Origin of the sequence: Tenacibaculum xiamenense, assembly GCF_964513065.1 — a bacterium.
Taxonomy (GTDB): domain Bacteria; phylum Bacteroidota; class Bacteroidia; order Flavobacteriales; family Flavobacteriaceae; genus Polaribacter; species Polaribacter xiamenense.
In genome coordinates, this window is the sequence record NZ_CAZEQU010000011.1 from 115,344 (window position 1) to 230,686 (window position 115,343).

Sequence of the window (115,343 nt, forward strand, 5' to 3'; positions counted from 1 at the left end):
TACATAATTTCTTCAAACATGAACATATTTGGGTTAAAAATACCCTTACGTGCCACTTCCATCATACCACTTGAAGTAACCGCTCCAATGAACACTCCAAAACTGGCAATAATCATAATTGTTTTAATTGGTATTGCCTTTGAACCAATTGCTGAATTTAAAAAGTTAACGGCATCGTTACTTACCCCCACAACTAAATCCGCTAAAGCTAAAACAGCTAGCGCGACAAGCATTAAAATATATGGATCTCCCATTCTGTAGTTTATAAATTTAGTGATGCAAAATTACTAACACGTAAAATCACAAATGTTATTTTTATGTTATCATTTTTTTAAAAGTGAATATCTACTTGAAGTCGATATAAAAACCTATTATCAGTAAACATTTCATCGATATAACTAATATCTGTTTGAACTTTTAATTTATGTCCTACGATATACTTTGAAAGACCTAATGTGTAATTATTTACATCAGACTTCCCTGTTAATTCTCCAAAAGAAACATTACCATATCTTCCAGAAACTTCCCAGTTCTTTTTGAATAAATAACCTCCTTGTAAATTCAAAGCACTTCCTTCTAAAACGGATACTTGACTTCCATTATCATCTAAAGCTAAAGACCCATCAGAGTTTTTTGCTATAGCGTCTTTCGCATCTCTGTACGCATACTCCCCCATAAAAGAGAACCCTTTGTATTTAAACATCGCATCAGCAAAAATGGTTGAAATATTGGTTTCATGAAAACCCACATCATTCCTCATATAACTTCCCATATTACTTCTAGTTTTCACTGCTTTATTATTGAAATCATAGGTAACTCCTACTGCTAGTTTAGGCTTCTCTTCTCTCTTTAAATCAGCTCCTTTATAATCTCCCTTTGACCCTGTAAACATACCAAATGGTAGCATTTCAATTCTTGAAGTATACTGGAAACCACCAAGATTTCCTGTAGTAATATTTCTACCTTCACCTTGAGAAATCGCAAAAATTTCTCTGACTAAAAATTTATCTGTTAAATTAAAGTGATGTCTTAATTGCATTCCCATATCACGATCAATATTAAAATGTCTGTTCAATAACGATCGATCTACTAATTGCATATCTCCTGATGAAATAACTCGTTCACGGTTACCTGGAAGTTTCGTTTGCCCCATCCAAAGTTCAAAATTTTCATAGAAATTCCACTTTACTACGGCATCATAAATTACACGAGGTGCGTTGTTTGTAAACTCGTTAGCACCTCCAATATCATTGTTGGATAAACCTAACTCTATTTTATAAGTTAACTTGGGAGAAAAAGCAAATCCATTAAATTTTAAACGCGCTCTCCTAACGGCGAATGAAGTAGATGACTCCGCTCCAGGTTCTGCACTCCAATTTGCTTTTGTTAAAAACTGCATTCTTGCGGAAAATTTCATTGACCAAGTACTGTCTTTATCAACAATATTCAAGATTCCTTTTCCAAATTTCTTTGTATTGATAGTAGTAGGTTGCTCCGCGATTTTTTGTGAATAGACGCTCAAAGACGCAAGCATGCCCATAGAAATGAGCACGTTTTTATAGTTCATTAGATTTAGTTTTTGTCGGTCGCAAAGAACCAAACCCAACGTTAATTAAATGTTAAGTCAATGTTATTAAAAAACTGCTTTGGCCAAATACAGTACGCCATATTAAATAGTCGACAAAAACTAAATTATGACTAGTTCTCAAATTTAAAGATGGACAAAACTACCTCTTCATCGTTATATAACGATTAACTTAACCTTAAATAATTGTTATCTTAACATGTTATATATAATGAGATAAACTACTCGGTCCTTCCAAAACATCTCTTTTAATTTGCATTACACCACTACTATTTGTTACCAAGTGCCATTTGACCAGCGTAATTTCATTATTTTCAATCTCTAATCCAGTAATACATCGAGGATGAACACAACTTCCATCATTAAAATGCGGTGGTTCATTTGTTGAAGGAAATCTTGGTCTGTGAGTATGTCCAGTAACAATCATCTGATTATTATTTTCCTTAACCCACTTCTCTAATCGACGCTCCACTCTAATTAATCCTTTATGGTTTTGAGCAGGACTCGTTGGATCTTTTACTCCAAGAACTTGCAAGGGTCTCCATAATATTCTAACTAAAAACCTACTAAGTTTCCAAAAGTTATAGTTGAACCAATCGGCTTGGTGTCCGTGCAATAAAAAAATACTCTTACCATCATTTTGCGTAAGTCGAATACCTTCAGAAAAAGAAGCTCCTATCATAAACTCCTTTTCTTTGTCATCAACCGTATCGTAATAGTAATGTAAGTTCTTAGCAATCTTCTTTGGATTTCTATAATCCATATCATGATTTCCCCAAATAAAATGTAACCGCCCCTGCTCGTGAAATTCTTTTAATAAAAGATAAACATCTTTATTTGCATTAAAAATGGCGTCGAACTTATTTTCCCATAACTCATCGCCATCACCAAGTTCAATATAGGTGAATTGTTTATTTAAATATTCTGATAAGGCATAATGGTAAATTTTTCTGTTATGAGAAAAATCATCAGCGAAACTATTATCGCCTCGATGGCAATCAGAAAATAAAATATATTTCGAATCCTTAGAAAGATCCAATTTTCTTGCATTTAAAAAAGCCCTAGAAATTCTATGATTTGAAGACATAACCTTACCTTTTACTATGATAAAGATGCAGAAAAATTTTCAAAGCTATTTACAATGAAAACACCCTACCTCAACTTTTTGCATTTTACTCAAATAAAAAAACGCACTTACCTTCTGATTATAAATAAGATACACTATTTTTAACCCTAAACTTATTCATAAGTTTACGAATAAAATAAACTTTAAACCCTTCTAAAATGAAAAACAAGTATTTACTTATTTGTATGGCATTTCTATGCCTAAATTTGAGCAAGACTTATGCTCAAAAAAATGACATGTTTTATGGCACTATTGAAACAGAATATGCTGTAAGGTTGAAAAAATTAGCCCCAAATGATATCAAAATCATTTCCTCCTTAAATGGATATAGCGCCGTTAAACTGAGTGATAAAGCTGCTGAAAAACTACATCACATGGTTTTAACTCATGGGCCTGGTTTTATTTTTGAGAAATCGGAAGCGCAGGCTTTGAACACAATTCGCAATCATCAAGCCAGAAGACAGCAGAAAACAGCTAGCTATTCAATTTCCGAAGATCAACTGGTCAATCAAGGGATTGCTTTGGTTAACAATGCTAATATTGATACTCATATAAGAGAGTTAGAAGCTTATGGAACAAGGTATCATACCACACAAAAAGCGAGGCAATCAGTTTTGGACTTAAAACAAAAATGGGAAACGATTTCCAGTGGTCGAACAGATGTTTCTGTTAAAATTGTGGAACATCAAAGTACTTCTATGCCTTCTGTTGTGATGACAATTCAAGGTCAAGATTTACCAAATGAATACGTAATTATTGGTGGACATATTGACTCTGTAAGTCCTGAAAGAGAAACCAATGCACCTGGTGCTGATGACAACGCCTCTGGGATAGCCACCATTACAGAAGTTGCACGCGTATTATTTCAAATGAATTTCAAACCAAAACGAACTATTGAGTTTATGGCATATGCCGCTGAAGAAGTTGGTTTAAGAGGTTCAAGAGAAATAGCCGAAGATTATAAGAACAGAAATGTAAATGTTCTTTCTTATGTTCAATTCGACATGACAAACTATAAAGGCTCTCAAAAGGATGTATATATTTCTGATGACAGTTATAACAGTACTGCATTAAATTCTTTTTTGGCGAGTTTAATGGATCATTACAATACTTCGGGAGATCATAAATTTACTTATGATTATACAAGATGTAATTACGGGTGTTCTGACCATTATAGCTGGGCTCAACAAGGATACCCTGCGGCTTTTCCTTTTGAGGCTTCTTTTAACGGATCAAATCCATATATTCATACCACTAGAGATACCTCCGACAGGTTTCCTACTGCAAACGCAATACATGCAGCTAAGTTTGCAAAACTTGGACTTGAGTACTTAATAGAGGTAGCAAAAAGTAAAGGAAGTGTAACCACTCCTTCTTATTGTACTTCAAAAGGTAATAATGTTAGCGATGAGTACATTCAAAATGTTACCATTGGGAGTATTAACAACAACTCTTCAGCTCAAACTGGTTATCAGGATTTCACTTCTCAAAATACAGAACTAAAACAGAATACTTCTCACACGATTAGCATCACTCCAAAATGGACAGGAAGAAGTTATAAAGAAGGGTATGCCGTATGGATTGACCTCAACCAAGATTCGGATTTTGAAGACGCTGGAGAACTCGTATGGAGTAAAGCAGCCTCAACAGAATCACCTGTAAGTGGAAGTTTTAGTATTCCTTCAACAGCAAAACTTGGAAAAACCAGAATGCGTGTTAGCATGCAGTACAACAAAATCTCATCTCCATGTGGATCTTTTAACTATGGTGAAGTTGAAGATTACTCTGTAACTATTGCTGAAGGTGGAGGAACAGATCCTGATCCTGATATTTGTGCTGGTGTACCTCAATACAACGCCAATCAAAATTATCAAACTGGCGATCGAGTAGTGTATTTTAACACTCTATACGAAAGAACCTCTAGCGGTTGGAGACGAATTGGAACTTGTGGAACAACGAGAACTAACAGTCTTGATGTTGTTCCAACCTTGGTAAATAATAACGAAGTTATATTGGTTTCTCCAAATCCTTTGAAAGGGAAAGTGTTTTCAGTTCAAGTACAAAATGAATTATGGAAACATAAAAAAGTAACCATATATAATGCTAATGGTAAACTATTGCACACAATATCAATGAAGAATAATAAACAAACAATTGATATTACAGATTTTTCCTCTGGAATTTATTTTATTTCCCTTTCTAACACCAGCAATACTTATACCCAACAATTAATTAAAGAATAGAATAAACGCATAAATTCATAAAGAACCCGAGTCAAATGGCTCGGGTTTTATATTTTCTTTAGTTCTCAGAAACCTTGACTTTTTCAATATTCAAGGTCATATTTTCATTATTTGTATCACTCCCAGTATACTTAAAAGCAATATAAGCAGTCCCTGAATACGTTGATAAATCTATTTCACCCGAATCAGTAAATGTAAACCAAGATGAGAAATTTTCCAGATAACTAACCTTAAACGATAATGGTATCCAAGTAGCGTTTCCAATTCCATCTTCTTCACCACTAAAATCTGTAGAAATTAGTACTTCCAATGGATCGTGCCCTTCATCTGGATACGCATGTTGTGTTTGAAATGTTAACACTTCTCCCTGATGTTCATCTAAATTAATTCCAGGTGTTATCAACCAAGCAATATTTAAATTATCTCCTGAACGAAACGGATTAAACTCAGCATAACCATTTCTTTGATATACTTTTTCTGTCCAAACTTTAGACCCAGCCTCGGCATAGTTAATCCATCCATCAATATCTAGATTCGTATTGTTTGTTACATTTTGAAAATCTTCACCAAAAACAGGATCACATCTACTTTCAGTAAAATCTACATCGTTGGTATCTCTAATAAACAACTGAAAATCTCCTCTATAATTTCCAACTATCGCAGTTATCTTTCCACTCATATCCGGAATAGACTGAGCTTTGAAATCGGCAAAGCCACTATTTCTCATTATTATACGCTCTCCGTCAGTACAGCTATTAAATACTCGATTTACATTGAAAGTGTTATCCAAATCTCCATACATCTGTCCTTTATTCTCTGCTTGCATATTACTTAAAGTAATGAGCATGCTTATATGCGATTTGTTCAAATCGGCTACGCTATTTATTTCTCTCGGTATAATTTCAACAACTTCAGAAGATCTTAAAACATAATCCTTTTCCACATCTTTAAAAAAAGGTATTCTTTCAATAGTTGCTCCGTTAATTTTACCAATTTCCAACACACCATTATTGTCATGCATTCCCAAACCATCTAGCTTTATGTACACCTTTCTTCCAACGTTATAAAAAGTGTACATATCAACCGCATCAATGGATATTTGAATAGCAGCCGTTGGGTTTTCCGGTTTGTTCTGAATGGTCAACGTTTTATATATGTTTCCAGCTTCATCACTCGATACAACAAAGCCTTCTATTGTCAAACCACTTCCCATTGAATCAAAATCTAACACATCATTACCACTGTCTTCAAAGGTTGCTATTAATGTTTCAATAGAACTATTAACGGTTACGTTTGGCTCTTCTATTTCAATTTCTGGCAGGCTGTAATCTCCAGTATCTATACATGAAATAACTATTCCAAAGAGAAGGAATAAAACGGTCAATTTAATTATACTTTTCATTTTCATTTTTTGTTTACTTTAAATTAAAATCTTACATAGACATTCATAAAATACGTTGTTCCTCTTCCGTACCAATATTTATTTCCAAAGATTGGTGCCGACAAATCAGCATCAGCCTTAGCGGTTCTGTAATTGGCATTTCTGCCTTGTTCAAAACCACCAGATTTGTATTCTCTGTTAAGTAGGTTATTAATACTCGCGAAGAAACCTAGATAGTAATCTCCAATTTTCCAAGATTTACCGCCCACCATGTTTACCATCATATAACTTTCGAACTTTTCTTGTGTTAAAAGTCTTCGAGCAATTTCAGGGTTGTAATCAGAAAATTGAATCCCGTCGGAATCAACGGCAAAGTTTTGTGTTCTTTTTAAAGGAGCCACATCAACAAAAGTATCGTCCAAATAATTCGCAGTAGCTCCGAACCACCAATAATCTGGATCACGATATTCAAAACCTATGGAATATGCTTTTTGAGGACCAGAGGCGATTCTGTAATTTTTTAAATAGGTTTTTTGAGTCGATTGAAAGCTATTGGGCAATGAAGAGTCTGAAGTAAGATAGATTAATGGATTATTGCTATAAATATATTGACCAATGTTTGCCGCTCCTTTCAATTTTATTGATGGCGTTAGTGATGCTTCAACTCCAAACTCAGTTCCAAAATGTCTTTTTTCAATTCCTGTAAGGATCTCTTGAACAAAAGCCGCATTATTTCCTCCAATTCCGTCAGCAAAAAAAAATGCTATTTCAGTAGCATCTTTAATGCCAATATAATATCCGCTAAGCTTTGCCTTTAAATTAGGTGTTCGTAAAATATAGCTCATATCAAAAGACATAATGTTTTCACTATTCAAATTACTCACCGTTTCGTTGTTTTCTCTTGGATTTGAAAATGAATTTCTTAATGTTGGTGCCTTAGAAATATAGCCTCCATTAATATCTAATAAGTGACTGCCAGAAAATTTATAGGTAAGTCCAGATTTCATGCTGAAATTGGTAAACTGTAGTTTTTCTGATTTTCCAAATGAATTATTAACAAAACTTCCATTTTGGTACAAACCCTCTCTTTGATAAGTAGTTCTTGAAATATTAGTAGCAGCATAAAAATCCATTTTTCTATAGGTGAATTGTCCCTGCAAAAAAGCGCTAATCACTTCCGAATTTAAAATATAATTGTACGCAAAACGATCTCCTGTTACTACCAGTTTATTTGGGTTTCTTAAATCATTTTGTTTTGAGATTAAATCTGTTCCAAAAGTGTCAACATCCAAGAAACTCTGTCCCCCTAGTAAGTCGAGTACATTGGCAAAATTTTCTGATGTTACTCCTGTATATTGAACTTTGCCATTCAACGTAATGTTGTCATTTAATTCGCTCGAAAAAATGGTATTCACGGAAAGTTGATTGTCATCATTTCTATCTTCATATAAAATATACTTTGAGTTTGTACTTTCTGTTCCCGCTAGGTTTTGACGAATCATTTCATCCCAATTCCATTGCCCATCATTTAAAAATTCTTGTAATAAATCATATTCCGTTCCAGTTCCATTTCTCAAGGCGAAACTTGGTAATTTCTGATAATATGTTGGATCTGGATTCGACCCTCCCCCAATTGGCCATCCATTTACCAATCTACTTCCATTAAAATTAATTTTACTATTACCTATTCGCCCTGTTTGATAAGAAAAATTAGTGTTTAACTTTGTATTTTCAGACACATTCCAATAATGGTTTAGTATTGCAATAGGTTCGAACAAATTTCTCACTCTTGAATTTCTTGCTTCTCCATTTTGATATCCCCAGTACGGATTGTATTTACCACCTTTTAGATCAAAAACTTCTTGAGTATATGGAGCAGACTTACCTCTTTTGTTGGTCGCTGCAATCAAAGAAACATTTAAACTATGACTTTCATTGATTCGCTTTTCCACAGATAAAAACATGGAATTCGCATCGTAAAATGTACCATCAACATATCCTTCATTTCCAGCTCGTCTCCCTCCAGAAATTGCAAAAGCCCATCCATTCTTTGATAAACCCGAAGCATAAGTCCCCATTATTCGATGTCTATAACTTCTATTCGAAGAGGCATAAGAAATCCGAATCCCCTTTGCATACTCAGAGGCTCTTGTATTAATATTCGTAGTTCCCAAAACACCTCCAAAAGAATAAATCGAAGGAGTTATTCCACTATTGAACTCCTGATTCCTCATAACATGGTTTAAACCTCCCCAGTTACTCCATTGTGGTCTTCCATTGTAAATTTTATTTACTTCGACTCCGTTAATCAGCACTTTCCCATATTCAGAATCTAACCCTCTTACTCTAAAAAACGATGAGCTCCATTCGAAAGCGGCCGTTCTTAAATAGGTATCATCTGATGACTGTAATAATCCAGTAATATTATCTGCTATACTGGTATCATCATTAAGCTCATTATCTGTTATGCTTATAATGCTTAAATCCTGATCCTCTTTAAGATCTTTGTATAATAAAATAATTCCGAGGTCAATGTTTTCTCCCGATAACTGTACTGGGTAATTTTGTGTTTCGTATCCTTTAAATGATATGCTTATATGATGTTTCCCATTTGGAATTTTCTTCAAAATGAAACTACCATCGCTTTTTGTTATTTGATCTACAATTTCTTTTATACCAACTGAAACACCTTTCAAAGGCTCTTCAGAACCTTCTTTTAAAACGATTCCTCTTATAATATTTTGAGAATTTACAGAAAAGCAGACACAAAACAACAAGACAATTGTTGTCCTAAAATTTTTCATAGCAATTAAATATTTTAGTTAAGTTCTCTATTATGAGAATTCTAAACTACAAAAAAATAAATAAATCATTCAATATCAACTGATTTCAATTAAGTTTTTACCTTACTTTTGGTTAAAAATTCATCACAATGAAAAAAAATATACTTTTTGTAATTTTAAGTTTCTCCTTCATATTATGCTATTGTCAAGAAAGTAAAACATTTAAAATAAGAACTATTGCTTTTTATAATTTAGAGAATTTGTTTGATCCATATGACGACCCAAATAAAGAAGATGAAAAAAGTCCAATCATGGAAATTGAAGGCAATCGAGAAAAAGTATATCGAGATAAAATTGATAAATTAAGTAGTGTTATTGCTGAGATTGGTAAAGAAAAAGCCAATACGAGTCCTGCAATATTGGGCGTTGCTGAAATAGAAAATAAAAAAGTTCTTGAAGATTTAATCTCTTCCGATAATTTAAAGGATAAACAATACGGAATAGTTCATTTTGACTCTCCAGATAAACGAGGTATTGATGTTGCCTTATTATATCAACAAAAGTATTTTAACCCTATTCATTATGAGGTTTTTAATCCGAATATTTATCGCGAAAACAAAAAAGTATACACACGTGATATATTATTAGTTTCTGGATATTTAGATAATGAATTAATTCATGTTATTGTGAATCATTGGCCCTCGAGAAGACGAGGTGCTGCAAAGACGAATCCTTCAAGAGAAAAGGCTGCTTATAAAGTGAGTCAGATTATTGAACAAATTAAATTGAATGATCCAAATCCTAAGATTTTAATAATGGGAGACTTCAATGATGATCCTACCAACTCAAGCTTTAAAAAAGTTTTAAAAACAAAATCTAAGAAAAAAAATGTATCGGAAGGAGATATTTTTAACCCCTACGAAGATATGTTTCGCAGGGGTTTCAGTACATTAGGTTATAGAGGTAAATTTAATCTATTCGATCAAATAATGTTCACTTCTCCTATATTAAATAAGGGGAATAAAGATTTTACAAACTTTAAAATGTTTAAATCTGGCATTTTCAACAAGCGTTTTCTAACAGAAAAAGCAGGAAAATTTAAGGGGTATCCATTTCGAAGTTTTTCTTATGGAAAGTATACAGGAGGCTATAGTGATCATTACCCAGTATATTTATACCTAATTAAAGAAAATTAAAGCTTGGCATTACCAGGCTTATTAGTTTTTACATAAATCGTTTAGATAGTTATTCATTCTAATTTGGAATAAAGTTCCTCTTAATAGGTCTTCAATCTGAGAAAGTTCAGATATTGATACCGCCATGCTCACCTTATCAGAAGGTGTTTGCAACAAAAGAGACCTACAAGATCCAGATGCTTCACAAGAAACACAAGAGCCTTGAACTTTAGCATCACAAATTTTATCTATAAATAGTTCAATTTCTTCAGTTGTTAAATGAAAACCTGTATCTCTAAATATGATTTGAGTTAGGTTAGATCGGACCTCTCTCCAACGAAAAGAAATACCAATATCATTATTATATATTTTATATATACCGTCCATAATCAATTTAATTCTCGAGCAAATATAATTAATTTAGATTAATTCTAAATAAACTATTTTAAATCTTTTAGAACTAATTGTATTGACGTTACTCCATTCCAAGTATTTTCATCTAGGCAATACGCTATATCAAACCCATTTTCAACCAAATCTATTTTCGATCCTAAACTAAAACCTATAGCACCATATGTTCTTCTGTCAGCTCCATAAATAATATTGAGTTTTAGATGGCTCTTGTCACTTCCCACTTGTTTACCATACCCATTATCTCTAACACTTGAACTATAAAATATAGGTTTCATATTTTGCGGACCAAAAGGTGCCATTTGTTGTAGAATTCTATAAAACTTAGGAGTTATTGAGCACAAATCTAATTCCGCATCTATTCCAATCTCTGGTGTCAATAAGTCCTTGGATATTGATTTAGCAACAACTTCTTCGAATTTTCTCTTGAAGTCTTCGTATTGTTCTGGTAAAATGGTCAATCCAGCTGCATATTTATGCCCTCCAAATTGAACTAAATATTCTGAACAGGCCTCTATTGCATTATACACATCAAATCCCTTGACCGACCTAGCAGAAGCTGCTAACTTATCTCCACTTTTTGTAAATACAATTGTTGGTCTGTAAAATGTTTCTGTTAATCTGGAAGCAACTATTCCGATAACACCTTTATGCCAATTTTCATCATATACTACCGTAGTAAATTTTTCTTCTTCATTATTATCTTTTATCTGAATTAACGCTTCTTCAGTAATTGCGGCATCTAGTTCCTTTCGATCAGCATTAAACTTTTCTATGTTCGCGGCCTCTTCTAAGGCTGCTTCATAATCGAGTTCGGTTAATAAACTTACAGCAAAGTTTCCATGCTTTATTCTTCCAGCTGCATTGATACGTGGTGCTATAACAAATACCACATCTGTAATTGTTAATTCCTTTTTCTCTAATTGATGAATAATAGCTTTTATCCCGTTTCTAGGAGCTGTATTAATTACTTGAAGTCCAAAATAAGCGAGTACTCTATTTTCTCCAGTTATAGGAACAATATCAGCAGCCACAGCAGTGGCTACCAAATCTAAATAAGGAATTAAATTTTCAATTACTCCATCGTTCCTATATTCCAACGCCTCTATTAACTTAAAACCAACTCCACAACCACAAAGTTCCTTATATGGATACGAGCAATCTACTTGTTTCGGGTTTAAAACAGCCACGGCATCGGGAACTTTTTCACCAGGTTTATGATGATCACAAATGATAAAGTCTACATTCTTCTCTTTTGCATATTGCACTTTATCAATAGCTTTAATTCCACAGTCTAATGCTATAATTAATTGAAACCCGTTATCTGCTGCAAAATCAACACCTTGCAATGAAACTCCATATCCTTCTTTGTATCTGTCTGGAATGTAAGTTGCCACATTAGAACACCTCTCGATTAAATAAGAATACATAAGTGAAACAGCTGTAGTTCCATCTACATCATAGTCTCCATACACCAAAATATTCTCTTTATTTTGAATAGCCTTTTCAATACGCTCAACAGCTACATCCATATCCTTCATTAGAAAAGGATCATGTAAATTCTCAAGTGAAGGACGAAAAAAATCCTTGGCTTCATCAAATGACTTGATACCTCTCTGTACCAATAATTTCGACAAAACTTTATCAATTCCCAGTTCACTAGCTAATTTTTCAACCTCTTCTTCATTAGGTTCTGGTTTAAATTTCCATCGCATGCAATTTATTTTTTATGAAAATGTATATCTATTTTAACCTCTGCGAACTTTCGAAACATTTCCATAACTCCACAATATTTTTCCACAGATAAATTCACAGCTTTTTCAATTTTATCTTCTTTCAAATCATTACCTGTAAAGTGGTAATCAACCCAAACTGTATGATAGTACTTTGGATGTTCCTCAGTTAATTCTCCTTTAACAACCATTTTAAAATCCTCTACTTCAGCTCTCATTTTCTTTAAGAGTGCTACTATATCCAAACCTGAACACCCAGCTAAAGATGACAACATCATTGCTTTTGGCGCCAATCCAGATGCATCACCTCCATTTTCTTCAGTGGTATCAATAATAGCACTGTGTCCCAAAGGATTATCCGTTTCAAACGCCATTTTCTCCTTCCAAGTAGTAGTAACCGTATGTTCTGCCATAATATTTTATTTTTGCTGTTTACGTAATTTTATATGATATTTACCGACTTTGCTTTGTAATTGCAAAGTTTTATAAAACAAACTTACTGTAAAAAAATATCAATAAAAACAAAAAGTATAGACTATGCCATTAGTAAACCCTTTATCAGCCGATCACGATCTGCAAACAAAAGAACTAGCTGATTTTTTCAATGAAACTTTAGGCTTTTGCCCAAATTCGGTTTTAACAATGCAACATAGACCTGCCATTTCACAAGCTTTTATCAATTTGAATAAAGCTGTAATGGAAAATAAAGGACGAGTTACTTCAGCACTAAAAAGAATGATTGCTTGGGTTTCAAGTAATGCTACAGGATGTAGATATTGCCAAGCCCATGCTATTAGAGCTGCAGAACGCTATGGAGCAGAACAAGAACAATTAGATAATATTTGGGAGTACAAAACTCACCCTGCCTTCAGTGATGCGGAAAGAGCCGCTTTAGATTTTTCTTTGGCAGCCAGTCAAGTTCCGAATATGGTTGATGAAAACATTAATACTGAACTTCATAAATATTGGACCGAAGGAGAAATTGTAGAAATGCTTGGTGTTATATCTTTATTTGGTTATTTAAATCGTTGGAATGACTCTATGGGTACTAGTATTGAGGATGATGCGGTTGAAAGTGGAAAAAAATACCTAGAAAAAAACGGTTGGAATAAAGGTAAGCATTTATAATTTTTTTTTATATCTTAGAGCAAAACAAAAGTCTTCTCTCTGCATAGAGAAGACTTTCTTTTAACCTTAAATAGATGTCCCCCCACAGTTCACCTAAACTAAGTCTTAGAGCAAATTAAAAAAGATTTAGACAATAGGTGGTTGCGAATAATGCAAAATCAACAAAACTCTTTTTGCATTTTTTAAGTTGGACAACACTATTTAAGAGACATTATGGGTATAGAAAAAGATAAACTCTTTAACGTTATTAAGCAAAAGTTGCCTAAAAACGTACTTTTTACAGAGGAAATCGCGGATGTATTGGATGTGAGTTATGATGCTTCTTATAGAAGGATCAAGGGAAGAACGTCATTAACTTTTAAGGAAGCTGTCAAACTAGCAAGACACTACAAGATATCGTTAAACGAATTGTATGACTTGCCCTCGGACAACTCTTTGTTAATTAATAAGAACAAGTTTCAAGATAATATTGATGGGCTTATTCATTTTTACAAGGAACTTTCTTACTATACCAAAACCTTTCATTCATCAGATAGGACACAAGTTGTTTATTCTGCGAAGGACATCCCTTTTTATCATGTAAAAACAACTAATCTTTATTGGAAATTTAGAATTTATGTGCATTTAAACTTTTCACAGAATAATTCAATTAATAACAAGGTTTCGTTTTACAACTTTAACCCAAAATTTGCTGCCATTGAGGAGGCTAATAATTTTAGGGAAACGTTTAAATTAACCGATATTGTTGATATTTGGAGTGATACCACTATTGATAGTTCACTGTACCAGATATTTTACTTTTTCCGAACGAAAACGTTGAGGAAAGAAGAAGCATTGTTGTTATGTGATGAAATTAATTCAATTATTAAAGAAATAGAATACAATGTTACTAACATGAATTCTGATAACTTGCCTAGTAAGAAAAAACTCAGGTATACACTTTACTACAGTAAATTATTGAATCTAAATCACACTATTTTCTTTAAAAACGAAATAAAAAAAGGTGTTCTGATGCCTTATGGTTCGTTTTCTCATATAAAAATTGAAGACTCAAATATATGTGATGAAATGGATTTGTATTTGCAAAAGCAATTGCAACTGGCTAAAAAGATATCAGGAGAAACGGAAATAGACAGGAAAGTATTCTTTACAACGATGTACGAAAAAATAGATCAATTAAGAAATGAGATTAATTCCAAGATTCTTATTTCATTCTTATAAGAAAAAAGCCTTGAGAACTTTCTCAAGGCTTTTTTAATGATTATTTTTTTAATAAATCTCTTATCTCTGTAAGTAACTCTTCCTGACTTGGTCCTTTTGGCTCCTCTGGAGCAGGCTCTTCTTTTTTCTTCATTTTATTGATTCCTTTCACAATCATAAACATTACAAAAGCAACAATAATGAAGTCAATAATATTGGTCAAAAATTCTCCATAGAGCAGCGCTACTTCTCCTACTACTTCGCCAGCATCATTTGCTACACCGTCTTTAAGAATTAATTTTAAATCTTTGAAGTCGGCATTAAATAATAAACCGATTAAAGGAGAAACAATTCCCCCTGTAAAAGAAGTTACAACTTGTTTAAAAGCGGCTCCCATAACGAAACCAACTGCAATATCTACCAAGTTGCCTTTCATCGCAAAGTCTTTAAACTCTTTGAGCATTCCCATATTTTATGATTTTACTGTTAAATTGATTTAAATGTATAAAAAAATTAGTGTTTCACCAATCTTTTAATTCGCTGAGACATAGCAGTTAAAATCTCATAAGGTATCGTTTCACATTTGTGCGCCATGTATTCAACATGTTGTTGGTGATTAAAAATTACCACCTCATCACCTTCTTTGCAATCTATTTTGGTAACATCAACCATAATCATATCCATACAAACATTTCCTATTATAGGTGCAACTTGATTATTGATTACCACAAATCCATTCTTATTACCTAATCTACGAGAAATTCCATCCGCATGTCCAACTGGAATCGTAGCGCTTTGTGTAGGCTGACTAGCAACAAAAGCTCTATTATAGCCAACCGTTTCTCCTGGTTGAATAAGATGTATTTGAGAAATAATTGATTTAAGGCTGTGTGTATTCTTCAGCTTTGCAGTTTCTTCAGGCGTATTTCCAAAGCCATATAAGCCAATTCCTAAGCGAACCATATCAAACTGCGCTTTTGAATAATTTACAACACCTGAAGTATTCAAAATATGAATCATTGGTTCGTATCCCAAATGCGTATAAATCTGTTTTACGATATAAGCAAAGTTGTTAATTTGCCCAACGGTAAATTCCTGTTCATTCAAATCTTCACTTGCTGCCAAATGAGAAAAAACAGATTGCACCTTTACATTATTGGATTGCTTTAGCTCAGCTAAAATTGTTGGAACATCTGAATGCCAAAACCCTAATCTGTTTAACCCAGTATTAAACTTTATATGAATTGGGTAATTCATTAAAGGTCGTTCATCTGCTAGTTTTAAAAAGGCATCAAATATTTTAAAGTTATATAGATTTGGTTCTAAATAATGCTTAACAATCAATTCTAAATTCTGAATTTGTGGATGTAAAACTAAAATAGGAGTTTTGATTCCAGCTTCACGCAATAACACACCTTCATGTGAATATGCTACTGCGAAATAATCCACCTCATCTTGAACAATTTTTGCAATTTCAACCGCCTCACTTCCATAACCAAAAGCTTTTACAACAGCCAACATTTTCGTTGTTGGATTCAGTTTTTGTTTGAAATAATTTAAGTTGTGCAAAACTGCATTTGCATCTATTTCTAATACAGTAACGTGATTATTCATCTGAGTTATCTTTTTCGGTTTTAGAATTTTTCATTGCTTTATAATATGCAGCTCTACTAAGTGGTTCGTATTCTTGCGTTTCTCCAAGCATAACAAGGTCATCATTTGCCGCTTTCCTATAGCTATAATGAGCCAAATTCCCTGTTCTAGTACACACGGCATGCACCTTAGTTACATATTCGGCCGTTGCCATTAAAGCGGGCATTGGACCAAATGGGTTTCCTTTAAAGTCCATATCCAAGCCAGCAACAATCACTCGAATTCCTCTGTTAGCTAAATCATTACATACAGCCACAATCTCATCATCGAAAAATTGTGCTTCATCAATACCAACAACATCAACATTGTTAGCCAAAAGTCGGATATTAGAAGAAGCTGGAACGGGTGTTGAGCGAATTCTATTTTCATTATGAGACACAACTTCGTCCTCGTCGTAGCGAGTATCTACCTCCGGTTTGAAGATTTCAACGCGTTGCTTTGCTAATTGTGCCCTTCTTAAGCGTCTAATAAGTTCTTCCGTTTTCCCAGAAAACATTGAGCCACAAATTACTTCTATCCACCCAAATTGTTCTGTATAATTTACTGTATTTTCAAGAAACATTTTGTAATTTTAAGCTCTGTTATTAACATTTATTTTTACTTTCGAATAGAGAACAAATTTATTAAAATTTAAGAGCAAAACTTAAAAACATAAAACAACTTATGCACAAAAAATTAGCCTCCGATTTAACAAGTTTAGCACACAGCATTTTAAAAATGAAAAATAAGGAAGATGTGTTAGCACTTAAGGAAAAAGCATACGAAGTTTATGAAAAACTTTCAGTTTTAGCTTATGTAGAGGAGTATATAAACACCACTCCGAATGCAGATGTTACGAAAGAAGAATTAATAAACAAGGTAGTTGAAGCCGAGGAGAGAAAAGAAGCGATTGAAACCAAAAAAGCAGAAGCTATCAAAGAAGAAGTGGTGAATGCCCCTATAAACGAGGTAATTCCAGAAAAGCAAATAATTGAAGAACCTTTAACTCCTGAAAAACCTGTTGCCGAGACTGCTGTTGAAACTCCTGAAGAAATCAAGGAAATAGAAAAGGAGACTATTGTGAAGCATGTTTTAGAGGAAGAGCCTGAACAACCGAAACCTGAGGAACCAAAAAAAGTTGAGGAAACTCCTGTTCAAAAAAGTGAGCCTGCTACAAAAGTTGAAGAAATAACAGAACAACCTTTTGACGAACTGGAGGATTTACTATTTAGTAAAAAAGATGATACTACTAAAAATGATGTTGAAGATATAGGCAAGCGTAAAACTCCTACTCTAGAAGAGGAATTAAATGATACACTTCCTGTTGATGTGATGGCCAACCTTTTTGAAAAGGTTGAACCTAAAAAATCATTAAACGATCATTTACAAAATACAATTCAAATTGGTCTTAACGATAGAATTGCTTTCGTGAAGCACTTATTCGAAGGAAATCAAACAGATTTCAATAGAGTTATTTCTCAATTAAATACCTGCAAAACTGAAAAAGAGGCGAAGAAATTCATTAACAAATTGGTAAAGCCTGATTACGATTGGTCTGAAAAAGAAGAATACGAAACAAGGTTGTTTGAGATTATTGAAAGACGCTTTGCTTAAAATAAGTGTAGTTATTTCATTTTTCTTAGCTTAGAGTGGTCAAACTGCTTTAAGTTTCTTTTACAACTGAAGTAAAGGTTCATATAATTTATATATAGTACCTTTGACCTTTAAAGTAATTTTTGAACATGTTTACAGATAGAGCGAATAAGATTTTTCAAGAAGTAATTAATGACTATCATATCATTGACGATGTATATCAAGAGTTCACCAATAAATATAGTGAACAAGATGATTTACTTGGTCATTTACTTTACAGAAAGTGTTGGATTGACACTGTTCAATGGCATTATGAAGATATAATTAGAGATCCAAATATAGATCCTGTTGCTGCCTTAGATTTAAAGCGAAAAATAGATGCTTCAAATCAAGACAGAACAGATATGGTTGAATATATTGATGCCTATTTTTTAAAAAAATACAAAGATGTTTCAGCAAAAGATGATGCTACAATAAATACTGAAAGCCCGGCTTGGGGTATTGATCGACTTTCTATTTTAGCTTTGAAGGTATATCACATGAATGAAGAGGCTAATCGTTCTGATGCCTCAGAAGAACATAAAAACAACTGTCTGGAAAAACTTAATGTTTTACTTGAACAGCGTACAGATTTATCTTTGGCTATAGACACACTTTTAAAAGACATTGAAAATGGAGATAAGTATATGAAAGTGTATAAGCAAATGAAAATGTACAATGACGATGAGCTAAATCCAGTACTTAGATCTCAAAAGTAATTTCATTTGAAATCTACTGCAAAACATATATTGGTAATACGTCTCTCAGCCATGGGAGACGTTGCCATGACTGTGCCTGTATTAAGAGCTTTATTAAATCAATATCCCGATGTAAAAGTTACTGTTGTAACGCGATCTTTTTTTAGTCCTTTTTTCGATGATTTGGAAAGAGTTTCCATTTTTTGCCCTGACCTAAAAGGAAAACATGAAGGTTTTTGGGGCTTGTTTAGGCTTCATAAGGAATTGTTGCGCTTGAATATTGATTATGTTGCCGATCTACACAATGTTCTGAGGTCAAAAGCGCTAATCGCTCTCTTCAAAATTAAAGGCTATAAATCTTATCAAATTGATAAAGGGAGGAAAGAAAAAAAGGAATTGACCGCTCCAGATCAAAATAAAAGACGAATACCTCTTAAATCTACCCATGAGCGTTATGCTGATGTATTTAGAAAATTGGGATATGCTATTGATCTATCATATCCATATAAAGTTTCTAAAAAAAACATCCCCAGCTCAATAAAAGACCTTATCAAAGATCAAAAATCAATAGGTATAGCGCCATTTGCAGCTTATGAAAGTAAAAGTCTACCAGAAACTAAATTAAACGAGCTTATTGACGACCTGAGCAACCTTAATAACACAAATATATTACTATTTGGTGGGGGCAATGAGCAAAAGCAACTGTTCGAATCTATTGAAAGCAAATATGACAATGTATACTCTCTAGTTCAAAAAGTAAGCTTTAAGGAAGAACTTGACATCATAGCAAACTTAAGCGTAATGATTTCTATGGATTCAGGAAATGGTCATATGGCAGCCATGTATGACGTTCCTGTAATTACGATTTGGGGGGTAACACATCCTTATTTAGGTTTCACACCATTTAAACAACCTATAGAAAATCAAATCCTGCCAGATTTAGAAAAGTATCCATTAATTCCGACTTCTGTTTACGGTAAAGATTTCCCTGATGGATATCTGAATTGCTTTGATACCATTAACATTGATGATATTATTTCGCAGATAAAAAAGTACCTCTAAACTTTTAATTAAAATCGATAGGTTAATCCAACTGTCGTGTATCTATCCATTGTTCCTAGTGATAAACTTATCTTGCTGTCCTTAGTATACTTTTTTGTGAACAAATAAGAAAAACCAGTTCCAATAAGCGCACCTGCCAAAACATCCCATTTATCATGTTTATCGGACTTAATACGAGTATATCCTACGTAAGCTGCAAGCGCATATGCTGGAATACCTACTTTCCATCCGTATCTCTTCTGAAAAAATGCTGCACTCGAAAAGGATATAGCAGTATGTCCTGAAGGAAAACTATTTAAACTCTCCCCATTTGGTCGTTCTTTATCAATAAGTAATTTTAACACATATACAGTGGCAGAAGTTGCCAAAAAACTCTTTGTAAACTGAAGAGTTCCATTGCTTTCATCATCCCATATAAACGTTGAACCCAAAGCTAGTGCTGGTAAAGCTGCTACTAAAACATCTCCTGAAGTTTTATGAAATTTTTGATTACTTGTAAGCGGTTGTTGAGCCCAAGAGTAAAACGAAAATAAAAAAATAATGAAAAAACTGCGTCTAACCATCCAACTGATATCCTATTAAAGTTACAAAACACTTATCATCTTAAGAAAAGCATCAATATACAACTTTTTAAAAATCAATATATTGCAAAAAATTCAAAATTATAAAAAGCACGTTTGCACAAAAAAAAGCTCAGTTTGAATAAACTGAGCTTTTTGAATATAAGGTTTAGGATTATTATTTAAGCTTTTTCTTAACTGCAACTTCAGTATAAGCTTCAATATTATCTCCTTCTTTAATATCGTTGTATCCTTTAATTTGAAGACCACAATCGTACCCTTTGGTAACTTCTTTAACATCGTCTTTGAAACGCTTTAACGAAGCTAATAATCCATCATGAACAACAATTCCTTCTCTAATGATACGAACTTTCGCATCTCTAGTAATCTTACCAGTCATTACCATACATCCTGCAATATTACCAATCTTAGAAATCTTATAAACTTCTCTAATTTCAACATTACCTAGAACTTCTTCTCTCATTTCTGGAGAAAGCATTCCTTCCATTGCATCTTTCAGATCGTTAATTGCATCATAGATGATTGAGTATGTTCTGATATCTACTTCTTCCTTGTCTGCTACAGTTCTTGCATTTCCTTGAGGACGTACATTAAATCCAACAATAATTGCATCAGAAGCAGTTGCTAATAATACATCAGATTCTGTAATTGCACCAACTCCTTTGTGAAGTATGTTTACTTGGATTTCTTCAGTAGATAACTTCTGGAACGAGTCTGTTAAGGCTTCAACAGATCCATCAACGTCTCCTTTAAGAATAATATTCAACTCTTTGAAGTCTCCTAAAGCAATACGACGTCCGATTTCGTCTAATGTTAATGTTTTCTGAGTTCTTACAGACTGCTCACGTTGTAATTGAGAACGTTTTGCTGCAATTTGTTTCGCTTCTCTTTCATCATCAAATACATTGAACTTATCACCTGCTTGTGGAGCACCATCTAGACCAAGAATTGATACCGGAGTTGAAGGCCCTGCTTCTTTTACTTTATTACCTCTTTCGTCAAACATAGCTCTTACTTTACCACTATGTTTTCCAGCTAATAAATAATCTCCGATTTTAAGTGTTCCTGCTTGAACTAAGATAGTAGAAACATATCCTCTACCTTTATCTAATTGTGCCTCTACTACAGTTCCAACTGCATTCTTATTAGGATTTGCTTTCAGCTCTAATACTTCTGCCTCTAACAATACTTTCTCTAATAACTCATCAACTCCTTGACCTGTCTTAGCAGATATTTCTTGTGATTGAATATTACCACCCCAATCCTCAACAAGCAAGTTCATTGCTGATAACTGAGTTTTAATATTATCAGGGTTTGCATTAGGCTTATCAATCTTGTTTATTGCAAAAATGATTGGCACGTTTGCTGCCTGTGCGTGAGAAATAGCTTCTTTTGTTTGAGGCATCACGTCATCATCCGCTGCAATTACAATAATTACTAAATCTGTTACCTGAGCACCACGAGCACGCATTGCCGTAAAGGCTTCGTGACCAGGTGTATCTAAGAATGCTATTTTTTGACCATTGTCTAACGCTACTCCATATGCACCAATGTGCTGTGTAATTCCACCACTTTCACCAGCAATTACATTTGCCTTACGAATGTAGTCAAGTAACGATGTTTTACCATGATCTACGTGTCCCATTACCGTAATAATAGGCGCTCTGTTTAATAAGTCTTCTGGTTTATCAACTACCTCTTCAATAGATTCTTCTACCTCAGCACCTACGAATTCAACTTTATAGTTAAATTCTTCAGCAACAATTTGAAGAGTTTCAGCATCCAAACGTTGGTTCATGGTTACCATCATTCCTAACATCATACATGCAGAAATAATATCTGTAACTGGTTTATCCATCATTGTAGCAACTTCACTAACAGTAACAAACTCTGTTACTTTTAATACTTTGCTTTCTTCTTGCTGTGCTTTTAACTCTGCTTCAGCTTGCTGACGGTGTTGATCTCTTTTATCTCTACGATACTTAGCTCCTTTTCCTTTGTTAGATTTTCCTTGAAGTTTTTCAAGAGTTTCTCTAACTTGTTTTTGGATTTCAGCTTCTGTAAGTTCTTCTTTTTGAACAATAGGTCGTCTTCCTCTGTGGTTTCCTCGGTTATTACCTCCTCTATTGTTTCCTCCTTGACGATTTCCACCCCCTGGACGATTATTTCCTCCTTGACGGTTGTTATTGTTTCCTCCTTGACGGTTATTATTATTACCTTGGTTATTGTTGTTATTACCTTGGTTATTATTACCGCCCGGTTTGTTTACAATTCTTTTACGCTTTCTCTTGTCGCCGTCTTTCTTGTTATCCTTATTATCTGGTTTCTTCTTTTTAGGCCTTTCAAATTGTTTTAAATCAATTTTTTGACCTGTGATTCTAGGACCATCTAATTTTTTATACTGAGTTTTTATTTTCTCAGCATTTTCAGGAGTTACTTCGGCTTGCTTTTCAACAGCCTTAGGCTTATCAACCTTCTTAGCTCTTGACAACTGGCTTTGCTCTACTGCTTTATCTATTTTAGATGCAGCAGGTTTTGAATGCTCTACCTTTGGAGCATTTTCATCTACTTTTCTTATAGGATCTTCTTTTTTCACTATTGGAGCAGGTTCTTCCTTTTTAACAGGAGGAGTAACTTCTTTTTTAGGTTCTGTTACTTCTACTTTTGGTGTTTCTGCTTGTTTGGTTACTTTTTCTTCAACTACTGGTTCTTCTTTCTTTTCAACAACAGGCTCTTCCTTCACTTCTGGCTCGGCCACTACCTCTTTACCTGTGTCAATATTAATCTTACCAACAGTTTTAAGTTCTAATTTAGTTGCTTTGGCTTTTAAAACTTCTTGCTTTTTAGCTTCTTCCTCTAAACGTTTCTTCTCTTGTTCAGCTTCTAATTGTTGGCGAATTGCCTCTTTTTCCTTTCTCTTCTCTTCGCTCACCTCTTTAGAAGCCACCTTCTTAGATTTATCTGTTTGGAATCCATCAAGTAATATTTGATATTCCTTATCAGAAATCTTTGTAGTAGGACGAGCCTCAACCTCATAGCCATTCTTACCCAGGTGTTCCACAGCTCTATCTAAAGAAATGTTTAATTCTCTTAAAACCTTATTTAGTCTTAATTTTTTGCCTTCAGCCATAAATTATCTTATACTTTATTCCTAAAAAGCACACTTTACAATAACCATCATAGTTATGCTTTTTTTCTTTTATCGCTAGTCTTTTAACGGCCACTAGCTCTCCGAAAATATTTTAATCTTCAAATTCTTCTCTAAGAACTTTCTGAACTTCTAATATTGTTTCCTCTTCAAGATCAGTTCTTTGAACTAACATTGAAACGTCTTTTTCTAAAACACTTTTCGCGGTATCCAATCCAATTTTCTTGAATTCTTCAATTACCCACGCTTCAATTTCATCAGAGAATTCTGTTAATTCAACATCTTCTTCTTCAATTCCTTCTCTTTGAACATCTATTTCGTATCCTGTCAATTCACTTGCTAATCTAATGTTAACACCAGCACGTCCAATAGCTTTTGACACTTCCTCTGGCTTTAATAATACATTAACACGTCCTTTCTTTCCATTTTTCTCTTCTTCAAACTTATCAATCGATACTGATAACACTTTTGCTGGACTTAGAGCTCTTGATATAAATAACTGTTCGTTTTTTGTAAAGTTAATTACATCAATATTCTCATTTCCTAGCTCACGAACAATACCGTGAATACGAGATCCTTTTACTCCAACACAAGCTCCAACCGGATCAATTCTATCATCATATGAATCTACAGCTATTTTAGCTTTGTCTCCAGGAATCCTAGCCACTCCTTCGATGGTAATTAATCCATCAAATACTTCAGGTATTTCTTGCTCAAACAATTTCACCAAGAATTTTGGTGCTGTTCTAGATAAGATAATTGCTGGTTTATTCCCTCTTAATTCAACCGATTTAATTACTCCGCGAACTGTATCTCCCTTTCTAAAGAAATCTGAACGAATTTGCTCACTTTTAGGTAAAACAATTTCATTTCCTTCATCATCCAGTAAAATTACGGCATTATGACGAATATGATGTACTTCTGCACTATAAATTTCACCTTCTAGGTCTTTAAATTGCTTAAACACATTCGTGCTATCATGCTCGTGAATCTTAGAAATTAGATTTTGGCGCAGCGCTAATATAGCTCTTCTTCCTAAATCTACTAATTTTACTTCTTCAGAAACATCTTCTCCAATTTCAAAATCAGGCTCTATTTTTCTAGCCTCAGATAATTCGATTTCTTCGTTGTCATCTTCTGACATTCCATCTGCTACTACAACCCTGTTTCTCCAAATCTCTAAATCTCCTTTATCAGGGTTAATAATAATATCAAAATTCTCATCTGATCCAAATCTACGTTTCAAAGCTGCTCTAAACACTTCTTCTAATATAGACATAAGTGTTACCCTATCAATACTCTTGATATCTTTAAACTCCGAAAACGAATCGATTAGCGCAATATTTTCCATCTCATTATCTTAATTAAATATAATCTTCACTTTTGCTTCTTTTATATCTTCATATGGAAAAACCACCGTTTTTTCAACAGTATGTTTTCCCTTTCCTATGGGTTTAGGCTCTCGTGCCTTCCATTGTAAGGTAATATTTTCGTCAGTTACCTCAACTAAACTCCCTTCATACTCTTCAGCATGAGTTTTTACCTTGAGTGTTCTTCCTTGATTCTTCTTATACTGACGTTTTTGAACCAAAGGGTGAGCGATATCTGGTGTAGTAACTTCCAATGCGAAATCTTCCTCCTCACGATCTAAATTATGCTCAATATTTCTACTGATTCGAACACACTCGTTCAAAGGTACACCTTCATCACCGTCAACAATAACTTTTATCTTATTATTTTCAAGAAACTGTAAATCTATCAAAAACAACGAGTTATTTTCATCAAGAGCTTCCTGTAATAATTCTCTTACTCTTTCCTGATTCATTTTAGATATAAAAAGAGGGGACTTTCGTCCCCTGCATTTAATAATTCTTTAAATTCCTTGCAAATATACTAACTTATTACTTAACACGCAAATAGTTTTTCTCTTAAATATTTTGTATTTTTATGGTGTTACTCTCTTCTCTAACCCCACATACAATATGAAAAAAATATTGATTCCAATAGATTTTTCTAAGCACTCCGAGTACGCCTGTGTTCTTGCTTCGAAAATTGCCAAAAAGGCTAAAAGCGAAATTCATTTAGTCCATATGGTAGAACTGCCTTCAGGTATTGTTGATATGGGTGCTGGAAGTAACTTCAGTATACCAGAAAGTATGCTTTACCTTAAAAAGGTTAAAGACAAACTTGTTGACATCAAGGCGAAATACTTTGATGAATTCGAAGATATTCAACATTCTATACGTTTTCAAAACCCCTTTGAAGGTATTCGCGACTATTCTCAAAAAATTAAACCAGATTTAATTGTCATGGGATCAAAAGGGCAAACCGCTCTAAAAGAAATGATTATTGGCTCAAACACAGAAAAAACCATTGCCAGTATGAACATCCCCGTGTTAATCACTAAAAAAAATGATGCCAAATTTAAGTTCAAAAAAATGGTTTTCGCCTCAACCTTCGAAAAAGACGAAGCAAAAGCCTTTGAAGGATTCTTAGAATTCACTCGTTTTTTCAATAGTAAACTTTATTTACTTAAAGTGAACACTCCCAAGAATTTTGAAGACTCTATTGATTCAAAAAACAAGGTTGAAAAATTCATCAAAAAATATGACATTGAAAAGTACTCAATACACGTGTACAATAGTAAATCGGTTCCACGAGGAATCTTAAACTTTTCAACAGACAAAGAAGTTGATTTAATATCGATAGCAACACATGGAAGAACTGGTCTTTCAAAATATTTAAACGGAAGTATTTCAATGAGTCTTTCAAAGAACGTTGTAAAGCCTGTTTTAACTTTTAAGGTATAAAAAACTTAAAGACAAACACTAAATTAAAAAGCCTTCAGAAACCTGAAGGTTTTTTAATTTTATAATAGTATTAATCAAACAAAAGAACAATTGCCCCTTAAAAAACGACAATTGAGTAAAAAAATAATACAAAAATGAATTCTTTACCCCAACTTTGAATCAATTAAAAAGATAAAAAAGGACTAGAATGATCTCTGTTTTAATATTTACTCATGCAACTCTCGGAGGAACAGCATTGGTTTCTGGGTTAATATCAATGCTTGTAAAAAAAGGAAATAACACTCATAAAAGATCTGGTCTTGTATTCTTTTATTCTATGACTCTATGTGCCCTATCTGCAATGACTATTTCTGTTCTACCAAATCATGTTAATCCTTTTCTATTCTCTATAGGAATTTTTAGCTTATACTTTGTTTTGACCGGAAAAAGAGCTTTGAATTTTAAAAAACAAAAAAACAACTTACGAATTGACAGACTCATATCAATATCCATGATCTTTACAGGTATTTTAATGATTTTACTTCCCATCATAACAATGAGAAGTATAAATATTGTTCTCCTCGTTTTTGCCGTTATAGGAATAAGCTTTTCTATTAGAGATTTAATCTTGTTCTCCAAGCCTCAAAAATTAAAAAATGGATGGTTAAAATTGCACTTAGGAAAAATGGTTGGTGCATACATATCTGCCTCAACGGCATTCGTTGTAGTTAATGAATTACTACCCAGTTTTTATGGTTGGTTTATTCCAGGAATTATTGGCAGTATTATAATAACATATTGGCTAAGAAAAGTAAGCTATAACATACCGTAAAACCATTAAAAATTAAGGCCAATTTTGTATCTTTGTATACACACATAAACGCGATCGATTTATTGGTAATGATGGTGGGTTTTGAGCATATCGATCGAAACTTTTTTAACCACATACTACATGAATAAAATATTATTTCCTACGGATTTTTCAGAAGCAGCTCACAAAGCATTTGAATACGCTATTGAGATAGCAAAAAAGGCCAATTCCAAACTTGATGTTATCCATACATATCCTGAACCTCATAAAGGTAAAGAGCTGTATATGGATTCGGCAGAACTGCGTAAAGCCAGAAAAGAGCGTCAAAATGAAATGCAAGTAAAAATAGATGCATTTACAAAGCCGTATGACTCAAAATATATCGGCAGCAAAATTATATTCCCTTCGGATGACTCAACTGACGAAGTTGTAGCAAGAAGTAAACGTAATTACGACCTTATTATAATGGGAACCAAAGGCGAAAGAAATGCCTTAGACAAAATTGTGGGTAGCTTTACAACTAACACCATGATGAACGCACACTGTCCAGTTCTTGCTATTCCTAGTGATAGTACATTTAAAAACATTAACACAATCACATATTCAACTTCCCTTAATGAAGATGATAAAAACTTTACAAAGTCATTATCCGAATTTACTAATATATTCCAAGCAACTATCGAACACCTTCATGTAATGGAAGATTCGGAAGAAAAAGTGCATGACCATTTAAAAGCAAAGGGACTATCTCCAGACGACAGCAATATCCATCTTGTAAAGAACGATTCTGTCATGGATGGTGTAGAAGATTACTTAAACAATAGCAAGACAGATATTTTAGCTTTATTCATTCCGAAACGATCTTTTATTGATAAGCTATTTCATAGAAGTGTAACCAAAGAATTGACATTTCATGCTGCCTTACCTTTGTTTGTATACAGAGAGAAGTAAAGAGAATTAAAAAACAAGTTATAATAAATCAAAAAACCTTCAGAGTTTCTGAAGGTTTTTTTTAGTACGGGTGAAGAAAATAGAAACCGGCATCTAATGGTATTCAACCTCACAACAACAAAACATCTCACAATCATCCCAACTATTCTAAATATTACATAAGAAAAAGGTAAAATTACTTTGGTTTGGAACAAAATTTGAGAAGTGTTTCACAGTATAAAAAATGAAGTATGGTGGAGACGATTGAAATTAGATTAATATTAAAAAAAACAATATGAGAAGACTTATTTTACTTATTATGCTTTTATCTACTGTGAGTATTTTTTCACAAAAAATAAAATTTAAAAAAGGAATGGTTTATAAAGATGAACAACCGTTTATGACCTATACAACCTCCGGTATCTTTGGGCAAAACGGTTTTATGGTTAAAGAGTTAGGTCCATATGGAGAGAGCATTATCTTTAGGAATAAAAAAATAACCTACGAAGACGGATCTACGGTCCATTACAAAAGAATAATGTTTCCTTCATTAGGTAATGGAGCTTTCCTAGAAGTTTCTTCTGGGTTAAGAGGCAGAAGAGGATTTATAAGATGGCTAATAAAGAATGAGATTTTAGATTTCTCGGGAAGAATAATTTATGAAAATGTTAGGAGTTTCATCCATTTACATGATGAAAGACTTTCTGCTCACAGAAACACATTTTACAGAGGGCTTTAAGAATAAAGTTTATCAAACACCTACAAATCGACCGGTAAAAATTAAGTAGCGAACTATTTTAAGAAGAACTTACCAAAAAACCTAACACATAAAAAAACCTTCAGGAATCCTGAAGGTTTTTTAGTACGGGTGAAGGGAGTCGAACCCCCACGCCTTGCGGCACTAGATCCTAAGTCTAGCGTGTCTACCAATTCCACCACACCCGCGTGTTTTTGAATTGTGCGTGCAAATATACACAAACTATTCAAATATCAAACACAAATTATTAGGTTTTACAGCATTGACTTTCTATAAAACTGTAAATCAGAATTTTTCAGCATAAAAAAAGCTCTCGAACGAGAGCTTACAACTAAATTCTATTTTAAAACCCTTCTAAAAATTTTAAATAGATCGCTAATGCATGGCAAACATAAATAGTTTCTTTAGAGCTTGTGTTAACTTAGTATTACCTGTTTCTTAAAAATAAGTCAAAAACATTTCCTTTTTGAGATTGTTAGAGGGAACTGTTTTTTAGAAGAAATTAAAATAGCTACTTACATTAATTTAGAAACAGAAGGTGAACTCTTTTAAACTTTTTCTATTTGCTAAAAAATTGCTTTTTTCAGTCCTTTAATTGTCTTTTTCTCTTTCCATTACTCTGTTATGCAATTCAAAAAAGCCTTCAACAATACTTAAAACTTCTAATTCTCGCTTAAACACAAAAAATTCAAACGAGTTCAGTTACAAAAGGTCGCATAGATTACAGAATTTAAATTCAAAAAAAATCTGTTAACTTAGCGTACTTAATTATTTTACAATGCAAACTATTCAAGACTACATAGCCAACCATAAACAGCGCTTTTTAGACGAGCTTATTGAGCTTCTCAAAATACCATCAGTAAGTGCTGATCCTGCTTTTAACCAAGATGTACTTAATACAGCCGACAGTATAAAAAATAGCTTAGAAAAGGCTGGTTGCGACAAAGTTGAAATTTGTGAAACCCCTGGATATCCTATTGTTTATGGAGAAAAAATTATAGATCCTAAGCTACCAACCGTGTTAGTTTATGGGCATTATGATGTTCAACCTGCAGATCCAATTGATTTATGGGATTCTCCTCCTTTTGAACCTATTATTAAGGAAACGGATATTCATCCTGAGGGAGCAATCTTTGCAAGAGGAGCTTGTGATGACAAAGGTCAAATGTACATGCATGTAAAAGCTTTGGAATATATGACTCAAACAGGAAACCTTCCTTGTAATGTAAAGTTTATGATAGAAGGAGAGGAAGAAGTTGGATCAGAAAGCTTAGCATGGTTTGTTCCTAGAAACAAAGAAAAATTAGCCAATGATGTTATCTTGATCTCTGATACAGGAATGATTGCTAATAACATTCCTTCTATAACTACTGGTTTAAGAGGTTTAAGTTATGTTGAAGTTGAAGTAACTGGACCTAATAGAGACTTACATTCAGGACTATATGGAGGTGCTGTTGCCAATCCAATTAACGTATTAACGAAAATGATTGCATCATTGCATGATGAGAACAAACATATTACTATTCCTGGTTTCTATGATAAAGTTGAAGAATTATCAAGAGAGGAGCGAGATGAAATGGCAAAAGCTCCTTTTTCTTTAGAGGAATATAAAAACGCTTTAGATATTGATGCGGTATATGGAGAAGAAGGTTTTTCAACGAACGAACGAAATTCTATCCGACCTACATTAGATGTTAATGGAATTTGGGGTGGTTATACTGGTGAAGGAGCAAAAACCGTTATAGCTAGTAAAGCCTACGCCAAAATTTCAATGCGACTAGTTCCAAATCAAGAATGGAGAGAGATTACTGAGCTATTTAAAAACCATTTCGAAAGCATTGCTCCAAAAGGAGTTAAAGTTAAAGTAACTCCACATCATGGAGGACAAGGCTATGTAACCCCAATTGATAATATAGGCTATCAGGCGGCAAGCAAAGCTTATGAAGAAACATTTGGTGTTACTCCTATCCCACAACGCAGTGGAGGTAGTATTCCAATTGTTGCTTTATTTGAAGAAGAATTAAAAAGTAAAACTATTTTAATGGGATTCGGCTTAAACTCTGATGCTATTCACTCACCAAACGAACATTTTGGTGTTTGGAATTATCTGAAAGGTATCGAAACCATTCCATATTTCTATAAATATTTCACGGATTTATCGAATTAAAAAAGCATGAAAGCAACCAAATTTAATCTTACTACATTACTATTAGGCTCACTACTATTTTTTAGCTGTTCAAAATCTGAAGAAAAATCGAAGCAACGAACTTCTGAGGAATATGAACAAGCAGCAAAGCATATGGATAGAAGCTTATATGGCTTAGTTTACAACCAAGTTAAGAGAAGCTCTTTCTTTAATGAAAGTCACCTTATATATTCAACCGACAACAAAAATGGAAAAAAGTTTGTTCTAGTTGATATAAAGGCGAAAACTAAAAAAGAAGCTTTTGATCATGATAAGCTTGCAAAGAGTTTGTCAAAAGAACTAAACCAAGAAATAGAAAAAAACGATCTATCTATCTATCAAGTTTCCTTTTCGAACGATTTGAAAACTTTAAACTTTAGTTTTAATGGAAATGAGTTTTCTTGTAATATGGAAAACTATGCGCTTTCGAAAAAAACAACGGAAACAAAGAAAACCTATAGAAATGAACACGTTTCTCCCAATGGTAAATTAGCTGCCTATATTGACAACTACAATCTATGGGTTAGAGATTTAGAAACAAATGAGAAGAAGCAATTAACTTTTGATGGAGAAAAGCATTATGGTTATGCAACCAATAACGCTGGTTGGATAAAAAATGATGGAGCTGTTTTAAAATGGTCTCCTAACTCTGATAAAATTGCCACTTTCCAACAAGATTCAAGAGAAGTGGGAATGATGTTTTTAACCTCAACAAATGTAGGTCATCCAAGACTTGAAGCATGGAAGCACCCTCTTCCAGGAGATGAACATATTTTTACAATTGAAAGAGTAATTATTCACTTAGGAACAAAACCTAAAGTGGTACGTTTAAAAATGGATAAAGATTTCCAAAGGGGAAGTACTACAGATCATATTGCAGGATGGGATAATGAGTTGCTAGATGCTCAATGGAATGAAGATGGCTCTAAATTTGCTTTTGTTTCTGGATCAAGAGATCATAAAGTTGCTCACTTACAAATCGCTGATACGCAAACAGGGAATGTAAAATCTATTCATAAAGAAGAAGTTGAAACGTACTATGAATCAGGTGTAGATGCAGAGAATTGGAAAGTGTTATTTGATTCGAATGAATTTATTTGGTATTCTGAAAAAAGTAATTGGGGACATATTTATTTATATGATCTAACTACAAAACAGTTAAAAAATCAAATTACTTCAGGTGATTGGATTGTTAAACAAGTCAAAAAGGTAGATTCAAAGAATAGAAAAATCTACTTTACCGCTGGAGGAAAAGAAACAGGTAATCCTTATCATAACTATTACTACAGCGTTAACTTTGATGGCTCTGATTTAAAAAACTTAACTCCAGACAAGGGAACGCACTCCGTTAAATTCTCTGATGATTACTCTTATTTTGTAGACACATATTCAACTACAACAACCCCTCCTATTTCTGTTTTAAGAAATAACTCTGGAGAGAAGATATTAGACTTGGAGGTCGCAGATATTTCAGCATTAAAGGAAAAAAACTGGCAAGAACCTATAGAGTTTTCGGTAAAAGCACGTGATAACAAAACAGATATTTATGGAATCATGTGCATTCCTAGTCATTATGACGAAAGTAAAAAGTATCCTATTTTGAATTACATTTATCCTGGTCCACAATCTGGAAGTGTTGGGAACTACCAATTCAGACCAGTTTGGAGAGATTTTCAAGCAGTAGCAGAGTTAGGTTTTGTGGTAGTTGCTGTTGACGCTATGGGAACCCCGATGAGATCAAAATCTTTTCATGATGCCTATTATGGAAATATGGGCGATAATGGGTTACCAGACAACATAACGGCGATTAAGCAATTGGCTCAAAAATATAAAGGGATGGATATAGATCGTGTAGGAATTTGGGGGCACTCTGGAGGTGGTTTTGCTTCCACCCGTGCTGTTTTTGCTTATCCCGATTTTTACGATGTTGCGGTTTCTGGTGCTGGAAATCATGATAACAGAAACTACGAAGCTGATTGGGGTGAAAAATGGCAAGGTCTTTTACAGAAAGAAACCTTAGATGGAGTTGAGTCTACAAACTACGAAAATCAAGCCAATCAGTTAATTGCTGAAAACCTAAAAGGAAAACTCCTAATAACACATGGAAGTATGGATGACAATGTTCCTCCTTCAAATACGATGCTGGTTGTTGAAGCTTTAATTAAAGCTAATAAAGACTTTGATATGATACTTTTTCCTAACAAAAGACATGGTTATGGAAATATGACTAAGTACATGACCAGAAAGCGTTGGGATTATTTTGTAACTCATTTAAGAAAAGAAATACCCCCAAAAGAATTCGATCTTTCAAAACTTTAGTTAACAATAAAAGACATCGTACCTCTATAAGAATCTTATAGAAATACGTTCATAAAACCAATAAAACTCCCATTTTTATTCTCTAAAATTGGGAGTTTTTTTATAAAGAACCAGAACTTATTGCTGACCTCTTTCATAGTTTTTCTTAGCTCTTTCATATTCTCTTTTGGCTCTCTCTAATCTTCTTTTTGCATTTTCTTTACGGGCTTGTTCTGATTTAAGCATGCTTTCACCATTAATCACATACTTTAGCTCATTTCCAATCCTCACTACCTTTTCTTGAAAACCTTTTGAAGTCATTTCTTTATCTGCATAAATTCTAACAAAACCTTCACTTACCTTACATTTAAAGACTTCTTCGTTGTTTTTTAAAATACTCCAAAAAGAAGACCCGTTGGTATTTGTAAATTTCATATCTCTAAACTTTTTCTGAAGAAAGTTTCTTACATCCATAGTTAATTCTTCATTAAAAGAAGCTCTGAATTTATAGGTTGTATTTGTACTTTTTACCGAAATAGAACTAGAACTGCTACGTTTACCTCTATTCGTAGAAGTATTGTATGAATAGCTTCTCTCCTCAGTATTACTATGTACGTGAGTTGGTGGTTGTGGAGGCTCTGGTGTTTCTTGAGCTTTTACAAAAATTGATGTTAAAAAAAATACTAAACACATTAAAGTTCTCATAATTATTAATTTTAAAGTTATACGTTGTTTTTAAGCATTAGGGTAACTGTTCCTGTAAAAGACAATACAGAAACCCTTTATTTTTATATGTTTAAATGATTATTCTATTTTGTTTTAGATTCTCTTATATTTCTATTATTGAAATGTCAGTTCGAGTGTTTTTTACTAAGTGCTAACGAAGTAAAAAATGTATCGAGAACATTATACAATTAGTAGTAGAGAACACTTCTCGATACAAAATTATCCTTCATTTCATTTCAAATAATTTTACTCGAAGTGACAAACCTGATTACACGAAATCAATATTTTAAAATGGTATTATTCTTTAGTAGATGTTAACTTAAATTCGAGACCTACTCCTCTTATACTTTCAATTTTAATCGAAGAATCTTCCTTAAAATATTTTCGTAATCGACTAATAAATACATCCATACTTCTTCCTGTGAAAAAATCGTCAGTTCCCCAAACTGCTTGTAATATTTTATCTCTCTTCAACAATTGATTTTTATGTTGAAACAAAAACTGAATAAGTTGCGCTTCTTTTTCAGTTAATCGTTGGACTGCCTCTTTGTTTTTCAGTTCAAGTTTTTCTTGACTAAATTGATATTGCCCAATAGTAATATTGCTCTTTGAAAAATAAACTGTGCTTTTTTTTCGAGTTCTTTTGATAATATTTTGCAGGCGAAGAATAAGCTCCTCCGCTTCAAAAGGTTTTATAATATAATCGTCTGCTCCCAATTTCAGTCCTTTTATTTTATCTTCCTTTTGACTCCTTGCTGTTAAAAACACAAAAGGCATTTCAGGGTCTTGTTCTATCACTTTCTCAGCGAGTGAAAAACCATCTAACTTAGGCATCATAACATCAAAAACACAGATATCAAATTCGTTTTTATGAAACACTTCTAAAGCTTCTTCTCCATCTTTTGCCCAAGTAACCTTAAACTCGTATAAGCTTAAATATTGTTTCAAAATATTACCAAAATCAATATCATCTTCTGCTAGTAAAACTGTCTTCATCTTATAGGAATTTTAATAGTTACTATTGTTCCTTTAGAAAGTTGACTATCTAAAGTAATGCTTCCGTTATGAGCTTTTACTATTTGGTTTACATAATACAAGCCCAAACCCAAACCTTTTACATTATGGACTGTATTATTATCTATTCTATAAAATTTATCAAAGACTTTCATAAGTTGATTTCTAGCGATTCCGATCCCATTATCCTCTATTTTGATACAAAAGTCTTTTAATGATTTATCTGTAGAAATTAGAATCCTATTTGCTCCATATTTTATAGCATTATCTAAGACATTCAGTATAGCCGTATTAAATTGAAACCTATCTACTATAAGCTCAGTATCTTCTTTAGAAAAGTTACTAGAAATAATAATATTATGATGTTGTAATTGATAATCATTAATTAGGTTCTCCAGCCATACCTTCGGAAACACTTTCTCTTTTTCCAGTTGAATATCTTCAAAACCAAGTGAGTTATTTACTACCTGATCAATTAAATTTTGTAGTCGATTTCTTTGTCTATCAATAGTGCCTATTGTAGATTCTAAAATAGCTTCGTTTTTCCGAATGTTTTTATCTTGTAATGTTTTCGTAGCAATACTCAAGGTAGCTAAAGGGGTTTTAAGCTCATGGGTAATATTATTTACGAAATCTGTTTTTATATCTGCATTTTTTTTCTGCTTTATAAAAGAATAAAAAGCATATACAAAGAGTATAATAATTGTTACTATTGAACCAATACTTGCTAATAATACCCAAAACATGCGTTTTAAAACTTCCATTCTCCAATTCTCAACATCTACATAGCTGTTTGTTGTTATCACAAAACCAAGTTTTTCATCTTTAACAGACAAGTTACTTTTTTCTTCTTTGGAAGAACTCATGGAAGACCATTCTCCTTTATTAATATGATACCTTGTAGTTTCATTTAAAGAATCTCCGAAGAGTAATACTGGTTCATTTTTAATACTTATTAAGGTATCTTTTCCTAATTCATTAATAAGTATAGCACTTGTAATATTCTTCTGATACGCTATTGGAAATGCTAGTTCTTTACTTTCTATAGCTTTCTTAAAATAGTTTTTAAACCTTTCATTTAAGCTATCTCTCTTTTTATAAAACAATGTAAATAACTTTTCATTAGAATTAAAAGGATCTTCATATTCTATAACAACCTGTTTTAAAATTGTTGCATACGCTTCATCCCATTCGTCAGTTTTTTCTAGAAACTTGAGCTCTTGTTTCATTTCTTTAAAGAAAGCATCGCGCTGTAACTTAAAGGTATTTTCTATTAACGAATATTGAATAACCGATAAAACAACTAAGGCTATAATAGAAGCTATGATTAATATGTTTATTCTTGTTTTCACATTTCAAAAGTAATGGAAAGTTTAAACAAACAACTATAAAACAGAACCGTTAACCTAGCGTTAACCGTTAACAATTCCATTAACATAAAACATTATAAAGAAAAATATCGCCTTCCGCAAACCTCAAACTCCTTCAATCTAAGAAGGAATTAAGAAGAAAAAAATCGCTTTTTGAATATTTTAACATCTCTACATTTATAGAATTAAAATTTATTTCTACATTTGTAGAGTAAATTCTAAATATGTAGAGATGCAACTATCAAAAACAGAAGAACAAGTAATGCAATACTTATGGAAACTTGAAAAAGCCTTTATGAAAGATCTTTTAGCAGAATTTCCAGAACCAAAACCAGCAAATACGACGGTTGCAACGCTATTAAAAAGAATGAAAGACAAAGGTTTTATTGACTATAAACTTTATGGTAAATCAAGAGAGTATTTTCCGTTAGTTAAAAAATCAGACTATTTCTCAAAACACATGAAGGGCTTAATTAAGAATTTTTTCAATAACTCAGCAAGTCAATTTGCTTCTTTCTTTACCTCTGAAACGGATTTATCAGTTACAGAACTTGAAAAATTAAAAGAGCTTATTGATAATCAAATAAAAGAGCAGAAAAAATGATTTTCTATATATTAAAAACAATCGCCTGCCTATCACTTTTATTGGCATTCTATCATTTTTTTCTTGAAAGAGAAAAAATGCATCGATTCAATCGTTTTTATCTATTGGGGAGTGTAATTGTTTCATTTTTGATTCCTTTATTCACCATAGAAACGACAGTTATTTTACCTATAGAACCAGAATATATTGAGGAAACCATTGTTCCTAATGAAATAACAACAAGTCCAATAAACTACTTTGAATATCTACTATATATTTGGTGGACTGTATCAGGAATACTTTTGATTAGATTCATCAAAAACCTTTGGAATCTATTAAAAATTGTCAAAAACAACCAACAAATAAAATACAAAAAAGCCATTTTGGTTTTAGTAGATGATTCGATAAGCCCTTATACTTTCTGGAATTATATTTTTATCAATAAGGATGAATTTGATAATAAAGAAATAGAAAAAGAATTATTTACCCATGAGCTAACTCATGTTACTCAAAAACACACATTTGACGTTATTTTCCTCGAGCTACTTTTAATTAGTTTTTGGTTTAACCCAATGTTTTACTTACTCAAAAAATACATCCAGCTAAACCATGAGTTTTTAGCTGACAACAACGTAATTACATTACATAAAAATATTTCCGAGTATCAATATTTGTTATTAAACAAAACCGCTTGGAATAACAATTATTACCTGGCCAGTAATTTCAATTATTCATTAACAAAAAAACGATTAGTTATGATGACTACTAAAAGTTCAAAATCAAAAATTCTGCTAAAAAAACTAGCAGTTATGCCTTTAATTGCTGGATTCACATTTGTCTTTGCAGAAAGAGTAGAAGCCCAAAAAAAGCGATCTACCCTGAAGGAGGTCAAATCAACCAAAGACAAAGTAAAAGATGTTCATGTTTATAATGACAAAGTAACATATACTTATGAAAGTGGTAAGGTTATTGTCAAAAAACTATCACATTTAACTGAAGCTGAAAAACAACAACTTCCACCACCGCCAGCAAAAAAAGTTAAAAAGAGGATTCCACCACCGCCAAAAAAACGTAAGGTAAAAGGAAAAACACCTCCTCCACCACCTCCACATGAAGGAGATCATCACCAAAAAAGCGATGAAATTGCGCTTACTAGATTTACCGCTGACGGGATAAAATACTATAATCGATTTGGATCGAGAATTACCAAAAGTGGAAGGGTTATGAAGCCTGAAGAGCTTCGAAAAGAGAAAATGAAAGAAAAAGCACGCAAGAGTAAAAGGGTCTTAAGTGAAGTTAAACAACCTAAAAAAGTACTTCCTACTAGATCGTCAAAAGCGATTGCCGACAAAAAAGAAGTGAAACCAAACCTAACGGAGCCAACCACTTTCAAAAAACTAGAAAGAAAATTACTTACTCCTTCTTCAGACATTAAGTCTACAAGAATTGTTATTCCTAAATAGGAGTTTGCTTGTAGGAATTAATGATATTTGAGATTATCAAATATTCTCAAATTGACAAAAAACATCAATTTTTTGTTAAAAACAGTTCAAAACCACTGTTTTTTGTAACATTTTCTCGAAAGAATCGTTTTAATAAATATGTTAAAACGGTTTTTTCTTATTTGCTCTGGAGCTGATTTGCCCCTATTAAATCAATGTTCTAATGGAGAGCAAAACAAATATGTCGGTATTGGGGCAACAATTTTCTTCACTGCATTTATGGCCGCCATAGCCGGTAGTTATGCTTTATATACTGTATTTGACAATGTTTATACATCCATTTTTTTCGGTATTATTTGGGGTTTGTTAATTTTTAATCTCGACAGGTATATTGTTTCTACAATGCGAAAAAAGGATAGTTTCAAATCGGAATTCTTTCAAGCGCTTCCACGAATTGTTTTAGCAATTATTATTGCTGTTGTTATCTCCAAACCTCTAGAACTAAAGATTTTTGAAAAAGAAATCAATCAGGTTCTTTTGGAAGAAAAAAATCAAATGACTCTTGATAATAAATTACAAATTGCGCAGCAATTTGATCCTGAAATAGCTAAAACCAATACGGAAATCGAGCAGCTAAAAAACGAAATTACCACGAAAGAAAATGAAGTTAATGCTTTATATGAGACCTATATCGCAGAAGCCGAAGGACGCAAAGGAACCAAGCTTATAGGAAAGGGTCCCGTGTACAAAGAAAAAAGAGAAAAACATGATCAAGCACTCAAAGATCTATCAGATTTAAAAGCGACTAATGCTGCTAAAATAACAGAAAAAGAAACACGGATTACCCAACTTAAAGAACAGCAAAAAACCTCAGAAGAAAATACCCAACCTATTATATCGAACTTCGATGGTTTAATGGCAAGAGTCAATGCCTTAAATAAGTTACCATGGTTACCTTCATTTTTTATTTTTCTGTTGTTTTTAGCTATTGAAACCGCCCCTATTCTTTCAAAACTAATCAGTTCTAAAAGTGAATATGACTATAAGTTTGAACATCAAGAATCGGATGCCATTACTTGGATAAAACAGCAAAACTTCCAAAAAAACAAACATTTAGAAACAGATAAAGAGATTACAAACAAAGTATATGAAGACCTTAAAAATGAAGAAGAAATATACAATCATAAGCAAAAATTAGCCCGACAACTATTCAAATCTCAAGCGGATTCCATTTTGCAAAAACAACAAAAACTTTTATAATTTTTATTTTTTTGTACATTTGTGCTTTATTTAGTTAGATAAATAATTGCATGAAAACCATATATACAACAATTGCTATAGTGTTGTTTTTTAACAACTTGCTATATTCTCAAGAAACAAAATTAAATGCACTCCTTATTCCAGAGGAGTTAAAAGTTAATGCTGATGCTGTTCTAAGACTTTCTGAACAGAATATTAACATTAACTCTATTGATGAACTTTCAATTTCAGAGAAACGAATAGTTACCGTTCTCAACAAAAGAGGTCGTAAACATATTGGTGCTTATCAACGGTATAATGACGATACGAGAGTTAAAAAATTGTCTGCCATTATATACGATGCTTTAGGAAATAAAATTAAAAAATACTCTAAAAGTGATTTTAAAGATGTAAGCGCTGTAGAAGGAGGACAGTTATACTCGGACTCTAGATTGAAATATTTAGAATACACGCCAACATCCTATCCATATACTGTTGTCTTCGAATCAGAATATCAAAACTCTTCCACTGCTCTTATTCCGGGATGGCTTCCCTTAGAAGGATATCGTATTGGAATAGAGGAAAATAATTTCTTTTTAAATAATCCAGCCAAAATTGAAATTAGGAAACTCGAAGAAAACTTCAATAATTACCAAATAGATAAAGAAGAAAATGGACGAAATTTAAAATATACTTTAGCTAATCAACCAGCAATTAAGTATGAAAAGAGTTCACCCCCCTTTTATAAAACAACTCCTTTAGTAACGTTAGCATTGAATTCTTTTTCCTTAAAAGGCGTTAAAGGCTATGCAAAAAACTGGACGGAATTTGGAAAATGGATGTACACCAATCTTTATTCTGATAAAGATGAATTATCGCCATCAACAATTTCTGAAGTAAAAAACTTAATCAAAAACCTCAAAACAACAGAAGAAAAAGTAAAAAAAATATATCAGTTCGTTCAAGATAAAACACGTTACATAGGTGTTCAAATTGATATAGGAGGTTGGGAACCCATAGCAGCTAATAAAGTTGATGAATCTGGTTATGGTGACTGTAAAGGCTTAACCAACTATACAAACGCCTTACTTAATGCCGTTGGAATTAAATCACATCATGTTTTGGTTTATTCCGGTAGTAAAAGAAATATTGACTCGGACTTTTCCTCTATTCAAGGAAATCATATGATTCTTAATATTCCGAATGAGGGGAAAAAAGACATCTGGTTAGAATGCACCAGTCAAACAATGCCTTTTGGTTTTTTAGGAGATTTTACCGATGATAGAGACGTACTCGTAATAACACCTGAGGGAGGAATCATTAAAAGAACTCCGAGCTACAAAGATTCGAGTTTCCAAAATACTTTTGCAAAAGTGAAACTGTTAAAAAACGGGAACCTATCCACTTCTTTAAACATAAAATCAACAGGAAATCAATATGACAACAAGTTCTATGTTGAAAATTATACAGAAAAAGAATTAGAAAAATATTATAAAGAACATGTTTGGGACTACAATAATAATCTTGAGTTAGTATCAACAGAATTTAAAAACGATAAAGATGCTGTTGAGTTTACTGAAGAAATTGACATTACCATAGAAAACTTTGCAACTGTAGGCGAATCTAATTATTTATTCAAACCCAATATTTTAAACAGAAACACAAACATTCCTGATCGATACAGAAACAGAAAAATGCCATTGAAATTGAAATTTAGTTTTAAGGATAAAGATGAATACCTCATCGAGATTCCTGAAGACTACCAATTAAATGGACTTCCTGAAGCTAAAGAGATCAAAAACAAATTTGGACATTATAAAGCTTCCCTTGAAAAAGTTGGCGATAAAACCATAAAATACAAAAGAGAGTTTTCTATAACCGAAGGAATTTTCCCAAAGGAAGATTACAAATTATATAGAAAATTCATAAAATCCATTGCTCGTTACGACAACCAAAGGATTGAGCTTACGAAACAATAAATACTATGAGACTGAAATTTCTTAGAATAGTTATGAAACTTACCCCATAATTTTCTAATGAATCGAGGTTACAAGTGACCATTAAAAACAAAAACACATGAAAAAATTAATTGCTTTTACACTATTATTTGCCTCCCTAAACACCTTTTCACAAGAGTTTAAATTCGGTAAAATATCAAAGGATGAGCTAATGGAAACTATTCATCCTAAAGACTCTACGGCAGACGCATCATACTTATACAAAAAGCGAAAAACATATTTGGATTATGACAGCAACAAGGGATTTATGGTTATTACCGAATGCCATGAAAGAATAAAAATATATACTAAAGAAGGCTTTGAATATGCTACAAAAGAAATATCATACTATGTTCCTGACTCTGGTGATAGAGAAAGAGTAAATATTGAAAAGGCTTACACTTTTAATATCGTTGATGGGAAAACTGAAAAAACTAAAGTAACCTCAAATAATATTTTTGATGAAAAAATAGATAAATATTACTCTCAAAAAAAAATCACCTTCCCTCAAATAAAAGAAGGTAGTGTGCTTGAATTAAAGTATAAAATAGTTTCTCCATATTGGTGGTACATAAATACGCTGAACTTTCAGTATGGAATTCCAGTTAATGTTCTTGATTACGAGGTAAAAATTCCTGAGTACTTCATTTTTAATAAGCGATCTAAAGGTTTCTTCTCAGTACCATTGCAAGAAAGTACTTATCGAAAGACTATTACTTTCAAATCAAAGTATAGAGCTAGAGGACCTGTAACCACTACAAAATTCTATAGTGAAGACGTAACCTACAATGGTGCTAAGTACAAATTCAATGGTACAGACATCCCTGCTATGAAGGATAACGAGCCGTATGTTGGAAACATCAGAAACTACAGAGGAGGAATTGAGTTTGAGCTTTCAGGAACAAGATTCCCAAATTCAGCTTATAAAAACTTCTCTACCTCTTGGGAAGACATTAGTAAAAAGATTTTTAACTCATCAAGTTTCGGTGGACAGCTGGACAAATCAGGGTATTATAAAGACGATTTAAATAGCATATTAGAAATAGCAAAAAATGATAATGAAAAAATTGCTGGTATTTTCAATTTTGTTAAATCTAAAATGACATGGAACGGCTATCATAGTAAATTTACGGATAAAGGGGTAAGAAAAGCCTACAAAGAAGGTAAAGGAAATGTTGCAGAAATCAACCTTATTTTAACATCAATGTTACGTTCAGCTGGATTAACAGCAAACCCAGTTTTAGTAAGTACCAAAACAAATGGTATTCCTATTTTTCCTACCAGAAAAGGTTTTAACTATGTAATTTCAAAAGTTAATTTTGCTGATGGCTCTTACGTATTGATGGACGCTACAGATAAATTTTCGGTACCAAATGTATTACCATTGCGTTGTTTAAATTGGGTAGGAAGGGAAATTAGAAAAAATGGAGTTTCAAACTCAGTACCATTAGTTCCAACGAGTCTTGCTAAAGAATCTAATAAATTACATATTAAAGTCAATGAAGATTTATCTGTTGAAGGTATGTGCAGAAGAACATATGAAGACCACGTAGCCATGCTTTTCAGAAAAAATAATGAAAGTAAGAAGGAGGAAGATATTATTAGTGATTTAGAAAATAAATATAACGTTGAAATCGATAATTTTAAAGATGTTAATAAAGATAAGCTCCATAAAAAACCAACACGCTCATTTAAATTTACCTCTGAAGATCTTGTTGAAGAGATTAACGGTAAACTTTACCTAACTCCTCTATTTTTTCTAGCTAAAAGCGAAAACCCTTTCAAATCAAACGAAAGAAATTATCCTATCGATTACCTATTACCTTGGCAGGATACCTTTTCTACGACAATAACAGTTCCGGAGAACTATATTGTTGAATCGGCTCCAGAACCTTTGGCGATTGGGTTGCCAGAAAATATGGGAGTTTTTAAATACCAAGTTGCTCACAATAAAAACAAAATTCGGGTTCAATGTGTATTACAAATGAACCACTATCTTATTTCACCTAATTACTACGAAACTGTAAAGGATTTTTACAAAAAACTTGTAGAAAAAGAAATGGAAAAAATAGTTCTTGTAAAAGGATAAGTAAAAACTTAATTCGTTTATATATTAAAAAAAAAGACCAAAGTGGAATTCCACTTTGGTCTTTTTTTTTAATATATATCATATAATTCTGAAAATATTTATTACATTTAAGCAATAGCTGCTAATCGACATTTTTCGACTTACTAACTACACTCATTAAAAAAATGTCAATCAGAAGCCCATTTCTATGGTATTGAAAGAGAACAAATATGCCATTCTTTATTTTTTATCATCGTTGTTATCTTTAATTTTTATCGATAACGACTCTATTTTGGAGCTTGTTTTAAAGCTTCTCTCTCTAATTTTTTTGTCATTCATGTACCTAAATAGATCAAGAGTGATAAACATTTGGTATTTAATGGTATTGCTTTTTTCAATTGCTTCTGACGCTTTTTTAATCTTTGATACAGACTTACTAGTTATAGGTTCAATGCTTTTGATAGCCAATAGGATTTTGTATATTATTATTGCTAGAAGGGCCATATTTCAAACCAAATTAAACCTCCTAATTTTCTATCTTGTTTTATGTTTGTTACTATTTGTAGTTATCTACATTGTTCTTAAACCATACTTGAAGGAGATATTAGGCATTTTTATGACTATGGGACTCTCTTCTGCGATTATGATTCTATTTGCTTATTTAAACTACTTAAACAAGATGAACCGAAGAAATAAATACTTTCTGTTTGGATTGTTTTTGATTATTATCGCTGACGTTTTAATGACATTTAATAAGTTTCTTGATTATAGTATAATTTATGTTATTGCATATACAATGATATATTACATTGCTCGCTACCTAATTTGCGAATCCATGATTGTTGGTAAGCGCAGAAGACGCAGGTAATCAAAACTTATACTTCAACTACTTGTCTTTCCTAATTGGTCTCATCAAACCTTCTTGTGCAACTGAAGCAATTAACTTGCCTTCACGCGAATAAATATTACCACAAGCAAAACCTCTGGCCCCATAAGAATTTGGACTTTCAATAGAAAACAACATCCAATCATCAAAATCAAAATCTCTATAAAACCACATTGAATGATCTAAACTTGCCATTTGAGTATTGCCAAAATGTGCTTTACTTGCATTTGGATACAAACAAGCTGTTAAGATATTATAGTCAGAAATATAGGTTAGTATTTGTTGCTTTACAGCCAGTTTCAAATCTCCTTGATTCCCTTTCAATTTAAACCAAACATCAACAACGGGAGGCAAATCTTCTTTCATCAAAGGATTTACAACTTGAACAGGTTTAAAATCAATAGGGCGCTCAATACTTAAAAACTCTTTTAATTTCTTAGGTAAAAAGTCACCAAACTGCGCTAACATATCTGACCAACTCATTAATTCTTCAGGTTGTTTCAAATCCTTTTTCATTGGCATTTGATGTTCATATCCTTCTTCCTCTCTATGAAATGAACAAGCCAAAATAAATATGGTTTTATCGTTTTGATGAGCAGTTACTCTTCTCGTTGAAAAACTACCTCCGTCTCTAATAACCTGAACACTATATGTTATGGGTATGTTTAGGTTTCCCGCTTCTAAAAAATAAGAATGTAACGAATGTAAAATTCTTTCTTTTGGTACAGTTCTATAAGCCGCATTCAATGATTGCGCCAATACCTGACCTCCAAATACATTTGGACTTCCGATATCTTTGCTAATACCATTAAAACAATTATCTCCGATATCATCCAATATTAATATTTCTAATAGTTCTTTAGTGTCTTTCATTTACTGTCATGATTATTTTCCGATATCAGAAATTGTATGAACGATCCTAAAAGTTTTCTTCAACATTTATAATGAATCTAACTACCAAAATCGCAACTGATATCTTGTCCCTCTATTTTGCTTTAAACGGAAATTTCTGATTAAACTCTGTTGGTTTTATCTTATTCAAAAATAAACTAAGTATTTTATTTGGAAGGTGTTTTCTATGTCTTAAATAAATGGTCATTTCTTGGGGAACAGCACCTACAGAACTTTTTATTTCACTAGCTGTTCTTCCAAAATTCAACCATTTCACCCTTCTTTTTATAGCGGTTTCTATATAATCATAGAGCATGCGTTGATAAATTGCCAGCTCCCTATTTAAATCATAATTAATCCCAACAAAATGGGCATCTAAGGTATTTCTGCTAACAATTCCCGATAGGAAACCCACCAATTTGTTTTCTAACCAATATCCTTTTAAAATATAGCTGTCTCCTAAATTCTCTTTAAGTGTTTTATATGTATTTAGATTAAATGTTCCGAGATTAAACTCAGCTCTATTAGACACTTTCTTATACAGTTGTGTCATTTCAGGTAACAATTCATCTAAAGTGTGTAACTGAATATCTTCAATCTTTAATTTGGAGCTCTTTAAAAATGCTTTTTTCGCCTTTACTCTAAACTTCGTTTTCATAGCGGCGAGATAACTATCGAATTCCTGCCAATCACTATCAATTCTCATAATCATATTGGGCTCTACTTTAAAAGAGTAAAACCCTTCAGTTTTGAGTTCGTCCGTAATTGAAAGTGATTCTTCTATAAAATCCTTGATCATGTAAGCATCTATTTCTTTTTTTAAATCCTCTCTGGAATTCACTAACTCTAAAGCAGCTTTAACAAACTCTTTCAAAATTTTCTTTTTATCCTGATCTTGACGAACAATAACACCATGTTCTCCTGTGACAAAAGTATTACCACAAGTCAGTATTTTCATAGGTTTATCAGAAGGTAAGATTCTCAGCTTTCTTCCAATACACTTGACATACTCAAAAAAGGTTTGGTTCTCATCTTGAAAACTGTCAATATGAAAATCTATTAGTTGAATAATACAAAGACCAATTGCTTTCCCTTCGATATCGTTCATAACAATATAACCAAATTGAATCTGGTTATTATTTTTTTCTAAAGCAATTAAATATTTTGGATTGAAATAAAGATTCTTTTTGCACCGAAGATCTTCATATACTTGATCAGGAATATCGTCAACTGACTCATAATACTGCGCATTTGAAGACGGCAAGTTATGATTGCATGATAAAAAACTCACTAAACTCTTATTTTATTGTAAATTAATAAAAGTTTTGATAAAAAACGAAAAAGATGCAAATTGAATCTAATTTCATTGGATAATTCAGTTCAAAGAGTGTATTCACTTTTACTTTTTACCCTTTTAAAAAAGCCCCATATTTATCAATTCCTACATAACTTACGTTTTATCTTTTTAAAACATAAAACCCCGATAGTTAATGGTATCTTTGCCTCTCAACAAGATATCAAATTAACAAAACTCAAGTATTCAAACTGTAAAGATGCAAAACAACGTTATTCTTCGTCAAATTAGATACATTTTTGACTTTAAAGACGCAAAAATAGCTGAACTATTTACCTTAGTTGAACAAAAAGTAACCATCGAAGAAGTAAGTAAATGGTTGAAAAAGGACGATCACCCTTCTTATCAAGCTATGGAAGATGAAGAACTGGCTAATTTCTTAAACGGTCTTATTGTCTTTAAACGAGGAAAAAGAGAGGGACCAGCTCCAATAGCAGAAAAACGTTTGAACAATAACCTCATCTTGAGAAAACTTAAAATCGCTTTAAATTTTAAAGACTTCGATATAATTGATACGCTTGCTCTGGTAAAACTTAACATAAGTAAGCATGAATTGAGTGCCTTTTTTAGAAACCCTAAACAAGATCAGTATAGAGTTTGCAAAGATCAATTTTTACGAAATTTTCTTTTTGGCTTACAAAAAAAGTATCGCCCGAGTGAGGACAAGGCATAATCAATCTAAGATCTTTTATAATACTTGTTCGAATAAAAGCCATCAGAATAATTAGCTTTATAAAATAAAAAAGCGACTTTAAAGTCGCTTATGATTTTAATAGCAAGCATAACATTTTCCGCGAAACCAAACCGTTCCATAGTTATTATTACTACAGTGATGGTCTGCCACTACCATACCTCCTGTGCCTCCGCATACACCTCTTCCACCATTAATAGAACGTTGCTCATCCTTTTTCAATTCTTTACCTAGGGTTAAAACACTTCTTAACATGATATTGATTTAAAAATTCCAATGAAAGTTACTAAGGCATTGAATATAATTTATATGCAATTCACAAATGCAGGAGAGAAATGTAAAAGTGTACAAAAAGTATTAAAATAACAACATGGCTAAAACTGTAAATAAGTTTATTTCTCATTTTATAGGCTCTTGCGTCGTTATTTTTGGATTGCCTGCTTATGACAACATAACTTTTATACTCCAAATTATGAGAACAATAGGAATTCTATAGCAAAAAAGCCATTGCAAATTTTTACAATGACTTTTTCTTAATTTTATATATAGCTAGTCATTTCGACCGATAAGGAGAAATCTCCTGAATTATTGGAGGGTAAGTTTAGAATATGCTCTCTAAATCAGTACCTCTCCAGTGAAATAACTTTTACCCAACAATATTGATAATCTTCCCAGGTACAATAATCACCTTCTTTGGCTCTCGTCCTGCGAGTTGTTGTTGTGTTTTTTCATGAGCCATTACTGTTTTTTCAATATCCTCTTTACTCATATCTAATGGTAAGTTCAATTTGAAACGCATTTTACCATTAAATGAAATCGGATATTCTTTTTCAGATTCTACCAAGTACTTTTCTTCGAACGTTGGGAAAGCAGCAAAAGCAACAGATTCCTCATAACCTAACTTACTCCATAGCTCTTCTGCAATATGAGGCGCATAAGGAGAAATTAATACTAATAACTGCTCAAGTATTGCTCTGTTATTACATCCTTGCTTAGTTAATTCATTCACCGCAACCATAAACGTAGAAACCGATGTATTGAAAGAGAAATTCTCGATATCTTCTTCTACTTTCTTTATGGTTTTATGTAATGTTTTTAAGTTTTCTTTCGTTGCTTCACCTTCAGAAACTTCAAAATTATCTCCGTTATGGAACAACTTCCATAGTTTTTTCAAGAATGAGTATACTCCTGAAATACCAGAGGTTTTCCAAGGTTTGAATTGCTCTAATGGTCCTAAGAACATTTCAAACAAACGTAAACTATCCGCACCATATTCTTCACAAATATCATCAGGGTTTACCACGTTAAACCAACGCTTTGACATTTTCTCAACTTCACGACCAACAATATACTTTCCATCTTCCAATTCAAACTCTGCATTCGCAAATTGAGGCTGCCAATTCTTAAGACCTTCAATATCTAACTCATCAGATGAGTTTATCAATTTTACATCTACACGTAGCTCTTCCGTTTTATATTGATCTTTTAAACCAGCCGAAACATATTTATCCGTTCCAGAAACTCTATAAACAATTGCTGAAGTTCCTAAAATCATTCCTTGGTTGATTAATTTCTTTGCGAACTCATCAACAGGTAAGAAGCCTCTATCAAACAAGAACTTTTGCCAAAAACGTGCATATAATAAGTGTCCTGTAGCATGCTCAGAACCTCCAATATATAAATCGACATCTTTCCAATACTCAACCGCTTCTTTGCTTACAAACTCTCCATCGTTACGAGCATCCATATAACGGTTAAAATACCAAGAACTACCTGCCCAACCTGGCATGGTATTTAGTTCTAACGGATAAATTCCGTTATCTTCAGATTTCTCACTATTGTTCGAAATGACCTTGTCATTTGAAACTACTGTATCCGTATTTGTGTCCCAAGCCCATACCTCAGCATTTCCTAACGGTGGTTTTCCATCTTCAGTAGGCAAGTACTTTTCTACTTCAGGTAGTACGATTGGTAAGTGTTTTTTATCAATCATTTGAGGCATTCCGTCTTTATAATACACTGGGAACGGCTCTCCCCAATAACGTTGACGACTAAATACCGCATCGCGTAAACGATAGTTTATTTTTCCGAAACCAAAACCGCGTTGCTCCATTTCATAGATCACGGTTTTCATTCCTTTTTTATAATTCAGTCCATTTAGGAAATCAGAATTCGCTAAAACCGTTTTTTCTTTATCAGCAAAAGCCTCCTCAGAAATATCAACGCCTTCAAAAATGTTTGGAATCTCTAACCCAAAATGCTTTGCAAAATCATAATCACGCTGATCTCCACAAGGAACCGCCATTACCGCACCTGTTCCATAACTAGCTAACACGTAATCACCAATCCAAATTGGCACTTGCTTTCCTGTAAACGGATGTAAAGCATATCCTCCAGTAAACACTCCTGAAATCGTTTTTACATCTGCCATACGATCACGTTCAGAACGCTTTGCTGTAGCCTCAACATAGGCTTCAACAGCTTCTCTCTGTTCGTCGGTAGTAATCTTGGCTACTAAATCATGCTCTGGAGCTAACGTCATAAAAGACACTCCAAAAATAGTATCAGGACGTGTTGTAAACACATCAATATTTGCATCATAACCATCTACCTTAAAAGAAACCATGGCTCCTTGAGAGCGACCAATCCAGTTGGTTTGACTATCTTTTAATGGTTGTGGCCAATCTATTTTGTTCAATCCATCTAATAAACGCTGTGCATACGCTGTAATACGCATTGACCATTGCGTCATCTTTTTACGAACAACAGGATGTCCACCACGTTCAGAAACACCATTTACTATTTCGTCATTTGCCAACACAGTTCCTAAAGCAGGACACCAGTTTACTTCCGTATCTGATAAATACGTTAAACGATATTGTAGTAAAATTGCTTGTTGCTCAGTTTCAGAAAAGCTACTCCACTCTTCTGCAGAGAAACTCTTAATATCCTCATCAGAAACTGCATTTACGTTCGTATTACCTTCTTTTTCAAATGTTGCAACTAACGTTGAAATATCTTCTGCTTTGTCAGTTTCTTTATTATACCAAGAGTTGAACAACTGTATAAAAATCCATTGTGTCCATTTATAGTACTCAGGATTAGAAGTACGTACCTCACGAGACCAATCAAACGAAAATCCGATTTTATCTAACTGACCTCTATACGTTTTTATATTGGTTTCAGTAGTAATTGCTGGATGCTGTCCCGTTTGAATTGCATATTGCTCAGCAGGTAGTCCGAAACTATCATATCCTTGAGGATGCAATACATTGAATCCTTTATGGCGCTTATAACGCGCATAAATATCACTAGCGATATATCCTAACGGGTGTCCAACGTGTAATCCAGCTCCTGATGGATAAGGAAACATGTCTAGCACATAATACTTAGGTTTATCAGAATTATTTTCAGCTTTAAATGTACCGTTATCAGCCCAGTACTTTTGCCACCTTGCTTCAATTTCTTTGTGATTGTATTGCATTTCGTAACTTCTTGTTTTAAAGGATGCAAATTTACGGTTATTTAGATATTATAAAAGCATTCGCCCGTTCAATTCTTTAGAACTGCTTCTTTTTTACAAAATAAAATGCAAAATCATGATTGTAAAACTTCGTTTGGTCAAGAATTCAAGAAGATTTTAATCTAAAACTCTTTTACATATTTAACCATTGCTTAAACTCGGCAGCCTTATTTTTACTAATCAAAATCTCTTCTGAAGTATTCGCATGCAACAAGATTTTCAACTGGCTTTTTCCGTACTTGATTATTTTATCAATTGCAGAAATGCTAATGATAAACTGACGATTTGCTCTAAAGAAAAGAGTTTCATCTAAGTTAGAGTACATATCATCCAAGCTCGAGTTTGAAGTAGATTTTTTACCATCAAAACAAACAATATAAGTTATTGTGTTTTCAGTATAAATGTAAGCAATATCACTTATTAAGACAGGTACCAGTTCATTACGAATATATGTTAGAATTCGTATTCTACTATTCTCAGATACCTCACTTACTTTTTCAATATTTGTTTCGACCTCCTGTGTCTCTTTTTCTTTTTTCTCTTGATAAGAAATTAAATCTGTATTTAATCTGGAAAGGTTGATTACCTCATTTGCCAAGTTAGAATTTTTCATTTCGAGTTGCTTCTCATAGCTACTTCCTATGATCCTCACAGCAACAGATGATAAAACGATCACCAATACTCCCATGATTAAAAAAATCATGTAAAAGTTGCGCTTCAACTTTCTCAATTGCTTATGAACATTACTGGTGTTAACGTTGGCAGCTACAATTAAATCCGAACTTTTTACAGGAGCAATGTGTATTACCTCTGAAACAACCTCACTATTATTTCCCATATTGCTATTCGAAACTAGGAGATCGTACAAATCGTCTGAATTATTCTTCTCTTTCAATGATGCTAACAAATTAGGCTTTGAATTTACAGGCTCGCCAATTTTGGTAATATCTGGATGACAGATTTTCTTTCCTGACCAATCGAAAACAGATATAAACCATGTATCAGAACTAGTTTTTGAGATGGTTTGCTGAAGGTTGTCTAAAATTGCATTTTTATCATGATTTGTTTTCAATTGAAAATTCAAGATACTTGCAATCTCATTGGCTTCCCTTTTACTAGTTTCTACCTGTACTTCTATTAACTGATTGGCGCTTACCTTAATAAAATACTGAGCTCCAATTACAGAAATTATAAGAAACACCAACGTAATGGCTAAAACTGTAAATAAATATAATTTGTCTTTCTTCATTTTTACATCTAATACTCAAAACTACAACTAGTTTTTTTCCTTTTTAGGTCTATTTTTTCCTCTCTCAACAAAATTGTTCTAAAATTATTAAAATAAATGAGTTTCTTTGAAATGAATTTTTCGTTTTCTCCAATGATAAAAAAACAACAAGTATTTATAAAAAGTGGTCTAGTCCTTTTATTCGGGTTTCTATGCTATTATTTTTTTATTGATACTAAAGGAATTAAATCGTTGGAACCACATTTTAGTATTGCTTCGGAAGATCTTGTGGAATTATATTCTGATAATGAAAAAAAAGCAGATAATCTGTATACCAACAAGATAGTAGAAGTATACGGAACTGTTAAAGAAATTTCATATTTAAACGATAGAAAAACCATAATTTTAGCGGGAAATTCTGAGAACTCAAATATTATTTGTGATCTCAATGAAAACCAATTAAACAAACTCAATCAACTCAAAAACAACCAAACCGTCTATATAAAAGGGATTTGCAAAGGGTATTTAAAAGATGTTATCCTTTTGGACTGTTATATAGACACTTTAAAGAACAATGAATAAACTCTTCTCATTACTGCTAGTGCTCTCTACTTTTTTTGCAAGAGACTCGGTACCCAATCAGTTTATCGCTCGACAGGGACAAGTTACCTTCTTTTCTTATGCTTCAGTTGAAAACATTGAAGCTAAAAACAATCAAGTACTAAGTATTCTTGATTTGGACAATGAAAAAATCGCAGTAAGTATGTTGATGCGAGCTTTTGTTTTCAAGAAAGATCTGATGCATGAACATTTTAATGAAAGTTATATCGAATCAGATATTTATCCGAAAGCTACTTTCGAAGGATCTCTGGAAAACTTTAATATTGAAGAGAATACCAAACAAACTCAATTAATTAATGGGACCATTACCATACATGGTATTTCAAAAGAAATAGGAATTAAAACAACCATCACCAAATCCGAAAAAGGTATTCAACTAACAGGAGAATTCAATTTAACCGTAAACGATTTTAATATTAAAATACCTCCAATTTTAGCTAATAATATTGCCAAAGTTGTTTTGGTAAAGTTTAACTTCCAATATTTACCATATGAAACCAACTAAACTTTTATTAACACTATTGTTTTTCCCTTCGCTTCTTGTTGCTCAAGATCTATTGAACCAACTAGATAAAGAGTTTCCAAAAACTCCTGTTTACGAAATTGCCACTTTTAAAACAACAAGAATAGGATTAGGACATTCCATAGAAACAAGAAAACAAGGTGCTCTTGAAATTTCTATGTATAATCGATTTTGGAATCATAAGGAAGGAACAACCCAACGCTTTTTAGCGGATGAAGTAAGTATTCGATTTGGGTTGGATTATGCTATTACCGATAACTTTACTATTGGTGCAGGTTACACTAACTTTGATAAGATTACAGACGGATTTTTGAAATATAAATTCGTTAAACAGGTAAAAAATTCCAAAAAATCGCCATTTAGCATGGCTTTACTTCAAACCATTTCTCATCGCAACAAGGAAGGGCTTCCTGAATATGACCAATACGGAATACCTACTTCTCAAAATAATACTTCATCAGTATTCAGTTATACCACACAATTATTAATTGCAAGGAAATTCAATACTAAGTTTTCAGCACAATTATCTCCTATCTTTATTACAAGAAACAATAGCATTTTTGAAGGGCAACCAAAGAATCAATATGCTTTAGGCTTCGGAGCTCGATACAAAGTCGGAGGACATGTTTCCATAGTTTCGGAATACTATCAAGTTTTTAATCCATCTAAAACTGTACCCACCTACAATCCTTTTATGATTGGAGTTAATTGGGAATTGAGCCATTTATTGTTGCAATTTCAAATGACCAACGCACGAAATTTTGCCGATGACACGTTTATTTCGCAAACCACAAATAATTTTAATTTCCACGATGGAAATTTCCACTTTGGTTTTAATGCGACTTTTGTCCTACATTTGAGTAAGAATAAAGTCAACTAAAACAACTAACTAACATGAAAACAAACACTACTACTAATCTTCAAGATTTAGTTTTAAAAATTTTGAATCCCGATACTCCATTCGCTGAAATCGAGAATTCCATCAATAATATTCATCAATACTTTCATGAGACTATCGGTATTGCAAGTTTTGAAGATTCTATCCCAAATTTAGCGGCTGTCAATACAGCTAAAGGAAAAGCTTTGGGTATGAATCATGCAGCCAAATGTTTGTTGGATTACAAAAGAACGGTTAAGTTTTTAAAAGGAATGGTTGCTGCAATTAAAAAGAAACAAGCTATCCATCCGAATGAAAAAATTCACATTTTTTATGCAGGATGTGGTCCTTACGCACCTTTCGTTACGTTAGTTGCTCAGTTATTTACTTCAGAAGAGATTCAATTTGACGTACTTGAAATTAACGCCCTTGCCTTAGATCATGCTAAAAAATTGATTTCTGGTTTGGGATTAAATGATTATGTAGGTGAATACTACCAAGCTGATGCAATTACTTTTCAATTTGAAAAAGATAAAGACTATCATATTTTATATAGTGAAACTTTAGATGCTTTACTGTTTCGTGAATGCTATGTACCTATTCTTTTTAATATGCTTCCCCAACTTTCTGAGGACATTTATGTAGTTCCAAACAATGTTCAGGTTAGCATGAATTTATCTCTTATGTCAATGACAAATGAAGAATACAAAGCAGATAAAACAGAGACTATACTGGATGTAAGGCAATCTGTTTTGGAACACGCATCTACCAAATCCATTCCTAAAAAACTTCCTCAAATAACGGTAAATGTGAAGGAATTAAACATTGAAGATTACAACTATTTTTCACTAGATACAAAAGTGAATATATTCGAGGATATTTGGCTTGAAAGAAACGAATCTTCATTAACAATCCCATTAGAAATGGAAATTCACAAACCTTTTGATTTCTCTAAAATGGTTTTTACTTACGAAATGAAAGATTCAATTGAATTAAAGTATCAACTTTTCGAATAATATCAATAGCAAATAGCTTATAAATAAAAACCGTTGAAGAGATCTTCAACGGTTTTGTTATTTTAAAAGTATTCTTTTTTAGAATTGATATCCTAACGATACCTGAAAAACATTGTTTCTGTTCTGCATACGCTGTTTAATTATTTCTGTTGCTCCAATTACATGATTTACATTAAAAAACACTCCATTATCAAATTTATAGCCAAGACCTAGATGTGCTCCAACATCGAAATTTTCTATTTCAGGATTGAAATCAACATTCATAAATTTTGTCGTTTTATTAAGTAAAAATGAAAATTGTGGTCCTGCTGAAAAAGAGAATCCTTTTACGATATAGAACTTAGCCAAAACAGGCAATGATAGATAATCTAAAGACACATCAAATTTATTTGAACCAGCTCCCAATTGAGAATAAATTACTTCAGGTTGTAACGAAAAACTCTTCCCTAATTTCGCTTCTAATGACAGCCCCATATGGAACCCCACTCGAGGATCTAAAGCGTGTTCAACGCCGAAGCCATCGTCCGGTAAAATATACTTTTGATGATTAAATGAAGAGACATTTAATCCTGCCTTTACTCCAACTTTTACATTTTGTGCTTTTACTGTTGCAAATGCAATCATACATACGATTGCTAGTACTGCTTTTTTCATAATAGTAGTTTTAGTTTTCAGGGATTCTTTTATTCAACTACTATGCCAAAAACTGATAAAATTTGGATGTAAACGACAATTTTTACAAAAACAAACTTCTCTAAAACAAAAAAAACCAGACTTAAAAGCCTGATTTAATTTCACTTAAACACCCTTCTCATGAAGAACATTTTTTTCTTAAAAATTTTAAGATTTTTATCCTTTTACAGGAATGGTTACAATTGTTCTTCCCCATCCTAAGTACATGTTGAAATTTTCATCTTCGCCATCAAAAACAATTGAAAAAGCCTCTAAGTTCTTTTTACTTTTTGATACTGTTCCAGTAACTCTTACAACATCTTCACTTTCTTGGTAGAAATATGAACCCCAAACGTTTTTTGCTGTACTTAAAATGATCGTCCATTCTTTCTCTCCTGGAATGGTGAAAAACGTATACGTTCCAGCTTTTACTTCTTTACCTCCAAAGGTTAAATCTTCATAAAAAGTAATTTCAGCAGCCTCATTTGCTCCTGTTCTCCAAACTTTCCCAACTGGCGCTAGTTTCGATAAACTTCTACTTTTTAATTGTGGACGGCTATATATAATCTTAACTTTTTTATCTGATTCTCTATAACTTGAAGGGTATGATGCAGCATCCATTGGACTTTTATCTAACCCTGGAAATTTTTGAGCGTTTGCTTCACTTGAAAATACTAAAACAACGACAAAAACTATAATTGATAAAATCGATTTCTTCATATTGATAATTTTTAGTTAACTATTAGGTGATTGGTCTTCAAAAGTACTAATCCTTACAGTTGTTTCTATTCTTTTAACTTAAATTTAAAGGAAATATTTCACTACTGTGCCGCTTTTCGTTGAAACAAAGTAGTTACATAAATCAGTAAAACACTTAGTCCAAAAAGAGGTAAAAGCACACATAAAATTCCGATAATAATGATGATAGATGATGATACTGAAAATGTTTTTGGCACCTTAGGAACACCCCAAGTTCCTTTCTGTTTCCTTAGTATATACGACGCAATGGCGGCAATACTCATAATCGTTAGCATCAAAGCAACACCAAACATGATCCAAAAATTCCATCCTCCGAATTGTCCTTGATGAAATGCCATTACCCACATTCGCGATCTCATTAACACTCCTACATCACTCCATGTATGCTTTTTTATCAAGCTACCATCATATTGATCAAAGTGTAGCATTCTTTGAGCATCCAAATCAAAAGTTTTATTGAAAACACTGAACGTACTTTTCTCCGACTTTGGCAAGCCTACATACAATTCTCCTTTTAAGTTTTGCCCCTTGGCTATCTCAATCATTTTATCTAAAGTCAATGCTTCACCTTCTATCTCAGATGTCAATCCTCTACCACTCCATGTTTTAGGATAACCAGTATTGGTAACCTTTTGAATCCATTTAAATTCGCCTCCAAAAACATCTGTCCATGGTAGACCTCCCGCTAAGGTCAGTAATAATAATCCAGAAAACCAGAAACCTAAAACAGCATGTAAATCTCTAAAAAAAGTACGCTTCCCTTCATTTAACCTCGGCAAAAACACTCCACGAACTCCTCTTTTAAAAGGCCACCAAACATAAAGTCCGGTAATGATTAATACAATCATCCAACAGGCTATCAACTCAATTATTTTTGTTCCAAAAGAACCTCCTAAAAGCTCACCATGTAGTTTTCTTATTGTATACATCCAAGTGTCTTTTGGTGAAAACTTACCCGTTACTTCACCTGTATTTGGATCGACAAAAACCGATTTCTTATGACTGAATCTTCCTGCTATAAATTCAGTAGCCAATTGATTATCATTTGACACAATCATCGAGTTCAATGGCTTCTTCATGTTCTTTTTTGCAATTAACCACTGCTCCTGATAAGAAAGCTTCGAAGCCTTATTATTTATCACCTTAGTCATGGAGCTTTTATAATCGTCTTCAACTTGAGGGTTAAAAAGATACATAGCTCCAGTAACAGATAAAACCAACACAAATGGTAATGAAATTAGCCCCGCTATAAAATGCCATTTCCATAACCATTGATTTAATTTTCTATCTTTCATATATTAAAATCAAGGGGACGAATCCCCTTGGAGTTTAAAAGTTATACTTTACACCAAAATGAAATGCTCTTGGATTACCAATACTGTAAGTGTTTTCTCTTGCCCATCGACTATATGAAGCTCTTACAGCATGAAGTTTATCAAATAGATTTAAAGCCTGTCCCCAAACTTCGAATTGACGACAGGTAAAATTCGCTCTGAAATTGAATACATTATGTCCCGCATAGGTAGTTGTTCCAAAAATTGGATCATTATTACTGTCGGTTCCAACAATCGCTTGTTCTTCAAAACTTGTGTTGTACGAACCTACTTGTTCATGTTCTAGGGTTAACAATAAACCTTTTATAGGACGATAATTTAATGTAGTATTGGCAATATAGTTCGGGACCGTTTTCATATCTGTATCCGAATAATCTACATTATTTTCGAAGAAAGAGATATACTTATGCGTTGCATAACTTCCGTTATAGTTCAAGTATAGATTCTCTAAAATTGAATACTTCACACCTAATTCAACCCCTGTAGATCTTGTTTTCCCAGCATTCTTCTGAACGAAAGTCCCGTTATCATCTCTTAAGGAAATTAATCGATCAATACCATCCAATTGATATAAAGCAATATCAACTTTTAACTTCGAAGGAATCATAAAATACCCACCAATTTCATAGTTATGAAACTTCGATGGTTTTAATGAGAAAACTGACCCTGTACTATTTCTTCCATTACGGAATAAGGTACTTATTTGAGGAGGTGTAAAACCTTTTGAATAATTAGAGTACACTCCAACATTTTTACTGATATCGAAGTTTAAACCTAATTTAGGAGCAATATTATTATAAGTAACTTTTGTATCACTTACCCCTGAATTTCCTTCATCTAGATTATTATAATCGTAAGTAAATCCGTCATAACGTAACGCTCCTGTAAACTTTACTTTTCTAAGTGGAGATATTTCAAACTGAGCGTATCCAGCATAATTAAAGATATCGGCTTCATATTTCATAATGTATTGACCATCTCTTACCGTATATCCAACATTTTGCGCCGTTGCAGTATTCACATCAACATCAATAGTTTCTGCCTCATACGTTTGTGGTGAAAAGTCAGCAGTTGTTCCAACAATCAAACTAGAGTTTGCAAAATCAAAATCCATCTTGTGCTGAATTAATCCTACATAACTTTGGAATTTATTAGAGTTAATTTCACCTGTTCCCGTTCCATCTAAAACTCCAGCAACTCTATTTTGTCTGATTCTATATGATGGAATTTGGTTCATTTCGTTATTTCTGTACATAAAGTTCACCGAAGTCTTGTGCAAATCATTCCAGATTTTATTTAAAGTAGATCGAAACCTAAACGATTTAGCGACTCTTTCTGTAAAGGTTTGATTACTTTCATAGTTTCCATCGGAATAGTTTTTCTCAGATAACGATCCCGACATATCAGAACGATAATCAATCAAAGTCATGCTATTCACCCATTGTAATGTTTCAGAAAAGTCATTTACATTTTTAAACGTTATTGCCGTTTTTTCATAATCGGAATGTCCAATTAAACCATTATCTCTTCTTGCATGATGTCCTCCAACGTAAAAGCCATACTTTTTATTCAATGTTGTTGATGCTTCCGCTTCATATCTGGTAAGTCCTAAATCATTGATTTGAAAACCTATTGAACCTTTAAGTTTTTCACTCGGATTTTTTGTTATGAAGTTAAAACTTCCTCCAATAGCTTCACTTCCGTAAATACTCGATGCTGGGCCTTTTAAAACCTCCACTCTGTTAAACGTTGTATTATTCATTTCCAACAAAGCATTATGGTTGAATACTGCAACAGGACGAATTGGTAATCCATCTTCCAAATACAAGAACAAAGATCTTGTTGAAATTGGAGAACGAACCGCCATAAAGTGTTGCTCATTACCCGATGCTTTTGAAGTACTCATGAAAACCCCTGGAACTTGGTTAACTATTTGTTCAATACCAAAAGCCTTTGTTTCTTCAATCTGTTTTGCCGTTAGTAACCCTATTGATGCGGGTATTTCTCTTCTTTTTTGAACTTCTCTACTCGCTGAAACTATGATTTCTTCTAAACCTTCCGTTTCATATACCAGTGTAATAATGTTCTCCTTATTTTCAACAAGTGTTAGTTGTTTTGTTCTGTACCCCATCATAGAAACTGTAACCTTTCCATTTGGAGCTTTAATCATGAAACTACCTTCACTATCGGTAACCGATCCAATTGTACGAGTTTCTTTGAAAATAATGTTTGCTCCAAATAATGGCTTATTTTGTTCATCAACTACTTTCCCTTTAAAAAGTGTTTGTGCATGTGTAGTAATTGCTAATAGTAAAATAGCAATAGTTATTATATACTTATTATTCATTATTATGTGTTATCCTAGAAATTGTAATTTAAGTAGACACTTGATCTATATTTTACATCTATAGTTCCTTGCGCCAGTTCTTGTTGTATTGGATACATGGCCAATACTCCGATTGTAAGTTTTTTTGAATTATACTCTGCTCCCAGACTTGAAAATAAGGCGTGCCCTTGGGTATTTCTAATTGAAATTCCTAGTATCTCATTAGCATCATAAAACTCACCTGATATTCCAAGTGAAGGGACAAAGTTGTTTTCTTTGGAATCTTTAAAAACATAGAAAAAAGTACTATTAAAATTAAACTGGTTTCCAAACCTGTACTTTTCACTGTTTTCTGTTTTAAAGAAATAATTCAGATAGTTAGTAACTCCGAAATTATTGTATTTGTATACATATTGAAGATTGGTTACATAATCTACACTTCCTGTTCCTAATTGAAAACTAGGATTTATAGAATTGTCAATTGCTTCATCAAATGTTCCTGCTGGAAGTTTTAATCCTGCTCCAAGTTTTAGCATATGATTGTGTGAAGAAACCTTGTCTTTTTCTTCATTATAATTACCTCCTTTCTTATTCAGAACGGTATAATTAATTAAAAAAGACACATCTCCTAAACCATTAATAGCAGTAGTTCTGTCTACATATTCTCTCGAGTGAAAATGTATTGGGACAAAAACTTGAGCTTCCAAATATTCCTTGATAATGGGAATTCTCGACCAAACTTGTATCGTATTGAAATACTCGTTTATTACAGGTGAATTATTAAAAATCCCGTCTTTTGATTGGTATTTTTGATGTAAATATCGAACACCGACAAAATTATTATCAATAATACCTCCTAAACCTAAGCTTCCACCATTGTTGCTACAACCACAGGCGTCGCATTCTTCTAAAAATTCCCAATAGTACTTTGGGAATGGATTGTTTGCTTCTGCATTTTGAAATGCTACTAGTACTAAAACTAGTACTATAATTTTATTCAGCGAATCTTTCATCGGTAAGAAATTCGTTATCAGTTAGTGTTTTTAGAAAAACTATAATGTCTCCCTTTTCTTGTTCATTTAAGGGAATTCCTAACGTGCCATCCGTATTTTTAAGCAGTGGATCTAAATTCTCAGTTTCACGAACGCCAGTCGAATAAAAATCCAATACCGATTTTAAGGAGCCAAACCTACCATCATGCATATAAGGTCCAGTCACTTCTACGTTTCGTAAACTCGGTACTTTAAACTTGTATTTATCTGTTTCAATTAAAGTTACCGTCATTCTTCCTAAATCATTAATATTTGGATCAATCGAAAGACCGTTATTTCTGAAAGCATCATCCGTAAATAAATCTGAAGTATGACACGTGGAACACTTGTTTTTAAAAAGCTCTAATCCTCTTTGTTCTTGCGATGTAAAAGAAACAGCTCCTTCTCCTCTCACATATTTATCATATTTAGAATTAGCTGAAACCATCATGATCATAAATTGTGACATCGCCTTAAATGTATTTTCCACATTAATTTGACCATCATCAAAGGCTAATCCGAACAACTCTCTGTACTCTTCATTATCTTTTAACTTTTGAATCACATCAGTTACAGTTTCATCCATTTCTACTGGATTCGTAATTGGAATGATTGGAAATAAATCTAAATGAAAAGCAGCTCCATCCCATGAAAACTGTTTTTGATATGCCATATTTTGAATAGGCTGGGAATTTCGTTTACCTTCTCTATCCTCAACACCATGACTAAAACGATGTCCGTGATGTGTAAAAGCAAATTGTTGCTGATGACAAAAGGCACATGAAACTACTCCGTCTGCGGCTAAACTCCCATCATAAAACAACTTTTTCCCTAACTCAAACCCTTTTTCCGTTAAAGGATTTGTGCTTAAATCGTAATGAGGTTCAGGAAAATTTGAAGGCTGTTCAAAAACGAGTTCAACATTGGTGTATACATCTTCCTTTTTACAACTAAAAAAAGAGCATACTACTAACAGTATTCCTAAATATTTCATCTGTTAACTTTTTGAGTTACTTCCATAGTTTGGCTACGTATGAAAATCTAACTACTTGAAAAATAGAAATGCTAAAGAGTAGAAAAACTACTCCTGGTATTACTGTATTATCCCCTGTTGAATCTGAATTGAAATACGATCAACTCTCTGCAATGGAAATTCACAGCCCATTCTCCCCTTTAGCTCCCTTCTAATTTTAATGATGATTTCCGTTATGAACGTGATGTACCATGAACATGCCTTTGCAGTTATCAGCAATCTTTAATGCATTTGGCCCTCCCATGATTGTAGATTGATCGGCAAGTTTAATTTTCTCTTGACCATCTAACATTACATTGGCATCAACTTTTACATGTAATTGAGGTGATTTTTCCGCACTTACAATAGCTAAATCCATTGGCAACTCAACTTCTCTATATAAATCGTCACCACTGCTACCTCTACTTGCAATGTGAAGCATAAAAATATCTTCTGTAGCTTGTGCATCAGCTTTGTAGTTCCCTTCTAGTACAACAAATTTGTACCCAGCTTGCCAGCTCCAAGTCATATTATAATTTTCAGCCAAAGTCCAGAAGTCTTCTTGAGCTGCCTGACCTTGAAGAAAGCGCTCTCTATCAACTCCAATTCCAAATTTCACTTTGGTATATTTTCCCGCTGGAACATCCTTTAATGAAATTTCAACGTTTTTAGTTTTTCCATTACCTCCTTCACTGACAATAAAATATCCTTGATCTTTAGGATAAACCACTTCTTCTCCTTCATCTGTTACTAAGACAAAATTACTTACGATATAGTCGAATGAGTTCACCGTTAAAATTTCACCATTACCATTTGTATATGTTGACCCCAATATGAGTTTATCGTTTTTAAAACCATTATCAAACTCAATTACAACATCGTTTTTTCCTTCTAAATCGTTCTTAATTTCTTCATTATTACTACATGAAGTGAATACCATAGCCGCCGCTATGAATACTATTATTTTTTTCATCCTTTTAAATTTTGTAGATAAACGGTTCTCATTCATAAATGATTCGCCATTTATTTTTATAGTTTTTTAGTATTACTCTCTGTTTCCAAATGAATTATTATCACAGAGAGTATTTATTTAATTGTTATTTATTGTACCTGATTTATTTCAGTTTACATACAGACTACCATGCACATTTTATGCATTTCATACCATTCGAAATTTGAAACTACTGGTAGTTTAATTTTTATAGTATGCCTTATGAAATAAACTTTGGAATTTGTCTTATAGTAATTTTCGGACTAGTCAGTAGCATTTAATTGATCACACAGAAAGGCTTTACCAATACGATAAACATGCGTTTCTTATAGATCAAATAAGTACTAATTGAACAGAAAAGTGATAAGATTACAATTAAACGGTTGGTGGATGAAAAACCTCTTGTATTCTCAAGTAAGAATAGTTTCCATCATAATTGAAGTATTCTTTTGAAGTAGATGGAAATGATTGATTTGTTTGTATATCTAAAATAGAAATAAACCCTATTGGATATTCTTCCATTGAAATGCGTAAGGATTGATAGTCGTCTTCTTGTTGTTTTTGAAGCTTGTCCATCAGTTGACATTTACCATTACAACTCATTTCTGGTTTGTCTTTGTTTATACATAACACCTTTGCTATGTAATCATAATTAATTACATATTCTACATAAGGTCCTATCGGGCGAAGCATCGCTAATAGGTATAGAAATACAAAGAAATATGTTATCGATGTTTTAAACAAAGTTGGTTAACACTCACACTGTGAGATTTAATTTTCACGAGTTTTCCCCGTAGGATTTTTTATATCTTCTAATAACATTTTGATTGTTATTCACAAAATGCATATCGAACTACAAAGGTACTTTACTTTATTTTTTTAGACAAAAGAATACCTTTTTAATTTTTGTAATCTCAACATCATTAAAATTCTAAGTCCAAAACCTCTAAAATAGAATCATCACATCAACAATTCGAATTTTGTATTTGTTAAAGTATTATGATAAGTTGTGATTAGGATAGAATCTTAAAACCTTTCTTAAACAAATTTAGTTTCTTTGTAAAAGATTAATATTTACGCAATGAAAAAAGCACAAAGAACTCGTTTAAGTATTTTAAATAAAGCTTTTGAGTTAATCTATTCTAATGGCTATCGAGCTACGAGTATCGATGAAATAATTGCTACAACTCAAGTAACAAAAGGAGCTTTTTATTATCATTTTAAAAACAAAGATGAAATGGGAATTGCCATGATTAACGAGGTTATAACACCTCGTTTATCTAAAGTTTTTGTTAAACAACTTGAAAATGAAGATAATCCTTTGTTTTCAATTTACGTTCTATTTCAGCACCTTCTGATGAAAGATCCCTTCTTAAAAATTGAACTTGGTTGCCCAGCTTCTAATCTTATACAAGAAATGACCCCCTGGAATACTTCTTTTTCATATGCCCTTAACAAAGTCGTGGATCAATGGTTAAATTCATTAATTACCGCACTTGAACGAGGTAGAAAAAACAAAACTGTTAACGAGAACGTAAACACGAAATCAACAGCTATGTTTATTTTATCTGGATATTGGGGAGCAAGGAATCTTGGGAAATTAGAAACAACTACTGCCCCTTATCACATTTTCTTAGAACAACTTAAGACATATTTAAAAACATTAACATAATTTTTTTACACAAAAACATACCATACAGTATGTTTTGTGTAATTTTGCTTCTCAGGAATAACTAAAAAGAAATGAAAAGCATATACAACGAACAAGGAGTATTAAGCAGCAAAGAAACATTACGATTCAAATTTTCGCTTATTACTTCCAAAATAGGAGAAAACAAAAATAAACTACTTCATAGACTCGGTCTAAAATCTTATTTCGGGATTGATTTTGAAAATATATCTATTCCCGATTCGAAAATCGTTCGCTTAGCGATTGAAGAAGCAAATGATCTTTATAATTTTTCTCTATTAAAACATTGCTACCGAACCTATTTTTTCAGCGCAGGTATAGCACTCTCACAAAACTTAAAAATCGATAAAGAATTTCTATGTACCACATCTATTCTACATGACATCGGTTTAACAGATAAACACAACCACGCGTGCAGCAAACAGTGCTTTGCCGTTCATAGTGGTAGTTTTACTAAAGAGTTTGCGCTTAACAACGGAGTGGATAAAATCCGTGCAAACGATATGAAAACAAGCATTGATATGCACCTAAACCCTTATGTTAACAGAAAAAAATTTGGGAATGAGGCCTATGTTTTGTCTAAGGGAGCAGCAATGGATGTAATTGGTGCCCATTCTTTTCAGCTATCACCAGGTTTTATCCATGATGTTCATAAGAAATATCCTAGAGTTAACTTTAAAGAAAATATTCTGAAGACCATGACTTTATTAAATCATAAAGAAAAAACAAGAGCCGATACGCTTTTTAAAATGGGCTTTCAAAAACTCGCATCCAGCAATGATTTAGACCTCCTATAGCCATAAACACGATATACATTTTATAAAACATAATAATTAACTAAACAGGTTTCAACATCAAAGATGATTATGATAATTTAAAATCAAACCTTTATAGTAGAAGAAAAAATTTAAACATAACAAAAAACATCACTAATTATCTGATAGAAAACTTACTACACTACAAATATCCAAGGTAAAAATCATAGATATTTAAAATTAATTTTAATTTATTCTAAATAAAAAACTATATTTGCACCGACTTATATTTGAAATGAATGATTGTTTTTTATATTGATACTAAAAAAGTTAGGCAAATTTCTTCTGTAACTCCAACAACAATGGTGAGCTCTGCCTGTGATAGTGCATGTGCTTCAAATTGTTTAAAGCCAAAAAGTAAATGCTGTAATAAGTATCTAAAAAAAGGCATCAACTGTAAGCGATGCCCTTTAACTTATAACTTTAAAGCTGTTTCTTAAGCTATTCTACTTTTAATAAAAAGTAGTTTTTCTTTCCTCTTTGTAATAACACATATGTATCAGCGATTAAATCTGTATTAGTGATTGTATAATCATCTTTTACCTTTTCTTTATTCACTGAGATAGAGTTTTCTTTTAATGCTCTTCTTGCATCTCCATTGGACTTTAAGAAGTTTGTTTTAGCAGCTAAAGCTCCAATCATATCCAATCCTTCAGAAAAATCTTCTTTGGATACAGAAGCCTGAGGAACTCCATCAAAAACATCTAAGAATGTTTGCTCATCCAAACTCTTTAAATCTTCCGCTGTAGATTTCCCAAATAAAATATTTGAAGCCGCAATGGCTTTATCTAACTCTTCTTTTGAATGTACAAAAATAGTTACCTCTTCTGCTAATCGCTTTTGTAAAACTCTTAAATGAGGTGTTTCTTTATGCTCTTCAATTAAACCATCAATGGTTTCTTTATCTAAGAACGTAAAGATTTTAATATACTTTTCAGCATCTTCATCAGAAGTATTTAACCAAAACTGGTAGAATTTATATACAGATGTTTTATCAGCATCTAACCATACGTTTCCTCCTTCAGATTTACCGAATTTAGAACCATCTGCTTTGGTTATTAATGGACAAGTAGCTGCATATGCTTTTACCTCTTCTCCAACATTCATTCTTCTCACTAATTCAGTTCCAGTAGTAATATTACCCCACTGATCTGAACCTCCCATTTGAAGTTTACAATTGTGCGCTTTATGTAAATGATAAAAATCGTATCCTTGAATTAACTGATAAGTAAACTCTGTAAAACTCATTCCTGCTCCACCTTCGCCAGAAATCCTCTTTTTTACAGAATCTTTTGCCATCATATAGTTCACTGTAATTCTCTTTCCAACATCACGAGCAAATTCGATAAATGAAAAATCTTTCATCCAATCGTAATTATTCACCAATACTGGAGAATTTTCAGCACCATTATCAAAATCAAGAAAACGTCCTAATGTTCTTTTAATTCCTGCAACATTATGTGCTAATGCTTCTTCATTTAAAAGATTACGCTCATCTGATTTTCCAGATGGATCACCAATCATTCCTGTAGCACCTCCTACTAAAGCAATTGGCTTGTGCCCAGCCTTTTCAATGTGCACTAACAAAATGATAGGTACTAAACTACCGATATGCAATGAATCTGAAGTTGGATCAAAACCAATATACGCTGTCGTCATTTCCTTTTGTAATTGGTCTTCTGTTCCAGGCATAATATCGTGAATCATTCCACGCCACTGTAATTCTTCAACTAAATTCTTGGTCATATCTTTCTGTTTTAAGTGAACAAAGATACATTTATCAAACAAAAAATTCTATTTTCGCAGTATGATTTTAGTTACTGGTGGAACAGGATTAGTTGGCTCTCATTTATTATATCATTTAGCCCTGCTGAATGATCCCATTTTAGCTATTTATCGAAGTGAAGAAAAGATAAAAAGTACAAGAAAAGTTTTCTCTTATTATACCGATAAATCGGATCTTCTTTTTGATAAAATACAATGGATTAAAGCTGATATTACTGATATTCCATCTCTTAATAAAGTCTTCTCTCATTCAATCACCAAAGTTTATCATTGCGCAGCTTTAGTTTCTTTTGATCCTAAAGATTATAAAAAGATGCGTCGCGTAAACATTGATGGAACGGCCAACATCGTTAATTTTTGCATTGATCATAATGTAGAAAGGCTCTGTTTTGTTAGTTCTATAGCTGCCGTGGGAGATTCGATAAACGGACAATTTATCAATGAAGAAAATGAGTTAATAGACACTGGTAACCAACATGGATATGCCATCACAAAATATGGTGCTGAAATGGAAGTATGGCGTGGCAGTCAGGAAGGCATAACTGTAGCTATTGTAAACCCTGGTGTTATTTTAGGCAGCGGTTTTTGGCATGAAGGTTCTGGAAAGCTATTTACACAAGCCTACAACAATTTTAAATTTTATACTGAAGGAGTTACAGGTTTTGTAAGTGTAAATGATGTTGTAAAAGCTATGATCTCACTTATTAATTCAAACATAGATAATGAGCGCTTTATTTTGGTTTCAGAGAATAAATCATTCAAAGAAATCTTGACTGAAATTGCTTTAACTTTCGGGAAGAAAGCACCTTCAATAAAAGTGGGCAAATTTATAACCGAACTTACTTGGAGATTTGACTGGCTACTTACCAAATTAACTGGTAAAACACCTTTGTTAACCAAAAACTCGGCAAGATCATCGCATCATAAATCATATTATTCTTCGGAAAAAATTCAGAAAGCACTGAACTTCGAGTTTACTTCAATTTCCCTAAGCATTAACTCAATTTGTGAAGATTATAAAAAGGAAATGTAATACAAAACTATTTCTCCCTTTCCAATTCCTCAATCTTAGGTCTGTCTAGTATTGGTTTTCCCTCTACTATTTTTCCGTCTTTTAATTTTGAAATTGAAGGTCTATTTAAAGAATCTTTTACCCTTTTTTTCTTTCGATATAAGGTACTTAAGCTATCTATTTTCTTCTTTACCTGTTTTAAGATTTCAGAATACTCGTCTGCCTTTGAAGTATAATACACATTACTTCGCTCAAATCTAGTAGTATCAATTTTATACTTTTCGTAAATTAAGAACACATAATTAGATTCCTTTTTTAAATATTTGTTTTTAATATTTTTAGCTGAAGAAGCTAAATACATATCAGTTAAAAAAGAAACCATTGTGTCTTTAGGTATTAAATCCTTTGGCTCCTTGTAAATAGTGTTACTGGTACAAGAAGCCAAAAGAATTAACAAGAAAATGTATAAAATTTTATTCATTATCTATTAAACGCTAATCGTTGTCCTTTAATATCATCGTTAAATTTACCTTCATTGTAAGTAAGGTTTCCACTAACGAATGTATGCGTTATTTTATTCGAAAACTCCTGACCTTCAAACGGAGACCATCCACATTTATAAAGAATATTCTCTTTTTCAACTGTCCAAGAGTCGTTAGGATCTACTAAGACCAAATCAGCATAAAATCCTTCTCTGATATATCCTCTTTTTTCCACCTTGAAAATAATTGCTGGATTGTGGCTCATTTTTTCAACCGCCTTTTCAATTGATAGCACACCTTCTTTCACCTTTTCCAAAACAGCAACTACAGCATGTTGTACTAAAGGTCCTCCACTAGGAGCTTTGGTATACACATTATCTTTTTCCTCCAAGGTATGAGGCGCATGATCCGTTGCAATGATATCTATTCTATCATCTAATAGAGCTTCCCAAAGAGCATCTCTATCTTCTTGTCTTTTAACTGCAGGATTCCATTTAATATGCGTTCCTTTTTCATCATAATCTTTATCAGTAAACCATAAATGATGAACACAAACCTCAGCTGTAATTTGCTTTTCTTCTAAAGGAATATCATTTCTAAACAACTCCATTTCTTTCGCTGTAGATAAATGGAAAACGTGTAAACGTGCTCCAGTTTTCTTAGCTAATTCGATAGCTTTTGAAGATGATAAATAACAAGCCTCTTCACTACGAATAATTGGATGGTATTTAATAGGAATATCTTCCCCATACTTATCAACAAACTCTTTCGTGTTTTTTCTGATCGTTCCTTCATCTTCACAATGAACTGATATCGGAAGTTTTGTAGAAGAAAAAATTCTCTCTAATACCTCTTCATCATCTACCAACATATTTCCTGTTGAAGATCCTAAGAACAACTTTATTCCCGCAACATTTTTCGGATCCGTTTTTAACAACTCTTCCAAATTGTCATTGGTTCCTCCGAACATGAATGAATAATTTGCATACGAAGTCTTACTTGCTATATCAAACTTATCCTCCAATAATTCTTGAGTAGTTGCCTGAGGAACAGTATTTGGCATTTCAATAAAAGAAGTAATACCACCTGCAACAGCCGCTTTACTTTCTGTTCCAATATTTGCTTTATGAGTTAAACCTGGCTCACGGAAATGTACCTGATCGTCTATCATTCCTGGGATTAAATATTTCCCCTCTGCTTCGATAATTATCGAGTCACTTGATTCAATATTCTCAGCTATTTGCTTGATATAAGCTCCTTCTACAAGAACATCGCCAACAAAAACCTTATTTTCATTAACGATCTTTGCTTTTTTTATTAAGTATGATTGCATTTTATTTAGGTAATCCGTTTAATCTCATTTTTATTACTCCAAAAAGAGCTTCGTAAACAATACCTCCACTCATTTTAGATTCTCCTTTAGTTCTATCGGTAAATATTACCGAGACTTCATTTATTTTAAAGTTATGCTTCCAAGCCTTGTATTTCATTTCAATTTGGAAAGCATATCCAACAAACTTCACTTTGTCTAGTTTTATTGTTTCTAGAACCTCACGCTTCCAACAAACAAAACCTGCTGTGGTATCATGTACTGGAATTCCAGTAATAAAACGCACGTATTTAGAGGCAAAATACGATAATAACACTCTATTCATAGGCCAGTTTACCACATTTACCCCTACCGAATATCGAGAACCAACAGCAACATCACCTCCTTCTTCTGCACAAGATTTATATAATCGTATTAAATCATTTGGGTTGTGAGAAAAATCGGCATCCATCTCAATAATGTACTCATATCCTTTTGATAAAGCCCATTTAAAACCGTGAATGTAAGCCGTACCTAATCCGTTTTTACCTGATCTTTCTTCTAGAAACAGTTGTCCTTCAAATTCTTTTTGCAGTTCCTTTACAATGGAAGCTGTTCCATCGGGAGAATTATCATCAACAACTAAAACATCAAACTTTTTTTCTTGACTAAAAGTAGCCCTTATTATAGCCTCTATATTTTCTTTTTCATTATATGTAGGAATAATAACTACGGTGTCTGACATCATATTTTTGTATAAATATGCGCAAAGATACACTAAAATATTGCTAATATTCTTTTATAAAAAACTAATTTTTTCTAAAAAAATCACATAATTTACAAATCCATTATTTTCAATTTTCTATGAATAAATCCGCTTATTATGGACGAGTATTGAGTATTCTTAAGTGAAAAAAAACATGTATTTTTGTTTTAAATAGATTTAAAAACGTATTTCTTGCAAGCAATTGAACTTACCAATAATCAAGAAGGCTGGTTTACACTGGTGCTTTTATTCTCCTTTGTTCTAATTGCTCTTTTAAAATTATTAAAACCAAAACAGCTCGTTGGTTATAGCATTGCGTTTTTTAGCCCAGGTTTTTTCCAAAAAAAAGCAGAAGATTTCATCAGCATTTTTACTCCTTTTAAACTAACGTTATTTGCTTTTAGTATTATCATGATTTCGTTAGTCTTTTATTCATATTTCAACGAATTACTTTTTGAAAATCAAGGCTTTCAATCATTTTCAAAAACACTTGCAGCTGTTTTCTTTTATATACTTACAAAATATTTCATTGATATTTTTCTTGCTAATGTGCTCGCACTTAAAGAAAATGTCAATTATTTTTTACAACTCAAGTACGGGTATATGTTCACCGTTTGCTTGCTAATTTTTCCGATACTAATATTGAACAAATATGCCATTAAAAGTGGTTATTTTTTACTCTCATCATTCATTATTCTTCTTATTTTCAGGACACTGTTGATTTTATTTAATAATAAAAGACTCATTCTAGGTAAGTTGTTTTATTTTATTTTGTACTTTTGCACACTTGAAATAGCTCCGCTATTAATTCTTTATAAAACAACAACTACGTAAAGAGAAATTTATGAAAGTGAAAACTATTTTAGTATCCCAGCCAGCCCCTAAAACCGAAACTTCTCCTTATTTTGACTTAGCCGACAAGCTGAAAGTTAAAGTTGATTTCCGTTCTTTTATTCATGTTGAAGGTATACCTGTAAAAGAGGTAAGAGCGCAAAAAATTGACTTAAATAACTATACAGCTATTATTTTAACCAGTAGAAATGCAGTTGACCACTTCTTTAGAATTGCCGAAGAAATGCGTTTTACAGTTCCTGACGACATGAAATATTTCTGTCAATCTGAAGCAGTTGCTTACTACTTACAGAAATACGTTGTTTATAGAAAGCGTAAGATTTATGTAGGAACGAGAACATTTCCTGAGTTAACTAAGTTAATTAAAAAGCATAAGGATGAGAAGTTCTTACTACCGTCATCAGATAAGCTAAAGGCTTTAATTCCAAATGAATTAGACAAATTAGGTGTTGATTGGAAACGAGCTGACTTATACAGAACAGTTGTAAGTGATTTATCGGATTTAGAAAATGTTTTCTATGACATTTTAGTATTCTTTAGTCCTTCTGGGATTGAAAGTTTATATCAGAATTTCCCAAAATTCAAACAGAATGACACTCGTATCGCTGTTTTTGGAAATTCAACTAAAAAAGCAGTAGAAGACAGGGGATTGAGAGTTGACATTGCTGCACCAGCACCGGAAACTCCTTCAATGACTATGGCACTGGAAAAATACATTAAATCCACTAATGGGAAAAGATAGTACGAGATAGTCTATCTAAAGAAATTCATAAAGCCACCAAGTTATTTGGTGGTTTTTTTATTTTATTCTGTAATGATTAATTTTTGATTTCGACTCTACTTATCATAACTTTATTGAAAAGTAATCAATGCTAAAAAGAGCAGATCAAACAGCCATTTTAATCTTTGCGAATTCTTCAAAAGAAGAAATGCATCATAAGTCTTTTTTAAAAGACGAAAGGCTCATTGATTACCTAAACTCAAAAACGGTAAAGCTTGCAGAGAAGGCATGTTCAAATGTTATTGTTTATGATGAAAGTCTTCAAGTTGGCTCCAATTTTTCCGAAAAATTTTCAAATGCCATTCATGATATTTTCAAAAGAGGTTTCAAGAATGTAATCACAATCGGAAATGATAGCCCCGAACTAAAAGTAAGTCATATTCAGGAAGCCATTCACAAGCTTCAAGAAGGGCAAAATGTAATTGGTCCTTCGAAAGATGGTGGTGTTTATTTAATAGGTATTTGTAAAGATCAATTCGACTTAAACGAGTTTCTTTCGCTTTCATGGCAAACAAAATTTTTAAGCAACGATCTTGAAGATTTACTAAAATCAAAAGGATCGAAAATTAAAAAACTAGAGTATCTACAAGATATCGACTCTTATCATGATTTACTTTACTTTAGCAACCACTTTTCTTTATCAGAAATTTTAAGAGGTCTGATTATTACTCTTATTCATAATTTTAAAAAACAGGTTAGAAGGACATACTTACCAATAACTGGATTTCATTATTCGGCTTACTTCTTTAACAAAGGCTCTCCTGCAATAAGCTAACATATTTCGAACAACCATAGCCATATGTCTTCATTAAGGGAGGACAATTCATTACAATTTTTAACACATGAAACCGACATGTTTAAAATAATTATTAAACACACAGAAGAATGATTATTTTAAACATCAAAGGTTACATCTGACTATTGAAAAACAATAAATATAAACAGATGAAACAAATCTTACTAGGATTGATGTTGTTTCTTGTTCATAGTACCTATTCACAGCAATTGGTAACAGGAACAGTAACATCACAACTTGACGGAACTCCAATTCCATACATTAATGTAACCCTTAAAAACTCCAAAACAGGAACCGTAACCGATATTGACGGAAACTATTCTATAAAAACAGATAGTTTGGAAAGTATCCTTGTTTTTTCTTCGATTGGTTACATCACCAAAGAGGTTCATATTCAAAACAAAACTACAATTAACGTTACTCTTTCTGAGGCAACCACCGGATTGAGCGAGGTTGTTATTACTGCTTTAAATAAAAGAAGAGAATCTAAAGAATTGGGATACGCCATTCAGAGCATTCAACAAAAAGATATCGCAGAAGTGAAAGCGGTAAACTTTTTAGACAACCTTACTGGTAAACTTGCCGGTGTTTCAATTACCTCAGCGAGTGCAACTGGAGTTGGATCTTCTTCGAAAATTGTTATTAGAGGTGAGCAATCATTTACCAATAATAATCCATTATTTATTGTGGATGGAACACCTATTAATAACAATACTGTTTTCAATTTTACCAATGAAGCCGCTGCTGGTTTTCAGGAAGTAGATTTCGGAAATGGTGCGATGGAAGTAAATTCTGATGATATTGAATCGGTATCTGTATTAAAAGGGGCTAGCGCTGCTGCACTTTACGGAACAAGAGCTTCGAATGGAGTTATTATTATCAATACTAAAAAAGCTAGAGATAAATTTTCAGTAAGTTTGAATTCGTCTTTATTTGTTGATACTGCCTTTCAGTTACCGCAATTTCAAAATTTATACGGACAAGGAAACTCAGGTAATTTCGAATTTGTTGATGGGTTAGGTGCAGGAATTAACGACAACATTACTTATAGTTGGGGACCAAGGTTAGATCAAGGAACTTTAATTCCGCAGTTTGACAGCCCTGTAACTTTACCAGATGGAACAGTTGTACGAGGAGGAGATACTTCACTTTATAGTGGTTTACCAATCACACCGACTGCTTTTGTTTCTAATCCAGATAATCTTAAAAACTTCTATAGAACAGGAATAACTACCATTAATAATATTGCTATCGGTTCTGGGTTTGAGAAAGGAAATTATCGACTTTCGTTTACAGATTTAAATAGTGAATCTATTATACCTGGAGTAAATTTAAAGCGTAAGACCATTGCAACGAATCTTCAGTTTCTTCCATCCGATAAAACAACAGTTTCAGCCCATATCAATTATGTAAATAGTAATAGTGATAATAGGCCTTCGAATGGATATGGCTCTGAAAATGTAAATTATTCACTAGTCGCTTGGGGTCCGAGGTCTTTAAATATTGATAACCTGAGGAATTATTGGCAACCTGGACTGGAAGGAAGACAACAATATTCATTCAATTATACTTTCTTTGACAATCCTTACTTTATTTTACATGAAAACCGAAATGAATTCAACAGAGATCGTGTTTTCGGAAATGTATCTTTAAAGCAACAAATCACAAAAGATTTATCTGCAACGTTGAGAACAGGAATGGATTACTCAACAGAAAGAAGAAGGTTTTTAAGGAACTTTAGTACCAACCGATTTAGAAATGGTGCTTATGCAGAACACGATGTAAGTTATCGAGAAATCAACACAGACTTCTTACTGAACTATACTAAGAAAATAACTGATTTTGATGTTGATATTTCTTTAGGAGGAAATCAACTTCGTCAGAAAGCTACTACAAAGCAAACACAAACAACGCAACTAGCACAACCTGGAATTTTCAGTTTTAACAATGCTGCTTCTCCGATTGAAACCTTTGATTTCTCTTCTGAGAAAAGAATCAATAGTTTATACGGATTGCTAAAAGTTGGATATAAGAACACCTTATTTGTTGACATTACTGGTAGAAATGATTGGTCAAGCGCTTTGGCTACGCCCTTTTCAGCAGAGAACACCTCTTTCTTCTATCCTTCAGCTTCAACGAGTTTAATTGTTAGCAATCTATTTCGACTCCCGAAAGCAATATCGTTTGCTAAGTTAAGAGCTAGTATTGCTCAAGTAGGAAACGATACAAACCCGTATCAAACCTCAAGGACGTTCCTTCCAACAACAAATGTAAATTCTCAGCCTAGTTTTACGAGTCAGAATTTTATTCCAAATCCGAACTTAAGACCTGAGAAAACGACTTCTTTTGAAATAGGAACAGATCTGCGTTTTTTCAACGATAGATTAAACTTTGATGTTACCTATTATAATGCCTTAACTGAAGATCAAATTTTATCACTTCCAATTCCAATATCATCTGGTTTCAATCAACAAGTTGTAAATGGAGGAAAGGTTAGATCACAAGGAGTTGAGATTGTTGTGAACAGTACTCCAATAAAAAATGAAAACTTTAAGTGGAATACTACGGTAAACTTCAGTCGAAATGTTTCAACTATTGAATCGTTACCTCAAAATAGTGGTAGAGTAACTTTGGCTTATTCTAGAGTATATAACAATCCAGATCAAACGGTTTGGTTTCAAGTAGAAGAAGGTGGAAGAATTGGAGATTTTTATGGTACGGGATACTTAAAAAATGAAAATGGCGACTTTGTTTTGACTCCCGAGGGAAGGTTTATCGCTGATCCAACATTGAAAAAACTAGGAAACTACAATCCCGATTTCACTCTTGGTTTTAATAACGAATTCAGCTATAAAAACTGGAATCTAAGCTTCTTATTTGACTGGCGTCAAGGAGGAGAGTTGGTTTCAAGAACTTTGTCCCTTGCGGGTGTTGGTGGTCAACTAGAAGAGACCGCATATAGACCTGAAGAAGGAATTATTGCTCAGGGTGTTGTTAACACAGGAACCACTCAAAATCCAGTATACACTCCTAATACTACAGCGGTAACTCCTGAAAGTTATTACCGTCAGTTTTATGATAGAAACCATGAAGAAAACAATGTATATGATGCTTCGTTTTTAAAGCTTCGTCAATTTTCTTTAGGCTACACTTTCCATTTAAAAAACAATGCTTTCGGCTTTGTAAAAAATGGAGCAAAAGTAAACCTCTCTCTCATTGGAAGGAATCTATTTGCTATTAGCGATATTCCTCACTTCGATCCTGAACAATTGGCCGTTCAGGGGCAAGGTATTGTTGGTGGAGTTGAGGACATGTCTTATGCTTCTTCAAGAAGTTTTGGTTTTAAATTGGGTGTTAACTTCTAATCTTATTACAAAATGAAACGTTTTATATATATTCTTATCGTCTTGACTAGTTTTGGATGTACCAATGACTTCCAAGAGATTAATACAAATCCGAATTTTCCAGTAGATGTAGAACCTAGCTTGTTATTTAGAAAGGTAATTTACAATTACGGAGAAGCTATGTCGTACGAAGGTTTTGTTGCCGGAAACTTACTAAGCCAACAACTTACCGCATTGGATTTTAATCTATTTGATCGACATGCCTTGAAATCACCTCAACTTGGGGGAAATCCATGGGCAATTTTCTATACCAATTTGCGTGACAATGAAATTGTTTTAAACAAAGCTCAGAATGAATCTACTTTCTCGGTTTACGAAGGACCTGCCTTAATTTTTAAAGCTTATATGACCATGGCTTTAACGGATCTTTTTGGAAATGTTCCTTATAGTGAAGCTTTTTCTGGAGATCAACAAACAGTAACTCCAAAATACGATTCACAAGAAAGTATTTACTTAAATGAAGGAGGTGTACTCGACAACTTGGAAAAAGGAATTGTAGCGATTGAAAACTATTCAGGAAGTTTACCTCTTGAGGGAGATGTTTTATACAACGGAAACCTCTCCAACTGGATTAAATTTGCGAACTCACTTCGAATAAAAGCTTTGTTAAGAATTTCTTCTAAACAAGATGTTTCTTCAGATTTACAAGCAATTGTTTCTGATGGAAATTACATTTCTACTAGTAATGAAAATGCGATTTTCCAATTTACAGATGGTGAGCCGAATAACTTTAGAATGGCTCGCTTGCGTGCAGGAGACTTCAACAACTTTGTGCTTTCAGAAACTTTGGAAGATGTTTTAGCAAATTTAAATGATCCTAGAATTGAAACATTATTTCGTCCTTTTGGTAATTCTACCAATGAATATAATGGTTTAATCAATGGAATTGATGCTTCTCAAACGACTATTTCCTTAGGGGACTATTCATTAGCTGGAACTATTTTTAGAGAAGAAACTGGAAAGCTAAAAGCCAATTATATGACACATTGGGAAACTAAGTTCCTATTAGCGGAAGCTGCTTTAAAAGGATTTATTACCAATGATGCTCAAGAACTATACAATACGGCTGTAATAGATGCTTTTGAATATTGGAATGTAAGTTTACCTGATGATTATTTAACAGGAACAGCCGCTTATAACATGACAAATGGATTGGAACAGATTATTACGCAAAAATGGATTGCTAACTTTATCAATGGTTATGAAGGCTGGATTGAATATAGAAGAACAGGATTTCCAAACTTAAAGCCTGTTTCTGCGAGTTTAAATAATGGATTAATTCCTGTACGAATGCCTTATCCAGCGGAAGAAGAAACGTTGAATAGTGCTAACTATACTATTGCTGCACAAACTACCGATAATAATAGTATTAATTTTAACGTTTGGTGGGCACAATAATACATAAGGCGAAAGTCAGAAGTCAAAAGTTGAAAGTCTGTTTTGTAAACTATGAATGAACATATTGAAGTATGGCAATGGGGAATCCTCTTGATACCAAGTTTGGCCTTTATCCTCTTTTCTCCGCTGGCGAAAACGAAGGAGGTCTTTTTTAAGGCTACTCAAAATAACAGAACTCCTAATACCTTATTATTAACAGGGAGTTTGGTAATATCCTGGATTTTTGCCAAAAGCATTACCAATGCCGCAAATCTTGGTCAACAATTTGGTATTGCAGGTGGAGTCGCTTATGCAATGTATTATCTATCATTTGCCGTTGCCGGTATTATTATTTATCAATTAAGAACAAAAGGTAATTTTAAAAGCATACACGACTTTTTGGAAACAAGATTTGGTCATTTGGCTATTCTTGTTTTTTCCTTTTTAATCTTAATACGTCTTTTTAACGAAGTATGGTCAAACACCATGGTTATAGGTAGTTACTTTGGCAGCATAGGTAGCAGTCCTTACTACAGTTCCATTATTATATTTACTGGACTTACGCTATTTTATGCGTTAAAAGGTGGATTAAGTAGTAGTATATTCACAGATGCCATTCAAATGATATTCTTTGCCATTTTATTGGTCATAATTCTCTGGAAAATTTTCTCTGTAGAGCATTTTAGTTTATCAGATATCTCAGCATCAAGCGAATGGAGTATGGCTCTAGGAGGCAATCTAATTTTTGCCGCCTTTATTCAATCGTTTAGTTACCCTTTTCATGATCCTGTGTTAACGGATCGTGGATTTATTAGTAATCCAAAAACTACCTTAAAAAGCTTTCTTTGGGCAACAGTTATCGGTTTTCTCTGTATACTATTATTCAGTTTTGTTGGAATTTTTGCAAAAGCCAATGGACTCGACGGACAGGCTACCGTAGCTGTAAGTAAGTTATTTGGTACAGTAATACTCTTAGTGATTAACTTTATCATGATAAGTTCAGCGGCTTCAACATTAGATTCGACTTTTGCCTCGGCTTCAAAGTTAATTGCAGTAGACTTAAACATAAAACCTACACTTTCCTTTGGAAGACTTGTTATGATAGGTATTGCCATCATAGGAACCATCCCTGTATTTTTAGATGCTTCGATTTTATCTGCTACCACAATTAGCGGTACCATGGTTATTGGATTGGCTCCCGTTTTTATTCTTTGGAAATTGAAAGCTCCAAAAATCAGTTTTTATACTTCTGTTTTCGCAGGAATCGTTTTTGGTTTTCTGTTAGTTTTCAAAGTCTTTCCCTCATCTTTAATTCTAACAACAGGAAAGTATGCCGATTTGTTATGGATTAACATATGGGGAAGTTGTATTTGTTTCATTTTATATTTAGCTCCGGTATGGTTAAAAAGAATATTCAACTAGGTTCAATAAAAGGAAAAGTGATTCTATTTGGAGGTGTGTATAGCAACTTACAAGCCTTGGAAGCGCTTATCGCTATTGCAGAAAATGAAGTTGTTGCCCCTGAACAATGTTTTTGCACGGGTGATATTGTAGGATATTGCGCTCAACCTGAAGAAACTGTGCAAAGGTTTATCAATTGGGGAGCACATAGTATTATTGGAAATGTAGAATTGCAATTAAGAAATGGTGATGAAGATTGTGGGTGCGATTTTAAAGCAGGATCACGCTGCGATAACTTTTCAAAGTCTTGGTATCCATATGCTCAATATTTACTTTCTGAAAATTCCATTAATTGGATGCAAAGCTTACCCGATCATATAAGCTTTACCTATCCTGAAAAAAAGGTAACCTTAGTTCATGGAAGCTATGATAATATTTCTGAGTTTGTTTTTCAATCTACTGCTTGGGAACAAAAAGAAAACTCTTTCTTGAAAACCAATAGTGATGTTATTGTCGCTGGACATTGTGGACTTCCTTTTGTAGATAGACATCAGGATAAACTCTGGATAAACCCAGGAGTAATTGGTATGCCCGCCAATGATGGAAATACACATGTTTGGTATGTAATTCTTGATGATTCTGATGGTTTCTCTTTCGAATTTAAAACATTGAAGTATGATCATTCAAAAGCTAATGAGCTCATGATAAAGAATCATCTTCCAAAAGAATATGCCAAAACCTTAATTACTGGTTTTTGGGATAATATGGAAATTTTACCTGAACAAGAACGACTATGGAAGGGGAAGCCTTTGGATAAACTGATTCACTAATAATTAATTCATTATTTTTATAATGACGATGAGAATGTAATATGGATAAATATTTAGAACTTATAAAAAACTCCTATACTGGATATTGGAATTACTTGAAGCAATCAGTACTATTCGAAGTTCAATGGGAAAATTATTTTTATGGTTTAATTATTATTTCTCTTATCGTCTGGGGATTGGAGTTGCTGTTCCCTTGGCGCAAGAATCAACCTGCTTTTAGAAAAGATTTCTGGTTGGATACTTTTTATATGTTCTTCAACTTTTTCTTACTAAATCTAATTGTACTAATTGCTTTATCAAATACTACAGAGCAACTGTTAAATGATGCCTTAGGAATCGTAAACTTATCCGTTTCAAACTTTCAATTATTTGATATCAATAGCTTTCCATATGCCTTAAAATTGTTGGTATTTTTCATTTCATTAGACTTTATTCAATGGTTTACGCATACATTGTTGCATCGCTATGAATTTCTTTGGAATTTCCACAAGGTACATCATTCAGTAAAACAAATGGGCTTTGCAGCTCATTTACGCTACCATTGGATGGAACCCGTAGTATACAATTCAATGAAATATATTGTTTTAGCAATCATAGGTGGTTTTACCATTCAGGATGTTGCTATTGTTCATTTCTTTAATATTAGTATTGGTCATTTAAATCATGCAAACATCAATGTAGATTATGGCTTTTTAAAATATATTTTCAACAATCCTAAAATGCACATTTGGCATCATGCTAAAGAACTTCCACCTGAGAGAAAAAATGGGGTTAATTACGGAATTACCTTAAGTATTTGGGATTATATTTTTAAAACAAGCTACATTCCATATGATGGTAGAGATATTGAAATTGGCTTCGAAGGAGATGAAAAATTCCCAAAAGATTTCTTAGGTCAAGAACTTTATCCATTGAAGAAATAACTCATACTTTCTTAAAAATAACTATGTCGAAAAACTTACTATTAATATTTACACGTAACCCTGAACTTGGTAAAGTAAAAACCCGTTTGGCAAAATCTATTGGTGACGAAGCCGCTTTAGAGATTTATAAGTTCTTACTAAATCATACAAAAGAAGTAACTGAAAAAGGCGATTTTGACATCGCTGTTTATTATTCAGTAAAAATTAGAGAGAATGATATTTGGACTACTCCAAAATTCAAAAAATATGCTCAACATGGCGATGATTTGGGAGAACGTATGCAAAACGCTTTTGAGGAAGGCTTTGACAATAACTATGATAAAATAGTGATTGTTGGAAGTGATTTGTACGATTTAGAACTAAATCATATCAATAAAGCCTTCGATAAACTAGACACAAATGATGTCGTTATCGGACCTGCCGAAGATGGTGGATATTATCTCTTGGGGTTAAAAAAGGTTATTCCAGAAATCTTTAAGAATAAAGAATGGGGAACGGAAACGGTTAGGCAAGACACTTTAAATGATTTACAAAAGCTTTCAGTACATTTGCTAACTATGCTCAATGATATTGATGTTTTCGAAGACATTCAACAGACTTCGATATTCGATCAATTTTATAAATGAACTGGTTGAAACTTTTTGTGTTTAAGCGAAAATTAGAAATTTTAAGTATTGTTGAAGGCTTTTTTGAATTGCATAGCAGGGCTACGGAAAGAGAAAAAGACAATTACAAGGCTGAAAACAGCAATTTTTTAGCAAATAGAAAAAGTTTAAACAAGTTCAATAAGCACAAACTAACTTTATAACCATATTTAAACATTCTAACATTGAAAAAAGAACAATTACAAGAAACAAAAACATATCTCCAAAATAACGGAATTACGAACCCTGAAATAGGAATTGTACTAGGAACAGGATTAGGAAAATTAGTTGATGAAATTCAAATAGAAAAAGAAATTGCCTATGTAGACATCCCTCATTTTCCACAAGCTACTGTCGAGTTTCATTCGGGGAAGTTAATTTATGGAACATTATCTGATAAAAAAGTAGTGGTAATGTCCGGTCGCTTCCATTTATATGAAGGATACAACCTTTGGGAAGTTACATACGGAATCCGTTCAATGCATCAATTGGGCATTAAAACTTTATTGATTTCAAATGCTGCTGGCGCCATCAATCTTAACTACAAAAAAGGAACGTTGATGCTTATTGAAGATCATTTAAACTTACAAGGAAGTTCTCCTTTAGCATTTAAAGGTTCAGGTGAATTTGGTGATTTATTTGCTGACATGTTAGAGCCTTATTCAAAAGATTTGAATGGGAAAATGAAAGCTATTGCAAAAGCCAACGACATAGATTTGAAAGAAGGTGTGTATGCAAGTGTTGTTGGGCCTCAACTAGAAACAAGAGCGGAGTATAGAATGCTTCAAATTTTAGAAGTAGATGCTGTTGGGATGAGTACTGTACCTGAAGTTATTGTAGCAAAACATTTACAATTGCCATGTGCAGCAGTTTCTGTTTTAACGGACGAATGTGATCCAAAAAACTTGCAACCTGTAAACATTCAGGAAATAATTGAGGTAGCTGGAAAAGCAGAGCCAAAAATGATTACACTTTTTAAAGAATTAATAAAAACAATTTAGTTGGCAGTCATTTTCTGAAAAGTAATTGAACACTGAAAACTGATTAATGATAATTGATATATGAGTTATTTAGACACCACGAAAGACGTATACAAACAAGCGGCGTTAACACCTGATGTAGGACTTTGTTGCACAACAAATCCTATTTGGGAATTACCTGGTTTAAAAATCCCTAAAATTATGCAAGAAATGAACTACGGATGTGGTTCAACAGTGCATGCAAGAGATTTAACCAACAATCCCAAAATATTGTATGTTGGTGTTGGTGGTGGTATGGAGTTATTACAATTTTCCTATTTCTCTCGTCAAAAAAGCGGTGTTATTGGAATTGATGTTGTTGATGAAATGTTGGAGGCTTCAAAGAAGAATTTCGTTGAAGCTGAAGCGCAAAATGATTGGTTTAAAAGTGAGTTCGTTGATTTAAGAAAAGGAGATGCTTTAAACCTTCCTGTTGAAGACAACTCCATTGATGTAGCCGCGCAAAACTGCTTGTTTAATATTTTTAAAGCGGAAGAATTAAAAAAGGCTATCGAGCAAATGTATCGTGTGCTAAAACCTCATGGTCGTTTGGTAATGAGTGATCCAACTTGTGAGCAACCGATGAATGACACTTTAAGAAACGATGAACGATTACGTGCTTTATGCTTAAGTGGTAGTTTACCTATTCATGAATATGTAAAAATGTTAACAAATGCAGGCTTTGGGACTATTGAAATCCGAGCTAGAAAACCCTACAGAATTTTAGACCCAAAAAACTACCCTACAGATGAGTTGATTTATATTGAATCAATTGAGGTAGCTGCTATTAAAGATCCGATGCCAGAAGATGGTCCTTGTATATTTACAGGAAAAGCAGCCATTTACTTCGGAGAAGAGGAATACTTTGATGATAAAAAAGGACATACTTTGTTAAAAAACCAACCCTTAGCTATTTGTGATAAAACTGCCAAAGCTTTAGCTGATTTGGGAAGAGACGATATTTATATTAGCGAATCCACTTTTCACTATGATGGTGGTGGATGTTGTTAATTTAAGACCATATTATAAAACACCCCAGTAGATTGAAATCTACTGGGGATTTTTTATTCATGAGTAATTTCTATTAGATAGCTTTATAAGCTGTTACTAATACCAGAAACACCCATATCTCTGACATCTTCCAGCATCACAAAACTCTCCATAACCTGGTACATTTTGACAGCATCTTGAGCCACCCATCTGACGACAGTAGCCATTGCTATATCCTCCTCCATTGATTTCCTTTTGATCTTCTTTCTTAATGATCTTTCCAAGGTTTAAAATTTGTTTTTTCATAATATGTAAGTTAAAATTAGTTAATCCTTGAATTATTTATAGACACTCAAGACATATGTCTGTTTTTTTATAAAGAATTATTCTAGTACCAGTAACATCCGAACCTCCCACATCTCCCTGCATCGCAAAACTCACCCCAACGAGTATTTTCACAACATCGACCGCCTTGTTGACGACAATACCCATTCCAGCCGCTTCCTCCGTTGATTTCCTTTTGATCTTCTTTCTTAATAATCTTTCCTAGATTTAAAATTTGTTTTTTCATAATATGTAAGTTAAAATTGGTTAATACTTGAATTGTTTATAGACACTCAAGAGATATGTCTTGTCCTTTAATAAAGACGCTATGTATCCACAACCAATCTATTTTAAGATTGGCAATATTTTTAACAAACGAGCTCAATTATTTAGGGTAGATCAATTAACTGTTTGTCCTCATAGAAAGCATATGCTTTACCTACACATGATGTAATTCATTCAACGGAAAATATCCAGCAACAATTTTATTAATGAGAGATTAGACCCTCTCATAAATCACTTCCTCAGCAAGTTACAATATTTTTACAAAACAAAAAACCCTCATAAGTCAAACGAAACTTATGAGGGTTATACCAAGGAGATCGCTCTCTTGAATACTGTAAATGGAATTAGTTTTTATTTATCAATTTCTCCAATTGATTCACTTTTTCTAATAAGGTTTTTAAAACTTTATTCTCTTTTTCCAGTTTATCAATTCTTTCTTGTTGAGACTTTAATGACTCAATTTCCTTAGTCTGACTGTTGATTTTCTTCTCTTGCTCGATGGTATACAAAGTCAATTCTTCAATTTTTTGCAACAATTTTGCATCCATTTCACCTAAATAGAATCCATTAGTTTCAACCTCTTTAGCACTAGGAATATCTTTTAAATGTCCTTTTGTTTTGATATGATTTTCTACTTCAGTTAAGGTTGGTAATTGGTAACTATTTTCAAATACAAAGTCTGGCCAATCTCGCTTTAGTTGAACCTTTACTTCTTCGGTAATAGTTTTACCAGCCACTGCAAAATCAAATCCAGTAGGAACCATATTTGTTCCAATTGCTAGGCCACCTCCTTCTATAAAAGAGGTTCCTCTGGAAGCCAATTTAAACTTTATATTCCCATCATCATATCCAACTACAGCTGAACCAGCATTAGAAACCCCTCCATTTATCTCCACTCTATCACCATTCAAACCATAGTATCCAACTTTTAAAAAACCTGCATCTCCAACTTCAGAAAAATCTAATAAGCTTCCTCCTCGATATTCATTTATTTTTAGAATTCCAGATTCATTATTATTCTCTGGTTGAATTAAAACCTGCCCATCATTAACATGTAGTTTTACAGATGGATTAGGAATACCAATACCAACGTTACCATTATTATCAATTCTCATTCTTTCATATCCTAAAAACTCCTCATTCGCAGTTACTGCTCCTAAGAAAGTATGAAATGTAATTCCTTCATTATATTGCATTTTTATAGCTTTCGCTCCATCATTTGTTGAAGTGATATATTCAATTCTATTGTTCACTGTCTGAGAGGCTTTAACATTATTACCAATAATTGTAGCGATTCCTCCTCCAGTAGTTCCAAGAGTAGCCCAACGTCCTAACCTTATATTCATTTTAGAATCTCCTCCGAACTCCAGTTTTTCATTTGGAGTTGCGGTTCCAATTCCAACATTACCATCTTTTTTTACAAATATTCTGTCTTGACCTCCAGATTTTATAGCGACGTGCTGTATTGGATTTCCTGAACCTAGTGTTATTTTATTATTCTCGTACATTAGCATGGCATCAGAACTTAAGTTTCTATACGTGTCTGAAAGGAAGAACCCTGAAGATTGAACATTCCCTTTGAATGTTGCCGATCCATTTGTTACATTAAAATTAACCATTGATGACCCTGCTGTATTTCTAAAATTGATATTCTGACTACCAAAAGCCCTCATATAACTACCGTTTGCATCGGCTGAAGAAAACAAGACATTACCATTCCCATCTGTTGATTTAATAATTCCCTTTACATCCAAAGGTGTTTGAGGATTCGAAACTCCAATACCAACATTACCCGAAGGTAATATTGTAAATCGCTCAGTATTTGCTTGATCTCTTATTTGAAATTTTCCAGTTCCACCATCCGAAAATTTCCCTAAAACCCAATCAAACCCTGGAGCTGATGAAAATTTAATTCCTCCGAATGACTGATTCGTTCCTGTAGCTTGTGTATTTCTAATGTGAATAACCTCTCCATTATTACCTGGAGTATTTGCAACATATAAACTTCCGTTTATTCTTACATTTTCATTATAAGTTTTCTGAGCTATCACTGAATAAGAAACCCCTATTATGGCAATTACTGCAATTTTTATCCTTGTTTTCATAGTGTTTTATTTTAGTTATTTTTGCTAAGCTCTAATACTTTTTTCAATAGACTTTTAAGCTCTTTAATTTCTTTTGCTTGGTTGTTTAGTTGAATTTTATACTTTTTTAAGTCTTCAATTTCCTTAGTCTGACTATTGATTTTCTTCTCTTGCTCAATAGCATACAAGGTCAGCTCTTCAATTTTCTGTAATAGTTTTGCATCCATTTCACCTAAATAGAATCCATTAGTTTCAACTTCTTTAGCACTAGGAATATCTTTTAAATGACCTTTTTCTTTGATATGATTTTCTACTTCAGTTAAGGTTGGTAATTGGTAATCATCATAAAAAACAAAATCTGACCAATCTCTCTTTAATTGGACCTTTACCTCTTCGGTAATAGTTTTACCAGCAACGGCAAAATCAAATCCAGTAGGAACCATATTTGTTCCAACTGCGAGACCACCTCCTTCTATAAAAGAGGTTCCTTTGGAAGCCAATTTAAACTTTGTATTCCCATCATCATATCCAACTACAGCTGAACCAGCATTAGAAACCCCTCCATTAATTTCCACTCTATCACCATTCAAACCATAGTATCCAACTTTTAAAAAACCTGCATCTCCAACTTCAGAAAAGTCTAATAAGCTTCCTCCTCGATATTCATTTATTTTTAGAATTCCAGATTCATTATTATTCTCAGGTTGAATTAAAACCTGTCCATCATTAACATGTAGTTTTACAGATGGATTAGGAACGCCTATTCCTATTTTTCCGTTTGCTGTCACTCTCAACTTTTCGCTTCCATTAGTTGTAATATTAAAATCGTGATTAGAGATTGTACCCACAGATGACTTACCTCCTGTATGAGATGACAATATTGTTTTAACACCCGTTTGTCTTTCTTCTATTAAAACTCTTGAATGAACATTATCATCAACATTAATTGTTTGACCCCAACTACCGGGATTTGAAAAAACTTCATCTCCAACATAAAGATGTCCACTTTTGGTTATTTTCATGCGTGTATTTCCATTAGTTACAAAGTCAAAATCATGATTGGAAATTGTTCCAACAGAGGATCTACCACCTGTGTGGGATGATAAAATTGTTTTAACACCCGTTTGTCTTTCTTCTATCAAAACTCTTGAATGAACATTATCATCAACATTAATCGTTTGACCCCAATTACCAGGGTTTGAAAAGGTTTCATCTCCTACGTAAAGATGTCCGTTTCTTATATCTAACTTCGCACTTGGATTCGATACTCCAATACCAACATTTCCTTTAAAGACTCCATTTCCATTAGTATCAACAGTGAAAACATCTACTCCGCCTCCATTTCCATGGGTATTCACTGCAAATTTACCTCCTGAACCTGCCGATATATTTGCTTTAACCCACCCAGCATTGGTTGCATGACTATGAGCATACGATTTGAATGAGCCTCCATACCCCGAAGAACCTTGTCCTGCTTGCATCGTCAAACTCCCAGTACCAGTATTCGTTTCTTCAGTAAGAATCCATTTATTTTGCCCTGAGTTTTTAATTGTAATATTTCCTGAGAATGTTGCTGCTCCGTTCACATCCAATTTTGTTTGAGGGGTTATAGTACCAATACCAACATTACCTGACTCAATAATTTTCATTGCATCAAAGATATCCCCGCTGCTTTTTCTAAGTTTGACTAAAAATTTGCTCCTCCCATCTCCTGTATTGTTAATTACAAATGTATTAGTCGCCCCTTCATGATAAATATTAGTCCCCTTATCATATGGATATGGGGAAGTACCAAATCGTATTCCAGATTTCCCACTTGTATTGGCATTGTTTAACCCTAAGTTTAAGAAAGATGAGTTTCCTTTAATCTCTGCATTACCTTCATTAGGAAAAGTATTTTGCGCTATTATAGAAAGAGAAGTTCCTAACATAGCAATAACCGCAATTTTAATTTTTGATTTCATAATAATTTGTTTTAGTTATTTTTGTTAAGCTTTAATACTTTTTTCAATAGACCTTTAAGCTCTTTAATTTCTTTTGCCTGGCTATCTAACTGGTTTTTATATTTTTTTAGGCTTTCGATTTCCTTTTCTTGCTCAATCGTATATAACGTCAATTCTTCAATTTTCTGCAATAATTTTGCATCCATTTCACCTAAATAAAACCCGTTGTTTTCAACTTCTTTAGCGCTAGGAATATCTTTTAAATGTCCTTTTTCTTTGATATGGTTCTCTACTTCAGTTAAGGTTGGTAATTGGTAATCATCATAAAAAACAAAATCAGACCAACCAGTGGCTTCTACCTTAATTTCTCTTGCTCCAATTGAACCTTCAACGGCTAGTTTATGATTCCCCATAGTGTTTGTTCCTATTCCAACTTGACCATTTGTTTTTACAAGCATCCTTTCTACTCCATTTGCATATAAGCTCAAATCTTTAGCACCTTGCCCACCAATTATAGCTTTATTGGAATCCCAACTTAATATTCCATAATTAGCCGAACTTCCCCAAGTAAAAACACCATCTCCTCTGAACTTCATTCTATTGTTTAGTTGTAATGTTGTTACCCCAGAAGTTCCTGCATCATTAATTTGAAGTTTTGCATTTGGGTTGTAAACTCCAACTCCAACATTATCGCCTTTAACATACATAATTCCATTTAACGCAACAGAAGGGGCATTTAATTCTATCGAAGCCGTGGACTGCATGAGCATTTCATCTCCCGTATTTACTTCAAAAGTTGAATTTGTTGATATAACTTCATCAGCAAAAATGGTTCCACCCGCAACAAAACGTATTCCTTTAACATCTCCATCAACAACTACGTTGTGTAAAGTCCTTCCAGTACCATTAACAGCATTCTTAAAATGAGTAGTTTGGTTTGCTATCCCCGTTACTGGAGCAGTTTTCGGGATAATCTCAAATACACCGTTCGTCCCAGAAAACGGCGTTCCAGTTTTAAAGATTAAATCGTTGTAATCTCCTCCATTTCCAATTCTAAAGTCACCTTTTACTTCTAATTTTGAACTTGGATTAAAAGCACCAATTCCCACATTGTTATTTTTTATTACAACAGAGTTCGAAAGCTGAACCCAAGGAGAATTTAACTCTACAAAGGTAGGTGAGGCTAAAACAACCTCCTCTTTAGAATATATTTCAATTGGGTTAATTTGAGTGCTAATAAGATCTCCTGAATAAATAGTTCCATTTATTTCGAGTTGAGTTGCCTTGATTTTCCCTTTTACTTCCAACTTAGATGTAGGAGTTGTTGTTCCAATTCCAACATTACCGTTCGTTGGAAAAGTATTTTGCGCTAATATAGAAAGAGAAGTTCCTAACATAGCAATAACCGCAATTTTAATTTTTGATTTCATAATAATTTAGTTTTTAATAATATTAAATAGATAAATTCAAGCAATTGAAAAAAGAAAACAAACCGAGTGGAGAGTAGTTTACACAGCAATCTTAGTAGGTATTTCTTAACAATTAATTTTTGGCAAAGTTAAAAAAAATGTGATACTTACTGTTTTTTAGAGCTTCTATTTAAATTATAGCAAGATCAAATCTAACGTTATTGAAAACAAAATAGGTTTGTATTCAAAAAGCCTCTACAGGAAGTTGAGTAGTTGTTTTATTTAAGCGCTCGTAAAGATAAATTCTCGACTACGCTCGACCTGATAATAGAATACATATAACTTGTTTTTATCATTGCCAAAAAGTTATATTAAGAATTCTAAAATTGTACCTTTGAGAAAACTAAGATTATTATTTACTCATGGATAAAAAATTGTTCGAATCTATTATTGATAATTATGAAAATTTAAAATACGGGCTTTTAGAGGCTCAAACCTTTGATGAAAATCACTTCGGATTTCCTGAAATCTACTATAAAATTATGGAGAGCGATGAACAACGTGTCAACGCTTTTAAAAAGGCTTTTGAACTCCATAACAACTTTAAAGATGCCGTTGTTTGTGAAATAGGAGTGGGAACCTTACCCTTAACCAAATTATATATGCCCCATGTGAAAAAGGCATATTTAATAGAGAATAACCCAGATTTGATTCCTTTCATTCAAAAGGAAGTTGCCAAATACGATTGGGCCGACAAGGTTGAAGTTGTTTTTGCAGATGCACTAACCGTTGAGCTTCCTGAAAAAGTAGATCATATTATCGGGGAACTCATGAGTATTTATTGCGCCAATGAATTTCAGGTTCAAATTTTTCAGCATATGCGAAATTACCTAAAACCTGAAGGTCATTTGTTCCCGAATAGAATTGTAAATTTTGCTCGACTTTGCGAAGCAGAAATCGATGATAATATCCATCATTATCCAGTGATGTTCACCAGACATCAACCTATGTTTTTATCACAACAATTTTTGGTGAATGAAATTGAATTGTTAAAAGAGAAAAAACAAGGTGTGAAATTGAGTTTTTCGGTGCCTGTTCTTTTTTCAGGAACCATCAACGCTTTGTATTTGGAATCGTATGTTGAAGTAAGTGAGGGAGCCAATTTTACTGGTACGGATAGCTTAATGCCACCAACTGTGTTAAAAACAACAAACACTTTAGAAGTTAAAGCAGGTGATCTTATTCATATAGATTTTAGCTTCAATTATGGCTGTTCTTTGGATAAGATTAGCTGTGTATTGTCATAGCATTATAAAACGTCTAGCATTCATCCTAGCGATGTCTCGATACAATCCCGATAGTCATCAGGATCACTCAACATGACATTATCTTAATCTATACAGAATCTAAAAGTTGAATGTCGAAACCAATAATATCTCTAACACCTATTTCAGTCTTATTTACAGATTGGATGGGTGTTACATAATGCCATAGATCATTTCCAAAAATCTTTTCTTCTCCTGTATCCGCCTGAAAAGCAAACTCTCCAATTTCGAGTTCTTTCTGAAAGATGAGTTCGTTTTTGGAATTCCTTCGTTCAAAAATTTGAGTTTCGCCTCCCGTAATATTCTTTCGGTTCACAACCAACGCGGAAATAATATAGTTTGCACCATCTTCATGAACTCCTTCTGGTGAGTTTTCTCCCTTTACCAAACCTGCCGCAATGGTTCTCATAAAATGAGAAGTAATTTTAAGTTTTTTGATTTCTGGATGAATAGCAACTACAATTTTAAAAGCCTCTTCTAATAATTGATAAAAAATAGGATGTTTTAATGTTTCTTCATCTGCTTCTTTAAAAACACGTTCCCAACTTCTAAAATCATCTACATTTTGTTCAAAACTAGTTTCTGCAATTCTTTCAATAAAAAAGTCCTCTTCTTTCTTTTCAATAATAAACGATGCAATACTCCTTTGTCGAGTAACCATTGAGCTATCCTCAAATTGGATTTTTTGCTCATTACTCAATTTAAAAACCCAAGGTTCCAATACCTCAACAGAAACCTTTCCATAAAAATAAGCTTTCCGAATTTCATCAATTGAATCTATATCCTCTGGAAAAACAGTTTTAAGATATTTTATCTGATTTTCCCTAACCAGATACCCATCATCTTCCAATCCTTCAAAAAAAGGCTGAAAACAAGCTAAAAAAGCTTTTTTATCAATATTCAAATCACCAAGATTAGCAATTCGAATAGGAGATTTTATTTCTCTGTTTAACTGTTCTGAAATTGTTTTTTCAGTAATCATTTCTTATTCATTTTCCTGAAACTGTAAATACTGCTCTACCGTTTTATTAATCGGTGGAATATCTTCTTCTTGAATTGTTTTTAAGATGGCTGCTGTAATTGGAGTAATACTTACAATTCTATTCGCTTGGTATTCGATAATTTTCTCAAACAAGTTTCTTGCTACTCTAGCATTCCCGAAATGAGCATCTTTCTTCTCGTAGAATTTATCGAACATAAAATGAAGCTTTTCACGAGCATCTTCGGTTAGTACAAAATCATTCTTTTTACAGAACAACTCAAATATTCCAATAAGCTCAGAAGGTTTATAATGATCAAACGTAAAATACCTGTTGAAACGTGATTGTAATCCAGGATTTGAAGTAATAAAATCCTTCATTTCATCTGGATATCCAGCAACAATTACTACTAATTCCTTACGATGATCTTCCATTTTTTTAAGCAAGACCTCAATGGCTTCATTCCCGAAATCCTGTTTATTTTCTTTTGCTAGCGCGTATGCCTCATCAATAAACAATACTCCATTTAGCGAAGCATTAATTATTTCTTCAACTTTCAACGCCGTTTGCCCAACATATCCAGCCACCATTCCACTTCTATCAGTTTCTACCAAATGCCCTTTTTCCAAATATCCTAAATGCTTGTATATTTTAGAAACCAATCGAGCAACGGTCGTTTTCCCAGTTCCTGGAGGTCCCATAAATACTGAATGGAGTGAGTTATTCACTGTTTTCAATCCTTCCTTTTCACGCAACTTTTGTACTTTTAAAAAGTTCGTTAACTCCTCTATGGCTATTTTAATAGATTCCAAACCAATTAATTCATGCAGCTCATCTAAAACATCATCTAAGGTTTCATTTTCATCAACTTCTGTTTGTTTTACCCCTTGAAGTTTCTGTTTCGGATGCAAAACGCTGTTGTTAATTTCCTTTAGAGCTTCCTTCTCTTCTTCAGAAATGGTTCCATCTGCCTTCGCGATTAATGAAGCAATTCTGTATAAAAACGCACCTGAATTTGTAAAGTGTTTGTTATCTAGTTTTTTGAGAATAAGAGGTAATAGAAACTCATTCTTAAATTCATTTCCTAGATTAAATAGCGAAGCTTGCTGTATGATTTCAATATTCTTATCGAAGCTTTGGGTTGTCACGAAATTATTTATGCGCTCAATAGTCAAACTGCTAATAATATCGTTCCCTTGTAATTTCTCGAATAAAAAAGCCAATAGAAACTTCACTCTTAAAGTAGCCTCTTCATTCTCAGTATCATGTAAAACTGCAATTTTATTATACACTTTGATGATGTCTTGCAACACAACATGCTCCGCTTTAAATTCGATAGCATCATCAGTTTTTTGTACAATTGTATTGATTACATTGGAGAAATGCTTGTTACGATTTAGGTCTTCAACCAAATCTTGAATTCTCTCTCCTTCATCTTTTAAGATTTCTAAAAAACCATGGTTTATGGCATAGTCTTTTTCAGAGTCTTCTTTTTGATTTACAAACTCTTTAAATTTATTCGTAAAATAATCTAAGTTCTTCTTTTGTTCTTTGTTTTGAAGCGTTAAATCCTCTACTAATGATTTGAAGACCTCCACATGATTTTTCAGCAACTTGTTTACATTAGGATCATTCAAAGAATCTAAATGTAATGGTAATGAACTCGTAGAAGTGTGTATTCTTTTCGAAGAAATTAAAACGTCTACTTCATCGATTGATCCATTGGAACTATATACCAACAACACATCTTCCTCTTTTAATTGTAATTGCGGAAAGCTTTTAGTTAACTGGAATATTCTAATTGGGTTTATGGTTTTTCCTTTGAAGAAAAATTGACGATCTTCTTGCTTCAGTTTTCCTAAAAACTGATCAATAAGTCTGTATTGTTTTACGTTGTACATAGCTTCAAAAATAAGTTAGCCAAAGAAGTCATTCGTAAAGAAGAATCTTCAATTGGAGTAGATTGGTTAAATGTAACCTTATAAATCAAAAAAAGAATTAGATAATAGTATTACTGTCCAGTATCTATTTGCATCATAGAATCTTCAACATGGTGCACTAATTCATCAAAATGTGCCAATCTTTTGGTTTCCCTATTTCGATTAAAAGGTAAATCTACATTAATGTGTTTTACAAAATTAGAAGGTGCATGCTTCATGATATAAATATCATCTGCTAAGTAAACAGCTTCTTGGATATCGTGTGTTACAAATAAAATAGTCGGACTGAACTTTTCCCAAATACCAATCAGCAAGTCTTGCATTTGCAATCTTGTTTTAACATCTAAAGCCCCGAAAGGTTCGTCCATCAATAAAATCTCTGGATTCGACATTAAACTTCTAGCAATAGCAACACGCTGTAATTGACCTCCTGATAAATTCGGATATTGAGCATATTTCTTTTCATGTCCATCCAAACCAACTAGTTGAATCATTTCCATTGCTTTTTCATCTCTTTCTTTCTTTGAAATTCCTTGAAATTGCAATCCTAAACCGACATTTTCCAAAACCGTCATCCAAGGTAATGATGAATATTGTTGGAATACCATACTTACGCGATTTTGCTTACTAACAGGTTTTCCTTTTACCAAAACGGTACCCGAAGTTGGTTCTTGTAATCCCGCAATGTATCGAAGTACGGTAGATTTACCACATCCAGACATTCCCAAAATAACAGCAAATTGCCCCTGCATTGGTTTGTCTTCAATTAGTAAATCTAGGTTCTCTATAATTTGAGTTTTTCCATTATTATACGATTGATGTACTCCACGGAGTTCAATAATATTTTGTGATTGTGGGTTATCAAAAAAATCTAATGCCATACTAATGTTTGTTGCCTTTATTTACGTGTTTAAATGGAAAAAGTAACTTATCAATCATTACAAATAAACGATCTTGAAGTACCCCTATAAGAACGATGATAATTAAAATAGCAAACGCTTTGTCTATTCTACTCTGTCTTTTAGCAGTCCAAATTAATTCTCCAATACCACCTCCTTTGTTTAACATTTCAACAATGGTAATATAGGTCCATGAAATAGCTGTTAACACACGGATATCATCAATAAGTTTTGACAATACATATGGAATGTAAACCGTTTTCACTGTTTGCCAAGGAGAAGCTCCAAGAGTAAAAACAGTATTTAAATATACTTTTTGAACCTCATCTATTCGTTGAACCACAACAGGGATCAAATAGACAATTATACCAAAAGCAAGAAAAGACACTTTCATTTGACTTCCTAACCCTAACCACATGATAAAAATACCTGTTACTGCTGTTAAAGGAATGAATCGATAAGAATCAATAATTTTACTGAAGAGTCCTCTAAACAAAGGAACCAACCCAAGTAAAAAACCAATGGGAATAGCGACAACAATTGCCAATAAATACCCCAAAACATTTAGTTTTATTGAAAAAAAGGTGTTTCCTATAACGTCATCATCCTTATTTAATTCTGGAAACGCTTTAATTACCTTGATAGGAGAAGGTAATAAAGGATACACTTTGTTTTTTACTAAACCAAATTCGTTTAATTCTTCTTTACTTAAAACTTCCAGTTTATCGTAATTAGCAACTAAAGTAGAGTCGTTTTCATAGTACAACTTATTTTCTTCTTTTAACGACGAAGGTTGAATTGTTTCATTTTGTGTTACCACATTTTTCGACAAAACTTCTGCCATTAAAAACCATACCAAAACAAGAATTACGCTTCCCAAGGCGGTAAGCGTAATTTTTTGTTTTGATTCAAGTTCACCGCGTAACTCGAATAATTTTTTGAAAGAACCAGACATTAATCTACAACTAATTCAAAGTCCGTTCTTCTATTCTTTGCTTTACAATCAGCATTTTGATTGCGCTCACAACCCGGAACAGGTTTATCTGGACCATTACCTATAATGATAAATCTATTTTTAGGCATGCTATGCTCCGAGATCAAATAATCAGCCACTGCTTGCGCACGTTTCTTCGAAAGCGCAATATTAGAATTTCTGTTTCCTACATTATCTGTATTTCCTTCGATTCTAATTCTTGCATTCGCAAAGGCTCTAGCTATCGATGTAAATTGAATATCGATTAATTGCTTTGCATTTTCACCAAGTTTATACTCACCAGTGTTAAATGATATACTTACCTTTTTTGATGATAACGATTCTTTATCAACCAATTCAGGCTTCACTGCAGTAAATTCTTTTTGCTTTTCTGGTGTATGATTTGCTCCAGTCAAAGACGTTGTTTTTGTCACTAAATCTTTTGTGGAAAGTAATCTCCAGCTCTTAGCTCCAGAAGTACTGTATCCTAAATCGTTATACTTAACTTTCATTTTGTTGTATAAATCCTCACCAGTAACTCCTTTATAACCTTGATTTAACCCAAAGAAATTTTCATTATCTCCATGAGTAGCTAAACGAACATTATTAATAGCATCATAACAAAAATCTTCTGGTTGAGATAGACCTTCTGCCAAAATTTTAGCAGCTTTTCTCTTATTCGAATCAGAAGCATTTAATTCTGAAGCTCCAATCATCCAACCTTCATATAAATCTCTCAACTGATCTTTATGTGTTTCAACAAATTCTTTTTTCGCAACGAAAACATCTGCGATAATATGTGTCGCATTTTTCGTGCTTTCTAATACTCTTGAACCTGCCACTTTGCTTACACAATCCGCATCATCCGGACTCCAAACAACGGCAGCATCAACTGTTCCACTTTTAAATGCATCTGCAGCGTCAATTGCACTTGGTACCTCAACAATAGAAACATCTTTTGGAGTTAAGTCTCCAGCTTCAAGCAACCAAATTAAGAAAGAGTGTGATGGTGTCATTGGAGCGACAGCAATCTTCTTTCCTTTTAAATCACTTACTCGGCTAATTCCTCTCCTAGCAACAATCGCATCTCCTCCACGACTCCAATCTGCTTGGAATACAACTTGAGGTTGGTATTGCGCTAACCCAGCAACTTCAGTTGGGAAAGCATCAATAGTTGCCCACATTAAATCGATATCACCATTTTTAAATGCATCACGAGAAGCATCAAAATCGTCAATTACTTTAAAGTTTACTTTGAATCCGTAATCTTTATAAAATCTCGACTCTGTATTTGCTTTAAAACCTTCGTTGAAATATTGTCCTCCAGCATAACCTCCCCAAGTTACAACACCGATGTTTAAAACATCATTGTAACCATCTTTCGTTTTAGAGGATGATGCTTTCGAGGTTACCTCATTTATTTTTTCTTTTACTTCAGGATCTCTTAACATGTTTAATAGGTAGTACACCCCTCCAATTATCGCTGCAACGATTAGAATTTTAGATAATGGAGTTAACCTTTTTCCTGCCATAATTATATATTTGATTAGTTGTTAAAAATTAAATAAATCTGAATATTGATTATTTTGATTATTTCTGTTTTGTTTTAAAATTGGTGCATCTAAATCAACGCTATGACTATCGTTTACCAATAAATCTTTTTGATTTCCAAGAATTAGAGAAACACCTTCTTTCTCCCACTTGTCTAATAGCTCAAGTCCTTCTTCTTCGAAAACACCATTTTGTAAATCAATTGAATCCATGAAGTTGTTTGACATTTCCATGAAACGTTCCATTTCTCCAATTTTCATACTTACATCATCAGCAATTGCTTCTAAAGCTCGATCAAACATTTCTTTTTTATCAGAGTTCCCAGCAATAATGTTCATAGCCGATTTCATTGCTGAATGACTTGCACGAATTGCCTTTCTCTCTTGCTCTTTCACCATTACTTGATCTTCGATATCTTCTAATAAAATCTCAGAATTTTCATACATCTTGGTCAACACTCTGTATAAAATCTCCATTTTTCTATAAAGCTCATCAAGCTTCATGTTCGACTCTTGTAAACGTCCTGCTTTCCTAGATTTAAGAATCATGATTCCTTTTTTATCCTTTTCCTTAGCAGCACTCGCCAATTTAAGATTATTGTTAATGCTTTTCTTGTTATCGTTCATGATTTGCTGCAATCTTCTCATTTGCCCTTTCAATACAGCAATTTGCTTGTTCATTTTTTTAAGATTGCTCTTCAAGTCATCAATATAACTCTTTAAAATACCTATTGGATCTATTTGGATGAAAAGCCCTGTAATCCATCTCATAAACGACTTATACATATAGAAAATAAGGCTTCGCATTTTAGGATCTAAAATCATGTATATGATAACTCCTAAAACTGCTAATAAAGCACCTAAGTATAATGTATTTTCTACGATAGTAATTAAGAAAGGAAGCACCTTGTATAATCCATACAAAGCACCAGCTCCCAATAATCCAGTAAATAACATTCCTGTTTTACCTTCGGGTCTTTCCCAAAATGATTTTGGTTTTAAGTTTTCCATTTTTATTTAAGGTATTGTTTCATTTTTTCAACATCTTGTTCGAGCTGTGTACGTAAATGAAGGTACGATAATTTAAAATCGTTTTTAGTTTTATCTATTTTGGTTTTACTTTCATCTACCACTTTTCTAAGTTCTGCTATTTGAGATTGATGCTTAGTAATTTCTTCTGTCAATTGCTTGATTCTTTCAGATTTCTCTTTTATGATCGCCTCGAATTGAACGATTTCTTTCTCTTTATTGCCAACCTTAGAAGTTAACTGACCTTCAAATGCCTTTAAAAACGTGTTGTTTTCATTATCAAGAACTTTAATATAGTGTGTTGTTGATTCAACCAGCTTTTCTAAAGTTACTCCCATGGTAGAAGCAGTAGCAAAAGTAGAACGGTACTTTGTCGCTTCATCCATTGGAATTTTCTCTAAAGCCTTCAACGCTTTTTTAAATTCCAAATAATCAAAGCCTTCCAGATTATTCTTCTCAATAGCCCCAAGTAATTTGTCGATAATTGCATTATCAACATTCCCTGTACTTGTAGTTCTTTGCGTATTACTTGGCGTTGGTTTGTTTTCAGCAACCTCTTTTTTAGGTTGTTCTTTGTTTTTTTCTGTAGGCTCTTTCTTTTCATCAGCCGAATCATCTACAATAAATAGTGATTTTAGGTTTTTAAGCATAATATATTAATCGAATTTCAACAAATTTAATAAAAATAAGCAATTGCTTATTTTATCTTTATCTACAGGCTATTTTACTAGCTTATTCCATCCTACTTTTAAGACAAGTAGTAACACAACAAAAAGTCCTATCAAATACGATACACTTCCTATAAAAAATACTCCAATGAAGATTTTTTGAACAAAATATGTAATAATGAGTGTTACAAAAATCAACATAAACAGCCCTGATAGTCTTTCAAAACCAGGAATTTCTTTTAAAGAAACTGTTTTCTTAATGATTAGTAATAAGACACCCATTGCTATTACTGGTAAATAATAGGTTAACACAGGCAAATGCAGTAAGTTTCTTTTTAAGAAAAAGAGATTGTACACAATTAACATTAAAGCTAGCAAACCTGGTATTACCGAAGCATAAATCAAGAAAGTATACGCATAGGTTATCGGACTCTTAAAATTATCTCTATTAACAAACAACAACCCTATTAAGGAAATAATTCCAAGTACAATGTAATAGTTAAGTATGGCACTTGAATTTTTATCGATGAGATCAATAATATCTTGAACTGTCACTGCTTTTCTTATTTATTTTACCATAATAGTAACACTTATATGTGTACTTTTGGCATATTTTGTTACTTTTATTTTGTTATAAATTTAACTTTTTTCAAACTTTTCGTTTTTTTCGCAGTTTTTTCCACTAGAAATTAAGGTACATGCCCAACACCAAAAAAATATTTAAGAAGCTTCTAATCTGGAGATATAAAAACATCTCTGAGCGTCAATTTGTTTATTTACTCAGTATTTTGGTAGGATTTCTTTCTGGATTGGGAACCTTACTTTTAAAAAACTTAACTTTTTTCTTTCATTATATCTTAGAAGGGAAATTCATTAAAGATCTTCATCACTCTTTATATTTCATTTTCCCCATTATTGGATTGGTTATTGTTTTCTATTTAAAGAAAAAGATCATTAAAAAAGATATTGGACACGGAATTTCAACAACGCTACACGCTATTTCAAAACGTAGTGGAATTATTGAGCGCTATAAAATTTATGCATCGTTATTAACTGCACCAATCACAGTCGGGTTTGGTGGTTCTGCAGGATTGCAAGGTCCTGCGGTAAGTACTGGAGCCGCTCTTGGATCGGGAGTTGCGCAGTTATTTCATATGAACACAAAAACGCGAATGCTTTTAATTGGTTGTGCCACTGCTGGTGCTATGTCTTCTATGTTTAAAGCTCCAGTTGCTGCCATTGTTTTTGCCGTAGAAATATTTAGTTTAGACCTGGCCTTTGCTTCACTAGTTCCGCTTTTATTAGCATCAGTGTCTGCCGTAATTACTTCGTACTTCTTCTTAGGTAAAGATATTTTATTGGGCTTTGAGTTACAGGACGACTTTCTTATTAAAGATATTTTCTTTTATGTTTTCTTAGGAATCGGAACAGGAATTGCCTCTGTTTATTTTTCGAAAATGTATTTTAAAATTACACGTTTCTTTAACCTATTTAAAGATCCTTTGCATCGACTTATTTTAGGAGCAATTGCTATTGGTATTATGTTGTATTTCATTCCTCCCTTATACGGTGAAGGATATGATATTATTAATAATTTACTAGAAGGTAACGCGCAAAAAGCCTTAGAAGGTATTCATTATTCTGTGAATTTTAACAATGTATGGATGGTGATACTTTTCCTGTTATTGATTACCGTTTTTAAAGCAATTGCCATGACCACTACTTTTGCTGCTGGTGGAGTAGGAGGAATTTTCATTCCAACTTTAGTAATGGGAAGTGCCCTAGGAAATGTATTTGCCAAAATTGTAAATCAGTTTGGAGGAAGTGTTTCAGAAAGTAATTGTACTTTGATTGGAATGAGTGGACTTATGGCGGGGGTATTACATGCACCGATGACGGCAATATTCTTGATTGCTGAAATCACTGGCGGTTACGATTTGTTTGTTCCTTTGATGTTAGTTGTAGCTATATCCTATGCATTTACAAAGTATTTTATTTCAAATTCTATTTATACTATTGAACTGGCAAAAAGAGGTGAGCTTATTACACACAACAAAGACAAAAATGTGATGATGATGATGCGCATTGACAAACTCATTGAAACCAACTTTAAAATGATTCATCCAGAAATGAGCCTGGGTGAAATGCTGAAAGGTTCGGTTGCAAAATCTTCACGAAATATTTTTCCTGTGGTTGATGATAAAAATCGATTTTTAGGAATTGTTTTGTTAGACGATATTAGGCCTTTAATGTTTGAGCAAGAATTATACGATAAACTAACCATTCAAGTTTTAATGAAAAGTGCTCCAGCTATTATTTTTCATGATGATTCAATTGAAACTGTTATGAAAAAATTTAAGGAAAGCGGCGCTTGGAACCTGCCAGTTATTAAACACAAAAGGTATATTGGGTTCATTTCAAAATCAAAACTACTTTCTGCTTACAGAACAAAGCTTATTGAGTTAACAAGTTAGTATTCCAATTTATTAAAATTAAAAAGCCCTCGTGTTTACAACACGAAGACTTTTCTTAAACCCATCCTCATTTTGGTTCATGAAATTAAATAGTAGTAGGCTAGGCGTTTAATGTATTATCTTAGAATATGTTTTGTAATCCCCATAAATTGGTTCCATGAATTAAAACCGATGGGATGATTGACTTATAGCGTTCGTTTAAATACCCCCATAACAACCCAATAGGCAAAATCCCTAATGCCGAGAACGTTGCTCCGATATAATCTCCTGAACTTTTGGCAAAGGTCGGAATGTGCAACAACGCCCATAAAAACGAAGCTAAAAACCATCCCCAACTTTTATCTTTTAAAACTCTTGAAAGTCTAGATTGTATTAGAACCCGGGTAATTTCTTCAGGAATTGCCGCAGTTAAAAAGCCTAGAACTAGAAAAGCACTCCCTCCATTTTGTTTTAATATACTATTGAATTGTAAGCTTTCAGGAAATGTCAAGTATGTTACACCTCCGATTAAAATTATAATAGGCAAGCTAACATACCAATTATAAAAGCTTAACACTCCTAATTGCCTTAAGCTATATTTTTTTATCCCTACAAAGTATATGATAAAAAAGACAGGAAAAACAAAAAGGATTCTTCCGGAAAATAGAACTATTTTCACCAGACTGCTTTCTACTTTTTGTTTTGCTATTGCAAACCAATATACTAGCAAAAAACAGGTAATTATTTGAGTTAGAAAAATCACATACAACTCTTTTTTGGGTTCCTTTATATTCCAATCTTTAAACTTAAACCTTCCAGAAAAAACAACAAATTCTGAAATTAAAAAAGCCCCTAGCATTACAATTAGATAAATAATCACCTTATAATTACTTTTATAAAAAAGACTTACTAAAAGCAAGGTTAAACTCAACAGAAGCGAGAGAAAAACGGCCTTTTTATATTTAGATAATAATTGTTTAATGTGCGTAATGAAATCCATATATTTACCAGAAATAGTACCACGAAGCTAGAGGTATTTGACCTTAAAATAGTTCTGAATTTAAATTTAGAACGTTTTTGTTTTTATAATGATTGATTTTTTTTGGCTTAAAAGTTTTACTGAAATACTGCAACTCTTTCTTTCTGTGTTTTTTATCATTTATTTGAATATAAAATACACTTCAGACAATAAAACTATTAAATGGCTCAGTATTTTTTTCTACATAAAGTTAATAACTGATTTATATGGTATCTTAAACTATACCTCTTGGATTTCATCTATTTTAACAAAGCCAATTTTGGAGTTCTATAGAGTTACCATGGGAGCTTTAGAAGTAGGAATGTTACTATCATTATTCATTTTTGTTCACTCCTTATTTAAAAAGGAAGTTTCCTTAAAACAAGGTTTACCATATTTTGGCTTGGCTGTTGTGATGCTACCGATAAACATTATTTTAAGATATGTTTTCAATTTTGACCTTATTTTACCATTTGACTTAGTCAAAATTTTATGGATTCTGACAGCACTGTATTTAATTGTTAATTATATAAAAAACAGCAGCATAAAACTCTTTTTCATCACAATAGTTCTATGGAATGCTTTATGGTTGGCAGAAGTAATACTACATCATCAGCTAATGCTAATAAATGAACCTTTATCATGGACCATCTTTGTTATTTCTGAATTAATTTTCACCATGGGTATTGCCTATTTTTTTATTCAGGTTGTAATCAACCCCAAAATTTTGAAATTTGAAAATATTCATGAGGTAATGCCTAACGCTTTAAGAAGAATGATAGAAAGTAATTTGGATAGCGCAATTAAAGAAAATAAACTTTATTTAAGACCTGATTTAAACTTAAACATATTAGCTAAAGAAATACATGCATCACCTTCCGATCTTACAATATATTTAAACAAAATTTTAAATAAGAACTTTAATCAATTTATTATTGATCACAGAATAGAGGAAAGCAAACTATTACTGAATGCATTCCATGAAAACAAGCTCAATATTGAGCAAGTTATGTATGCTTCGGGGTTTAACTCTAAATCCGTATTTAACACTGCATTTAAAAACAGAACTGGCATGACTCCTTCTCAATACAAAAAGCTCCATAAGAATTAAGAAAGTCTCCACATTATTAAATAATATGGAGACTTACTAAATCCAATCTATTCTCTAAGCCTATATTTTATTTTTTACTTATAAATTCATCGTAACTCTTAAGTTTCAAGTCTATTACTTTTGCTTTCGACCTTAACTTTTTAAAATCTCTTTTAGCCCTTTCGAATCTAGTTTCCAAGATTTTAATAGCATCTATCTCTGACTGAGACGGTTTATCGTAATTACCAATAACCTTACTATATAAATCAGAAATTTTTTCTCTTAACTGAGGTTCTGAACTTCCAACATAGTTATCTCCTTTAGTTATTACCAAGGTCTCTTTTAACTCTTGCAACTTGACAGCTAATTTTTTATCAGAATTTTTAATGTTTTCATAAATAGCATCAAGCTCATAAACAAGGTAAGCCAACTCTTCAGTCATCCTATACAACTTCATGGTTGTATCATGCTTCAACTTTCGATCTGCCTGAGTTAAGCCTGTTCTCGAATCATATTTTAATTCAAAAACATGTTCAAATTTTTCTTTACCTTTTTTAAGAACCACTTTATATACACCTGCGGGAACACGCGGAGTTGAAAAACCACCAAAACTAAAAGTTTTTCCTTTTGCCACTTTAGGCATTCTCATTGAATAATTCCAAGTAACAATGTTAATTCCTTTGGATTTTCCTGGTTGTAATGTAGCAACCTCATTATCTTGAGAGTCGTATATTTTCATAGTCATTTTCCCGAAGGTATGCCTCTTCTTCAAATAATATTTTATTTCCAAAGACTGAGTACCATTGCTTCCTGAAAACTCAGTTTCATCGGCAGAGGTTCCAAAACCATTTCTATCACTCATTACTTTGGGTTCTGTCTTAAAAAAGTGAACTTTCTTAGCTTTAACTTCCTCTGTTAACTCTCTCAAAGGCGAAATATCATCTAAGATAATTATACCTCGTCCATGGGTACCTAAAACTAAATCATTTGTTTTTTTATGTAACTCAATTGCGTGGATAGCCACAGGAGGAACATTATTCTTAAACTGTTGCCAAACTTTTCCTCCATTTAAAGAAACGTACAATCCAAACTCAGTTCCTAAGAAAAGAAGATTAGGGTTTTCAAAATCTTCCTGAATACTTCTAGCAAACGTTGGAATATCGTTTGTCGCTATATTTACCCAAGTTTTACCTAAATCTGTTGTTTTGTATACATAAGGTTTCATATTCCCCATTGTATGTCCTTCAAAAACTGCATAAGCGGTATTTTTATCATGCACACTTGCTCTGATTTGATAACACCAAATGTTCTTTGGAAGCCCTTCAATGTTTGAAGTTGTATTTTTCCATTTCTTACCTCCATTTGAAGTCACCTGAACATTACCATCATCAGTTCCAACCCATATAATATTCTCATCTAAGGAAGATTCAGCAATCGTAAAAATCGTAGTATGGTTTTCTGCCCCTGAATTATCCATAGATAACCCTCCAGAATCTTCTTGATTTTGCTTTTTGGGATCATTGGTCGTTAAATCTGGTGATATAACTTTCCAAGTATCTCCCATATCTTCTGATTTATGTAAATATTGACTCCCCATATAAAATCTATTGGGTTGATGTTTACTTAATGCCATTGGTGCATTCCAGTTAAAGCGCAACTTAGCTTTCCCTTCAACAGGTAAAGGCTGTATGGTTTTAACAAGATGTTTGTCTATATCAAAACGCCATACTCTTTCCGCTCCTTGCATCTCGGAATAAACGATGTTTTTGGTTGGATGCTTCAATACTCTAAAACCATCACCAAACCCAACAGAATTCCAATCTCTCGCACTAATTCCACTTGGTGAGCTCGACGGTCCGTACCACGAACCATTATCTTGCAATCCTCCATAAATATTATAAGGCTCATTATCATCTAAACTGATATGATAGAACTGTGATATAGGCATATTCTCAACTATTTCAAGTGTATTAGAACCATCCCAACTTCTATAAACACCACCATCAGTTCCTACATACATTCGATCCGAATCGTTTATATCAAAAACAATGTCATGAATATCCGCGTGCATACTTCCCATATTCTTGAAGGTTTTTCCTCCATCGCGCGATATGGATCCATAAAGACCTCCTTTTACAACTACATCTGGATTTCTTGGATCTACAACAATTCTTGAAAAATAAAAAGGACGAACTGTTATTCCGAAATCATTATTTAATTGTTTCCAAGAAGCTCCTCCATCAGTAGACTTGTACAACCCTTTCTTCGAATTCTGCTCAGCTTCGATAACTGTATACAAAATATTTGAATCTGAAGGAGCTACAGCAATTGCTAATCTCCCTAGTTTTCCTTCTGGAAATCCATTGTGAATCTTATTCCATGTTACTCCTCCATCTGTCGATTTATATAGGGCGCTTTTATCTCCTCCAGAATTAAACGACCATCCAGTTCTTCTAAACTCCCACATTGAGGCGTACAAAACATTCGGATTCGAAGGATCCATTGTTAAATCAGCACATCCTGTTTTTTGATCTACGTATAAAATTTTATTCCAAGAAACACCTCCATCTGTTGATTTATAAACTCCACGTTCTTCACTATCACCCCATAGTGCACCTAATACACCAACATAAACTTCATTGGAATTTTTAGGGTTAATAACTATATTGGCAATGCGTTCCGATTTATCAAATCCTATCTTTCTCCAGTTTGTTCCTCCATCAATACTTTTAAAAAGACCGCACCCAATTGACACACTGTTTCTTGTCCATGTTTCACCTGTTCCAACCCAAATTGTATTATCAGGATCATTCGGATCAACAGCAACAGCTCCGATAGACTGACAATAATCGTCAAAAATAGGGTTAAAAGTGGCTCCAGAGTTATTCGATTTCCATACACCTCCACCAGCGGTTCCAGCATATATAATTCGAGAGTTTTTCGGATGCACTTCTAAATCATTAATCCTACCACTCATTAATGCAGGACCAATATGTCGTGCTTTTATGTCTCCAAAAAGATTACTTTGCTTCTTTCTGATTTGTGCATCCGCAGAAGAAGGGAACAACATGATTCCTACTAAAAAAGAAAATATGAGCTTCATCCGACTTGTATTTAAAATATCAATTTTTCTTTTCATCTGAAGATGATTTGTCATCTGGAAAAGCAAATATTTCATCGCTAACCTCTGGATTTAACTCGTAGCTTTTAACAACAATCGATGTTTCCGAACCAGGGCGTTCTTTTATTGACTGTGCAATTGAATAAGGCATATATAAATCACCTGCCTCTTGATAATCACTCAATGTTGTAACACTAGTTAAACCTTTTCCTGGACCTGAATTAACCTTACTCTCTACGACAATAGGAACGAAATTTTCTGTATCAAAATAATAAAAATCAACATTATCTTCCGTTTTCCCATCAATAGTTAAAGGAGTTTTAGTTAATTTAATTTTAAAGGTTTCCGTTCCATCATTCTCTTCTTTCCCTAACAATTCAATTTTATAGCCTTTCTTCTTATAGTCTAAAAAAGGACTAGGAAAATCAGCTCTCGAAATCTTATAATTCTTAGTAGCTTCTGAATCGCTTTTCTCCGCTTTCATTGTCATAAAATTATGACTCCATAAGGTTGTACCATCAAAAACCCCTTGTTTAATTTCTTTTCCCTGAAAAGTTACTTTTGTACTAGTTTTACCATTTATTAACTCTACACTCTCAATCGGAATTTCCATTCCTCCTTGGTTTACAGCAGCTATTGTTTTATAACCTTTAAGTTCACGCCATTTAGTTTCTCCTCCTGTGTTTTCAAAATAATTTGCAATTATTTCATCAGCTGTTTGAGCTGACACTGATATTGTTAAAAAACATAACAATACACCCAAAAAAAGTTTAGTTGTTTTCATCTTTGATTTTTTAATAATTCTTGTTAATTGGTACACATGTTTTACCATTTGTTACAGATTTCCAGAATTTTAACAAAGATATTTTTAACCAAAACAAGACTTTAATCAAAGAAACATTTCTTGAAACTTCGTATAAAACCTCTTTAAATACAAGGTATTAGGGTTCATAAAATGAAACATGGGTTTTTATTTTTCCTTTGAAAGATTTTTTGATCAAAGAAACTCTTTATTTAAGCAAACAACGTAGCGAACGCCTCTTCAATTTTACTAACAAGAATTAGTTTAATCGAATGATTCTTTGAGGTTATTTTGTTGTATTTAGAAGTCACGAATGTTTTATAACCTAATTTTTCAGCTTCAATAATACGTTGATCAATTTTAGATACAGGTCTTATTTCACCAGCCAAGCCAACTTCAGCAGCGAAACAAACATCTGGATTAATTGCCAAATCTTGATTTGAAGATAATATTGCAGCCACAACTGCCAAGTCTATCGCCGGATCATCTACTTGAATTCCTCCAGTAATATTTAAGAATACATCTTTAGCCCCTAATTTAAACCCTGCTCTTTTTTCAAGAACCGCCAAAATCATATGCAAACGTTTCAAGTTATATCCCGTTGTTGTTCTCTGCGGAGTTCCGTACACTGCGGTGCTTACCAAAGCTTGAATTTCGATCATTAAAGGTCTTACTCCTTCTAAAGTTGAAGCAATAGCAGTTCCACTTAAATCAGCATCTTTTTTTGAGATTAATATTTCAGAAGGATTTGACACTTCACGCAATCCATCTGATAACATTTCGTAAATCCCCAATTCAGCAGTTGAGCCAAATCTGTTTTTTTGAGAACGTAAAATTCGGTAAGTATGATTTCTATCTCCTTCAAACTGTAAAACAACATCGACCATATGCTCCAATATTTTCGGTCCAGCAATATGTCCTTCTTTGTTAATATGTCCAATTAACAAAACAGGTGTAGACGTTTCTTTAGCAAATTTAATTAACTCAGCCGAGGTTTCACGTATTTGAGAAATACTACCTGGAGATGCCTCTATAGAGTTTGTATATAATGTTTGAATCGAATCGATCACCAGTACATCTGGCTGAACTTCTTCTATATTTTTAAATATTTGCTGGGTATTGGTTTCCGTTAAAATCAAACAATTTGAAGTGCTAGCATCCAGGCGTTCAGCCCTCATTTTAATTTGAGACTGACTCTCTTCTCCAGAAACATACAACACCTTTTGAGGAATTTGTAGTGCTATTTGAAGTAGTAAAGTAGACTTTCCTATTCCGGGCTCACCTCCTAACAACACAACAGCCCCCTTTACCAGTCCGCCTCCTAAAACATTATCAAGTTCTTTGTTTTTACTAAGAATTCTTTCTTCCGGATTCAATTCAATGTCTTCAACCTTTAATGGTTTGGACACCCTTTTTTCAGACTTTGATGGCGATTTCCAACTTCTTTTTTCTTCCTTTTGAATAACCTCTTCAACAATAGTATTCCATTGTTTACAAACATTACATTGCCCAACCCATTGTGCATGTTGGGTTCCACAATTTTGACAGAAAAAAGTAGTTTTGGTTTTTGCCATTTAAAAAGGAGTTATTGAATAAATAACAAAGCTATTTATTTTTATTGTAAATCGGTAATAATACAAAAGCTAAACCACCAAACACAATAATCATTACCGTTTGTGCCGTCCACATAATCCATCCAAAAGCATTCGCAGGCTCTTCTGGAATGTTGAATAAAGCAAATGCTCCAGCTACTGCAATAGGATATAAACCAATACCTCCATTTGTAGCGGCAATACTAAAACCTCCAGCAATAAAACCGATTAATACAGCTCCGAAAGGAACGCTTAAATTTTCAATTGCAGGAACTGTTGCCCAAAACATAGCAACATACATCGCCCAAATAAAAACGGTGTGAAAAATAAACGCCCATTTATTTTTCATTTTAAAAATACTGGTAGCCCCTTCTATTAATCCAGAAATAAAGTTCTTGATTTTTAAACCAATTCCTTTTGTCGCTTTCTTTACATAGCGGGAAAATATAAAGAAACCAACCACAAGAGCTGCTACTATAATAGCTATCTTTTCTATCGAAAAATTCTTTGTCAATAGTTCATAGATAAAATCAAACTGGACAAACAAAGTGATACAAATAATTAGCAACATCATTAGCAAATCTGCAATACGTTCAGCAACGATAGTACCGAAACCTTTTTCGAAAGGTATATCCTCATAATTTGTCATTACCGCTGCTCTTGAAACCTCTCCCGCTCTTGGCACAGCGTAATTTACAAGATAAGCTACTAATACTGCCATCGTACTATTTCCAAAATCAGGTTTGTAACCCATTGGTTCGAGCAAATATTTCCATCTGTAGGCACGAGATAAATGACTTAAAATTCCAAATATAAGTCCCAGTGCAATCCACCAATAATTGGCATTCTGAAAGTATTTCAATAAGGTTTCAATGGAAACTTTTGATAAAGAATACCAAACTAAAAAACCTCCCAAAATGAGAGGTAATATAATTTTTAAAGTTTTTTTCAAGGTCAAAACTAAATTTATGTTAACGTGTTATCGGCTTCGTTAGGGAAAACCAGTTTGGGTTTAAAGTTTTTAGCTTCTTCTAATTCCATAAAAGCATATACTATTAAAATAAGTACATCTCCTTTTTGAACCCTTCTAGCAGCCGCTCCATTCAAGGTTATTTCTCCGCTACCTCTTGGCCCAGGAATTGCATAAGTTTCCAAACGCTCTCCGTTATTGTTATTTACGATTTGAACACGCTCCCCTTCAATAATTCCGGCAGCATCCATCAAATCTTCATCAATGGTAATACTTCCAATATAATTTAAATCAGCACCAGTAACTTTTACACGGTGGATTTTTGACTTTACAACTTGTACTAACATACTGCAAAAATAGGTCTTTTTTAATGAATACTAATTTCTTTATGATGAATTTATTATAAGCCTATATTGTCAATCAATCTGATATTTCCAGCAAATACTGCTATGAATGCTCTATATTTCTTATCAGGTTCTATATTTACAGGCGTTTTTAATGTTTCTTCATCTGCAATGGTGAAGTATTCTAATTGAAGTAGTTCTTGTTTTTCAAATTTTTTCTCCACCCATTGCGTTAATTCTTGAGCATTTTTTATGCCAAATTTTCGCTTAGCTTTTTTCAATGTCTTATAAATGAATGGAGCTACTTTTCTATGTTCTTCCGAAAGTCTTACATTTCTTGAACTCATAGCAAGCCCATCGTCCTCTCTAAAAATGGGTCTTCCTTTAACTTTTACAGGAATATTATGTTTTTCAACTAATTTTTTGATGATTTGTAGTTGTTGAAAATCCTTTTTCCCAAAATACGCTGTATCGGGCTCTACAATTTCGAAAAATGTTTTTACAATAGTTCCAACTCCGTCGAAATGACCATCTCTAAATTTCCCCTCCATTTGATGTTCCAGTCCATCAAAATCAAATTTCTGTGAAACAATATTCTCTGAATAAATTTCTTTTACAGAAGGTGTGAATAAAACATCACATTCGATTTCTTCTAGTAGTTTTATATCATTATCAAGGGGTTGCGGGTATTTATCTAAATCCTCTTTATTATCAAACTGTGTAGGATTCACAAATATGCTCACCACAACAAGGTCATTTTTTTTCTTAGCTCTTTTGATTAATGATAAATGCCCTTGATGCAAGGCCCCCATCGTAGGAACAAAACCAATTGTTTTTTCTTCCTTTTTTTGAAGAGTTAAAAAGGCTTTTAATTCTGATTTTAATTTAAAAATATTCATTAGCTATTCATTGAAAATCGTGCTAAATTAGGAATTTAACACGATTTTAGCATAAAAATTCGTATTTTTGCATCCTCATACAAAGAGTTCGATTTAATGAAGGATAAGAGAATACTATATGTTTCTTCAGAGGTAACACCTTATTTACCAGAAACAGAATTAGCATCAACCTCGTTCAATGTAGCTAAGCAAGCACATTCTAAAGGAGTTCAGACACGTATATTTATGCCTCGCTTTGGGGTAATTAATGAAAGAAGACACCAGTTACATGAAGTTATTCGTTTGTCTGGTATGAACTTAATAATTAATGATATGGATATGCCATTAATTATTAAAGTTGCCTCGATTCCAAAGGAAAGGATGCAGGTTTATTTTATTGATAATGATGAGTATTTCAAGCGTAAGGCAATGTACTCGGATGAAGATGAGCAACTTTTTAACGACAACGATGAACGCATGATTTTCTTTGCGAAAGGAGTTGTTGAAACCGTAAAAAAACTAAACTGGGCTCCAGATATTATACACGTTCACGGATGGATGGCTTCTTTACTTCCTCTATATTTAAGAGAATTTTATAAAGAAGAACCTCTATTTAGTCAAAGTAAGATTGTAACTTCGCTTTATAACAATGGTTTTGAAGGCGAGTTAAATAATGAACTTGCTAATAAAGTGCGCTTTGACAAAATAGGTAACGGTAAAATTTCAAATTTAGAAACACCTAATCATACTAATATTTTAAAAAGCGCTATTGAAAATTCTGATGCTGTTGTAAAGGGTAGTGAAATTATCCCTGACGAAATTGAAGAATTCATCGCTAATAGCGATACTAAAGTTCTTGAGTTTCAACAGGAAGAAAACCTTACAGAAGCATACTTAGAATTTTATAGAGAAAATGTTTTAGAATTAAGTGAGTAAACATATAGGATGATTAGAAAAATTGGTATTTTAGGGGTAGGACTATTTTGCTTAGTCTCAATATTGTCGTGCGAAGAAGACTTTAAAGATATTGGAAGTAATGTAGTAAAAAACACAAAGTTTAATACAAACGAAATTGAACTTGAATTAGAAATTACACCGATTGATTTGGAAAGCGTTAGGGCTGACAATATAGCTTTAGGAAATCGGGTTTCTGAATATTGGTTAGGAGTATACAATAGTAGAAATTATAAAACTTTAGAATCTTCTTTTGTTACTCAATTAGGGCTTCCTACCAACTTAAGAACGGAAGATGTAGAAGCTGCTTCGGATGATCATCCCATTGACTCTATTTATCATCTTGATGATGTAATACTAAAACTACCTTATACGGCAACTAGAAAAGGTGATCATGATAATGGGTCTCCTAAATTTGTACTTGACTCGGTATTGGGTAATCCAGATATCGCAACCAGTCTTAAAGTATACAGAAATGGAACTTATTTGAACACTTTAGACCCTAGCGATCCAGCTGCGACTAATTCTTATATGTCAAATGAGACTTATATTGAAGACGAACTACTTAATAAGGACGCTTCTTTTACATTTAAACCTTTGGATACAGACACCATGTATACGATTACCAGGACGAGAAGAACGGACTTTACCAACAACAATACTGAAACTTTCGATACCGAAGATAAATTAAGTACAAAAGCACCGTTTATCTCTATTCCATTGAATAAGACTAGAATGAAAGAGTTGTTTTGGGATAAATTTGGAGATTCTGAATTTACATCATCTCAAGAGTTTGCTAATTATTTCAGAGGAATATATGTAAAAGCAGAAGGTAGTGATGGCTCTCTATTACCATTTAACCTTGCCGGATCTAATCCAGCCGCTGCAGTTGAGTTTCATTACACTATTTCAAGGTTTGAGAAAGAAGAAGGTAATGACAATTTAGTGTACAAAGACACAATTCTTTCGAAATACTCATTCCTTTTAAATGGTATTCGTAATTCTGTTTATAAAACATCTCCAGGAAGTAACAGTATCCCAAATGAGAATTTTGTTATTCAAGGAACTGCTGGAACTATGGCTCAAGTTAAAGTTTTAGGAGTTAATCTTGCCAAAGTAAGATTAAACGACCCTAATAATGCTATTCTAAAATACGAAGCTTTTGATAATAACCCGCAAGATGATTATTTAAGTTTGGAGGAGTTAGCAACTGTTAGAGACACAGCAAATGATAGTTTTGGGCTTTTAGTAAATGATGCTGCAATTACATTTTATATAAATCAAACAGTTAACACCAATAAAGATATTATTCCTCAACGCTTGTTCATTTATACAAATGAAGATGATGGTAATGGAACTCCATCACCTAAACATGTTGTTGATGCTTATACTGAAAGTCAGTTTTTTAATGGAAACTTAGTATCAACTGACGATAAACCAGAAAAATATACAATAAGAATTACCGACTACATATCTAACCTTCTTGATAGAAGCTCTACTAACTTTGCTCCTTTAATTTTAAAGGCTTACAATAACCCAACTGATAATCCGTTTTTAACCGGCGCATTAAACACTAATGTATTTACTTACAACTGGAACCCAAGGGGTGTAACCTTATTAAATCAAAACGAATCTACGCACGGAGCAAAAAAAGCAGTTTTGAAACTAACATATTCAGAAAAAAGATAAAGAATTTATTATGTGTGGTATTACAGGTTACATAGGTTACAGAGATGCCTACCCCATTGTAATTAATGGATTAAAACGATTAGAATATCGAGGCTACGATAGTGCCGGAATTATGATGTATGATGGTGAAAACATACATCTTTCTAAAACAAAAGGTAAGGTAAGTGATCTAGAAAAGATTACAGAGCAGGAAGAATTAAGAAAAGCAGGAAAAATAGGAATTGGTCATACAAGATGGGCTACACACGGAGTTCCAAATGATACGAACTCTCATCCTCATTTTTCAGAGTCTGGTGATTTGGTTATAGTACATAATGGTATTATTGAAAACTACGACACCATAAAGAAAGAATTAACTTCAAGAGGCTATACATTTAAAAGTGATACTGATACCGAAGTTTTAATTAACCTTATTGAAGAGGTAAAGAAAAATGAAGGTTGTAAATTGGGAAAAGCGGTTCAATTAGCTTTAAACAATGTAATTGGGGCTTATGCCATTGCAGTATTTGATAAAACTAAGCCGAATGAACTTGTTGTTGCAAGACTTGGAAGCCCTATTGCCATTGGTGTAGGAAAAGAAAACAAGGAGTTTTTTGTGGCTTCTGATGCTTCTCCTTTCATCGAGTTTACTAAAGACGCTATTTATTTAGAAGATGGTGAATTAGCCATTATTAAAAGAGATAAA

General features: G+C 33.0%; 100 protein-coding genes and 1 tRNA gene (2 of these 101 cut by a window edge). 45 read left to right on the plus strand and 56 right to left on the minus strand.

From position 1 onward, the window contains the following. The 3 genes from ACKTTV_RS03785 to ACKTTV_RS03795 all read right to left on the minus strand — a co-directional run. On the minus strand, nt 1-254 hold the 5' end (the start) of the coding sequence (locus ACKTTV_RS03785) for an inorganic phosphate transporter (RefSeq protein WP_408029482.1). 1,999 nt of this gene lie to the left of the window's left edge; the window shows 254 of its 2,253 coding nt (coding positions 1-254); it begins with the start codon at nt 252-254; the stop codon falls past the left edge of the window. A gap of 77 nt (nt 255-331) precedes the next feature. Beyond that, complete coding sequence (locus ACKTTV_RS03790) at nt 332-1,567, minus strand: porin (RefSeq protein WP_408029483.1); 1,236 nt, start codon at nt 1,565-1,567, stop codon at nt 332-334. 220 nt (nt 1,568-1,787) lie between these two features. Then, nucleotides 1,788-2,672, minus strand: a complete 885-nt coding sequence (locus ACKTTV_RS03795) for a metallophosphoesterase (protein ID WP_408029484.1) — start codon at nt 2,670-2,672, stop codon at nt 1,788-1,790. A gap of 197 nt (nt 2,673-2,869) precedes the next feature. On the opposite strand from ACKTTV_RS03795, the gene ACKTTV_RS03800 reads away from it, so the two are divergent. Further along, nucleotides 2,870-4,954 carry a M20/M25/M40 family metallo-hydrolase gene (locus tag ACKTTV_RS03800; protein WP_408029485.1) on the plus strand — a complete coding sequence of 695 codons (2,085 nt, stop codon included), beginning with the start codon at nt 2,870-2,872 and terminating at the stop codon, nt 4,952-4,954. Between the two features lie 58 nt (nt 4,955-5,012). On the opposite strand, the gene ACKTTV_RS03805 is transcribed toward ACKTTV_RS03800, so the two are convergent. Further along, nucleotides 5,013-6,356: a DUF5689 domain-containing protein gene (locus ACKTTV_RS03805; protein ID WP_408029486.1), complete on the minus strand. Its 1,344-nt coding sequence runs from the start codon at nt 6,354-6,356 to the stop codon at nt 5,013-5,015. Between the two features lie 23 nt (nt 6,357-6,379). Beyond that, complete coding sequence (locus tag ACKTTV_RS03810) at nt 6,380-9,139, minus strand: carboxypeptidase-like regulatory domain-containing protein (protein ID WP_408029487.1); 2,760 nt, start codon at nt 9,137-9,139, stop codon at nt 6,380-6,382. A 128-nt stretch (nt 9,140-9,267) separates the two neighbouring features. Here ACKTTV_RS03810 and ACKTTV_RS03815 point away from each other — a divergent pair, with 128 nt between their 5' ends. Continuing rightward, nucleotides 9,268-10,314 carry an endonuclease/exonuclease/phosphatase family protein gene (locus ACKTTV_RS03815; RefSeq protein ID WP_408029488.1) on the plus strand — a complete coding sequence of 349 codons (1,047 nt, stop codon included), beginning with the start codon at nt 9,268-9,270 and terminating at the stop codon, nt 10,312-10,314. A gap of 21 nt (nt 10,315-10,335) precedes the next feature. On the opposite strand, the gene ACKTTV_RS03820 is transcribed toward ACKTTV_RS03815, so the two are convergent. From ACKTTV_RS03820 to ACKTTV_RS03830, 3 genes are read right to left on the minus strand one after another with little or no spacing between them, the layout of a single operon-like run. Beyond that, the gene (locus ACKTTV_RS03820) at nt 10,336-10,680 is read right to left on the minus strand and encodes a hypothetical protein (RefSeq protein ID WP_408029489.1); all 345 of its coding nucleotides are present in this window, start codon (nt 10,678-10,680) and stop codon (nt 10,336-10,338) included. Between the two features lie 53 nt (nt 10,681-10,733). Continuing rightward, the gene (gene recJ, locus ACKTTV_RS03825; protein ID WP_408029490.1) at nt 10,734-12,419 is read right to left on the minus strand and encodes a single-stranded-DNA-specific exonuclease RecJ; all 1,686 of its coding nucleotides are present in this window, start codon (nt 12,417-12,419) and stop codon (nt 10,734-10,736) included. 5 nt (nt 12,420-12,424) lie between these two features. Continuing rightward, nucleotides 12,425-12,850 carry an OsmC family protein gene (locus ACKTTV_RS03830; protein WP_408029491.1) on the minus strand — a complete coding sequence of 142 codons (426 nt, stop codon included), beginning with the start codon at nt 12,848-12,850 and terminating at the stop codon, nt 12,425-12,427. 124 nt (nt 12,851-12,974) lie between these two features. Here ACKTTV_RS03830 and ACKTTV_RS03835 point away from each other — a divergent pair, with 124 nt between their 5' ends. Together ACKTTV_RS03835 and ACKTTV_RS03840 are read left to right on the plus strand one after the other, a co-directional pair. Beyond that, nucleotides 12,975-13,565 carry a carboxymuconolactone decarboxylase family protein gene (locus tag ACKTTV_RS03835; RefSeq protein WP_408029492.1) on the plus strand — a complete coding sequence of 197 codons (591 nt, stop codon included), beginning with the start codon at nt 12,975-12,977 and terminating at the stop codon, nt 13,563-13,565. 213 nt (nt 13,566-13,778) lie between these two features. Further along, a complete protein-coding gene (locus tag ACKTTV_RS03840; RefSeq protein WP_408029493.1) occupies nt 13,779-14,786 on the plus strand; it encodes a hypothetical protein in 1,008 nt (335 codons plus the stop codon). 40 nt (nt 14,787-14,826) lie between these two features. Here the strand turns inward: ACKTTV_RS03840 and mscL are convergent, their stop codons facing one another. Genes mscL through ACKTTV_RS03855 form a run of 3 tightly spaced genes read right to left on the minus strand, consistent with a single transcriptional unit; the run spans nt 14,827 to nt 16,980 of the window. Next, nucleotides 14,827-15,228: a large-conductance mechanosensitive channel protein MscL gene (gene mscL / locus ACKTTV_RS03845; RefSeq protein WP_408029760.1), complete on the minus strand. Its 402-nt coding sequence runs from the start codon at nt 15,226-15,228 to the stop codon at nt 14,827-14,829. Between the two features lie 50 nt (nt 15,229-15,278). Beyond that, nucleotides 15,279-16,379 (minus strand): alanine racemase, encoded by a 1,101-nt coding sequence (gene alr / locus ACKTTV_RS03850; protein WP_408029494.1) that lies wholly within the window; start codon nt 16,377-16,379, stop codon nt 15,279-15,281. Continuing rightward, entirely contained in the window at nt 16,372-16,980 is a 609-nt protein-coding gene (locus tag ACKTTV_RS03855; protein ID WP_408029495.1) for a thymidine kinase, read from the minus strand. Before ACKTTV_RS03855 ends, alr begins: the two co-directional genes overlap by 8 nt. 101 nt (nt 16,981-17,081) lie before the next feature. Between ACKTTV_RS03855 and ACKTTV_RS03860 the strand changes: the two genes are divergently transcribed. The 3 genes from ACKTTV_RS03860 to ACKTTV_RS03870 all read left to right on the plus strand — a co-directional run bounded on the left by ACKTTV_RS03860 (nt 17,082) and on the right by ACKTTV_RS03870 (nt 19,789). After that, a complete protein-coding gene (locus ACKTTV_RS03860) occupies nt 17,082-18,011 on the plus strand; it encodes a hypothetical protein (RefSeq protein WP_408029496.1) in 930 nt (309 codons plus the stop codon). A 128-nt stretch (nt 18,012-18,139) separates the two neighbouring features. Then, nucleotides 18,140-18,748: a DUF4254 domain-containing protein gene (locus ACKTTV_RS03865; protein ID WP_408029497.1), complete on the plus strand. Its 609-nt coding sequence runs from the start codon at nt 18,140-18,142 to the stop codon at nt 18,746-18,748. A gap of 6 nt (nt 18,749-18,754) precedes the next feature. Further along, nucleotides 18,755-19,789, plus strand: a complete 1,035-nt coding sequence (locus ACKTTV_RS03870; RefSeq protein WP_408029498.1) for a glycosyltransferase family 9 protein — start codon at nt 18,755-18,757, stop codon at nt 19,787-19,789. An 8-nt stretch (nt 19,790-19,797) separates the two neighbouring features. On the opposite strand, the gene ACKTTV_RS03875 is transcribed toward ACKTTV_RS03870, so the two are convergent. From ACKTTV_RS03875 to rimP, 4 genes are all read right to left on the minus strand, one after another. After that, nucleotides 19,798-20,352 (minus strand): phosphatase PAP2 family protein, encoded by a 555-nt coding sequence (locus ACKTTV_RS03875; protein ID WP_408029499.1) that lies wholly within the window; start codon nt 20,350-20,352, stop codon nt 19,798-19,800. 175 nt (nt 20,353-20,527) lie between these two features. Next, nucleotides 20,528-23,500 carry a translation initiation factor IF-2 gene (infB, locus tag ACKTTV_RS03880; protein WP_408029500.1) on the minus strand — a complete coding sequence of 991 codons (2,973 nt, stop codon included), beginning with the start codon at nt 23,498-23,500 and terminating at the stop codon, nt 20,528-20,530. 112 nt (nt 23,501-23,612) lie between these two features. Beyond that, nucleotides 23,613-24,869, minus strand: coding sequence for a transcription termination factor NusA (gene nusA, locus ACKTTV_RS03885; protein ID WP_408029501.1), 1,257 nt, complete (start codon nt 24,867-24,869; stop codon nt 23,613-23,615). 9 nt (nt 24,870-24,878) lie between these two features. After that, entirely contained in the window at nt 24,879-25,343 is a 465-nt protein-coding gene (rimP, locus tag ACKTTV_RS03890; protein ID WP_408029502.1) for a ribosome assembly cofactor RimP, read from the minus strand. A gap of 157 nt (nt 25,344-25,500) precedes the next feature. On the opposite strand from rimP, the gene ACKTTV_RS03895 reads away from it, so the two are divergent. The 4 genes from ACKTTV_RS03895 to ACKTTV_RS03910 all read left to right on the plus strand — a co-directional run bounded on the left by ACKTTV_RS03895 (nt 25,501) and on the right by ACKTTV_RS03910 (nt 28,787). Further along, nucleotides 25,501-26,328, plus strand: a complete 828-nt coding sequence (locus ACKTTV_RS03895; RefSeq protein ID WP_408029503.1) for a universal stress protein — start codon at nt 25,501-25,503, stop codon at nt 26,326-26,328. A 187-nt stretch (nt 26,329-26,515) separates the two neighbouring features. Further along, entirely contained in the window at nt 26,516-27,139 is a 624-nt protein-coding gene (locus tag ACKTTV_RS03900) for a DUF2306 domain-containing protein (protein WP_408029504.1), read from the plus strand. An 81-nt stretch (nt 27,140-27,220) separates the two neighbouring features. Further along, nucleotides 27,221-28,069, plus strand: coding sequence for a universal stress protein (locus ACKTTV_RS03905; protein ID WP_408029505.1), 849 nt, complete (start codon nt 27,221-27,223; stop codon nt 28,067-28,069). Nucleotides 28,070-28,343: 274 nt separating this feature from the next. Beyond that, complete coding sequence (locus ACKTTV_RS03910) at nt 28,344-28,787, plus strand: hypothetical protein (RefSeq protein ID WP_408029506.1); 444 nt, start codon at nt 28,344-28,346, stop codon at nt 28,785-28,787. 124 nt (nt 28,788-28,911) lie between these two features. On the opposite strand, the gene ACKTTV_RS03915 is transcribed toward ACKTTV_RS03910, so the two are convergent. Next, nucleotides 28,912-28,993: transfer RNA gene (locus ACKTTV_RS03915), tRNA-Leu, on the minus strand. Nucleotides 28,994-29,583: 590 nt separating this feature from the next. Between ACKTTV_RS03915 and ACKTTV_RS03920 the strand changes: the two genes are divergently transcribed. Then, entirely contained in the window at nt 29,584-30,972 is a 1,389-nt protein-coding gene (locus ACKTTV_RS03920) for a dipeptidase (RefSeq protein ID WP_408029507.1), read from the plus strand. A 6-nt stretch (nt 30,973-30,978) separates the two neighbouring features. Continuing rightward, nucleotides 30,979-33,309 carry a S9 family peptidase gene (locus ACKTTV_RS03925; RefSeq protein ID WP_408029508.1) on the plus strand — a complete coding sequence of 777 codons (2,331 nt, stop codon included), beginning with the start codon at nt 30,979-30,981 and terminating at the stop codon, nt 33,307-33,309. Nucleotides 33,310-33,426: 117 nt separating this feature from the next. On the opposite strand, the gene ACKTTV_RS03930 is transcribed toward ACKTTV_RS03925, so the two are convergent. The 3 genes from ACKTTV_RS03930 to ACKTTV_RS03940 all read right to left on the minus strand — a co-directional run bounded on the left by ACKTTV_RS03930 (nt 33,427) and on the right by ACKTTV_RS03940 (nt 36,380). Next, nucleotides 33,427-33,993 carry a hypothetical protein gene (locus tag ACKTTV_RS03930; protein WP_408029509.1) on the minus strand — a complete coding sequence of 189 codons (567 nt, stop codon included), beginning with the start codon at nt 33,991-33,993 and terminating at the stop codon, nt 33,427-33,429. Nucleotides 33,994-34,311: 318 nt separating this feature from the next. Beyond that, complete coding sequence (locus ACKTTV_RS03935) at nt 34,312-35,010, minus strand: response regulator transcription factor (RefSeq protein WP_408029510.1); 699 nt, start codon at nt 35,008-35,010, stop codon at nt 34,312-34,314. Then, nucleotides 35,007-36,380 carry a sensor histidine kinase gene (locus tag ACKTTV_RS03940; protein WP_408029511.1) on the minus strand — a complete coding sequence of 458 codons (1,374 nt, stop codon included), beginning with the start codon at nt 36,378-36,380 and terminating at the stop codon, nt 35,007-35,009. Before ACKTTV_RS03940 ends, ACKTTV_RS03935 begins: the two co-directional genes overlap by 4 nt. Nucleotides 36,381-36,630: 250 nt before the next feature. On the opposite strand from ACKTTV_RS03940, the gene ACKTTV_RS03945 reads away from it, so the two are divergent. From ACKTTV_RS03945 to ACKTTV_RS03970, 6 genes are all read left to right on the plus strand, one after another. Continuing rightward, nucleotides 36,631-37,002 (plus strand): BlaI/MecI/CopY family transcriptional regulator, encoded by a 372-nt coding sequence (locus ACKTTV_RS03945; RefSeq protein WP_408029512.1) that lies wholly within the window; start codon nt 36,631-36,633, stop codon nt 37,000-37,002. Then, on the plus strand, nt 36,999-38,444 hold the full coding sequence (locus ACKTTV_RS03950; RefSeq protein WP_408029513.1) for a M56 family metallopeptidase: 1,446 nt from the start codon (nt 36,999-37,001) through the stop codon (nt 38,442-38,444). Before ACKTTV_RS03945 ends, ACKTTV_RS03950 begins: the two co-directional genes overlap by 4 nt. 138 nt (nt 38,445-38,582) lie before the next feature. After that, nucleotides 38,583-39,683, plus strand: coding sequence for a DUF4407 domain-containing protein (locus tag ACKTTV_RS03955; protein WP_408029514.1), 1,101 nt, complete (start codon nt 38,583-38,585; stop codon nt 39,681-39,683). Nucleotides 39,684-39,733: 50 nt separating this feature from the next. Further along, nucleotides 39,734-41,641 (plus strand): DUF3857 domain-containing protein, encoded by a 1,908-nt coding sequence (locus ACKTTV_RS03960; protein WP_408029515.1) that lies wholly within the window; start codon nt 39,734-39,736, stop codon nt 41,639-41,641. A 97-nt stretch (nt 41,642-41,738) separates the two neighbouring features. Continuing rightward, on the plus strand, nt 41,739-43,748 hold the full coding sequence (locus tag ACKTTV_RS03965; RefSeq protein ID WP_408029516.1) for a DUF3857 domain-containing protein: 2,010 nt from the start codon (nt 41,739-41,741) through the stop codon (nt 43,746-43,748). 187 nt (nt 43,749-43,935) lie between these two features. Beyond that, nucleotides 43,936-44,595, plus strand: coding sequence for a lysoplasmalogenase family protein (locus ACKTTV_RS03970; protein ID WP_408029517.1), 660 nt, complete (start codon nt 43,936-43,938; stop codon nt 44,593-44,595). Between the two features lie 18 nt (nt 44,596-44,613). Here ACKTTV_RS03970 and ACKTTV_RS03975 read toward each other — a convergent pair whose 3' ends face one another. Both ACKTTV_RS03975 and ACKTTV_RS03980 read right to left on the minus strand, forming a co-directional pair. Next, complete coding sequence (locus ACKTTV_RS03975) at nt 44,614-45,486, minus strand: acyl-CoA thioesterase (RefSeq protein WP_408029518.1); 873 nt, start codon at nt 45,484-45,486, stop codon at nt 44,614-44,616. Between the two features lie 112 nt (nt 45,487-45,598). Continuing rightward, complete coding sequence (locus tag ACKTTV_RS03980) at nt 45,599-46,795, minus strand: GNAT family N-acetyltransferase (protein WP_408029519.1); 1,197 nt, start codon at nt 46,793-46,795, stop codon at nt 45,599-45,601. Between the two features lie 262 nt (nt 46,796-47,057). Between ACKTTV_RS03980 and ACKTTV_RS03985 the strand changes: the two genes are divergently transcribed. Further along, nucleotides 47,058-47,531 (plus strand): YehS family protein, encoded by a 474-nt coding sequence (locus ACKTTV_RS03985; protein ID WP_408029520.1) that lies wholly within the window; start codon nt 47,058-47,060, stop codon nt 47,529-47,531. A 96-nt stretch (nt 47,532-47,627) separates the two neighbouring features. Here the strand turns inward: ACKTTV_RS03985 and ACKTTV_RS03990 are convergent, their stop codons facing one another. From ACKTTV_RS03990 to ACKTTV_RS04000, 3 genes are all read right to left on the minus strand, one after another. Further along, nucleotides 47,628-47,804, minus strand: coding sequence for a hypothetical protein (locus ACKTTV_RS03990; protein WP_408029521.1), 177 nt, complete (start codon nt 47,802-47,804; stop codon nt 47,628-47,630). Nucleotides 47,805-48,195: 391 nt separating this feature from the next. Continuing rightward, nucleotides 48,196-51,033: a leucine--tRNA ligase gene (gene leuS, locus ACKTTV_RS03995; RefSeq protein WP_408029522.1), complete on the minus strand. Its 2,838-nt coding sequence runs from the start codon at nt 51,031-51,033 to the stop codon at nt 48,196-48,198. Nucleotides 51,034-51,205: 172 nt separating this feature from the next. Then, entirely contained in the window at nt 51,206-52,321 is a 1,116-nt protein-coding gene (locus ACKTTV_RS04000; RefSeq protein WP_408029523.1) for a LytR/AlgR family response regulator transcription factor, read from the minus strand. Between the two features lie 96 nt (nt 52,322-52,417). Here ACKTTV_RS04000 and ACKTTV_RS04005 point away from each other — a divergent pair, with 96 nt between their 5' ends. From ACKTTV_RS04005 to ACKTTV_RS04020, 4 genes are read left to right on the plus strand one after another with little or no spacing between them, the layout of a single operon-like run. After that, entirely contained in the window at nt 52,418-52,882 is a 465-nt protein-coding gene (locus tag ACKTTV_RS04005; RefSeq protein WP_408029524.1) for an OB-fold protein, read from the plus strand. Further along, entirely contained in the window at nt 52,875-53,426 is a 552-nt protein-coding gene (locus tag ACKTTV_RS04010) for a YceI family protein (RefSeq protein ID WP_408029525.1), read from the plus strand. Before ACKTTV_RS04005 ends, ACKTTV_RS04010 begins: the two co-directional genes overlap by 8 nt. Further along, on the plus strand, nt 53,413-54,324 hold the full coding sequence (locus ACKTTV_RS04015; protein WP_408029526.1) for a DUF5777 family beta-barrel protein: 912 nt from the start codon (nt 53,413-53,415) through the stop codon (nt 54,322-54,324). The genes ACKTTV_RS04010 and ACKTTV_RS04015 overlap by 14 nt, the downstream gene beginning before the upstream one ends. Before the next feature lie 14 nt (nt 54,325-54,338). After that, nucleotides 54,339-55,337 carry an SAM-dependent methyltransferase gene (locus tag ACKTTV_RS04020; RefSeq protein WP_408029527.1) on the plus strand — a complete coding sequence of 333 codons (999 nt, stop codon included), beginning with the start codon at nt 54,339-54,341 and terminating at the stop codon, nt 55,335-55,337. Between the two features lie 78 nt (nt 55,338-55,415). Here the strand turns inward: ACKTTV_RS04020 and ACKTTV_RS04025 are convergent, their stop codons facing one another. The 6 genes from ACKTTV_RS04025 to ACKTTV_RS04050 form a co-directional block, all read right to left on the minus strand. Continuing rightward, complete coding sequence (locus ACKTTV_RS04025; protein WP_408029528.1) at nt 55,416-55,991, minus strand: porin family protein; 576 nt, start codon at nt 55,989-55,991, stop codon at nt 55,416-55,418. 195 nt (nt 55,992-56,186) lie between these two features. Beyond that, nucleotides 56,187-56,729, minus strand: a complete 543-nt coding sequence (locus ACKTTV_RS04030; RefSeq protein WP_408029529.1) for a DUF2911 domain-containing protein — start codon at nt 56,727-56,729, stop codon at nt 56,187-56,189. A gap of 101 nt (nt 56,730-56,830) precedes the next feature. Then, nucleotides 56,831-58,063 carry a PepSY-associated TM helix domain-containing protein gene (locus ACKTTV_RS04035; RefSeq protein ID WP_408029530.1) on the minus strand — a complete coding sequence of 411 codons (1,233 nt, stop codon included), beginning with the start codon at nt 58,061-58,063 and terminating at the stop codon, nt 56,831-56,833. Nucleotides 58,064-58,097: 34 nt separating this feature from the next. After that, nucleotides 58,098-60,449 (minus strand): TonB-dependent receptor, encoded by a 2,352-nt coding sequence (locus ACKTTV_RS04040; protein WP_408029531.1) that lies wholly within the window; start codon nt 60,447-60,449, stop codon nt 58,098-58,100. 14 nt (nt 60,450-60,463) lie between these two features. Then, entirely contained in the window at nt 60,464-61,441 is a 978-nt protein-coding gene (locus tag ACKTTV_RS04045) for a transporter (RefSeq protein ID WP_408029532.1), read from the minus strand. Further along, nucleotides 61,422-62,453: a cytochrome-c peroxidase gene (locus tag ACKTTV_RS04050; protein WP_408029533.1), complete on the minus strand. Its 1,032-nt coding sequence runs from the start codon at nt 62,451-62,453 to the stop codon at nt 61,422-61,424. Before ACKTTV_RS04050 ends, ACKTTV_RS04045 begins: the two co-directional genes overlap by 20 nt. A 68-nt stretch (nt 62,454-62,521) precedes the next feature. On the opposite strand from ACKTTV_RS04050, the gene ACKTTV_RS04055 reads away from it, so the two are divergent. Beyond that, nucleotides 62,522-62,647: a hypothetical protein gene (locus tag ACKTTV_RS04055; RefSeq protein ID WP_408029534.1), complete on the plus strand. Its 126-nt coding sequence runs from the start codon at nt 62,522-62,524 to the stop codon at nt 62,645-62,647. A 2-nt stretch (nt 62,648-62,649) separates the two neighbouring features. Here ACKTTV_RS04055 and ACKTTV_RS04060 read toward each other — a convergent pair whose 3' ends face one another. Together ACKTTV_RS04060 and ACKTTV_RS04065 are read right to left on the minus strand one after the other, a co-directional pair. Next, the gene (locus ACKTTV_RS04060) at nt 62,650-63,444 is read right to left on the minus strand and encodes an MbnP family protein (protein WP_408029535.1); all 795 of its coding nucleotides are present in this window, start codon (nt 63,442-63,444) and stop codon (nt 62,650-62,652) included. 393 nt (nt 63,445-63,837) lie between these two features. Beyond that, on the minus strand, nt 63,838-64,155 hold the full coding sequence (locus ACKTTV_RS04065) for a hypothetical protein (protein ID WP_408029536.1): 318 nt from the start codon (nt 64,153-64,155) through the stop codon (nt 63,838-63,840). Between the two features lie 388 nt (nt 64,156-64,543). Here ACKTTV_RS04065 and ACKTTV_RS04070 point away from each other — a divergent pair, with 388 nt between their 5' ends. Continuing rightward, nucleotides 64,544-65,134 (plus strand): TetR/AcrR family transcriptional regulator, encoded by a 591-nt coding sequence (locus ACKTTV_RS04070; RefSeq protein WP_408029537.1) that lies wholly within the window; start codon nt 64,544-64,546, stop codon nt 65,132-65,134. A gap of 71 nt (nt 65,135-65,205) precedes the next feature. After that, nucleotides 65,206-65,949: an HD domain-containing protein gene (locus tag ACKTTV_RS04075; protein ID WP_408029538.1), complete on the plus strand. Its 744-nt coding sequence runs from the start codon at nt 65,206-65,208 to the stop codon at nt 65,947-65,949. A gap of 459 nt (nt 65,950-66,408) precedes the next feature. On the opposite strand, the gene tyrS is transcribed toward ACKTTV_RS04075, so the two are convergent. Next, complete coding sequence (gene tyrS / locus ACKTTV_RS04080) at nt 66,409-67,713, minus strand: tyrosine--tRNA ligase (protein ID WP_408029539.1); 1,305 nt, start codon at nt 67,711-67,713, stop codon at nt 66,409-66,411. 61 nt (nt 67,714-67,774) lie between these two features. Between tyrS and ACKTTV_RS04085 the strand changes: the two genes are divergently transcribed. Beyond that, on the plus strand, nt 67,775-68,785 hold the full coding sequence (locus tag ACKTTV_RS04085) for an NAD-dependent epimerase/dehydratase family protein (RefSeq protein WP_408029540.1): 1,011 nt from the start codon (nt 67,775-67,777) through the stop codon (nt 68,783-68,785). Between the two features lie 7 nt (nt 68,786-68,792). On the opposite strand, the gene ACKTTV_RS04090 is transcribed toward ACKTTV_RS04085, so the two are convergent. The 3 genes from ACKTTV_RS04090 to ACKTTV_RS04100 are packed head-to-tail and all read right to left on the minus strand — an operon-like array spanning nt 68,793 to nt 71,300. Next, nucleotides 68,793-69,245 (minus strand): DUF4296 domain-containing protein, encoded by a 453-nt coding sequence (locus ACKTTV_RS04090; protein ID WP_408029541.1) that lies wholly within the window; start codon nt 69,243-69,245, stop codon nt 68,793-68,795. Next, nucleotides 69,245-70,579, minus strand: a complete 1,335-nt coding sequence (locus tag ACKTTV_RS04095) for a dihydroorotase (protein ID WP_408029542.1) — start codon at nt 70,577-70,579, stop codon at nt 69,245-69,247. The genes ACKTTV_RS04090 and ACKTTV_RS04095 overlap by 1 nt, the downstream gene beginning before the upstream one ends. Before the next feature lies 1 nt (nt 70,580). Then, on the minus strand, nt 70,581-71,300 hold the full coding sequence (locus ACKTTV_RS04100) for a polyprenol monophosphomannose synthase (protein ID WP_408029761.1): 720 nt from the start codon (nt 71,298-71,300) through the stop codon (nt 70,581-70,583). 261 nt (nt 71,301-71,561) lie between these two features. Between ACKTTV_RS04100 and ACKTTV_RS04105 the strand changes: the two genes are divergently transcribed. The 11 genes from ACKTTV_RS04105 to arsM all read left to right on the plus strand — a co-directional run bounded on the left by ACKTTV_RS04105 (nt 71,562) and on the right by arsM (nt 84,359). Then, complete coding sequence (locus tag ACKTTV_RS04105) at nt 71,562-72,155, plus strand: DUF4271 domain-containing protein (protein WP_408029762.1); 594 nt, start codon at nt 71,562-71,564, stop codon at nt 72,153-72,155. 10 nt (nt 72,156-72,165) lie between these two features. Then, a complete protein-coding gene (locus ACKTTV_RS04110; RefSeq protein ID WP_408029543.1) occupies nt 72,166-72,915 on the plus strand; it encodes a uroporphyrinogen-III synthase in 750 nt (249 codons plus the stop codon). Between the two features lie 127 nt (nt 72,916-73,042). Beyond that, complete coding sequence (locus ACKTTV_RS04115; protein WP_408029544.1) at nt 73,043-73,729, plus strand: TIGR04282 family arsenosugar biosynthesis glycosyltransferase; 687 nt, start codon at nt 73,043-73,045, stop codon at nt 73,727-73,729. A 170-nt stretch (nt 73,730-73,899) separates the two neighbouring features. After that, nucleotides 73,900-77,115 carry a SusC/RagA family TonB-linked outer membrane protein gene (locus ACKTTV_RS04120; RefSeq protein WP_408029545.1) on the plus strand — a complete coding sequence of 1,072 codons (3,216 nt, stop codon included), beginning with the start codon at nt 73,900-73,902 and terminating at the stop codon, nt 77,113-77,115. 12 nt (nt 77,116-77,127) lie between these two features. Further along, the gene (locus ACKTTV_RS04125; RefSeq protein ID WP_408029546.1) at nt 77,128-78,552 is read left to right on the plus strand and encodes a SusD/RagB family nutrient-binding outer membrane lipoprotein; all 1,425 of its coding nucleotides are present in this window, start codon (nt 77,128-77,130) and stop codon (nt 78,550-78,552) included. 51 nt (nt 78,553-78,603) lie between these two features. Next, a complete protein-coding gene (locus tag ACKTTV_RS04130; protein ID WP_408029547.1) occupies nt 78,604-79,953 on the plus strand; it encodes a sodium:solute symporter in 1,350 nt (449 codons plus the stop codon). Further along, on the plus strand, nt 79,929-80,762 hold the full coding sequence (locus ACKTTV_RS04135; RefSeq protein ID WP_408029548.1) for a metallophosphoesterase family protein: 834 nt from the start codon (nt 79,929-79,931) through the stop codon (nt 80,760-80,762). Before ACKTTV_RS04130 ends, ACKTTV_RS04135 begins: the two co-directional genes overlap by 25 nt. Nucleotides 80,763-80,803: 41 nt before the next feature. Continuing rightward, complete coding sequence (locus ACKTTV_RS04140; RefSeq protein WP_408029549.1) at nt 80,804-81,685, plus strand: sterol desaturase family protein; 882 nt, start codon at nt 80,804-80,806, stop codon at nt 81,683-81,685. Between the two features lie 23 nt (nt 81,686-81,708). Next, complete coding sequence (locus tag ACKTTV_RS04145; RefSeq protein WP_408029550.1) at nt 81,709-82,311, plus strand: TIGR04282 family arsenosugar biosynthesis glycosyltransferase; 603 nt, start codon at nt 81,709-81,711, stop codon at nt 82,309-82,311. A gap of 203 nt (nt 82,312-82,514) precedes the next feature. Continuing rightward, on the plus strand, nt 82,515-83,330 hold the full coding sequence (locus tag ACKTTV_RS04150) for a purine-nucleoside phosphorylase (RefSeq protein ID WP_408029551.1): 816 nt from the start codon (nt 82,515-82,517) through the stop codon (nt 83,328-83,330). A gap of 60 nt (nt 83,331-83,390) precedes the next feature. Then, nucleotides 83,391-84,359 (plus strand): arsenosugar biosynthesis arsenite methyltransferase ArsM, encoded by a 969-nt coding sequence (gene arsM, locus ACKTTV_RS04155; protein WP_408029552.1) that lies wholly within the window; start codon nt 83,391-83,393, stop codon nt 84,357-84,359. 96 nt (nt 84,360-84,455) lie between these two features. Here the strand turns inward: arsM and ACKTTV_RS04160 are convergent, their stop codons facing one another. The 5 genes from ACKTTV_RS04160 to ACKTTV_RS04180 all read right to left on the minus strand — a co-directional run bounded on the left by ACKTTV_RS04160 (nt 84,456) and on the right by ACKTTV_RS04180 (nt 90,404). After that, complete coding sequence (locus ACKTTV_RS04160; protein ID WP_408029553.1) at nt 84,456-84,644, minus strand: hypothetical protein; 189 nt, start codon at nt 84,642-84,644, stop codon at nt 84,456-84,458. 82 nt (nt 84,645-84,726) lie between these two features. Continuing rightward, nucleotides 84,727-84,909, minus strand: a complete 183-nt coding sequence (locus ACKTTV_RS04165; protein ID WP_408029554.1) for a hypothetical protein — start codon at nt 84,907-84,909, stop codon at nt 84,727-84,729. A gap of 382 nt (nt 84,910-85,291) precedes the next feature. Next, entirely contained in the window at nt 85,292-87,052 is a 1,761-nt protein-coding gene (locus ACKTTV_RS04170; RefSeq protein WP_408029555.1) for a hypothetical protein, read from the minus strand. Nucleotides 87,053-87,063: 11 nt separating this feature from the next. Beyond that, nucleotides 87,064-88,995 carry a hypothetical protein gene (locus tag ACKTTV_RS04175; RefSeq protein ID WP_408029556.1) on the minus strand — a complete coding sequence of 644 codons (1,932 nt, stop codon included), beginning with the start codon at nt 88,993-88,995 and terminating at the stop codon, nt 87,064-87,066. Between the two features lie 11 nt (nt 88,996-89,006). Beyond that, nucleotides 89,007-90,404 (minus strand): hypothetical protein, encoded by a 1,398-nt coding sequence (locus ACKTTV_RS04180; RefSeq protein ID WP_408029557.1) that lies wholly within the window; start codon nt 90,402-90,404, stop codon nt 89,007-89,009. Nucleotides 90,405-90,805: 401 nt separating this feature from the next. On the opposite strand from ACKTTV_RS04180, the gene ACKTTV_RS04185 reads away from it, so the two are divergent. Further along, complete coding sequence (locus ACKTTV_RS04185) at nt 90,806-91,690, plus strand: rRNA adenine N-6-methyltransferase family protein (RefSeq protein WP_408029558.1); 885 nt, start codon at nt 90,806-90,808, stop codon at nt 91,688-91,690. An 88-nt stretch (nt 91,691-91,778) separates the two neighbouring features. Here the strand turns inward: ACKTTV_RS04185 and ACKTTV_RS04190 are convergent, their stop codons facing one another. From ACKTTV_RS04190 to ACKTTV_RS04225, 8 genes are all read right to left on the minus strand, one after another. Then, on the minus strand, nt 91,779-92,690 hold the full coding sequence (locus tag ACKTTV_RS04190) for a 2OG-Fe dioxygenase family protein (protein WP_408029559.1): 912 nt from the start codon (nt 92,688-92,690) through the stop codon (nt 91,779-91,781). Nucleotides 92,691-92,693: 3 nt separating this feature from the next. Continuing rightward, a complete protein-coding gene (locus tag ACKTTV_RS04195) occupies nt 92,694-94,589 on the minus strand; it encodes an AAA family ATPase (protein ID WP_408029560.1) in 1,896 nt (631 codons plus the stop codon). 110 nt (nt 94,590-94,699) lie between these two features. Further along, nucleotides 94,700-95,509 carry an ABC transporter ATP-binding protein gene (locus ACKTTV_RS04200; RefSeq protein WP_408029561.1) on the minus strand — a complete coding sequence of 270 codons (810 nt, stop codon included), beginning with the start codon at nt 95,507-95,509 and terminating at the stop codon, nt 94,700-94,702. A gap of 1 nt (nt 95,510) precedes the next feature. After that, nucleotides 95,511-96,482, minus strand: a complete 972-nt coding sequence (locus ACKTTV_RS04205) for an ABC transporter permease (protein ID WP_408029562.1) — start codon at nt 96,480-96,482, stop codon at nt 95,511-95,513. Then, nucleotides 96,482-98,032, minus strand: coding sequence for a phosphate ABC transporter substrate-binding/OmpA family protein (locus ACKTTV_RS04210; RefSeq protein ID WP_408029563.1), 1,551 nt, complete (start codon nt 98,030-98,032; stop codon nt 96,482-96,484). Before ACKTTV_RS04210 ends, ACKTTV_RS04205 begins: the two co-directional genes overlap by 1 nt. Before the next feature lie 21 nt (nt 98,033-98,053). Further along, entirely contained in the window at nt 98,054-99,061 is a 1,008-nt protein-coding gene (locus ACKTTV_RS04215) for a PspA/IM30 family protein (RefSeq protein WP_408029564.1), read from the minus strand. Between the two features lie 2 nt (nt 99,062-99,063). After that, nucleotides 99,064-99,729: a hypothetical protein gene (locus ACKTTV_RS04220; protein ID WP_408029565.1), complete on the minus strand. Its 666-nt coding sequence runs from the start codon at nt 99,727-99,729 to the stop codon at nt 99,064-99,066. A gap of 69 nt (nt 99,730-99,798) precedes the next feature. Beyond that, nucleotides 99,799-100,302, minus strand: coding sequence for a hypothetical protein (locus tag ACKTTV_RS04225; protein ID WP_408029566.1), 504 nt, complete (start codon nt 100,300-100,302; stop codon nt 99,799-99,801). 143 nt (nt 100,303-100,445) lie between these two features. On the opposite strand from ACKTTV_RS04225, the gene ACKTTV_RS04230 reads away from it, so the two are divergent. Then, nucleotides 100,446-102,221, plus strand: coding sequence for a chloride channel protein (locus ACKTTV_RS04230; protein WP_408029567.1), 1,776 nt, complete (start codon nt 100,446-100,448; stop codon nt 102,219-102,221). Nucleotides 102,222-102,342: 121 nt separating this feature from the next. On the opposite strand, the gene ACKTTV_RS04235 is transcribed toward ACKTTV_RS04230, so the two are convergent. Next, nucleotides 102,343-103,080: a CPBP family intramembrane glutamic endopeptidase gene (locus ACKTTV_RS04235; RefSeq protein ID WP_408029568.1), complete on the minus strand. Its 738-nt coding sequence runs from the start codon at nt 103,078-103,080 to the stop codon at nt 102,343-102,345. A gap of 208 nt (nt 103,081-103,288) precedes the next feature. Between ACKTTV_RS04235 and ACKTTV_RS04240 the strand changes: the two genes are divergently transcribed. Then, nucleotides 103,289-104,329, plus strand: a complete 1,041-nt coding sequence (locus ACKTTV_RS04240) for a helix-turn-helix domain-containing protein (RefSeq protein ID WP_408029569.1) — start codon at nt 103,289-103,291, stop codon at nt 104,327-104,329. A gap of 67 nt (nt 104,330-104,396) precedes the next feature. On the opposite strand, the gene ACKTTV_RS04245 is transcribed toward ACKTTV_RS04240, so the two are convergent. The 6 genes from ACKTTV_RS04245 to panC all read right to left on the minus strand — a co-directional run bounded on the left by ACKTTV_RS04245 (nt 104,397) and on the right by panC (nt 112,036). Beyond that, nucleotides 104,397-107,411 (minus strand): WD40/YVTN/BNR-like repeat-containing protein, encoded by a 3,015-nt coding sequence (locus tag ACKTTV_RS04245; RefSeq protein ID WP_408029570.1) that lies wholly within the window; start codon nt 107,409-107,411, stop codon nt 104,397-104,399. Nucleotides 107,412-107,430: 19 nt separating this feature from the next. Then, the gene (locus ACKTTV_RS04250) at nt 107,431-108,213 is read right to left on the minus strand and encodes an outer membrane lipoprotein-sorting protein (RefSeq protein ID WP_408029571.1); all 783 of its coding nucleotides are present in this window, start codon (nt 108,211-108,213) and stop codon (nt 107,431-107,433) included. Between the two features lie 230 nt (nt 108,214-108,443). Continuing rightward, entirely contained in the window at nt 108,444-109,805 is a 1,362-nt protein-coding gene (gene radA, locus ACKTTV_RS04255; protein WP_408029572.1) for a DNA repair protein RadA, read from the minus strand. Between the two features lie 31 nt (nt 109,806-109,836). After that, nucleotides 109,837-110,781 carry a lysylphosphatidylglycerol synthase transmembrane domain-containing protein gene (locus tag ACKTTV_RS04260; RefSeq protein ID WP_408029573.1) on the minus strand — a complete coding sequence of 315 codons (945 nt, stop codon included), beginning with the start codon at nt 110,779-110,781 and terminating at the stop codon, nt 109,837-109,839. 8 nt (nt 110,782-110,789) lie between these two features. Further along, nucleotides 110,790-111,140: an aspartate 1-decarboxylase gene (panD, locus tag ACKTTV_RS04265; protein ID WP_093670562.1), complete on the minus strand. Its 351-nt coding sequence runs from the start codon at nt 111,138-111,140 to the stop codon at nt 110,790-110,792. Between the two features lie 53 nt (nt 111,141-111,193). Beyond that, on the minus strand, nt 111,194-112,036 hold the full coding sequence (gene panC, locus ACKTTV_RS04270) for a pantoate--beta-alanine ligase (RefSeq protein ID WP_408029574.1): 843 nt from the start codon (nt 112,034-112,036) through the stop codon (nt 111,194-111,196). A 96-nt stretch (nt 112,037-112,132) separates the two neighbouring features. Between panC and ACKTTV_RS04275 the strand changes: the two genes are divergently transcribed. The 3 genes in view from ACKTTV_RS04275 to glmS are tightly spaced (at most 10 nt apart) and all read left to right on the plus strand, a layout consistent with a single transcriptional unit that may run on beyond the window. Beyond that, nucleotides 112,133-112,951 (plus strand): glycogen/starch synthase, encoded by an 819-nt coding sequence (locus ACKTTV_RS04275; protein ID WP_408029575.1) that lies wholly within the window; start codon nt 112,133-112,135, stop codon nt 112,949-112,951. A gap of 9 nt (nt 112,952-112,960) precedes the next feature. Next, entirely contained in the window at nt 112,961-114,658 is a 1,698-nt protein-coding gene (locus tag ACKTTV_RS04280) for a DUF4270 family protein (RefSeq protein ID WP_408029576.1), read from the plus strand. 10 nt (nt 114,659-114,668) lie between these two features. After that, nucleotides 114,669-115,343, plus strand: partial view of a glutamine--fructose-6-phosphate transaminase (isomerizing) gene (gene glmS / locus ACKTTV_RS04285; RefSeq protein ID WP_408029577.1) — the 5' end (the start) only. It continues 1,182 nt past the right edge of the window; the window shows 675 of its 1,857 coding nt (coding positions 1-675); its start codon is at nt 114,669-114,671; its stop codon lies off the right edge, out of view.

Excerpts from the sequence above, each read along its gene's own strand:
- ACKTTV_RS03790 (WP_408029483.1), bottom strand. The coding sequence starts at position 1,567 with ATGAACTATAAAAACGTGCTCATTTCTATGGGCATGCTTGCGTCTTTG.
- ACKTTV_RS03795 (WP_408029484.1), bottom strand. The coding sequence starts at position 2,672 with ATGTCTTCAAATCATAGAATTTCTAGGGCTTTTTTAAATGCAAGAAAA.
- ACKTTV_RS03800 (WP_408029485.1), top strand. The coding sequence starts at position 2,870 with ATGAAAAACAAGTATTTACTTATTTGTATGGCATTTCTATGCCTAAAT.
- ACKTTV_RS03805 (WP_408029486.1), bottom strand. The coding sequence starts at position 6,356 with ATGAAAAGTATAATTAAATTGACCGTTTTATTCCTTCTCTTTGGAATA.
- ACKTTV_RS03810 (WP_408029487.1), bottom strand. The coding sequence starts at position 9,139 with ATGAAAAATTTTAGGACAACAATTGTCTTGTTGTTTTGTGTCTGCTTT.
- ACKTTV_RS03815 (WP_408029488.1), top strand. The coding sequence starts at position 9,268 with ATGAAAAAAAATATACTTTTTGTAATTTTAAGTTTCTCCTTCATATTA.
- ACKTTV_RS03820 (WP_408029489.1), bottom strand. The coding sequence starts at position 10,680 with ATGGACGGTATATATAAAATATATAATAATGATATTGGTATTTCTTTT.
- recJ (WP_408029490.1), bottom strand. The coding sequence starts at position 12,419 with ATGCGATGGAAATTTAAACCAGAACCTAATGAAGAAGAGGTTGAAAAA.
- ACKTTV_RS03830 (WP_408029491.1), bottom strand. The coding sequence starts at position 12,850 with ATGGCAGAACATACGGTTACTACTACTTGGAAGGAGAAAATGGCGTTT.
- ACKTTV_RS03835 (WP_408029492.1), top strand. The coding sequence starts at position 12,975 with ATGCCATTAGTAAACCCTTTATCAGCCGATCACGATCTGCAAACAAAA.
- ACKTTV_RS03840 (WP_408029493.1), top strand. The coding sequence starts at position 13,779 with ATGGGTATAGAAAAAGATAAACTCTTTAACGTTATTAAGCAAAAGTTG.
- mscL (WP_408029760.1), bottom strand. The coding sequence starts at position 15,228 with ATGCTCAAAGAGTTTAAAGACTTTGCGATGAAAGGCAACTTGGTAGAT.
- alr (WP_408029494.1), bottom strand. The coding sequence starts at position 16,379 with ATGAATAATCACGTTACTGTATTAGAAATAGATGCAAATGCAGTTTTG.
- ACKTTV_RS03855 (WP_408029495.1), bottom strand. The coding sequence starts at position 16,980 with ATGTTTCTTGAAAATACAGTAAATTATACAGAACAATTTGGGTGGATA.
- ACKTTV_RS03860 (WP_408029496.1), top strand. The coding sequence starts at position 17,082 with ATGCACAAAAAATTAGCCTCCGATTTAACAAGTTTAGCACACAGCATT.
- ACKTTV_RS03865 (WP_408029497.1), top strand. The coding sequence starts at position 18,140 with ATGTTTACAGATAGAGCGAATAAGATTTTTCAAGAAGTAATTAATGAC.
- ACKTTV_RS03875 (WP_408029499.1), bottom strand. The coding sequence starts at position 20,352 with ATGGTTAGACGCAGTTTTTTCATTATTTTTTTATTTTCGTTTTACTCT.
- infB (WP_408029500.1), bottom strand. The coding sequence starts at position 23,500 with ATGGCTGAAGGCAAAAAATTAAGACTAAATAAGGTTTTAAGAGAATTA.
- nusA (WP_408029501.1), bottom strand. The coding sequence starts at position 24,869 with ATGGAAAATATTGCGCTAATCGATTCGTTTTCGGAGTTTAAAGATATC.
- rimP (WP_408029502.1), bottom strand. The coding sequence starts at position 25,343 with ATGAATCAGGAAAGAGTAAGAGAATTATTACAGGAAGCTCTTGATGAA.
- ACKTTV_RS03895 (WP_408029503.1), top strand. The coding sequence starts at position 25,501 with ATGAAAAAAATATTGATTCCAATAGATTTTTCTAAGCACTCCGAGTAC.
- ACKTTV_RS03900 (WP_408029504.1), top strand. The coding sequence starts at position 26,516 with ATGATCTCTGTTTTAATATTTACTCATGCAACTCTCGGAGGAACAGCA.
- ACKTTV_RS03910 (WP_408029506.1), top strand. The coding sequence starts at position 28,344 with ATGAGAAGACTTATTTTACTTATTATGCTTTTATCTACTGTGAGTATT.
- ACKTTV_RS03920 (WP_408029507.1), top strand. The coding sequence starts at position 29,584 with ATGCAAACTATTCAAGACTACATAGCCAACCATAAACAGCGCTTTTTA.
- ACKTTV_RS03925 (WP_408029508.1), top strand. The coding sequence starts at position 30,979 with ATGAAAGCAACCAAATTTAATCTTACTACATTACTATTAGGCTCACTA.
- ACKTTV_RS03930 (WP_408029509.1), bottom strand. The coding sequence starts at position 33,993 with ATGAGAACTTTAATGTGTTTAGTATTTTTTTTAACATCAATTTTTGTA.
- ACKTTV_RS03935 (WP_408029510.1), bottom strand. The coding sequence starts at position 35,010 with ATGAAGACAGTTTTACTAGCAGAAGATGATATTGATTTTGGTAATATT.
- ACKTTV_RS03945 (WP_408029512.1), top strand. The coding sequence starts at position 36,631 with ATGCAACTATCAAAAACAGAAGAACAAGTAATGCAATACTTATGGAAA.
- ACKTTV_RS03950 (WP_408029513.1), top strand. The coding sequence starts at position 36,999 with ATGATTTTCTATATATTAAAAACAATCGCCTGCCTATCACTTTTATTG.
- ACKTTV_RS03955 (WP_408029514.1), top strand. The coding sequence starts at position 38,583 with ATGTTAAAACGGTTTTTTCTTATTTGCTCTGGAGCTGATTTGCCCCTA.
- ACKTTV_RS03960 (WP_408029515.1), top strand. The coding sequence starts at position 39,734 with ATGAAAACCATATATACAACAATTGCTATAGTGTTGTTTTTTAACAAC.
- ACKTTV_RS03965 (WP_408029516.1), top strand. The coding sequence starts at position 41,739 with ATGAAAAAATTAATTGCTTTTACACTATTATTTGCCTCCCTAAACACC.
- ACKTTV_RS03970 (WP_408029517.1), top strand. The coding sequence starts at position 43,936 with ATGGTATTGAAAGAGAACAAATATGCCATTCTTTATTTTTTATCATCG.
- ACKTTV_RS03975 (WP_408029518.1), bottom strand. The coding sequence starts at position 45,486 with ATGAAAGACACTAAAGAACTATTAGAAATATTAATATTGGATGATATC.
- ACKTTV_RS03985 (WP_408029520.1), top strand. The coding sequence starts at position 47,058 with ATGCAAAACAACGTTATTCTTCGTCAAATTAGATACATTTTTGACTTT.
- ACKTTV_RS03990 (WP_408029521.1), bottom strand. The coding sequence starts at position 47,804 with ATGTTAAGAAGTGTTTTAACCCTAGGTAAAGAATTGAAAAAGGATGAG.
- leuS (WP_408029522.1), bottom strand. The coding sequence starts at position 51,033 with ATGCAATACAATCACAAAGAAATTGAAGCAAGGTGGCAAAAGTACTGG.
- ACKTTV_RS04000 (WP_408029523.1), bottom strand. The coding sequence starts at position 52,321 with ATGAAGAAAGACAAATTATATTTATTTACAGTTTTAGCCATTACGTTG.
- ACKTTV_RS04005 (WP_408029524.1), top strand. The coding sequence starts at position 52,418 with ATGAGTTTCTTTGAAATGAATTTTTCGTTTTCTCCAATGATAAAAAAA.
- ACKTTV_RS04010 (WP_408029525.1), top strand. The coding sequence starts at position 52,875 with ATGAATAAACTCTTCTCATTACTGCTAGTGCTCTCTACTTTTTTTGCA.
- ACKTTV_RS04015 (WP_408029526.1), top strand. The coding sequence starts at position 53,413 with ATGAAACCAACTAAACTTTTATTAACACTATTGTTTTTCCCTTCGCTT.
- ACKTTV_RS04020 (WP_408029527.1), top strand. The coding sequence starts at position 54,339 with ATGAAAACAAACACTACTACTAATCTTCAAGATTTAGTTTTAAAAATT.
- ACKTTV_RS04025 (WP_408029528.1), bottom strand. The coding sequence starts at position 55,991 with ATGAAAAAAGCAGTACTAGCAATCGTATGTATGATTGCATTTGCAACA.
- ACKTTV_RS04030 (WP_408029529.1), bottom strand. The coding sequence starts at position 56,729 with ATGAAGAAATCGATTTTATCAATTATAGTTTTTGTCGTTGTTTTAGTA.
- ACKTTV_RS04035 (WP_408029530.1), bottom strand. The coding sequence starts at position 58,063 with ATGAAAGATAGAAAATTAAATCAATGGTTATGGAAATGGCATTTTATA.
- ACKTTV_RS04040 (WP_408029531.1), bottom strand. The coding sequence starts at position 60,449 with ATGAATAATAAGTATATAATAACTATTGCTATTTTACTATTAGCAATT.
- ACKTTV_RS04045 (WP_408029532.1), bottom strand. The coding sequence starts at position 61,441 with ATGAAAGATTCGCTGAATAAAATTATAGTACTAGTTTTAGTACTAGTA.
- ACKTTV_RS04050 (WP_408029533.1), bottom strand. The coding sequence starts at position 62,453 with ATGAAATATTTAGGAATACTGTTAGTAGTATGCTCTTTTTTTAGTTGT.
- ACKTTV_RS04055 (WP_408029534.1), top strand. The coding sequence starts at position 62,522 with ATGCTAAAGAGTAGAAAAACTACTCCTGGTATTACTGTATTATCCCCT.
- ACKTTV_RS04060 (WP_408029535.1), bottom strand. The coding sequence starts at position 63,444 with ATGAAAAAAATAATAGTATTCATAGCGGCGGCTATGGTATTCACTTCA.
- ACKTTV_RS04065 (WP_408029536.1), bottom strand. The coding sequence starts at position 64,155 with ATGCTTCGCCCGATAGGACCTTATGTAGAATATGTAATTAATTATGAT.
- ACKTTV_RS04070 (WP_408029537.1), top strand. The coding sequence starts at position 64,544 with ATGAAAAAAGCACAAAGAACTCGTTTAAGTATTTTAAATAAAGCTTTT.
- ACKTTV_RS04075 (WP_408029538.1), top strand. The coding sequence starts at position 65,206 with ATGAAAAGCATATACAACGAACAAGGAGTATTAAGCAGCAAAGAAACA.
- tyrS (WP_408029539.1), bottom strand. The coding sequence starts at position 67,713 with ATGACCAAGAATTTAGTTGAAGAATTACAGTGGCGTGGAATGATTCAC.
- ACKTTV_RS04085 (WP_408029540.1), top strand. The coding sequence starts at position 67,775 with ATGATTTTAGTTACTGGTGGAACAGGATTAGTTGGCTCTCATTTATTA.
- ACKTTV_RS04090 (WP_408029541.1), bottom strand. The coding sequence starts at position 69,245 with ATGAATAAAATTTTATACATTTTCTTGTTAATTCTTTTGGCTTCTTGT.
- ACKTTV_RS04095 (WP_408029542.1), bottom strand. The coding sequence starts at position 70,579 with ATGCAATCATACTTAATAAAAAAAGCAAAGATCGTTAATGAAAATAAG.
- ACKTTV_RS04100 (WP_408029761.1), bottom strand. The coding sequence starts at position 71,300 with ATGTCAGACACCGTAGTTATTATTCCTACATATAATGAAAAAGAAAAT.
- ACKTTV_RS04110 (WP_408029543.1), top strand. The coding sequence starts at position 72,166 with ATGAAAGTGAAAACTATTTTAGTATCCCAGCCAGCCCCTAAAACCGAA.
- ACKTTV_RS04115 (WP_408029544.1), top strand. The coding sequence starts at position 73,043 with ATGCTAAAAAGAGCAGATCAAACAGCCATTTTAATCTTTGCGAATTCT.
- ACKTTV_RS04120 (WP_408029545.1), top strand. The coding sequence starts at position 73,900 with ATGAAACAAATCTTACTAGGATTGATGTTGTTTCTTGTTCATAGTACC.
- ACKTTV_RS04125 (WP_408029546.1), top strand. The coding sequence starts at position 77,128 with ATGAAACGTTTTATATATATTCTTATCGTCTTGACTAGTTTTGGATGT.
- ACKTTV_RS04130 (WP_408029547.1), top strand. The coding sequence starts at position 78,604 with ATGAATGAACATATTGAAGTATGGCAATGGGGAATCCTCTTGATACCA.
- ACKTTV_RS04135 (WP_408029548.1), top strand. The coding sequence starts at position 79,929 with ATGGTTAAAAAGAATATTCAACTAGGTTCAATAAAAGGAAAAGTGATT.
- ACKTTV_RS04140 (WP_408029549.1), top strand. The coding sequence starts at position 80,804 with ATGGATAAATATTTAGAACTTATAAAAAACTCCTATACTGGATATTGG.
- ACKTTV_RS04145 (WP_408029550.1), top strand. The coding sequence starts at position 81,709 with ATGTCGAAAAACTTACTATTAATATTTACACGTAACCCTGAACTTGGT.
- arsM (WP_408029552.1), top strand. The coding sequence starts at position 83,391 with ATGAGTTATTTAGACACCACGAAAGACGTATACAAACAAGCGGCGTTA.
- ACKTTV_RS04160 (WP_408029553.1), bottom strand. The coding sequence starts at position 84,644 with ATGAAAAAACAAATTTTAAACCTTGGAAAGATCATTAAGAAAGAAGAT.
- ACKTTV_RS04165 (WP_408029554.1), bottom strand. The coding sequence starts at position 84,909 with ATGAAAAAACAAATTTTAAATCTAGGAAAGATTATTAAGAAAGAAGAT.
- ACKTTV_RS04170 (WP_408029555.1), bottom strand. The coding sequence starts at position 87,052 with ATGAAAACAAGGATAAAAATTGCAGTAATTGCCATAATAGGGGTTTCT.
- ACKTTV_RS04175 (WP_408029556.1), bottom strand. The coding sequence starts at position 88,995 with ATGAAATCAAAAATTAAAATTGCGGTTATTGCTATGTTAGGAACTTCT.
- ACKTTV_RS04180 (WP_408029557.1), bottom strand. The coding sequence starts at position 90,404 with ATGAAATCAAAAATTAAAATTGCGGTTATTGCTATGTTAGGAACTTCT.
- ACKTTV_RS04185 (WP_408029558.1), top strand. The coding sequence starts at position 90,806 with ATGGATAAAAAATTGTTCGAATCTATTATTGATAATTATGAAAATTTA.
- ACKTTV_RS04190 (WP_408029559.1), bottom strand. The coding sequence starts at position 92,690 with ATGATTACTGAAAAAACAATTTCAGAACAGTTAAACAGAGAAATAAAA.
- ACKTTV_RS04195 (WP_408029560.1), bottom strand. The coding sequence starts at position 94,589 with ATGTACAACGTAAAACAATACAGACTTATTGATCAGTTTTTAGGAAAA.
- ACKTTV_RS04200 (WP_408029561.1), bottom strand. The coding sequence starts at position 95,509 with ATGGCATTAGATTTTTTTGATAACCCACAATCACAAAATATTATTGAA.
- ACKTTV_RS04205 (WP_408029562.1), bottom strand. The coding sequence starts at position 96,482 with ATGTCTGGTTCTTTCAAAAAATTATTCGAGTTACGCGGTGAACTTGAA.
- ACKTTV_RS04210 (WP_408029563.1), bottom strand. The coding sequence starts at position 98,032 with ATGGCAGGAAAAAGGTTAACTCCATTATCTAAAATTCTAATCGTTGCA.
- ACKTTV_RS04215 (WP_408029564.1), bottom strand. The coding sequence starts at position 99,061 with ATGGAAAACTTAAAACCAAAATCATTTTGGGAAAGACCCGAAGGTAAA.
- ACKTTV_RS04220 (WP_408029565.1), bottom strand. The coding sequence starts at position 99,729 with ATGCTTAAAAACCTAAAATCACTATTTATTGTAGATGATTCGGCTGAT.
- ACKTTV_RS04230 (WP_408029567.1), top strand. The coding sequence starts at position 100,446 with ATGCCCAACACCAAAAAAATATTTAAGAAGCTTCTAATCTGGAGATAT.
- ACKTTV_RS04240 (WP_408029569.1), top strand. The coding sequence starts at position 103,289 with ATGATTGATTTTTTTTGGCTTAAAAGTTTTACTGAAATACTGCAACTC.
- ACKTTV_RS04245 (WP_408029570.1), bottom strand. The coding sequence starts at position 107,411 with ATGAAGCTCATATTTTCTTTTTTAGTAGGAATCATGTTGTTCCCTTCT.
- ACKTTV_RS04250 (WP_408029571.1), bottom strand. The coding sequence starts at position 108,213 with ATGAAAACAACTAAACTTTTTTTGGGTGTATTGTTATGTTTTTTAACA.
- radA (WP_408029572.1), bottom strand. The coding sequence starts at position 109,805 with ATGGCAAAAACCAAAACTACTTTTTTCTGTCAAAATTGTGGAACCCAA.
- panD (WP_093670562.1), bottom strand. The coding sequence starts at position 111,140 with ATGTTAGTACAAGTTGTAAAGTCAAAAATCCACCGTGTAAAAGTTACT.
- panC (WP_408029574.1), bottom strand. The coding sequence starts at position 112,036 with ATGAATATTTTTAAATTAAAATCAGAATTAAAAGCCTTTTTAACTCTT.
- ACKTTV_RS04275 (WP_408029575.1), top strand. The coding sequence starts at position 112,133 with ATGAAGGATAAGAGAATACTATATGTTTCTTCAGAGGTAACACCTTAT.
- ACKTTV_RS04280 (WP_408029576.1), top strand. The coding sequence starts at position 112,961 with ATGATTAGAAAAATTGGTATTTTAGGGGTAGGACTATTTTGCTTAGTC.